General features: G+C 38.3%; 120 protein-coding genes and 1 other RNA gene (2 of these 121 cut by a window edge). 20 read left to right on the top strand and 101 right to left on the bottom strand.

The genetic code is table 11. From position 1 onward, the window contains the following. Together J7E81_RS13720 and J7E81_RS13725 are read right to left on the bottom strand one after the other, a co-directional pair. On the bottom strand, nt 1–667 hold the 5' portion of the coding sequence (locus J7E81_RS13720; protein ID WP_215042914.1) for a serine/threonine protein kinase. It extends 134 nt beyond the left edge of the window; the window shows 667 of its 801 coding nt (coding positions 1–667); the start codon lies at nt 665–667; its stop codon lies off the left edge, out of view. 378 nt (nt 668–1,045) lie between these two features. Next, nucleotides 1,046–1,219, bottom strand: coding sequence for a YozD family protein (locus J7E81_RS13725; protein WP_215042916.1), 174 nt, complete (start codon nt 1,217–1,219; stop codon nt 1,046–1,048). A gap of 160 nt (nt 1,220–1,379) precedes the next feature. Between J7E81_RS13725 and J7E81_RS13730 the strand changes: the two genes are divergently transcribed. Further along, nucleotides 1,380–1,547, top strand: coding sequence for a hypothetical protein (locus J7E81_RS13730; RefSeq protein WP_215042918.1), 168 nt, complete (start codon nt 1,380–1,382; stop codon nt 1,545–1,547). Here the strand turns inward: J7E81_RS13730 and J7E81_RS13735 are convergent, their stop codons facing one another. The 11 genes from J7E81_RS13735 to J7E81_RS31375 form a co-directional block, all read right to left on the bottom strand. Next, complete coding sequence (locus J7E81_RS13735; protein WP_215042919.1) at nt 1,548–2,243, bottom strand: hypothetical protein; 696 nt, start codon at nt 2,241–2,243, stop codon at nt 1,548–1,550. A 131-nt stretch (nt 2,244–2,374) separates the two neighbouring features. After that, the gene (locus tag J7E81_RS13740; RefSeq protein WP_215042921.1) at nt 2,375–2,596 is read right to left on the bottom strand and encodes a YozE family protein; all 222 of its coding nucleotides are present in this window, start codon (nt 2,594–2,596) and stop codon (nt 2,375–2,377) included. A gap of 142 nt (nt 2,597–2,738) precedes the next feature. Further along, nucleotides 2,739–3,023 carry a YokU family protein gene (locus J7E81_RS13745; RefSeq protein ID WP_215042923.1) on the bottom strand — a complete coding sequence of 95 codons (285 nt, stop codon included), beginning with the start codon at nt 3,021–3,023 and terminating at the stop codon, nt 2,739–2,741. A 36-nt stretch (nt 3,024–3,059) separates the two neighbouring features. Next, nucleotides 3,060–4,475: a lysine 2,3-aminomutase gene (kamA, locus tag J7E81_RS13750; protein ID WP_215042925.1), complete on the bottom strand. Its 1,416-nt coding sequence runs from the start codon at nt 4,473–4,475 to the stop codon at nt 3,060–3,062. A gap of 129 nt (nt 4,476–4,604) precedes the next feature. After that, on the bottom strand, nt 4,605–5,999 hold the full coding sequence (locus tag J7E81_RS13755; protein ID WP_215044340.1) for a sigma-54 interaction domain-containing protein: 1,395 nt from the start codon (nt 5,997–5,999) through the stop codon (nt 4,605–4,607). A 60-nt stretch (nt 6,000–6,059) separates the two neighbouring features. Beyond that, nucleotides 6,060–6,914: a putative beta-lysine N-acetyltransferase gene (ablB, locus tag J7E81_RS13760; RefSeq protein ID WP_215042927.1), complete on the bottom strand. Its 855-nt coding sequence runs from the start codon at nt 6,912–6,914 to the stop codon at nt 6,060–6,062. 163 nt (nt 6,915–7,077) lie between these two features. Then, a complete protein-coding gene (locus J7E81_RS13765; RefSeq protein WP_215042929.1) occupies nt 7,078–8,352 on the bottom strand; it encodes a peptidase in 1,275 nt (424 codons plus the stop codon). A 29-nt stretch (nt 8,353–8,381) separates the two neighbouring features. After that, nucleotides 8,382–9,047, bottom strand: coding sequence for a 3-oxoacid CoA-transferase subunit B (locus tag J7E81_RS13770; RefSeq protein WP_215042931.1), 666 nt, complete (start codon nt 9,045–9,047; stop codon nt 8,382–8,384). Next, entirely contained in the window at nt 9,032–9,724 is a 693-nt protein-coding gene (locus tag J7E81_RS13775) for a CoA transferase subunit A (RefSeq protein WP_215042933.1), read from the bottom strand. Before J7E81_RS13775 ends, J7E81_RS13770 begins: the two co-directional genes overlap by 16 nt. Continuing rightward, nucleotides 9,725–11,080 carry an aspartate aminotransferase family protein gene (locus J7E81_RS13780; RefSeq protein ID WP_215042935.1) on the bottom strand — a complete coding sequence of 452 codons (1,356 nt, stop codon included), beginning with the start codon at nt 11,078–11,080 and terminating at the stop codon, nt 9,725–9,727. 175 nt (nt 11,081–11,255) lie between these two features. Continuing rightward, a complete protein-coding gene (locus tag J7E81_RS31375) occupies nt 11,256–11,414 on the bottom strand; it encodes a YjcZ family sporulation protein (RefSeq protein ID WP_374104041.1) in 159 nt (52 codons plus the stop codon). Nucleotides 11,415–11,533: 119 nt separating this feature from the next. On the opposite strand from J7E81_RS31375, the gene J7E81_RS13790 reads away from it, so the two are divergent. Then, on the top strand, nt 11,534–12,121 hold the full coding sequence (locus J7E81_RS13790; RefSeq protein WP_215042939.1) for a DUF502 domain-containing protein: 588 nt from the start codon (nt 11,534–11,536) through the stop codon (nt 12,119–12,121). 45 nt (nt 12,122–12,166) lie between these two features. Here the strand turns inward: J7E81_RS13790 and msrB are convergent, their stop codons facing one another. Continuing rightward, on the bottom strand, nt 12,167–12,598 hold the full coding sequence (msrB, locus tag J7E81_RS13795; RefSeq protein WP_215042941.1) for a peptide-methionine (R)-S-oxide reductase MsrB: 432 nt from the start codon (nt 12,596–12,598) through the stop codon (nt 12,167–12,169). Further along, nucleotides 12,588–13,079, bottom strand: a complete 492-nt coding sequence (gene msrA, locus J7E81_RS13800; RefSeq protein ID WP_215044342.1) for a peptide-methionine (S)-S-oxide reductase MsrA — start codon at nt 13,077–13,079, stop codon at nt 12,588–12,590. Before msrA ends, msrB begins: the two co-directional genes overlap by 11 nt. A gap of 227 nt (nt 13,080–13,306) precedes the next feature. Here msrA and J7E81_RS13805 point away from each other — a divergent pair, with 227 nt between their 5' ends. Beyond that, nucleotides 13,307–14,059: a DUF4397 domain-containing protein gene (locus J7E81_RS13805; protein ID WP_215042943.1), complete on the top strand. Its 753-nt coding sequence runs from the start codon at nt 13,307–13,309 to the stop codon at nt 14,057–14,059. Nucleotides 14,060–14,084: 25 nt separating this feature from the next. On the opposite strand, the gene J7E81_RS13810 is transcribed toward J7E81_RS13805, so the two are convergent. From J7E81_RS13810 to J7E81_RS13820, 3 genes are all read right to left on the bottom strand, one after another. Further along, the gene (locus tag J7E81_RS13810; protein WP_215042945.1) at nt 14,085–14,663 is read right to left on the bottom strand and encodes a YpmS family protein; all 579 of its coding nucleotides are present in this window, start codon (nt 14,661–14,663) and stop codon (nt 14,085–14,087) included. Further along, a complete protein-coding gene (locus J7E81_RS13815; RefSeq protein ID WP_251028641.1) occupies nt 14,664–15,494 on the bottom strand; it encodes an SGNH/GDSL hydrolase family protein in 831 nt (276 codons plus the stop codon). It abuts the gene before it with no gap. Nucleotides 15,495–15,687: 193 nt separating this feature from the next. Beyond that, nucleotides 15,688–16,263: an SCO family protein gene (locus J7E81_RS13820; protein ID WP_215042946.1), complete on the bottom strand. Its 576-nt coding sequence runs from the start codon at nt 16,261–16,263 to the stop codon at nt 15,688–15,690. A 244-nt stretch (nt 16,264–16,507) separates the two neighbouring features. Between J7E81_RS13820 and J7E81_RS13825 the strand changes: the two genes are divergently transcribed. Beyond that, nucleotides 16,508–17,398 (top strand): MBL fold metallo-hydrolase, encoded by an 891-nt coding sequence (locus tag J7E81_RS13825; protein ID WP_215042948.1) that lies wholly within the window; start codon nt 16,508–16,510, stop codon nt 17,396–17,398. A 503-nt stretch (nt 17,399–17,901) separates the two neighbouring features. Here the strand turns inward: J7E81_RS13825 and J7E81_RS13830 are convergent. From J7E81_RS13830 to J7E81_RS13970, 29 genes are all read right to left on the bottom strand, one after another. Continuing rightward, nucleotides 17,902–18,423: a hypothetical protein gene (locus tag J7E81_RS13830; RefSeq protein WP_215042950.1), complete on the bottom strand. Its 522-nt coding sequence runs from the start codon at nt 18,421–18,423 to the stop codon at nt 17,902–17,904. A 176-nt stretch (nt 18,424–18,599) separates the two neighbouring features. Then, entirely contained in the window at nt 18,600–22,520 is a 3,921-nt protein-coding gene (locus J7E81_RS13835; protein WP_215042952.1) for a fibronectin type III domain-containing protein, read from the bottom strand. Between the two features lie 75 nt (nt 22,521–22,595). Beyond that, nucleotides 22,596–23,435 (bottom strand): TasA family protein, encoded by an 840-nt coding sequence (locus J7E81_RS13840; protein WP_215042954.1) that lies wholly within the window; start codon nt 23,433–23,435, stop codon nt 22,596–22,598. 66 nt (nt 23,436–23,501) lie between these two features. Further along, nucleotides 23,502–24,050: a TasA family protein gene (locus tag J7E81_RS13845; protein ID WP_215042956.1), complete on the bottom strand. Its 549-nt coding sequence runs from the start codon at nt 24,048–24,050 to the stop codon at nt 23,502–23,504. A gap of 26 nt (nt 24,051–24,076) precedes the next feature. Beyond that, nucleotides 24,077–24,706: a signal peptidase I SipW gene (gene sipW / locus J7E81_RS13850; protein WP_215042957.1), complete on the bottom strand. Its 630-nt coding sequence runs from the start codon at nt 24,704–24,706 to the stop codon at nt 24,077–24,079. A gap of 441 nt (nt 24,707–25,147) precedes the next feature. Further along, complete coding sequence (gene tatC / locus J7E81_RS13855) at nt 25,148–25,900, bottom strand: twin-arginine translocase subunit TatC (protein WP_215042959.1); 753 nt, start codon at nt 25,898–25,900, stop codon at nt 25,148–25,150. A gap of 152 nt (nt 25,901–26,052) precedes the next feature. Continuing rightward, nucleotides 26,053–26,247 carry a twin-arginine translocase TatA/TatE family subunit gene (locus J7E81_RS13860; protein WP_215042961.1) on the bottom strand — a complete coding sequence of 65 codons (195 nt, stop codon included), beginning with the start codon at nt 26,245–26,247 and terminating at the stop codon, nt 26,053–26,055. Nucleotides 26,248–26,575: 328 nt separating this feature from the next. Continuing rightward, entirely contained in the window at nt 26,576–27,070 is a 495-nt protein-coding gene (locus J7E81_RS13865) for a dihydrofolate reductase (RefSeq protein WP_215042963.1), read from the bottom strand. After that, on the bottom strand, nt 27,067–27,861 hold the full coding sequence (locus tag J7E81_RS13870; RefSeq protein WP_215042965.1) for a thymidylate synthase: 795 nt from the start codon (nt 27,859–27,861) through the stop codon (nt 27,067–27,069). Before J7E81_RS13870 ends, J7E81_RS13865 begins: the two co-directional genes overlap by 4 nt. Nucleotides 27,862–27,953: 92 nt before the next feature. Further along, a complete protein-coding gene (locus J7E81_RS13875; RefSeq protein ID WP_215042966.1) occupies nt 27,954–28,532 on the bottom strand; it encodes a TerD family protein in 579 nt (192 codons plus the stop codon). 95 nt (nt 28,533–28,627) lie between these two features. After that, entirely contained in the window at nt 28,628–29,239 is a 612-nt protein-coding gene (locus J7E81_RS13880) for a TerD family protein (RefSeq protein ID WP_215042968.1), read from the bottom strand. A 33-nt stretch (nt 29,240–29,272) separates the two neighbouring features. Continuing rightward, nucleotides 29,273–30,376: a toxic anion resistance protein gene (locus tag J7E81_RS13885; protein ID WP_215042970.1), complete on the bottom strand. Its 1,104-nt coding sequence runs from the start codon at nt 30,374–30,376 to the stop codon at nt 29,273–29,275. Between the two features lie 3 nt (nt 30,377–30,379). Continuing rightward, nucleotides 30,380–32,017: a YceG family protein gene (locus tag J7E81_RS13890; RefSeq protein WP_215042973.1), complete on the bottom strand. Its 1,638-nt coding sequence runs from the start codon at nt 32,015–32,017 to the stop codon at nt 30,380–30,382. Nucleotides 32,018–32,458: 441 nt separating this feature from the next. Beyond that, the gene (locus tag J7E81_RS13895; protein ID WP_215042975.1) at nt 32,459–33,283 is read right to left on the bottom strand and encodes a hypothetical protein; all 825 of its coding nucleotides are present in this window, start codon (nt 33,281–33,283) and stop codon (nt 32,459–32,461) included. Beyond that, nucleotides 33,280–34,401, bottom strand: a complete 1,122-nt coding sequence (locus J7E81_RS13900; protein ID WP_215042977.1) for a cysteine protease StiP family protein — start codon at nt 34,399–34,401, stop codon at nt 33,280–33,282. The genes J7E81_RS13895 and J7E81_RS13900 overlap by 4 nt, the downstream gene beginning before the upstream one ends. Nucleotides 34,402–34,406: 5 nt before the next feature. Further along, complete coding sequence (locus J7E81_RS13905) at nt 34,407–35,756, bottom strand: phosphoribosyltransferase family protein (protein ID WP_251028642.1); 1,350 nt, start codon at nt 35,754–35,756, stop codon at nt 34,407–34,409. Further along, complete coding sequence (locus J7E81_RS13910; protein ID WP_215042979.1) at nt 35,707–36,894, bottom strand: HpcH/HpaI aldolase/citrate lyase family protein; 1,188 nt, start codon at nt 36,892–36,894, stop codon at nt 35,707–35,709. Before J7E81_RS13910 ends, J7E81_RS13905 begins: the two co-directional genes overlap by 50 nt. A gap of 76 nt (nt 36,895–36,970) precedes the next feature. Next, a complete protein-coding gene (locus tag J7E81_RS13915; RefSeq protein WP_215042981.1) occupies nt 36,971–37,747 on the bottom strand; it encodes a TerC family protein in 777 nt (258 codons plus the stop codon). 73 nt (nt 37,748–37,820) lie between these two features. After that, a complete protein-coding gene (locus J7E81_RS13920) occupies nt 37,821–38,402 on the bottom strand; it encodes a TerD family protein (protein ID WP_215042983.1) in 582 nt (193 codons plus the stop codon). 86 nt (nt 38,403–38,488) lie between these two features. Continuing rightward, nucleotides 38,489–39,082 (bottom strand): YpjP family protein, encoded by a 594-nt coding sequence (locus J7E81_RS13925; protein ID WP_215042985.1) that lies wholly within the window; start codon nt 39,080–39,082, stop codon nt 38,489–38,491. A gap of 105 nt (nt 39,083–39,187) precedes the next feature. Next, nucleotides 39,188–39,964 (bottom strand): class I SAM-dependent methyltransferase, encoded by a 777-nt coding sequence (locus J7E81_RS13930; RefSeq protein WP_215042987.1) that lies wholly within the window; start codon nt 39,962–39,964, stop codon nt 39,188–39,190. 52 nt (nt 39,965–40,016) lie between these two features. Beyond that, the gene (locus tag J7E81_RS13935) at nt 40,017–40,451 is read right to left on the bottom strand and encodes a BrxA/BrxB family bacilliredoxin (RefSeq protein WP_215044348.1); all 435 of its coding nucleotides are present in this window, start codon (nt 40,449–40,451) and stop codon (nt 40,017–40,019) included. 59 nt (nt 40,452–40,510) lie between these two features. Then, on the bottom strand, nt 40,511–41,644 hold the full coding sequence (locus tag J7E81_RS13940; protein WP_215044350.1) for a conserved virulence factor C family protein: 1,134 nt from the start codon (nt 41,642–41,644) through the stop codon (nt 40,511–40,513). A gap of 112 nt (nt 41,645–41,756) precedes the next feature. After that, nucleotides 41,757–43,646, bottom strand: coding sequence for an ABC-F family ATP-binding cassette domain-containing protein (locus J7E81_RS13945; RefSeq protein ID WP_215042989.1), 1,890 nt, complete (start codon nt 43,644–43,646; stop codon nt 41,757–41,759). Next, nucleotides 43,643–44,263: an HD domain-containing protein gene (locus J7E81_RS13950; RefSeq protein WP_215044352.1), complete on the bottom strand. Its 621-nt coding sequence runs from the start codon at nt 44,261–44,263 to the stop codon at nt 43,643–43,645. Before J7E81_RS13950 ends, J7E81_RS13945 begins: the two co-directional genes overlap by 4 nt. Nucleotides 44,264–44,366: 103 nt before the next feature. Further along, the gene (locus tag J7E81_RS13955) at nt 44,367–44,522 is read right to left on the bottom strand and encodes a hypothetical protein (protein WP_180960284.1); all 156 of its coding nucleotides are present in this window, start codon (nt 44,520–44,522) and stop codon (nt 44,367–44,369) included. Nucleotides 44,523–44,581: 59 nt separating this feature from the next. Beyond that, nucleotides 44,582–45,430 carry a DegV family protein gene (locus J7E81_RS13960; RefSeq protein ID WP_215042991.1) on the bottom strand — a complete coding sequence of 283 codons (849 nt, stop codon included), beginning with the start codon at nt 45,428–45,430 and terminating at the stop codon, nt 44,582–44,584. A 136-nt stretch (nt 45,431–45,566) separates the two neighbouring features. Further along, complete coding sequence (locus J7E81_RS13965; protein WP_215042992.1) at nt 45,567–46,076, bottom strand: hypothetical protein; 510 nt, start codon at nt 46,074–46,076, stop codon at nt 45,567–45,569. A gap of 16 nt (nt 46,077–46,092) precedes the next feature. Beyond that, a complete protein-coding gene (locus J7E81_RS13970; RefSeq protein ID WP_251028643.1) occupies nt 46,093–47,775 on the bottom strand; it encodes a formate--tetrahydrofolate ligase in 1,683 nt (560 codons plus the stop codon). Between the two features lie 228 nt (nt 47,776–48,003). On the opposite strand from J7E81_RS13970, the gene metA reads away from it, so the two are divergent. Together metA and J7E81_RS13980 are read left to right on the top strand one after the other, a co-directional pair. After that, nucleotides 48,004–48,912 (top strand): homoserine O-acetyltransferase MetA, encoded by a 909-nt coding sequence (metA, locus tag J7E81_RS13975; protein ID WP_215043002.1) that lies wholly within the window; start codon nt 48,004–48,006, stop codon nt 48,910–48,912. Between the two features lie 93 nt (nt 48,913–49,005). Next, the gene (locus tag J7E81_RS13980; RefSeq protein ID WP_215043005.1) at nt 49,006–49,218 is read left to right on the top strand and encodes a DUF3892 domain-containing protein; all 213 of its coding nucleotides are present in this window, start codon (nt 49,006–49,008) and stop codon (nt 49,216–49,218) included. Nucleotides 49,219–49,280: 62 nt separating this feature from the next. Here J7E81_RS13980 and mntR read toward each other — a convergent pair whose 3' ends face one another. The 3 genes from mntR to J7E81_RS13995 all read right to left on the bottom strand — a co-directional run bounded on the left by mntR (nt 49,281) and on the right by J7E81_RS13995 (nt 52,430). Next, nucleotides 49,281–49,703, bottom strand: a complete 423-nt coding sequence (mntR, locus tag J7E81_RS13985) for a transcriptional regulator MntR (RefSeq protein ID WP_215043007.1) — start codon at nt 49,701–49,703, stop codon at nt 49,281–49,283. 81 nt (nt 49,704–49,784) lie between these two features. Beyond that, nucleotides 49,785–51,953: a DNA topoisomerase III gene (locus tag J7E81_RS13990; RefSeq protein WP_215043009.1), complete on the bottom strand. Its 2,169-nt coding sequence runs from the start codon at nt 51,951–51,953 to the stop codon at nt 49,785–49,787. A 192-nt stretch (nt 51,954–52,145) separates the two neighbouring features. After that, entirely contained in the window at nt 52,146–52,430 is a 285-nt protein-coding gene (locus J7E81_RS13995) for a hypothetical protein (RefSeq protein WP_215043011.1), read from the bottom strand. 270 nt (nt 52,431–52,700) lie between these two features. Here J7E81_RS13995 and cspD point away from each other — a divergent pair, with 270 nt between their 5' ends. Beyond that, nucleotides 52,701–52,901, top strand: a complete 201-nt coding sequence (gene cspD / locus J7E81_RS14000; protein ID WP_071459908.1) for a cold-shock protein CspD — start codon at nt 52,701–52,703, stop codon at nt 52,899–52,901. A 58-nt stretch (nt 52,902–52,959) separates the two neighbouring features. On the opposite strand, the gene J7E81_RS14005 is transcribed toward cspD, so the two are convergent. Both J7E81_RS14005 and J7E81_RS14010 read right to left on the bottom strand, forming a co-directional pair. After that, a complete protein-coding gene (locus J7E81_RS14005; RefSeq protein WP_215043012.1) occupies nt 52,960–53,145 on the bottom strand; it encodes a zinc-finger domain-containing protein in 186 nt (61 codons plus the stop codon). An 18-nt stretch (nt 53,146–53,163) separates the two neighbouring features. Continuing rightward, on the bottom strand, nt 53,164–53,820 hold the full coding sequence (locus J7E81_RS14010) for a reverse transcriptase-like protein (RefSeq protein ID WP_215043014.1): 657 nt from the start codon (nt 53,818–53,820) through the stop codon (nt 53,164–53,166). 186 nt (nt 53,821–54,006) lie between these two features. On the opposite strand from J7E81_RS14010, the gene J7E81_RS14015 reads away from it, so the two are divergent. Together J7E81_RS14015 and J7E81_RS14020 are read left to right on the top strand one after the other, a co-directional pair. Further along, nucleotides 54,007–54,417, top strand: a complete 411-nt coding sequence (locus J7E81_RS14015; RefSeq protein ID WP_215043016.1) for a reverse transcriptase-like protein — start codon at nt 54,007–54,009, stop codon at nt 54,415–54,417. Nucleotides 54,418–54,422: 5 nt separating this feature from the next. Further along, entirely contained in the window at nt 54,423–55,343 is a 921-nt protein-coding gene (locus J7E81_RS14020; RefSeq protein ID WP_215043018.1) for a DMT family transporter, read from the top strand. Between the two features lie 36 nt (nt 55,344–55,379). Here J7E81_RS14020 and J7E81_RS14025 read toward each other — a convergent pair whose 3' ends face one another. Together J7E81_RS14025 and J7E81_RS14030 are read right to left on the bottom strand one after the other, a co-directional pair. Continuing rightward, nucleotides 55,380–55,649 carry a DUF6123 family protein gene (locus tag J7E81_RS14025; protein WP_215043020.1) on the bottom strand — a complete coding sequence of 90 codons (270 nt, stop codon included), beginning with the start codon at nt 55,647–55,649 and terminating at the stop codon, nt 55,380–55,382. A gap of 35 nt (nt 55,650–55,684) precedes the next feature. After that, nucleotides 55,685–56,176 (bottom strand): divergent PAP2 family protein, encoded by a 492-nt coding sequence (locus tag J7E81_RS14030; protein WP_215043022.1) that lies wholly within the window; start codon nt 56,174–56,176, stop codon nt 55,685–55,687. A gap of 83 nt (nt 56,177–56,259) precedes the next feature. Here J7E81_RS14030 and sspL point away from each other — a divergent pair, with 83 nt between their 5' ends. Then, nucleotides 56,260–56,400 (top strand): small, acid-soluble spore protein L, encoded by a 141-nt coding sequence (gene sspL / locus J7E81_RS14035; protein ID WP_215043024.1) that lies wholly within the window; start codon nt 56,260–56,262, stop codon nt 56,398–56,400. A gap of 61 nt (nt 56,401–56,461) precedes the next feature. Here the strand turns inward: sspL and J7E81_RS14040 are convergent, their stop codons facing one another. From J7E81_RS14040 to J7E81_RS14060, 5 genes are all read right to left on the bottom strand, one after another. After that, complete coding sequence (locus J7E81_RS14040; protein ID WP_285292017.1) at nt 56,462–57,355, bottom strand: 5'-3' exonuclease; 894 nt, start codon at nt 57,353–57,355, stop codon at nt 56,462–56,464. 63 nt (nt 57,356–57,418) lie between these two features. Continuing rightward, entirely contained in the window at nt 57,419–58,249 is an 831-nt protein-coding gene (locus J7E81_RS14045) for a sulfurtransferase (protein WP_215043026.1), read from the bottom strand. Nucleotides 58,250–58,267: 18 nt separating this feature from the next. Next, nucleotides 58,268–61,915: a dynamin family protein gene (locus J7E81_RS14050; protein ID WP_215043028.1), complete on the bottom strand. Its 3,648-nt coding sequence runs from the start codon at nt 61,913–61,915 to the stop codon at nt 58,268–58,270. A 335-nt stretch (nt 61,916–62,250) separates the two neighbouring features. Further along, nucleotides 62,251–62,820, bottom strand: coding sequence for an isoprenylcysteine carboxyl methyltransferase family protein (locus tag J7E81_RS14055; RefSeq protein WP_215043030.1), 570 nt, complete (start codon nt 62,818–62,820; stop codon nt 62,251–62,253). Further along, complete coding sequence (locus J7E81_RS14060) at nt 62,820–63,908, bottom strand: type III polyketide synthase (RefSeq protein ID WP_215043032.1); 1,089 nt, start codon at nt 63,906–63,908, stop codon at nt 62,820–62,822. Before J7E81_RS14060 ends, J7E81_RS14055 begins: the two co-directional genes overlap by 1 nt. Nucleotides 63,909–64,587: 679 nt before the next feature. Here J7E81_RS14060 and J7E81_RS14065 point away from each other — a divergent pair. The 3 genes from J7E81_RS14065 to J7E81_RS14075 are packed head-to-tail and all read left to right on the top strand — an operon-like array spanning nt 64,588 to nt 66,900. Beyond that, nucleotides 64,588–64,737: a cytochrome c oxidase subunit 2A gene (locus tag J7E81_RS14065; RefSeq protein ID WP_215043034.1), complete on the top strand. Its 150-nt coding sequence runs from the start codon at nt 64,588–64,590 to the stop codon at nt 64,735–64,737. Between the two features lie 22 nt (nt 64,738–64,759). Beyond that, nucleotides 64,760–65,236, top strand: a complete 477-nt coding sequence (locus tag J7E81_RS14070; protein WP_215043036.1) for a cytochrome c oxidase subunit II — start codon at nt 64,760–64,762, stop codon at nt 65,234–65,236. Then, a complete protein-coding gene (locus J7E81_RS14075; protein WP_215043038.1) occupies nt 65,236–66,900 on the top strand; it encodes a b(o/a)3-type cytochrome-c oxidase subunit 1 in 1,665 nt (554 codons plus the stop codon). Before J7E81_RS14070 ends, J7E81_RS14075 begins: the two co-directional genes overlap by 1 nt. 54 nt (nt 66,901–66,954) lie before the next feature. Here the strand turns inward: J7E81_RS14075 and J7E81_RS14080 are convergent, their stop codons facing one another. Further along, nucleotides 66,955–68,463: a carboxypeptidase M32 gene (locus J7E81_RS14080; RefSeq protein WP_215043040.1), complete on the bottom strand. Its 1,509-nt coding sequence runs from the start codon at nt 68,461–68,463 to the stop codon at nt 66,955–66,957. Between the two features lie 506 nt (nt 68,464–68,969). Next, the gene (locus J7E81_RS14085; RefSeq protein ID WP_215043042.1) at nt 68,970–71,333 is read right to left on the bottom strand and encodes a nitric-oxide reductase large subunit; all 2,364 of its coding nucleotides are present in this window, start codon (nt 71,331–71,333) and stop codon (nt 68,970–68,972) included. Between the two features lie 217 nt (nt 71,334–71,550). Between J7E81_RS14085 and J7E81_RS14090 the strand changes: the two genes are divergently transcribed. After that, nucleotides 71,551–72,243 carry a Crp/Fnr family transcriptional regulator gene (locus J7E81_RS14090; RefSeq protein WP_215043043.1) on the top strand — a complete coding sequence of 231 codons (693 nt, stop codon included), beginning with the start codon at nt 71,551–71,553 and terminating at the stop codon, nt 72,241–72,243. Between the two features lie 136 nt (nt 72,244–72,379). On the opposite strand, the gene J7E81_RS14095 is transcribed toward J7E81_RS14090, so the two are convergent. The 8 genes from J7E81_RS14095 to J7E81_RS14130 form a co-directional block, all read right to left on the bottom strand. Then, entirely contained in the window at nt 72,380–74,305 is a 1,926-nt protein-coding gene (locus tag J7E81_RS14095) for an ATP-dependent DNA helicase (protein ID WP_215043044.1), read from the bottom strand. A 29-nt stretch (nt 74,306–74,334) separates the two neighbouring features. After that, on the bottom strand, nt 74,335–75,474 hold the full coding sequence (locus tag J7E81_RS14100; protein ID WP_215043045.1) for a THUMP domain-containing class I SAM-dependent RNA methyltransferase: 1,140 nt from the start codon (nt 75,472–75,474) through the stop codon (nt 74,335–74,337). 166 nt (nt 75,475–75,640) lie between these two features. Continuing rightward, an RNA gene (gene rnpB, locus J7E81_RS14105) (RNase P RNA component class B) lies at nt 75,641–76,043 on the bottom strand. 79 nt (nt 76,044–76,122) lie between these two features. Further along, nucleotides 76,123–76,425 carry a cell division regulator GpsB gene (gene gpsB / locus J7E81_RS14110; RefSeq protein ID WP_098530451.1) on the bottom strand — a complete coding sequence of 101 codons (303 nt, stop codon included), beginning with the start codon at nt 76,423–76,425 and terminating at the stop codon, nt 76,123–76,125. A gap of 131 nt (nt 76,426–76,556) precedes the next feature. After that, the gene (locus J7E81_RS14115; RefSeq protein WP_251028644.1) at nt 76,557–77,117 is read right to left on the bottom strand and encodes an SLOG family protein; all 561 of its coding nucleotides are present in this window, start codon (nt 77,115–77,117) and stop codon (nt 76,557–76,559) included. 124 nt (nt 77,118–77,241) lie between these two features. Beyond that, nucleotides 77,242–77,661 (bottom strand): CotD family spore coat protein, encoded by a 420-nt coding sequence (locus J7E81_RS14120; protein WP_215043046.1) that lies wholly within the window; start codon nt 77,659–77,661, stop codon nt 77,242–77,244. 397 nt (nt 77,662–78,058) lie between these two features. Continuing rightward, complete coding sequence (locus tag J7E81_RS14125) at nt 78,059–79,309, bottom strand: ribonuclease H-like domain-containing protein (protein WP_215043048.1); 1,251 nt, start codon at nt 79,307–79,309, stop codon at nt 78,059–78,061. Then, nucleotides 79,300–81,603, bottom strand: a complete 2,304-nt coding sequence (locus J7E81_RS14130; RefSeq protein WP_215043050.1) for a DEAD/DEAH box helicase — start codon at nt 81,601–81,603, stop codon at nt 79,300–79,302. The genes J7E81_RS14125 and J7E81_RS14130 overlap by 10 nt, the downstream gene beginning before the upstream one ends. A 172-nt stretch (nt 81,604–81,775) precedes the next feature. Here J7E81_RS14130 and J7E81_RS14135 point away from each other — a divergent pair, with 172 nt between their 5' ends. After that, nucleotides 81,776–82,474 (top strand): Crp/Fnr family transcriptional regulator, encoded by a 699-nt coding sequence (locus J7E81_RS14135; protein WP_215043052.1) that lies wholly within the window; start codon nt 81,776–81,778, stop codon nt 82,472–82,474. A 42-nt stretch (nt 82,475–82,516) separates the two neighbouring features. Here the strand turns inward: J7E81_RS14135 and hcp are convergent, their stop codons facing one another. Further along, complete coding sequence (gene hcp / locus J7E81_RS14140; RefSeq protein ID WP_215043054.1) at nt 82,517–83,806, bottom strand: hydroxylamine reductase; 1,290 nt, start codon at nt 83,804–83,806, stop codon at nt 82,517–82,519. Between the two features lie 169 nt (nt 83,807–83,975). Here hcp and J7E81_RS14145 point away from each other — a divergent pair, with 169 nt between their 5' ends. Beyond that, nucleotides 83,976–84,479: an Hsp20/alpha crystallin family protein gene (locus J7E81_RS14145; RefSeq protein ID WP_251028645.1), complete on the top strand. Its 504-nt coding sequence runs from the start codon at nt 83,976–83,978 to the stop codon at nt 84,477–84,479. Between the two features lie 75 nt (nt 84,480–84,554). Here J7E81_RS14145 and J7E81_RS14150 read toward each other — a convergent pair whose 3' ends face one another. Then, nucleotides 84,555–85,112: a YppG family protein gene (locus J7E81_RS14150; protein WP_251028646.1), complete on the bottom strand. Its 558-nt coding sequence runs from the start codon at nt 85,110–85,112 to the stop codon at nt 84,555–84,557. A 187-nt stretch (nt 85,113–85,299) separates the two neighbouring features. Between J7E81_RS14150 and J7E81_RS14155 the strand changes: the two genes are divergently transcribed. Next, entirely contained in the window at nt 85,300–85,509 is a 210-nt protein-coding gene (locus J7E81_RS14155) for a YppF family protein (protein ID WP_215043056.1), read from the top strand. Nucleotides 85,510–85,605: 96 nt separating this feature from the next. Here J7E81_RS14155 and J7E81_RS14160 read toward each other — a convergent pair whose 3' ends face one another. The 3 genes from J7E81_RS14160 to J7E81_RS14170 form a co-directional block, all read right to left on the bottom strand. Beyond that, nucleotides 85,606–85,977, bottom strand: coding sequence for a YppE family protein (locus J7E81_RS14160; protein ID WP_215043058.1), 372 nt, complete (start codon nt 85,975–85,977; stop codon nt 85,606–85,608). Between the two features lie 88 nt (nt 85,978–86,065). Then, on the bottom strand, nt 86,066–86,341 hold the full coding sequence (locus tag J7E81_RS14165) for a hypothetical protein (RefSeq protein WP_215043060.1): 276 nt from the start codon (nt 86,339–86,341) through the stop codon (nt 86,066–86,068). 339 nt (nt 86,342–86,680) lie between these two features. Continuing rightward, nucleotides 86,681–87,658 carry a DUF2515 domain-containing protein gene (locus J7E81_RS14170; RefSeq protein WP_215043062.1) on the bottom strand — a complete coding sequence of 326 codons (978 nt, stop codon included), beginning with the start codon at nt 87,656–87,658 and terminating at the stop codon, nt 86,681–86,683. Nucleotides 87,659–87,843: 185 nt separating this feature from the next. Here J7E81_RS14170 and recU point away from each other — a divergent pair, with 185 nt between their 5' ends. Next, nucleotides 87,844–88,446, top strand: a complete 603-nt coding sequence (gene recU, locus J7E81_RS14175) for a Holliday junction resolvase RecU (RefSeq protein ID WP_215043064.1) — start codon at nt 87,844–87,846, stop codon at nt 88,444–88,446. A gap of 45 nt (nt 88,447–88,491) precedes the next feature. Then, on the top strand, nt 88,492–91,215 hold the full coding sequence (locus J7E81_RS14180; protein ID WP_215043066.1) for a transglycosylase domain-containing protein: 2,724 nt from the start codon (nt 88,492–88,494) through the stop codon (nt 91,213–91,215). A 13-nt stretch (nt 91,216–91,228) separates the two neighbouring features. Here the strand turns inward: J7E81_RS14180 and J7E81_RS14185 are convergent, their stop codons facing one another. From J7E81_RS14185 to J7E81_RS14265, 17 genes are all read right to left on the bottom strand, one after another. Next, a complete protein-coding gene (locus J7E81_RS14185; RefSeq protein ID WP_215043068.1) occupies nt 91,229–91,591 on the bottom strand; it encodes a YpoC family protein in 363 nt (120 codons plus the stop codon). Beyond that, the gene (nth, locus tag J7E81_RS14190; RefSeq protein WP_215043070.1) at nt 91,584–92,246 is read right to left on the bottom strand and encodes an endonuclease III; all 663 of its coding nucleotides are present in this window, start codon (nt 92,244–92,246) and stop codon (nt 91,584–91,586) included. Before nth ends, J7E81_RS14185 begins: the two co-directional genes overlap by 8 nt. A gap of 64 nt (nt 92,247–92,310) precedes the next feature. Then, entirely contained in the window at nt 92,311–93,012 is a 702-nt protein-coding gene (locus J7E81_RS14195; RefSeq protein ID WP_215043072.1) for a DnaD domain-containing protein, read from the bottom strand. 390 nt (nt 93,013–93,402) lie between these two features. Further along, nucleotides 93,403–94,590, bottom strand: coding sequence for a pyridoxal phosphate-dependent aminotransferase (locus tag J7E81_RS14200; protein ID WP_215044362.1), 1,188 nt, complete (start codon nt 94,588–94,590; stop codon nt 93,403–93,405). Nucleotides 94,591–94,621: 31 nt separating this feature from the next. Further along, nucleotides 94,622–95,095, bottom strand: a complete 474-nt coding sequence (locus J7E81_RS14205) for a cell wall elongation regulator TseB-like domain-containing protein (protein WP_215043079.1) — start codon at nt 95,093–95,095, stop codon at nt 94,622–94,624. 140 nt (nt 95,096–95,235) lie between these two features. Continuing rightward, the gene (locus J7E81_RS14210; RefSeq protein WP_215043081.1) at nt 95,236–96,081 is read right to left on the bottom strand and encodes a ComEC/Rec2 family competence protein; all 846 of its coding nucleotides are present in this window, start codon (nt 96,079–96,081) and stop codon (nt 95,236–95,238) included. Nucleotides 96,082–96,129: 48 nt separating this feature from the next. After that, nucleotides 96,130–98,925 carry an ATP-dependent DNA helicase DinG gene (dinG, locus tag J7E81_RS14215; protein WP_215043083.1) on the bottom strand — a complete coding sequence of 932 codons (2,796 nt, stop codon included), beginning with the start codon at nt 98,923–98,925 and terminating at the stop codon, nt 96,130–96,132. Between the two features lie 120 nt (nt 98,926–99,045). Next, entirely contained in the window at nt 99,046–99,429 is a 384-nt protein-coding gene (panD, locus tag J7E81_RS14220) for an aspartate 1-decarboxylase (RefSeq protein ID WP_215043085.1), read from the bottom strand. A 27-nt stretch (nt 99,430–99,456) separates the two neighbouring features. After that, nucleotides 99,457–100,305: a pantoate--beta-alanine ligase gene (gene panC, locus J7E81_RS14225; protein WP_215043087.1), complete on the bottom strand. Its 849-nt coding sequence runs from the start codon at nt 100,303–100,305 to the stop codon at nt 99,457–99,459. After that, entirely contained in the window at nt 100,302–101,138 is an 837-nt protein-coding gene (gene panB / locus J7E81_RS14230) for a 3-methyl-2-oxobutanoate hydroxymethyltransferase (protein WP_215043089.1), read from the bottom strand. Before panB ends, panC begins: the two co-directional genes overlap by 4 nt. Nucleotides 101,139–101,458: 320 nt before the next feature. After that, a complete protein-coding gene (locus J7E81_RS14235) occupies nt 101,459–102,439 on the bottom strand; it encodes a biotin--[acetyl-CoA-carboxylase] ligase (RefSeq protein ID WP_215043091.1) in 981 nt (326 codons plus the stop codon). Beyond that, entirely contained in the window at nt 102,424–103,623 is a 1,200-nt protein-coding gene (locus J7E81_RS14240) for a CCA tRNA nucleotidyltransferase (RefSeq protein WP_215043093.1), read from the bottom strand. The genes J7E81_RS14235 and J7E81_RS14240 overlap by 16 nt, the downstream gene beginning before the upstream one ends. 10 nt (nt 103,624–103,633) lie before the next feature. Further along, entirely contained in the window at nt 103,634–104,761 is a 1,128-nt protein-coding gene (gene bshA / locus J7E81_RS14245; protein ID WP_215043095.1) for an N-acetyl-alpha-D-glucosaminyl L-malate synthase BshA, read from the bottom strand. Then, the gene (bshB1, locus tag J7E81_RS14250; RefSeq protein WP_215044364.1) at nt 104,749–105,474 is read right to left on the bottom strand and encodes a bacillithiol biosynthesis deacetylase BshB1; all 726 of its coding nucleotides are present in this window, start codon (nt 105,472–105,474) and stop codon (nt 104,749–104,751) included. Before bshB1 ends, bshA begins: the two co-directional genes overlap by 13 nt. Further along, nucleotides 105,464–105,883: a methylglyoxal synthase gene (gene mgsA / locus J7E81_RS14255; RefSeq protein WP_215043097.1), complete on the bottom strand. Its 420-nt coding sequence runs from the start codon at nt 105,881–105,883 to the stop codon at nt 105,464–105,466. The genes bshB1 and mgsA overlap by 11 nt, the downstream gene beginning before the upstream one ends. 10 nt (nt 105,884–105,893) lie before the next feature. Beyond that, nucleotides 105,894–106,697 carry a 4-hydroxy-tetrahydrodipicolinate reductase gene (dapB, locus tag J7E81_RS14260; RefSeq protein ID WP_215043099.1) on the bottom strand — a complete coding sequence of 268 codons (804 nt, stop codon included), beginning with the start codon at nt 106,695–106,697 and terminating at the stop codon, nt 105,894–105,896. A gap of 4 nt (nt 106,698–106,701) precedes the next feature. Continuing rightward, entirely contained in the window at nt 106,702–107,046 is a 345-nt protein-coding gene (locus J7E81_RS14265) for a nucleotide pyrophosphohydrolase (RefSeq protein ID WP_215043101.1), read from the bottom strand. 199 nt (nt 107,047–107,245) lie between these two features. Here J7E81_RS14265 and J7E81_RS14270 point away from each other — a divergent pair, with 199 nt between their 5' ends. Continuing rightward, the gene (locus tag J7E81_RS14270) at nt 107,246–108,118 is read left to right on the top strand and encodes a YitT family protein (RefSeq protein WP_215044366.1); all 873 of its coding nucleotides are present in this window, start codon (nt 107,246–107,248) and stop codon (nt 108,116–108,118) included. Nucleotides 108,119–108,201: 83 nt separating this feature from the next. Here the strand turns inward: J7E81_RS14270 and J7E81_RS14275 are convergent, their stop codons facing one another. The 10 genes from J7E81_RS14275 to J7E81_RS14320 form a co-directional block, all read right to left on the bottom strand. Next, nucleotides 108,202–108,879: a zinc metallopeptidase gene (locus tag J7E81_RS14275; protein ID WP_215043103.1), complete on the bottom strand. Its 678-nt coding sequence runs from the start codon at nt 108,877–108,879 to the stop codon at nt 108,202–108,204. Nucleotides 108,880–108,936: 57 nt separating this feature from the next. After that, nucleotides 108,937–109,731, bottom strand: a complete 795-nt coding sequence (gene ypjB, locus J7E81_RS14280) for a sporulation protein YpjB (RefSeq protein WP_215043111.1) — start codon at nt 109,729–109,731, stop codon at nt 108,937–108,939. 62 nt (nt 109,732–109,793) lie between these two features. Next, nucleotides 109,794–110,390, bottom strand: a complete 597-nt coding sequence (gene lhaT, locus J7E81_RS14285) for a lipoprotein heptaprenylglyceryl N-acetyltransferase LhaT (RefSeq protein ID WP_215043113.1) — start codon at nt 110,388–110,390, stop codon at nt 109,794–109,796. Nucleotides 110,391–110,452: 62 nt separating this feature from the next. Next, the gene (locus tag J7E81_RS14290; RefSeq protein WP_215043114.1) at nt 110,453–111,229 is read right to left on the bottom strand and encodes a menaquinol-cytochrome c reductase cytochrome b/c subunit; all 777 of its coding nucleotides are present in this window, start codon (nt 111,227–111,229) and stop codon (nt 110,453–110,455) included. A 58-nt stretch (nt 111,230–111,287) separates the two neighbouring features. Then, nucleotides 111,288–111,962, bottom strand: coding sequence for a menaquinol-cytochrome c reductase cytochrome b subunit (gene qcrB / locus J7E81_RS14295; RefSeq protein WP_098530418.1), 675 nt, complete (start codon nt 111,960–111,962; stop codon nt 111,288–111,290). A 3-nt stretch (nt 111,963–111,965) separates the two neighbouring features. Then, on the bottom strand, nt 111,966–112,490 hold the full coding sequence (locus J7E81_RS14300) for a QcrA and Rieske domain-containing protein (RefSeq protein ID WP_251028649.1): 525 nt from the start codon (nt 112,488–112,490) through the stop codon (nt 111,966–111,968). A 120-nt stretch (nt 112,491–112,610) separates the two neighbouring features. Next, complete coding sequence (locus J7E81_RS14305; RefSeq protein WP_215043116.1) at nt 112,611–113,075, bottom strand: YpiF family protein; 465 nt, start codon at nt 113,073–113,075, stop codon at nt 112,611–112,613. 134 nt (nt 113,076–113,209) lie between these two features. Further along, the gene (locus J7E81_RS14310; RefSeq protein ID WP_215043118.1) at nt 113,210–113,776 is read right to left on the bottom strand and encodes a ReoY family proteolytic degradation factor; all 567 of its coding nucleotides are present in this window, start codon (nt 113,774–113,776) and stop codon (nt 113,210–113,212) included. A gap of 32 nt (nt 113,777–113,808) precedes the next feature. Further along, nucleotides 113,809–115,074, bottom strand: a complete 1,266-nt coding sequence (locus J7E81_RS14315; protein WP_215043120.1) for a tetratricopeptide repeat protein — start codon at nt 115,072–115,074, stop codon at nt 113,809–113,811. Between the two features lie 24 nt (nt 115,075–115,098). Continuing rightward, nucleotides 115,099–115,343: the 3' portion of a hypothetical protein gene (locus tag J7E81_RS14320; protein ID WP_215043122.1), read on the bottom strand. Its footprint extends 652 nt past the window's final position; only the last 245 of its 897 coding nucleotides appear in the window; its start codon lies beyond the right edge, outside the window; its stop codon occupies nt 115,099–115,101.

The following is a 115,343-nucleotide window of genomic DNA, read 5'->3' on the forward strand; positions in this document are numbered from 1 at the left end:
AGCTTTTTTCCTTTTTGTGGGTTTCAAAGGAAAAGTTAGAATAGAGTAAAAACAACAGAAAATGGCCAAGTCCATAAAAATCGGCTTGGGGATTAATCCTTTTTCGTAAATCTATCTGTTTTGTTCCTACTTTGTCCTGCCCTATATATCTCCCTAACCCGAGGTCAATGAGCCTAACGTTCGCCCCATCGAAGATCACATTTGGAATCCGTATATCCCGATGGATAATGCCCCTACTATGCAAAAATTCAATTAAGGTTAGCAATTCTTCAGCAATTTTAAAAGCACCTGTTTCTGTTATGGCCCAGCCCTCAGAAAAAATAAGCTGTTCGAAATTTTTCCCCTCAATATACTCCATTGTATAAAAAGGTATTTTCTTGTCTGCTCCCTCTTCGAAATACAGAGGGAATCCTGGATGGTTAATAGACTTTAATAATCCCTTTTCCAGTTCAAAGCCTTTTCTGCCCGACTTTGTCATTCTCTTATGAATCCTTAGTACTTTTAAAACCTTCATTTGTTGGGTGGTAAGATCCATTACTAAATAACTGTGCCCATAGCTGCCCATGCCTAGATGTTTAATGACTTTAAATTTTTCAGCGATCACTTCTTCAGAGGGTATGGGTCTTTCCAACAAATTCGCCAAGAACAAAACGGACCGTTTTAACATTCAAATACCTTATTAGCTGCTAAAAAAACTAGACAAAAAACTGCCGCTTTTATATTTATTTTTTTTGTAATGATGGTGCCCATAGTGACTATGCTTATGGTGATTCATTTTTTTCCACGCATCACTTGAGGATGAATATTTGTGATGATGGGTAAGTTTACTGTTAAAAAGAGACTTAAGGATTTTCTTTAACATAAAAACCCCTCCTTAGGTTCGTAATCCTATATACGAGACAGACAGATAAAGGTTTCAGCAAAACAAAAAAAATAATCCAAATCTCATAGGCGTTAAGGTTCATATGTAATACAAACAAAAAGCGAGCAGATGCTCGTCTTTTGCCATTCTATCATTAATAAGGATGACGCTTTTACGAGATTGTTAGTCATCCTCTACTTCTTCATCAATAATACTCTTTTCAATAAGATATTCGAAGGTTATATCTGCGAGTTCTTCTAATTCATCTTCGCTAGGAACGTAACCCCGCTTCACCAGCTCATGAAAGAAAAATTCGGCAATTTCTTCCGTATCAATAAACACTTCGATTTCTCTCATAGCATCGCCCCCCTTTTTAGAGAATGTATGATGGTCATAGCTTTTTCATGCTAGTTACTTTTGAAAGGGAAAGTCATATGAAAAATTTTTAATAAAAGTTTTTTGTCTTATTTTTGATGGACAAGCATAGGATGTAAAAAAGACTTGATGGGGTGGTTGAATGTTAAATTTCCAATCGAAGTTAGAGGCATTTATTGAAGATGTTAATAAGGAGGATGGTTACACCCTCCGGCTAGTTGACAAGTTGACTAATTCCATGTTTTCATTCATTAAATGGGCCGGAATTCCCTTTGTTCTCTATTTATTGCTCGAGATCTCAAGATGGTAGTTAAACATGGCTTTTCCCATCGTTATTTACGAGACTTTCTAATTTCCTAAGAATGACCCGCATTACTTGATAGTATTCTTGGTCTTGAAACATTTCGTATAAAATTCGGTAATCATTAAATATGTCCAATAAGTTGTCAATTAATTCCTTTTTTTCTTTTTTTCGTTCAATTTCCTCAAATTCTGCCTTTCGAACCATGCTCTGAACTTTAGGATTTTTATCGGTTTTTTCTTGCTTATTGACTAAGTATAGAAGACCTAGCTTTTGGATGAAGGTATCTGCATTCTCGGCATCGGCGACAAGGGTTAATTCCTCTTCGCCTGCTTCGAGCCATTCTCCATCACTGACCCTAGATAGTTCATATATGACATCTTCCCAGGCGTCTTCTTTGTAGCGCCAAATTTCTGTACGGAAACCGACAACCTTGAATAAATCAGCGCCGTAACCGCTAACTTGAACTAAGTCGCCGAAAAAGAATTTATATTCAATATCAATCTGTTCCTGCTCAACCACAGTTCCTTCATATTCAGAGAGTAACTGCAGGGCTTCTTCTATATAAAGGCCCTCACTCTTATTTACTTCATAAACATAGTTGCCATCTAATAATTTGATATCGGTAACTTTTCCAACCGTACCATAAATGGTGATCACGACAGTATCACCGATCTTATATTTTGGTTTTTTCCTCTTTGCCATATCCTCCCATCCCCTCAAATGGATTAGTCGTTTATGATGATTACAATATTATATGCAGAGTTAAAAATATCGCGCATGACAATTTTTGAAATGAAAAAATCGCCTTCTTAAGGCGATCGATTAGTGGATATTTAGCTTTCAGAATGAATATAATCCTCCCAGGCTTCATCAAAAACCGTCATTGATTTCAAATACTGTCCGTTCATTTCGAGATAGGAACTAATTTCATGATAGTCCGCAGAAGTTTTTGGGAAACCATGATCCAAAAACGCATTGTTTGCAAAAACACTGATCTCATCCTTTGGAGCAGGATGTCTATATTTCATTAAAAAATGATAAAATGATTTTCTCATACGTTCAAACGCCTTTCTTGTCCAATTCGGAAACAAGTCATTTTCCTTATGAATTACTATAACGGATACGAATAGTATCGTCCAGTTGGACTTACTGGAAGTGGAATGACAAAAAAACAGCCTCTTAAAGGCTGCTTTTTTACTAACTCGAAAAGTCAAAATAATTCTTTTTTAATAATCTTGGCCTGTTCATTAACTCTTCGTAAGAAATTACTTTTCCAATTTTCCCGCAATCAATTAAAAACAATTGATCTTCTATTTCTTTAACAATCCTCTCGCTTTGGTAAATCATCTTACAATCACTGCAATGTTCGGTTGGTGTATCTGTTATTTCAATCGCTCGTGAGCCGTCCGGTAATTCCCAGAAAACAGAATCATGAGCAGCTTGCACATTGGAACTATTACACCATTCACATTCCACTTTCATCACACACCCCTCCTATTCCTTCATTGGTCTGATTGTCTAATTCGAATTTTGACCCGTGTTATTGTCCTTTTCTTTCTCTGTCAAGGCTTTGAATTTTTTTTCTTTTAATTCATCCCGTTTACTCCGTTTATCTTTTAACGACGAATGGGCAGGATCCTGATGGTATTGTTTTCGGCGATTGAGTCGGTTTAAACCTTCTGGAACTAAATTGAAATGCTGATCATTCATAATCCCAGCAATCCCAGCATGGGATTTTTTCTCTACCATGTCAGGATAAACTTTCTCAAAATATTTTTCTGCCCTGCCGGGAACATAGTTTTCAGGTTCCGGATAGGAAGTAATCACGCCTTCAAAATTTCGGAGAACAACCTTTTCTGGACTTTGTGAAATTAAATAGTTCGGCTGCAAAGCAATTTTCCCGCCTCCGCCTGGAGCATCGACGACAAAGGTTGGCACAGCATATCCGCTCGTATGTCCCCGCAGCCCCTCAATAATTTCCAATCCTTTAGAAACAGGAGCACGGAAATGCCCAATTCCCTCTGAAAGATCACACTGATAGATATAGTAAGGACGGACACGGATTTTCACCAAGTCGTGCATGAGCCTTTTCATAATTGGAACGCTATCATTAATTCCTGCAAGAATGACCGATTGGTTTCCAACAGGAACACCGGCATTAGCCAGCATTTCACACGCTTTTTTTGAGTCTTCGGTAATTTCAATTGAGGTATTAAAATGGGTATTCAACCAAATTGGGTGATATTTTTTTAAAATATTACAGAGGTTTTCGGTAATCCGCTGCGGGAAGACCACTGGTGCCCTCGTTCCAATTCGGATAATTTCCACATGATCAATTTCACGTAAATTTTTCAAGATATATTCTAAAATATTATCATTAATCAACAATCCATCCCCGCCGGAAATTAATACATCGCGCACCTCTGGAGTTTGTCTGATGTAGGAAATTGCGGAATCAAGCTGTTTTTTTGGTACACCCATGCCAATTTGACCCGAAAAACGCCTTCTCGTACAATAACGGCAGTACATGGAACATTGATTGGTGACGAGAAAAAGCACCCGGTCAGGATAGCGGTGTGTTAGTCCCGGTACCGGCGAGTCCTCATCTTCATGTAAGGGATCTTCTAGGTCATATTTGGTTTTGTAGATTTCTTTTGAAATAGGTACCGATTGCATCCGAATCGGACAGCTAGGTTCATCTGGATTCATTAATGAGGCGTAATAAGGTGTGATATTTAAGGGAATGGTCTTAGTGGAAATTCTTACCCCCTCTTCTTCATCAGGAGTTAAGTGGATTACCTTTTTTAAATCTTCGATTGTACGAATCGTATTGGTTAACTGCCATAGCCAATCATTCCACTGTTCCTCGGTAACATCTTTCCAAAGCTCTATATCTTGCCAATGTCTGTTTGGTTTATATAAAAATGGTTTCATATCAGTTCCCCCTAACTTGCTTTATTAAATAATATGCAAGATTCGTGCCAACTCTACAGACTGTTAAAAAAGCTAATTCTTGATTGATTATCTTTTTTGATTCAAAAAAACCGCCGAAAATTCGGCGGTTTAGTAAGGGATTTTTTTTAATTTATATTGAAGAGTCTGCCTTGGTATATCTAGGAGTTTGGCAGCTTGATTGATATTTCCCTTAGACAGATCGAGAGCACGTTTGATTAGCTTTTTCTCCATATCGACCAAGTTCTTTCTTAATGATAGATTGTCGGAAGAATGGTTAATTTCTTGAGCAACAGCAGTATTCGGCTTTAGGATAACCGGCAAATCATTGAACCTAAGGAGATTTCCCTCACATACATTCATCATGTATTCAAGCGTATGTTTAAGTTCCCGGACGTTTCCAGGCCATTGATAACCCGTTAGGAATATCTCTAAATTCTTTTCAACACCTTGAATGTTCTTACTTAAGAGCCGATTAAACTCTTGGATAAAAAAATCGGTTAAGTACAAGATATCCTCTCTCCTTTCCCTTAATGGCAGGAGAGAAAAGGTAAACACGTTTAAGCGATAATAAAGATCATGGCGAATCTTCTTTTCTTGGAGGGCTAATTGGGGGTGGACATTCATAGCTGCAATAACACGGACATTGACGGAACTATTTTGTGAACTGCCTACCCTGCGAATCATTCCGTCTTCTAATACCCGTAACAGTTTAGCCTGAAGTTCTACTGGCATTGTATGAAGTTCATCGAGAAAAAGGGTGCCGCCGTCAGCCAATTCAAACAGTCCTTTACGGTCAACCGCCCCTGTATAACTACCTTTTGTTGTTCCAAAGAGAATGCTTTCAAGGAGTGTTTCGGGGATAGCTGCACAATTCTGAGCTACAAATGGACCATCGGAACGATGGGACTCATGGTGAATCCCTTGGACCATCAATTCTTTTCCAGTTCCAGATTCTCCATAGACAAGAATCGGTGCATTTGATTTTGCCAGTTTCTTAGCCTCTGCCTTGGTATGAATGAAATCAGGGTTAATCGTTCTAATATCATTTAGTGTATACTTTACCTGCTTTACGCGCTTTTTAGAGTTGCTTTTAAAAAGACCTTTTTGTAAGTCTAACAACCTTTCAGCAAGCAGCTTCATTCTAGAAAAATCTTTGGCAATTTCCACTGCACCAACCATGTCCCCTTTAACAGAAATAGGCAGCGTGGTATTAATGGTGTCAATCCTCACTCCGTGAATATTTACGTATACTTGCGTTTGATTAAAAATGGGCTTTCCCGTTTTTATTACCTGTAAAAGAGTGCTCGACTCTTCTGTTAAGGAAGGAAATACATCCATTAGATGCTTTCCCAACACTTCATCTACATTCATCCCATCATGCTTGGCTGCTACTTCATTATAAAAGATCGTCCTCCCTCCCGTATCGACGACATGGATTCCTTCATCGATACTTTTGAGAATGGCTGTCAAAACCTCTTGTGTTAATGCCCTTAACTGTCCTATTTTATTCACCTGCCTTTTAAAGGATCAAGGTGCTGAAAAATTGGCACCCAAGCCGAAAGTTTAGCAGTTTGCCAGATTTTTTACCCACATATTCATATCCTCTAGTTTGTCGTAGATGTAGCAATTATTCATGAATCTGCCTCTATAGGAATACCCTAGTTGAAATAATGCAGCATTCATCCCAAACGACAAAGCTCTAGCTATGGAATAAGCACAAAAAATACCATTATTCCTTAGTTCCTTTTCTAATTCCTGAAGGATTAGTTTCATAAGTCCATATTTTCGATGCTCGGTTAACGTGGCACAATCTGTTAGCTCAGCATTTTTGTAATAAGCGTTTATCTCAGCAGAAGCCGTACTGACTATTTTTCCTTGATACGTAAAAACATAATAGATTGTCCCATCCTTCATGGTCTTCTTTATATAGTCAGGATTATGCAATGGTGTTGGGTAAATCTGAAATACTTGTTTATATAAGGCCGAGAGTTCGTCAACACTGTTTTCATCTGCCTTCTTTAATTCATATTCCTTTGGTGGGATTGTTTTATCTAGTGAAGGGCTTAATTGGTAAATACTTTGAATCATTCTATCTTCAGTAATCCAATGGTCATTTCTCTTTCGTTCAGGCGAAAAAAATTTAGAAAAAAAATGAGCGTCTGAGCCAAGAAAATAACGGTCCACTATGGCTTCAGGCTGGAATCCCGCTTCGATAAAAGTTAAAAAGTCCTCACTTCGGCCTTTAATGATCAGTTTTTCCATTTGATGCTGTGTAACAAATTCTGTTACTCTCTCCAATAAAAGTTTTGTATTTCCACGATAGTCATCAACCCTGATTCGTTTATTAAATGGATCTAGATATAATTCACAATAATAGTTCGCTTCATTGACGTAAATTGTAGATGCGGTTTGGTTCATAAAGTCACTCCTCAACAACTTTCTATAAAAACGGAGCTTGTTCTTCACTAAAAAACGAGATTCAAGTCTGGCTGAGAAATAGCCAGACTTAAACGTATACTCTCCAAATGATAGTCAGCTTTGTCATTTCATAATTTTTGCAATCTGGAACTAAAAGTGACAATTAGTACGTTTCCGCGATTTCACACCATCTTAATATGGTTAAGGCGATGATTTTACTTGCTGCAAACAAATCATCTAAGAGGATATGTTCATTGGCATCATGTGCCAGCTCCGTTATACCAGGACCAAAGACGACAACAGGAGTATGGCCAACAGTCGAGAGGATTCCTCCGTCTGTACCCCAAGGACTTGCTTCAATAACAGGGGACTCTCCTTTTATTTCTATAAAGCAGTTCGTCAATTCGTTGATTAGAGGATGGTTGGTCTCAAGAGTTCCTGGCTGCCATCTGCCCCCAAACCATTCAAGCTTGAGCGGGTGTTTCTTCAGCCATTCATCTTGATCACACAAATTTTGCAAGCATCTTTCCAGTTCCAACTGTGCAGATTGGATGCTTTCTTCAGGAGACACACCCATCCTTCCTTCTATTACGGCGGTATCGGGGACGGATGAAGGCCACTCTCCACTCATCATTTTGCCAATATTAATGGGGATAGGGATAGGGATTTTTTTATAAAGAGGATCTGTAACTCTAGCATTTCGATCTTTCTCTAATTGTTGCAAGCTCTGAATCACTTGTAGAGATTTCTCAATAGCACTAATACCTTCATATCTTGTTCCTCCATGTGCTGCTTTACCTGTTACCGTAATACGGAACCACATGGAACCCTGTTGTTTTGGAAACATCTTCATATTGGTTGGCTCAGGAATGATGGCTCCATCTGCCTGATAACCTCTTAAAACCGCAGCAAGTGTACCTGCTCCACCGCTTTCTTCTTCTATAACACTCTGAAAAATAACATCTCCTTTTAGCTTTATACCAGAGGCAATAATCGCTTCCATTGCCATTAAAAGGGCAACATTTCCCCCCTTCATATCGGTTGCCCCTCTTCCATAAAGCTTGCCGCACTCAATCGCCCCACTAAATGGATCATCCGCCCAGTTTGACTCATCTCCAACCGGGACTACATCAATATGACCGTTTAAAATAATCGATTTTCCTCCACCAGTCCCTTTTAATACAGCGACCAGGTTTGGGTTTCCTTCAAAACTTTGGCGGTCGCAGCAGTAGGCTGGGTGACTTTTTAATTCATCACCGCCAATTTCCCATATATCTAGTGTTAAACCAAGCTGGCGGCATTTTTCGATGACAATAGCTTGTGTACTGCTCTCATTTCCCCGTGTACTATTCTCTCGGACCAGCAGTTGTAAAAGCCGTGCTGCTCGTGCCTGATTTTCCTTTAGCCATTGCTTAACATAGTGCTCATATTTTTCCATTGGGTTTCCCCCCATGCCAGATTTCCCGATTAGTAAGGTATGTTGCGAATACTTTCACAAACTGTAAATTCACAGCCTGTTTTACTAGCCACACGATCAAGATCATAAGGAGCAAATAATTCTGTCAAAAGCAATCCTTCTTTAGATACTTTAAAGACAGCTAATTCTGTAATAATCAAATCCACGCAGCGAGAGGAAGTTAAGGGTAGTGTACATGTTTTAACAATTTTGGGCAGACCGTGTTTATCACAATGATTCATTACTACGATCACCTTTTTAGCCTTATGGGCGAGTTCCATCGCTCCCCCCATACCTGGCACTTTTTTCCCCGGAACAATCCAATTCGCCAAGTCACCATATTGACTTACTTGAAGGGAACCTAAAATGGTTATATCCACCCTGCCCCTGCGAATCATTCCAAAGGCAACAGCACTATCGCAATAGGAACCACCCTTTACTAAGGTGACCGGAAAGCCGCCGGCATTACACAAATTCTCATCTTCTTCTCCTTTTACGGGACTGGGTCCCATTCCAGTAATCCCATTCTCTGCATGAAACATCACACGTGTTTCTTTTGACAGGTGGTTAGGAACAAGCGAGGGGATTCCAATCCCGAGATTAACCACCATTCCAGTTAGAATTTCCTCTGCTGCCCGTTTAGCCATTTGGTTTCTGATATCTACTCCCATGCCCATTGCCAATTCACCCCTTGTGTAGAAATGATATAGTCAACGAATACCCCAGGAGTTATAATTTCATCCGGGTCAAGACTTCCCAATGGGACAATTTCCTCTACCTCAGCAATGGTTATTTCTCCAGCCATTGCTACAAGCGGATTCGTATTACGGGCGCTTTTGTCATAGATTAAATTGCCATAGACATCTGCCTTTTTGGCATAGACAATCGAAACTTCGGCTGTTAAAGCCGTTTCCACTAGATATTCGTTTCCATGAAGCTGATAGCGTGGTTTGTCTCTAGATACGATTTCATTGTCCATCCCAATATCAGATAAAATAGCTGGCAGTCCCACCCCTCCAGCACGAATTCTTTCAGCTAATATTCCTTGTGGTGAGAACTCAACCTCCAACTTTCCATCATGCATGAGCTGGCCGGCAACGGGATTTGAACCAATATGTGATGCAATAACTTTTCTCGCGCGTCCACGGCTGACTATTTTCCCTATGCCAATATGGGGAAATCCTGTATCATTGCCAATTAAGGTAAGATCTTGAATACCCTTCTCCAATATTGCATCAATTATGGTTGGGGGTGTACCAACCCCTCCAAAACCGCCGAACATTAAGGTCATTCCATCGTAAAAACATTTCATAACAGCCCCTACGGTAGTTATTTTTCCAAATGGGTTTTCCATCTAATGTTCATCCCCCATTCCTGTACTAAATTCGTTCGAAAAAGCTGTAAAAGTGGCTTTTATCAGTAAGACCAATTCCTCCATCTCCCGTTTAGTAATGGTTAAGGGAGGGGAGATAATAATGGCATCCCCATTTACTCCATCTAATCCAGCACCTGCGGGGTAAACAAGTAATCCTTTCTCTTTAGCAAGTTCGATTATTTTTGCTGTAACAGTGGACGTCCTCGGAAATGGGGTTTTCGTGTTTTGGTCTGCGACCAGTTCAATCCCCAGCAGCAAGCCCTTTCCTCGGACGTCTCCAATAAAAGAGAATTGTGACTTTAACTTTTCAAGCTGATTTTTCAAATAGATTCCCTTCGATTCTACTTCTTTCAAAATCTCGTTTTTTTCTAAGTACTCCAATACTGCCAAAGAAACTGCACATGACTGTGGGTTGGCACTCAAGGTATGTCCGCTCATTACGGACTTTGAACCAGCTAGTATCGGCTCCATGACTTTGTCACTTGCTACTGCAGCAGCAATAGGAGCAAATCCTGCTCCCATTCCTTTTCCAAATGCAACAATATCAGGTACGATTCCCCATTGCTCACAGGCTAGCATCGTTCCTGTCCGCCCAAAGCCAGTCATTACCTCATCTGCGATAAACAGGATGCCATTATCGTCACAGATTTTTTTTATCTGTTTAAAATAATCTTTTGGCGGAGCAATCGCCCCTCCCGCAGCTCCAATTACTGGTTCAGCTATAAAGGCTGCGATTTGTTCAGCACCTATTCGTTTAATTGAGGTTTCTAATTCTTTGGCACACAAGTAATTACAAGAGGGGGCTTCCAGATTGTAAGGACAACGGTAGCAATAGGGTGGGTGAATAGCAGGAAAATCTTCTAAGAGAGGAACAAACCGCGCCCTCCTTCCTGGATGACCAGACATCGAGAGCGCTCCCATTGTAATACCATGATAACTAACCCATCTAGAAAGAATCTTTGTCTTTGTCTGGATTCCTTGTTCTTGCCAGTATTGAATCGCCATCTTCATAGCAGTCTCGGTTGCTTCGGAACCACTGTTCACAAAAAAACTCCAATTCAGCTCCCCCGGTATCATTTCTGCAATTTTTTCGGCAAGTTTTTCAGCAGCTTCACTTGTAAATTGTGAACGATAAACAAAAGAAACCTTTTTGGCCTGTTCCAGCATCGCTTCCATGATTTCCGTTACCCCATGACCGATGTTCGCGGTCACTGCACCTGAAGCAGCATCCAGATATTTTTTTCCTTCCATATCAAATAAATAAACCCCTTTGCCATAATCAATGACCGGGTATAGTTCATCTAACATCGGTTTGATTAGAAATGATTTTTCCACCATGGACACCACTTTCTTTATCGAAATAGGTAGTAGTTATATTCCATTGTATGAAGTGATTTTTCATTCTATCATCTCATTTCTACAGGTCAGCTAAAGAAATATTGTATTATTACGAAAAAGTTTGAACCTAAAAAAGAAAGCTGACCCTCTGGGGTCAGCCATTTCGTTTTTATTAATAAGTCCAGCTTGCGCCAATGATGATTAACAAAATAAATAATACAACAATTAACGCAAATCCGCCAAAGCCGAAGCCAAAGCCTCCGCATCCACCTACTGGGTATGCAGGATAACCACAGCAGCCATCAAAACCATAACCGTAACCATGATACATTAACATTCACTCCTCAATAAATATTTCTCTTTACATATGTACACTATGAACTAGTTGCTTGACCTGTATGTGCATTCGCCTATATGATGAGAGACAATGATATTTTTGTGGGTGATAGGATGAAATCAATATTAAAGAATTTTATTAATGGTATTTTAACAATTGTTCCGATTATTTTGGTCATTTATGTTATTTACAAAACCTTTGTTTTTTTGGACAGTATTCTTGGCAACTCATTAAGACCTTACTTCAAAGATGATTACATACCCGGATTTGGTCTTTTAACCACTGTCATCCTAATTACCGTCTTAGGCTGGATGTCCACCAAATATATAACCGGAAAGATCATTAAATTAATTGATTACCTGCTTGAAAAAATCCCTGTTGTTAAGACGATTTATTCGGTTATAAAAGATACCGTTCAATCCTTTCTCGGTGATAAGAAATCCTTCTCCAAAGTGGCTTTGGTGGTAATCCCCGGAACAGAAATGAGAAGTATTGGGTTTATTACATCAGAGGAATTGGAGGATTTTTATACTCCCCTAAAAGACCATGTAGCCGTCTATATTCCGCAAACATTTCAGGTTGCCGGATTTACTTTTTTAATTCCTAAAGACCAAGTAGAGATTATTGATGTGAAGGCAGAGGATGCCATGAAGTTTGTCCTCTCTGGCGGAATGACATCGACCTCTAAACAGAAGTCATAGGAGAATTATTTTTCAAGAAAAAGGCGTCCAAGATGGACGCCCTTTTTATTTGTCATTAAATAGGTTGATAAATTCCTTGTAGCCTTCTTCCTCAAGCTTCTCTTTTGGGATGAACCTTAACGCCGCTGAGTTAATACAATAGCGCAAACCTGTTGGCTGTGGTCCATCATCAAAGACATGCCCTAAATGGGAATTAGCTGATTTACTTCGGACTTCTGTCCGAGTCATAAAATGACTATAATCTTCTTTTTCAATTACTTCATCAGCTTCAATTGGTTTTGTAAAGCTTGGCCACCCGCATCCGGCATCAAATTTATCAAGTGAACTAAATAATGGCTTACCAGAAACGATGTCTACATAGATACCTTCTCTTGTTTCATTCCAATATTCATTTCGAAAAGGCGGTTCTGTTCCATTTTTTTGCGTAACCTCATATTGCATGGGTGTTAATTCTTTTTTTAATTCCTTATTTTCCAAGTTTGTCCCCCCAATGGCTTTCAATAAACCCAGCACGGCCGGATCCGACATGATATGACTCATAATGAGCTCTATTTTTCTTATAGTAGTGCTGGTGGTATTCTTCAGCAGGATAAAAAGTTTTTGCTGGCAATATTGGCGTTACAATTGACTTTGAGAAGCGCCCGCTTTCTTCAAGTGCTTGTTTAGATTTTTCAGCAAGCTCTTTTTGGTTTTCATTATGATAAAAGATGGCTGTTTTGTATGATTGGCCGCGATCATAGAATTGACCGCCTGGATCGGTTGGGTCAATTTGCTGCCAAAATAATTCCAATAATTTTTCATACGGAAAAATATCCGGATTAAAGGTAATTTGAACGGCTTCATAATGTCCAGTCGTATCGGAACAAACCTGTTGATAGGTTGGATTTTCTATTGTTCCCCCTGTATATCCAGACAAAACACTTATAATCCCCGGTTGTTCATCAAACGGCTTGACCATACACCAAAAACAGCCACCGGCAAAAGTTGCTAACTGTTGAGTATTATCCACGTTCCCACCCCTTCATTATTTATATAAAAGTATACAGAAAGTTTTTAAAAAAACAAACTTATTGAAACAACCCTTGATTGTCAAATCCTTTCTACTATCATTAGAAAAGGATTAGACACCTACCTATATCAGCTTGAATAAATTATGATGTAATCCATAAGTTAGGAGTTAATAATATGTCCGAAAAAAGGAATCAAACTGATTATCTCCAAAAGGCAGCGATGTATGATTTGTTAGCCGAGGTCTATAAATACACCAACCCCAACTTACACATGCATTTCTATTTAAAACATTATAAATCTATGCAAAAAGCAATGAACTTGATGCGATCACCTGCTCAAGTTTATCCAGGAAATGCTCAAGTCCGATTCTTGCATACATCCACTGATTCCCCTAACGTTGATGTATATGTAAATGGGAGCCGTGTCATTAAAGATTTGGCTTTTAAACAAGTTAGTCAGCACTTGCCGTTAACAGCCGGCAAATACCATATCGATATTTATCCTGCCGGAAATATGGTCGATAGTGTGTTAAATAAAAATATAACTGTTGAAGATGGAAACTCTTACACGTTAACCACTATTAACTCCGTTAAGAAGATGCGCCTGCTGGTGTTTTTAAACCAGCCGGAGGTGCCTGTTAATGAAGCGAAGGTTCGTTTCATCCATTTATCTCCGGACTCAACCACAATAGATATTGCTGTTAAAGATCGTGATGTTATTTTCCCAATGGTTTCATACAAACAAGCTACTGAATATTTAGGATTAACCCCAATGACAGTCGATTTAGAAGTTAGGGCAGCGGGCAGTAAAAACATCCTGCTTCCATTACCAAAAGTAAGTTTTAAACCGAATGGAAGCTACACAATTGTCTTCTTAGGGCTATCAGCCGGTTCACCCGAATTTCAATATATTACTATTGAGGATTAAAAAATAGGTGCCTCCAACCGGGCACCTATTTTACTGGGACTAATATCGTGAAAGCAATATCGTCCTTCTTTAAATTAAATTTGTCTACCTTAATTTTCAAATCGCTTTTTTGTTTTAATTGCTGCATATGAATGTAAACCAAATGATTATTGGGTCTGATCTCCACACCTTTTGGCAATTTATAGTTCTCACTTATAAAGTTTAAAACGTACGAAATGGGTAGATGCAATTTCCCGACTGACATCGACTTTTGTTTTAAAATTAAATCCCCATTCTGTTGCGCCAAAGGTTCAAAAGTCAACTTCAATTTTAACTTTTCACTAAAAAAAGGCAGTGTACCATATAATTCCACCTCATCACCCAACAGAACCTTATATTCTATAGGGGAGTCTGCGGCTTCTTCTTTCAAATAATGGTTAATCAATCTGTTTAGATCATACTTGTTTGATCTAACATGAAAAGATACATAGTCTTCATTCGAAGTGTTTGTTTTTACTGGTTCCTTCTCTTTAATTGGGGCCGTAACGAATGTAAAAAGAATAATTGCAATTAATAAATTAATTCCTAACAAAACAAGGAATCCCAGTTTCCATTTATTTTTCATCTAATTCTCCTCATTGCTGACCGTGTAAGCCTTTTTCTCCAAATCAGGTAAAACCTGATTAGCTAATGCCTCATTAAGTCTCTCTGCTATTAATTTATATCCTTTATCATTAGGATGGAAATTATCTGTATACAAAATGTCTTCATTTGCATTTAAGAAGAGGTCTTCGATTGACACAAAAAAAGAATGTGAATATTGGCTAACTACGCTTTCACCGATTTGATTCCATTCAGCTACAATTTGATCCATTTCTTTTATGTCCGAAAACCACTTAGAGAATGGATTATATACGCCAACTAACACGATGGATGCATTTGGGTTTTCTTTGTAAATTACGTCGAAAATTTGCGTTAAATGGCTGCGATAGGATTCTTTTTCCTTAATAAAATCGGATACCTGCAAGTCTGAGATATTGTCTTTGACTATCTTCATAATATCATTACCACCAATGGTGAGGATCACCAAATTGGATTGACGCAGGATGGGCTTCATTTCCAGAGATTGAAGCCTTTTTAGCAGCTGTGTTGTCCGATTTCCTTTGACACCATAATTGTAAAAATCAACTTCCTGAATTCCTTTATCTTTTTCAAGCATCGATTTAAGATATGGCAAATAACCGCCTTGCTCTGTACTATCCCCGACACCTTGAGTGAGTGAATCACCTGCAGATAATACTGTCACCTTTTGAGGGATAAAATCAGCAGGGATGGGTTCAAAAACTGGTGAAGCAACTTTCTTTTCCTGATGAAGAACCATTGAGGCAGACTGACTGCAAGAAGATAAGAACATCATTGCAAGAATTAGAAGGGGGAAAACCTTTTTCACTTTCATTCACCTGCCTCCTAAGTAACTTATTCCCGGATCATTCTGTTAACAACCAAATTAAAGTAACCATAATATCAAGTGGTAATTTTGCCCGACTGCCACTGTCACTCTAATGTTCCTTTATTATAACACGACTATAAATATTCCAAACAAATATGGACCATATCCCTTCCAGAAAAAAAATAGACCTATTTAAGGTCTATTGTAATGTTTTAATATCGTTAATGATTTCCTCATAGGGGACATTTTTATACCCATTGTATGTTTTTTTAATATTCCCCTCTTTATCAACCAAGTAGAGAAAAGTTTGGTGTATCACTTGATTTCCATCCACCGGTTTCTTAACAATTGTCTTGAAGCTGTCAGATGCAAATTTTTCAATAAATTCTTGTGAATATCCAGTTAGGAACGTCCAATTATTAAAATCCACCCCAAATTGTTTCGCATAGTGTGTCAAAACTTCTGGAGTATCCACTGTTGGATCAACACTAAAGGAAACTAATTCAACATCTTTTAGATTTTCTTCTTTTAATTTTTTTTGAAGCTTTACCATGTTAGCAGTCATTGGAGGACATACATCTGCACAACTAGTAAAAATAAATGCAGAAACCCAAACCTTTCCTTTTAGATCCTTTAGATCTATTTGTTTATTTTGCTGGCTTGTGGCCGTGAAGTCCTTAATGGGCCAATTAACGGCATTTTCAATTTCCTTTCCGCATGCCGATAAAATTAATGTAAAAGCCAGTACAATTAAGAACAAAAATCGTGTCTTCATTTAATCACCTGCAACCTTTTCTCTTTTTCTAATTAAGAATAGTTTAACAGAGTTATAAAGTTGTTGAAAGCTATCAGCAATTTCCGTTTCAGCTTATTTTGCGTTTCAAAATGATCCTTTGAAAGGAACAAGAAAATAGGTGAAACTTCACCTTCCAATTATTTGAAAATTGTGATATTATGAATGAGCATTCACTCGGTTAACGATCAACTGAATTTTTGTTCATAAAGGTGGGTTATGCAAAATGAATCAGATTGGGCCAATTCTAATTCTAGAAGGTGCTAATTTCAGTAAGGTTCCTTATTCCAGAAGTCTCTATTTAAACTGTTCTGAAAAAGTGCTGATCGATACGGGGGCAGAGGCTAGGATTCTCCAAAATCTCAACCTTGAACATGGCGTTCAATTAATTATTAATACCCATTATCATCCTGATCATACACTTCATAATCACCTATTCCAAAATACAACAAAATTACTTAACCCAATTGAGTTTGAAACATCGCTTACGATTGAAGGGGTTGCTAGTGTTAATGGCGTTTTTCAAGAGTGGGGCCAAGAAGGTGTTGAAAAATGGAAGGCTACTCTCCCCCAAAAATGGGTGAAAAATCTTGGCGAAATTTCCGGTGCCTATGATTATGAGGTCGTATATCAATTCGGAGAGATAAAAGTGCAATTTTTACACACACCTGGACATACTAGCGGGCTTTCATGTCCATACTTTCCGGAGTTAGGAATCGTTTTTACAGGTGATTATGATATGACCTCGTTTGGACCTTGGTACAACGGAACTGATGGAGATATTGATGATTTTATAGCGTCTGGCAAACGACTGTTGACACTTGATGCTGATACCTACATAACTGGACATCAGAAAGGAATATTCTCCAAACAAAAATTTTGTCAGGCAATGGAACGTTTTCTAGAGAAGATTGAGCAGCGGGATGAACTAGTTACCCGTTATGTCCAGCAGGGAATGAACTTTGATGAATTAACCAATGTTGGCATATTTTATCCAAAGAAAAGTTTGGAAAACACTTTACTCAAAACGTGGGAAAGAAGCGGGGTACGGAAGCATCTAAACAGGTTAGGTTATGAAGTCATGGGAATGGATTGTCAATTAGTCAAGATAAAATAAATGGATGATGTCTATTAGACTCATCCATTTATTGTTAATTAGTATATCACCAGCTTTATTTAGTTAACTCGGCTTCTTCTGTTGGATGCTCTGGCTGGGATGTAGGGGTAGTTTGATTAACTTGAGTAGTTGTCATTGGTGACTCCACAGCATTCTTAGGCGATTGTTCCGCCCATGTTCTAGCTCGAATCTTTTCTGTTATCTCATGTTTGTCATTAAAATGGGCATTTGTGTTAGACGTTGTATATCCAGTTATTATAGTACCTATATAAATTAATGCTAAAAGTTGAACCACTATACCCACAAGTCTATTACTATTATTTTTGGGGAACTTTCTTATCCTAGAGTATCTAATGGTAATCACACTCCTGCTCACAGGGGAGGCTTACGTAATAAAACTAAAAAACCATTATGTATTCTTTTAAAAAAACAAACTAACAAAATGACTCCAGTATAATACCGGAGTCATCGGTTATTGCTCTTAAATACCAGCCCCGTAATTATTAATTTCCCATATCCATCGACTGATGTTCATTCACATCAACGGCCTTAAGAGTAAGACTCTTTGTTAGCCGATCCTTTTGACCATCTTTTATTGCACTCCCATGTTCTTTCGTAATGGTTCCGTCTTTAACGGCATTGTCAACGATCTGACTGTCAACATCCTTTAATTTTTGTAAGAATTGTGCTTTTGTCATCCCCTTCTCTGTGGCAATCTGAACTAATGTTTTCCCTTGTTTCATTTCATCCATGATCTTTATTGGCAGTACGTTTAATACTTTTGCTGCTTCACTGATTACGTTCATTTGGGTTAAACGGCTTCTGCGGATGGTATTTCCTGCTGTTCCTGCCTTATCCCTGGATTTCGGCGGTGAATACTGGGCCATTATTGCTTTGGCATCTACTGTAGGAGCTTTGGCTTTACTCTTTGCATAAGCAGGATTATTTTGCCAAGCAGCCACTCCTGTACCTGTAATCAAAAGCAGCGCAATTAAAGCAGAAAGCATGACTTTATTGTTTTTCATTCATGTACCTCCTTATTGCAAACTAATTCTTTTTAAAAATAATCTTTGTTTAGGCTGCGGCTTTACCATTTGGTAGAGTCGCAGCCCTGTCATGTCAGGTGCTTTTTTTAACCTTTAGGCTGTGTTCATCTTGAATTTTGAGTTCCGCTCCAATTAACCTTTAACACAGCCAACCTTTAAGGTGTTAGGATATTAATTGAATTTGACCATGTAGAATTTCCAATCTGATTTACAGCCCGAATTCTTACATAGTAGGTCTTTTTCTTAATGAACCCTGTTCTCGAATATATTGTCAAGTTACTTCCAGTATTGTAAGTGGAAACGTTCGTCACAAAGGTTGGGTCAGTTGAAAATTGAACATCGTAACTGCTAATCGTACCGGCAGGCGCCGTCCAACTTACTCTAATCGTATCCGTAGTAGTTCCGCTCGTTGCGGTAGCGCTTACTCCCGTTGGTGCTGCAGGAACATTCGGAATTGTCACTTTGAAAGTATTTGAATAATTCGATGGTGTATTACCATTTACTGCGTTTACACGATAATAATAGGTCATACCAGCCTGTACAGTCGTGTCAGAATAGGTAATGGTTGTTCCGCTGCCTGTTTTTATCCCACGTTTATCGATCACCGTGAAATTCACTCCATCATTTGAACGTTCAATGGTGAATCCGGTCTCATTCAATGATTGATCTATCCATGACAGTCTTTCACTTGGTCCGAATTGTACACTTCCTGTAAGATTACTTGGGGCTGCAGGTGCTGATGCCGTAATCGTCAAACTTACTGTGTTTGAATAATCAGATGACAGTGCTCCATTGACTGCCTTTACTCGATAAGTATAAGTAGTCCCTGCAGTTAAATTTGTGTCCGTAAACTTGGTAAGAGTTGAGGTCCCAACACAGCTAAAGTTTTTAGCATCCGTTGAACGTTCAACAATAAACCCAGTTGCATTTGTCGCATTGTCTGTCCATGTTAAGTTTAGGTTCACCCCAGATTGTGCAGCAGTTAAGTTGCTAGGTGCCATTGGAAGTCCAGGAGCAATAACCGTATTAGAAGGTGTTCCACCAGTCAGATAGGAAATCGGATCAAGCTGGTCGGCTGCCGTTGCTGCATTATACGCATCAATTCTATAGGAATAGGTTGTATTTAAGTATGCTGTAGTATCGGTGTATTTTATATTATTCGCTAACACAGAATCAATTTTTGTATACAATCCGACTACCCCTTTGATAACTGGGGCACGCATAATATTGAACCCAATCTCATTTGAGGAATTCCCCAATTTAGTCAAATCATAGTTACCATTATTAAGGGTAACTTGTGTAGGATCTGTCCAAGTTAAGTCTACTTGTCCCCCATTTGTCCTTGTTAAACTCAACACGGCTGCGCTTGGCTTTGTATTTATAAAGTTAAAATTCATTGTCCGCATCATATCGTTTTCTTCATGCCCTAATAAATGACAGTGCCATATATATTCCCAGGCAAAATTCGTCATCTTGTTAATGACAGTAACCGGATTTCCTGTCTGAGGATCCACGTTCATAAACTGGCCTGTAGACCCTATAGGCATGGTTGGATCAAGCGGGCGAATACTATCCGGGACTCCAAATGGCAGCTTCGGTGAAACTGGCCTTAGTGCAACAATGCAGTCTTCCAATGGGTTCATTCTTACGGTATCTTTCCAGCCTAGTTCGTTTACATCCGGGAACCTAATGGAACCATCCCAGCCAACTCGATTGATGAGCTGGACATCAAATAAATGGAAGTGCATTGCATGTGTATCGACCCCATTATGAGTAATCTTCCAAAGCTGTGTTCCATCACCTGTCGGGGAACCAATAGGTGTCATGGAATCCTGCAAGTTCTCTGTCGTTGGATCGACATACCCCAGCATGATGGTAGTTTGATTCTGGAAGTTGGTATTTGGCATTTCCACCCCAAGTGTTGAGTTCATCCGTCCATAGTTTTGTTCAAACTCCTCTGCAATTGCCTTCGGTTTAAGATCCATCGTCACTGAGGTGGTAGTTCCTGGAGGTGTAAAGGTTGATGAGTTGTCTTGAATATTAACCCATTTACGATTTGGATCATCTGGCTGATTTGGGAATATAAGCTCTTTTTGTCCTGTAGCAAAAGCATTTGGGAGGGCAGCATTCAATTTATCTACAGTATTTTGAGTTGTATCAGTCGCATTTGGATCTGCTGCAACCTTTATCTGCATGATCGTACGAGTATTGGGTCCAAAGCCCAGCTGTGTTGTTGGTGCTCCGCCAGTATTCTCACCTGTTGCTGATTGGTCTGGGTCCCCTGTATAGTAATCGTAACGGGGGTCAAAAGCTGGAACTGGAGCAGGTGCATCATTATAAAGTATAAGGGTTTGACCAGCATATTTACTGAAATCAACGACTACATCTGCCCGTTCGGCTGGTCCCAATAATAAAGTTTTAGTTGATACGTTTAAAACCGTAATACTTCTGCGTCCATATTCATAATTAATTGGTTGGTTTTTAAGGACTGCCGGCTTTGGTAAAAAGCCACTGTCATTTCCAATTTGAATCATTTCTGGTCCCGCTGTAGCAGGATCTGGAACTCCACCGTCACGACCATCTGACGGCCAAGTCGCCGGGTATCCCGTCTTATGGACAGCATCTACCATTTTAACTTCACCGGCATGTGCATCATTTAACGTTCCATCTGCTTTCCACATCTCCCCATTTGACTTGGCTTGATAGAATTGTAGATTCCACATTCTATCATTGGAAGCATTCAAGACTCGGAAACGATATGCTTTTGGATCAACAGTTAAAGTTGGATATACCGTTCCATTAATGACAGGTGTATCCATAAACGCTTCAGGAGTAGTCGATACATCTGGTGTCCCTGGATTCATAGGGGCTTGGCCTTCTTGACCATCTAACATATTCGCAACTGGGCCATTTTTCAGGCCTGTATTTGGCGGCCAGAACCATGGTCCATAATCCCAGCGACCCATTGGATTGGAACCGGACAGCTCATAAGGATCCTGGTTTGGCATGTAAACGTGCGGGAACCACGGACTACCCTGTCCGCCCCATTTATTCGTATCCCAGGTAGGATCAGTAGCTTTCAGCTGTGTATCAGATGGGACAAATGTTTTATCTTCGATGATTAATGGAATCTCCTTATTGCCGCTAGGAATAACACCCTGATCAATCAGAGCCTGCTCCACCTGATCTCGAATAAGATATCCAGCTGCCTCCCCGGCATATACATTTAACCGAGTCAGTCCATAACTGTGGTCGTGAAAAAACATGAGCCTCGCACTTTGCTGGTTAGTATAAAAGAATGTTCGGGATCCATCGCCTGGATCAGGCATATCTGGGACGTTCCGGACGCTAACCCCTTTTGGATATGGAGTATCCTCTCCAGCTGGAGTAATCCATTGATGAGGAGTACCATCGCTAATCCAAGGGGTTATACCGCCATGTAAATGAAGGGTGGCACGATTTTGCGTATATTTATGTACCCCATCTGGCCCCATCCCAGCCCCCATTAGGGTTTCGTCTACTGGCAAAAATAAATCTCCACCACTTCCTGTAGGCAAATTGTTCGTAAATTTAATACGTACAGGCCGATCCTTTTTAGCAATAATCACCGGTCCAAGGTAATTTGGCTTGCTGACGGAAGCATCTGTTGTATTCGTTTGCACATAGCCCCTAAGCCTAGTTGGCTGTAAGTCACTATGCATTTGTTCTTCATACTCTACTAAGGAAATTTCATAATAATCTGATCCAGGATAGGTTGTTGTATCCGGAACAGCAACAGGAAGATATTGCCCAAGATTGTTTTTGTTTGCTTCGCCCAAGCCTGGTAAAGTATCGACAAATTTTCTAATACCTGTACCCACAATGTGATTGCCGTTTGAATCAAATTCAGGCAGCTGGCTATTTGCATAGTTCGGTGTTGTCCAATAATCTGGAGTACTTCCTGGAACACCAGTTGCCGCAAGTGCCTTCAATGAAGAACTACCTCCAAACGGCGTTACCCCAACGGCTAATAAACCGGCAAGCATACCCAATTTAATTTTCCGACCCGCTACTTTCGTTTTTTTAAACCTAATCATATCGCATCAGCATCTCTCCCTAAAAGTTTTAAATGAACTATATCTATTTCTATTAAACTTGTTGCTCATTAACAGTTAATTGTTCTGAACCTGCTCCCAATAGGTTTTAAAAGTAAGATTTGCAGAAATGCCCTGATAGGAATTATCCGCATCCAATGGTAATTCCACTGTAAAAGCGAGCAATTGCGCTTTATCAGGTTCCGCAATAATACCCAAACTGCTTACATCTGCAGTATTAAGTAAATCAGATAAATTAGCTCCATAAAGGTCAGTTACTTTAACAAGTTCATCGGTAACTGTGGAACCAGTTGTACCGATAATGTCATTTATGTGCTGGAATAGGATTAGATTTTCAGCTTGTAACAATTGTCTTTTCCAATTTGGATCCTGGGCTGGGTCAGCTCCTGGGTTTTCAGCCGACCATTCCCTATATCCATCATTAAGGAACTTCATAATTTTATCCATTTGTGTCGCGTTCAGATTAGTTAGTTTTCCATTTAAACCTACTGAGTTAAACCACTTCACCTGCCAAATAATCACCTTTGCCTTTTGAGAAAATTTAAGATTTTCTTCTATCTTGCTCCCTTCTCCATTGGTAATTGAGACAGTCTTAAGCTTTGCTCTTAGATTTCCCTCATTCTTTAAGAAAAGCCCGCGGGTTTGCTTATCTCCTGGTGCCCAAGCCCCTGTTGGATTGATACCTGGTGCGCCCGCAGTCATTTCTGTATAAAACATGGGGCCGGTTGTTGGAACATCATCTCGGTTGGATGTTATTTTTAATGTCCCCGCCGTAAATTGGTTATTAGAATTTGATGCAGTGCTTGAAAATAAGGCATATGAGGCACCGCCAACGGTTAAACCTAGACCTAATATACCGGATAATGAGTAAGCCATAAGTTTTCTTTTTTTGTTCATTTTATTGATCCTCTCCTGTTAATAAGTTCAAAATGACAGAAACCATTAACACTCCAAAGTGGTTTGTCACTGCCAACTGATAGGACCCATTTGATTATTATCAGAATCGTATTCTGTATTATTTCGAGCTTGAACCGCTTTAACACTCAACGTTACATTCCCTGTTTTTCCTTGGTATTCGTTTCCTGCCGATGCAGGGAATTCAAAATCAACGTTAAATGAATGACTCTCACCTTCAGGGATAAGGATAGCTGCTGAATCAAAAGTAAATTGAACGCTCTTATCCCCTTCAAATAAGTCGCCAATACCGTTGTTTGCAATATGATCTGCATTAGTTATTAAGGAGTCTATTTTTACCCAAGCATCCAAATTTCCGGTGTTTTTAATTGTTAATACTTTCGTATCATGATCTCCAGGTGCGAGGTTCCTGATATTTACATTATCTTTAAATACAGCACCACCCGTCACATCATTGATACTTAGTGTTCCTGCTGTAAAGGTATTACCTGTGTTTTCTGTTGTAGAGCTAAACAGTGCAAATGTTCCTCCACCTATTAATGCTGCACCGAGTGCTGTGGTCAAAATTGCTCCTCCGATTTTCTGTCTAATGCTCACTTAAACTCCTCCTTATCTCCTGGTCGCTAACCATTTTTTAATTTATATTGAACTTCTTTAGTTCTTAAAGAAGCATCAACCATCGGCATGCCTTTAACTTGCTGTGTTTCTTTTTTAGTATCTATCATCTTAATACTTTTCCAGATGGAGAAGATTGACCAAATGATCATAATGGCACCAGGAACAATCAGCATTAGTACAGGCCCCAGCTTTGATTTAACAAAAGATAATAGATATCCGATAAAAGGTACCGTGAAATAATCGTATCGTGCGACAATATTTTCTGCTTGAACCGGGAGTGAATCCCTTCCATCGTTGTTATCTCCTTTCGTTATATATTGGAGACGGTCACCTGCTTTTTCGATTTCAATAATTCGGTGGGTAATCAATAAATTAGGAGCATCTGCCGCTTTAAATGTAATAATGTCACCCTTCTTTAATTCTTTCGTATTTGAAACAGGAGTAACCGAAATAATAGAACCAGTTTTGATATCCGGCTCCATTGATCCAGATAAGACGGTTAATATCTCATGACCCAAAACTATCGGCTTTCCCCCCGTAAGTTTGGAGGAAGTTAATGTAATAACCATAAAAATCAATATTCCATAAATTAATAAAGAAACCATTTTACCCAGCCATTTTTTTGTTTTTCCCAATTCAAACACCTTCTTTATTTTCATCAAAAACGTTCTTTTTAACGAACTTATAAACATAGTATATTTGATTTGCAAATTCTAATAAAATCCCAAAAATAGGCATTTCCCCCTGATTAAGAGCAAATTGGTGAGTTATTTCAACATTATCTCTTGTTATCTCAATATTACTTTCTATATTGCAAAAAATTATACTTATTTTGAGAATCGAACTATAAAACACCTTAAAATCAAGGTGTTTCCATATTAAAAGCAAAAAAAAATGAATTTTAAAAAACTTTTAATTACACTTTTAAATATAAATTAGTTTTCCAATATAACAAACTTAATAATGTTGTTTACTTATTTTAATAAATAGAACAAAAGAAGACCGGGCAAACAGCCCGGTCTTCTTTTGGTTAACAACTAGAGGCAAATTAGCTCTCCATGTCTTTTTTTTAACCATTATGCTTTTACAACTTCCTCTTTTTCTTCCTCATGGTCTTCATTTTGCTGTTGTTTTAATTTTTTTCGATAAACGAATTTTGATAAATTAATACTCACCTCATAAAGAAGTAACAATGGTATAGTTACGACAAAATCAGACATAAAATCCGGAGGTGTAATAACAACTGCAATAATAATTAAAACAAAATAGGCATACTTACGGATTTTTGCTAACACAAACGGATTAATAATTCCTAGAGAGGTTAAAAACATAACTACAACTGGTAATTCAAACAAAACTCCAAATGGAAGAGTCATATTCAAGATAAAGCTAAAATACCTCTCAGCAGTAAAGTTTGTAACAAACATATCTTGACCAATGTTCACCAAAAAGTTGAGCACCATTGGAAAAATAACAAAATACCCAAATGAAAGCCCCAAAACAAATAATATAAACAGTGCTGGAACATAAGTAACGGTTATTTTTCGTTCGTTTGGTCTAAGTGCCGGCCTAACAAATAACCAAATTTGTAGGGCTAAAACTGGAATCGTACCAGCAACAGCTACAACACCGGCGAGCATGAAATAAATCCACATAATATCACTTGGCCCAAGTACGAGAAGTTTCGTACTTCCCACAAACCATTTATAAATATCGTCAACATAGATAAAGCCAACAATAAAAAAGACGATAAATGCCAGAGCCGATATGATTATTCGTTTGCGTAGTTCCTCTAAATGATCAACCAAATTTAATTCTTTATCTTCCATGTACTTCCCCTGCCAATTTCAAAGGTTAAAATGTCATGCGTTAAATCTCCTGACAGTAAATAATAATTTCACTTAAAAGATTAACACGTTTTCACGCATCCATATAGGATTAAATTTCGAGAAGAAAAAGGTGCAAGATAGAATCTTACACCTTATTTAGTCAAATTTTTCTTTTCTTCGTTAAGATCTTCCATTACATCATCAGTTAGTTCACGAGTAGATTTTTTAAATTCCTTTAATGTTTGTCCAAAGGCTTTACCGATTTCAGGGAGTTTTTTTGGTCCAAAAATAATTAATGCTAGCGTTAAAATCAAAATTAAACCGGGTACTCCGATATTAGAAAACATGGATTTACATCCCCTTCAAATGATGTATTATATTTCTACTATGATTATAGTATTGAAATATCCTTTTGAGGTAATAATCCTCAATAATTCATAGTTATTTCACAAAATCCGATTAAAATTCGATTAAAGTGACATTTACCGTTCACAAATTAATTGTAATCACTATAGACAATTTAACAATTACAATCGGTTAAGTCAATCTTCAAACTGTTAATTTTTAATTAGGAATATTATGTCTATTAATTGATTAATTAATTATATCAAAAAGTAGAAGCTCCTTACTAAAAGTATAGTTCATAATAAAAAAGCATCACTATGATGCTTTTTATTATTTTTCAATTTTTCTATCATATATTCTAAATTCAAAATCGTAAGGATTCTCTTCATTTTTAATTCCTTTTTCAACCGATGTTAGGACCCAATCCTCTTGATTGAATGAAGGAAAAAATGTATCTCCTGCAAAGGTTTCGTCAATATAGGTAATGTATAGTCTATTTGCAAATGGTAACGTCTCTCGAAAAATTTCGGCTCCGCCAATGACAAAAATTTCGTTGTTTTGCTTTTGACTATATGCCACAAACTCATCAATGGATGAAAAAACGGTACAACCTTCACAGTGATAATGAGGCTGCCTGGTTATGATGATATTTTCTCGGCCTGGCAGGACGCGGCCAATCGATTCATGTGTTTTTCTCCCCATAGCAATCGGATGTCCCATTGTGGTTCTCTTAAAAAACTTTAAATCTTCAGGTAAATGCCAAGGGAGTTGATTATCTTTACCAATAGCATTTTTTTGATCCAGCGCAACAATAAATGAAATCATACACTGACGGCTCCTTTAATGTGCGGATGCGGGTCGTAACCCTCTAAAGTAAAATCTTCAAATTCAAAAGAATAGATGTCCTTTACATTTGGATTAATCTTAAGAATAGGTAATGGACGCGGCTCTCTTTCCATTTGCAATTTCACCTGCTCCAGATGGTTCTGATAGATATGGACATCTCCAAATGTATGAATAAATTCTCCTGGTTTTAAGTCACAGACCTGTGCAATCATTAGCGTTAATAGTGCATAAGAAGCAATATTAAACGGCACACCAAGAAATACATCAGCTGAACGCTGGTATAACTGACAGGAAAGCTTTCCATCTGCCACGTAGAATTGGAACATACAATGACAAGGCGGCAGAGCCATATTATCAATTTCAGCTACATTCCAGGCATTGACAAGCAATCTTCGTGAATTTGGATTGGTTTTAATCTGCTCGATTAATTCACTGATTTGATCAACGGTTTTCCCATCAGCCCCTGTCCAAGAGCGCCATTGATGGCCATAGACTGGTCCTAACTCACCATTTTCATCAGCCCACTCATTCCAGATCCGCACCCCGTTCTCTTGCAGGTAGCGCACGTTCGTATCTCCTTTTAAAAACCATAACAATTCATAAATTATGGATCTTAGGTGCAGCTTCTTTGTCGTTAAAAGCGGGAACCCTTCCTCTAAGTTAAATCTCATTTGATAGCCAAAAGTACTGATTGTCCCAGTCCCGGTACGGTCGCCTTTTATATGACCATTTTTAAGAACATGCTCGCATAATTGCAGATATTGTTTCAACTAAAGACACTCCCTGTCATTCATATTCCTCCATTGTATCATGATAAAAAAAAGCTGCCAATCATGATGGCAGCTCCCAAATGAACATAAACTTAAACTTCAAGACCAAAATTTCGACAAAGGGCCGCTAAGCCGCCTGCGAAACCACTACCAACTGCATTGAATTTCCAATCTCCATTATGGCGATACAGTTCGCAAAAAACAACGGCTGTCTCAACCGAAAAGTCCTCGCCAAGATCAAATCTAAGGACCTCACTGCCGGTGTCCTCATCCATCAGGCGGACAAAGGCATTAGCAACTTGACCAAAGTTCTGATTTCTTGCTTCTGCCTCATGGATTGTGACCGTAATCGCGATACGCTGAATATAAGAAGGAACTTTACTGAAATCTATTTTGATTTGCTCATCATCGCCCTCCCCTTCACCTGTGCGGTTATCACCTGTATGTTCCACCGCCCCTGAAGGGTGAATCAACTGATTGTAAAAAATAAAATCACTTTCCTGAAGGACCCTGCTGTTAGCATCCGTAAGAAAAGCAGAGGCATCCAAATCAAAGTCGTTACCACCATGATACCGGTTTGTATCCCAGCCAAGACCGACAATCACCTTTGTTAATCCAGGATTTGTTTTTGTCAGGTCAATTCTTTGTCCTTTTGATAAGTTAATACCCAAATAAATCACCTCGAGCCAAGCTTTTCAAATAAAAAGGAATGAATTTTTTTCGATTGTTTAGCTGCATTACATTTGAGTCATTCTTGCATTTCTTATTAACTGTAAGAACGAACAACCTCACTTAAACTTGCGGCATTCGTTCCGCTGCCAATAGCAGCAAACTTCCACTCATTGCCATGGCGATAAATTTCACCTGTGACAAGGCAGGTAAGTCCACTATAATTATCTGTTAAATTGTAGTGAAGCAGCTCTTGGTTTGTAGTAGGATTCACAATTCGAATAAACGCATTCTGAATCATTCCAAAATGCTGTTTTCTTTTTATACAATCATAAATATTAACAACAAAGACGAGTTTTTGAATGTTTGATGGGACACGGCTTAGGTCAATTACAATTTGTTCGTCATCACCGTCACCGTCTCCGGTTAAGTTATCCCCCGAGTGCTGGACACTGCCATCATTACTTCTTAAATTCCCGAAATAAATAACATCTTTATTGTTTTGTAATTTGTCATTTGCCCCAAGCATAATGACAGACGCATCACAGTCTACATTAGCACCAGCACTGCCGCCTCCGAATAAGCCGCCGAACAACTTGCCACCGCCGCTTTGAACGGGATCCCAGCCTAATCCTACTAGGATCTTAGTTAAGCCCGGATTTCCTTTTGTTAAATCAACTCGTTGACCTTTTTGTAAATTAATCGCCATTTCAATCACTCCATTAACATATTTGTATAGAACTTAGGATTGTTTCATATTTTTGAAGTTCTCTTGCAGCTGCTCTAAACGTTTCGTCCCTTCTAAACGAAGGCGTTTATTCTCCTCTTCAATTGCTCTTGTTTCCTGCATCCCTTTGATGATAATATTCCAGGATTCTTCAATCGTCTCGATTTTAATGCTCGGGCCGCCAGCAAGTCTGGCGATATCGGTACTTTGCTGAGAGATATTCTGTGCGTTTCTTAACAGCATCTCATTGGTCCTTCTGTCAAGCTCACTCATTGAATCTGCTACAAGCTTTTGCCTTTTTGCTGCCACAGCTTGTATTAAACCATTTTTAAAAATAGGAATCGTCGTCACAAAGGCAGAGTTAATTTTTCCAATAAGTTTGGTATTCCCTCTTTGCAATAAGCGAATCTGTGGTGCAGTTTGAAGTGAAACCATCTTAGCCATTTCCAGGTCATAAATACGCTGCTCGAGGAGTTCGATCGCATTTTTTAACGAATCTAACTGCATAGATGCAAGCTGATCCCCTTGGGCGACACGGGCCTCAAGCTGTGGAAGGGTGTTGTTCTTCAGCTCCTCAGCCTTTAATTCACCAGCAACAATATATTTTTCCAAGGTTAAATAGTACTGATAATTTTGTTCATACATTTGTTCTAGCATATTGGTCGCATCGACCATTTCATGCTGATATTTAGAGATTTCCACATACACTTTGTCTATTTCTGAGCCCATTGTCTGATACTTGCCAAACAGCTTTTCAACCATTTTTTCGCCTTTTTTAAAAAGCTTTCCGAATAGTCCCCCAGACGTCTTTTGAAAATCCTTGGCATCAAATTTATCCATTATTCGGCCTAGATGTTTTAATAGTTCACCGGAATCTTCTACTTTTGTCGTCCGCATATTGCTTAAAATTTGATCTGAAAAACGAGATATTTGCACTGCTGGTTCTTTCCCAAATTCTAATATTTGAATTTGGTCACGTTCATCAATCGTACGAGCCAAATTTTGAATTTCAGGTTCTTTGCGTAAAGCTAGTTTAATATCTGATACTTTTGTTTCGGTTAGAACATCATCAGCCGTTGCAGGTGTTAAACCATTTGATGGATTTGGTGATAAATTCACTGTTTAATCTCCCCTTAAATTTTTTAAGATTCCATGAAAAAGCCCTTTTTTAAAAAGCGATGGTTCCTTAAACTCCAAGTCAAACACCACTTCATCCAGCCAGTGCTTATCAAATAATCGTTCATCGACATAGTTTTCGATATCATTATGGCCTGGCGGATTGTACAAAATGAGATCAATCCCAAATTGATTTAGAAGCAAGAGAAGCGCTGCATCAGACCTTGATATCATTCCTGTCGTTTCGTTATTATATATAATTAATTTAGGGACAGCTTGGGAATAATCAAATCTCTCCATTAACTGAATGATATTCTTGGGCATAAACATCGCCTGTGTAAACAGATATATTTTTACTTCTTCGCTAGATTCCGCTGTCAGCTGTTTTAAACCTGGTGTTTCACAGATTTTTCTAATGGCATAGGCGATCCCTTTTTGCAGACCTGCAGCTAAGAACGAATAGGGCCAATAATGTGATTGCATCACCTTGTCCGCACTCAGCAAACCATCTTTATCAAGAGCATTTCGATAGTGGTAGCGAAAATCACTAGTACTTGGAACCGTAAAAGGGAGCCTTTTAATCAGCATGCTATGTTCTAATTGACTAAGAGCTTGAAGTCGATCCCAATATTCTTTACGATTTTTACTTACCCCTTGAACTTTAGCAAATATCGAGGGGATCTTCACTTTACCGTTTCTCACCTCAAAGTCCGGTCGAATCATGGCTATTTCTTTCGCAAGGATAAACAGCTCGTCATAGGTCGTTTTTAACGTAATGGAAGAAGGTGTGTAATTCCGTAACTGCCATGGCTTATAAAGACCGGATCCCTCTTGATTGAGAATTGACTCAATCTCTTTAGATGCACGGTAAGCCACGGTTGTTTTCCTGCTGCGCCTTTCCTTGGGAAATGGCTCTGCTGGCTGTTGATTAGGATAATGATAGGTAAAAATTTCTTCCGTGATAAGACCTGATAATATATCGTGGCCCTCCGGATGGAAGATAACGAGATCACAGCCAAGCTTGATTAAATAATATAAAAAATATTGATGACTCTTTTTATAATCCCCATACCACAAGAATTTGGGCATAGCCCTTTGCGGATCAGCCTGCTCTAATAAAGGTTTTAAATGGTTCAACGACCATTTCACAATGTCGACGAGAACCCTCCTGAGTTCATGATTCTTCAACCCATTTGTCTCATGTTTTGCAAATAATTCTAGGGTGACAATCATTGCTTCTCTTAGTTTTCTGTGAATAACCGGCACGTTTGATTTTAACAAAAGCTGTTCACCATCGAGAAACGCAGTAAAGCGATTAATAGATAGCTTTTGTTCATTATTAAGATTAATGACCCTTTGAATGGCTTGAAAGTGAGTATTATCTATGGTTTTATCCAACGAGTCCTCACTTAACAGTCCAAGGTTCCATGTATGATCATGGACATAATCATACAGTTGGTTATAATATTCATCCGTGTCTATTGGTAAGCCCAAAAACTTTCCAATTACTTGTCCAATTTGTATCGTGCCATTTTCCATTGAATAATTCGGCCGTTCTGGCAGTGTTTTTTTCAGCATGCCCTGCCAATTTTCAAATGAAAGGGATACAGTCTGGACGTTTAACTGATTTAATGTTGGATACATTCATAATCCCTTCCCTCTAAAAGCGAAGCTGGTGTAGTCGTTTAGAAAATTATGTAAGGTTTCCATTTCATCATATCACAGTTATTTCATTGGTTCATTGTTTATACGAATGAGAGCTAAATTTGTTTCATTTTCCGCTCTAATCCCCCTTTTTCACGTTTTCACATGTCCTTACATATTAATGGAGTACTCATACTAAGTAGGTGACTCAAGTGAGATTCTTATATAAACGACCGAGACTGGACCAGGTATCTGATGAATTAGACACTTTAATGGAAGTTATGGTTTCAGACCTATTTATCTATTTAGATTTATTTGTCTTCAGCTTTATCTTTACAATGTTCTTATCTCCAATCATCCCGTCATTAACCATGGCCATTTTGTTTTTTCTAGCAAGCTACAGTTTTTTTGGCTGCCTCTACTATTTTGTTATTGGTAAAATTACAATAAAAAAATAGGATTTTTGTGCATTAACTGATGGAAATGTTGAAGAATTTCTTCTCCTGCTCTAACGCCGCCATTTGTTGTAAGAATCGAGGTACTGCCACCTGGACCATGCGCAAGTTTATGGGCAAGTTCACCATGGTTTGGGACAAATTGATATTGACAGTTCTTTAAAAAATCCCAATCGAGGAGGGAATCACCTGCTCCTGCAACCGATTTTTCACCTTCAAGTTTACAAATATACTCGAGCGCGTTTCCTTTACTAATAGCTTGAGGGATAAAGTAAAGTTTTCTTCCTTGCAGCGAAATTCTCCAACCAGATTTGGCAGCCACATCCTCAATCCATTTTCTTTCATTATTTGACGGAAGGCAGTTTAATATAAAATAGAAAAACCATTCCTCAGCCTGTTTCCTTTTCCCGTCTAAACAGACACCTTCCCTGTGCAATATAGAAAGCAGTTCAGTTTGTGAAACAGTTTCGAGTTTGACACGGTTAAGGATTTGGTTTGACCACTCCTCCATCATAGTCCCTTGATGGAGAATATTGGCACCATTTGCAGTAACTGCATATTTAATGCGAATATCTTGTTCAAAAATAACAAATCGTTTAAACTGCTCCGTTGTCCTGGTTGTGACGGGTACAAATAAACTTTGATTTGCTAACTCCTTTAATTGGAGATAGGAAGTTTCTGTCATAAAAGCAACCGAATCTCCATCCTTTTGTTCAACTGGTACTAGTAGCAAACCTTCCGGTACTCCAAATTCATCAAGTGCCCGTTTTGAATAGATTAATGTTCGGTCGAGGTCAGATGCAAAAATCATCTTTGCATCCCTTCGACCTTTTTGATTAGACCACAGCACACATACTTCATATTTGGGTAGGCCTGGACTTCCACTCCCTTTTCTTCTGCAAGCATTAGGATATGCTTGACAAACGGACTAGAAGGATCACGCACTAATATTTTCCATGGTACTCTCCGAAGTAGAACCCTCGTTGTTTCTCCGACTCCGGGTTTAATATAGTGGGTATTCTCTATTGAGAAGTCAGCCTGTATTTTTTTCACATCTTCCATCCCCAAAAATCCTGTTTCGATTACCGTAGACAAAAGCTTGGCAGCTGATGCTTCCGCTTCCTGGCCAATGGCAGAGAATTCTTCGGATATCAGTTCGATAAACCGGTTAGAAACATCTTCTGCAAGCAAATTTTGATAAAATTTAGCCCCGTGAAAATCATCCTTACCAATGAATGCATTATTTAATACCGTCCTGCTGACTAGCCCGGATACGGTAGAATTTAAACAAGCACTCGGGATTAGGAAGTCTTCTCTAGTACCAAAAAGGGTGGTACAAAAGCCAGGATCAGCAATAACGGCAAGTGTATCATCCAGCTTGAAGCCATATTTTTCTCTATATTCCCGGCAGGCCTTTGCTAATTCTAACGAGATAGCCCCTTTCCCTGTCCAGCCGTCTACGAATTGAATTTCCCCATTTGGATGCTCTTGTTGAATATAATGAAGGGCATTTTCATCAATTCCCTTATCACGGATGATTGAAATACTATAGTGCGGTAAGCTGATCCCGTATTTTAACTTTAGGTACCGTTTAATTAAGATTCCAACTGGAGTACCAGCACGGGCAAGCGAAACGAGAATGGTATCTGACCCTTTTAATTGATAGATTTGCTCTGAAACAATCCCAACACACAAGGCTACTTTTTGTTTATATCGTTGTAAGGTGTTCCAGAAAACCTTTACATACTCTTCAGGAGGCTGGTATTCTATTGGCAGTGACTCGCTATAATGACCTCCTGATTGGATCTTTGTTTCCCTGTTTACCACCGTATCCTCTAAAACTATGTCACTTAAATCTTTTAATAAAAATAGAACATCATCCACATGATAGGTTCCAATTTTGGCAGGTTTGCTAAGTATTTTTTGCATCCTAATCACCTCTGCCTTCCTGAAAAAAAGACAACTTTAATGGTTTGAAAAGCTAATGCTCCTAATTCCTCCATCATCGGCTCAAGCTTTTCTTTAGAAACTTCTCTTTCAAAAAATAGAAATAATTCATCATAGTGGGTCGGAGGGATATTATAAACAAAATTTGGGATAATTCCGTTCTCTGGATTGGGAAAATTGACGCCGAATTTTGCCCCATATCCCTCCTCATCCTTAATATAAATCGGACTTCTAGTTGTAGATTGATAATAAACGCCACTGCCCATCTCTGCAGCGATTCTCATTGGCAAATACATGAATTCTCCAGTTCCTAGGCATAGAGTTCGAACCCCGTTTCTTTTTTGCCTTAAGAATTCTGCAGCTTTAGAAATTCTTTGATGAACCAGAAAATTTTCTATGCTTTTTAAACCAAAACGCCCTGTTTCGTTTAGATAAGGAAATCCATTCAGTTGGTCTCTAGAAGAAAAACTGGAAGATGTAAAATAAGAACCAAGGTGCATTACTTCAATAGAGCCTGTTCTTCTGAATATATCAGCCCTACCAGAACGATACTCTAACTCTTTTAATTGATAAATCTTGACATGACCAGAAAGTAAGCTGACCACATTTATTTTAATTCCTAATTCTTGTTCCACCCTTAAAAACTTTTCCTTGTATTCTTGGGAACGCCAATCTAAAATACTTACTACCGTATAAACAGGTCTCGGAAAATTTTCTTGAATGGATTTGATAATATTTAAGGCTGTGTTACCGGTCGTTATTTCATCATCAACAAGAATGATCTCGCGCTGGTGATCAATCATTTCTAATGGAATATAACAGCGATGGGATGTTGCGTGGGAGTGTTCCTCCTCAAACGTAATCACAGGCTTTTCCCCGCTTATCTCCTCTCTGGTTGTATGAAAAAACTCAGCTCCTTCGAAACAATCAAAAAAAGCATGACCAAGGGCAGTAGCCGTTTCCGCAAAACCAATGATGACCGGTTTGTGCTTTTCTGCAATAAAAGGACTGCTATGAAAAGTACCACCCTTAATGAATAAAGATAGCAGTCTATCTTTTTCCGGGCACTTAATTCCCTTAACCATTTCTAAATATCTCGCACCAAGCAGAGCCGCTATCAGCAGGCCCTTATTGGGTTCAATTGGTAAATGTTTGCCAAGCACCTTACTAATAAATAAAAACGAGCGTTTCTTATTGATTCTGGCTGCCATAGTAAAGAGTTCGTCTATGGGAATATAATATGGATTTTCAAGATTATTTATTTCCACTTTTATTGAATCAAGGATGTTAAACGTATACTTCTTTTCTGATAAGGTCAATACTTGTGAATTCTTCATGTAACACCCCATAAACCTGTGATTTTAATACTATTTTTTGCGCCCAAAAATAATGAGGTTTAACTTCGTTCATCTTATTGGCAAACTCACTTTTCATAACCCCATTATTTTGATCGAAAGCTTTTATTATATTGCTAGCATCAATATATTCTTCATAGGAAACGACATTAAGTGCCTGAACAATCTTTATATGTGATGGATGAATGATGGTTTTTCCTGTTAACCCATTACTAATATCCATCAAGATTTCACGGATAAGGCCATCCATATTTTCATCTATTAATTTGGCCCTCCATTTGAGGCCTTCCTCTCCATATCGTTCACGAAACGGTGTTTGCCTTAACTGGGGCTTTAACATTCTTTTTTTCGCAGAAAAATATTCCCAGACAGGTCCAGAAACTACATATGGACTATCAAATCGTTGAAAGACATTAATAATATCAGAAATGCAATCTCTTAAAACAGCAATATCATAAACTGTCGTATCCATATTCCTTCGAATACCATATAAACCACAGAAATCAGTCGCCCCTATCCGAACATTCAGAATATAATCCCTATATTGATCAAGCAAGTGCTTGATCTTCAATAATTCAGCCATTCTTGTCTCCTTTTGAATCACACTAGCTGATTCAAGAATGGGCATTACATAAAAAGGCTGACTCTCGGTATGAATGGTACGAACCATTTCCAAAATGTCCCTGCCATTTTCGGCACTGAATTTAGGAATTACCACGCCTGTCAAAAGGTTCAATGCATCTCCTAACTGATCCTTGAGCTGTTTCAATTGATCGAACTGGCGAATCCGAATAAACATGAGCGGTAAATCCTCAACCTTTAAAAACCCTTTATTACATTCAGCATGTAACTTTAATAATTCCCGAACTAGTAAATTTTCTGCTCGTTCAACTTCATTATCGCCAATTGCATCTTCCAAATCAATGACAAGCGAGGTTAATCCATCATGTTTATTAGAAAGGATTTCCTGATGGATATTTGGCCGGGTAGCTGGCATATAGAGTGTTGCTCCTAAACCATAGGACAACAAATCACGGTTTGTATATTTTGTAATTGCCCCAGGTCTACGAAAAAAAAACCGTTCAATTTCCTCTTCGTAAAAGTATGTAAAAAATTCCATAACCATTTTCTCCTCCGTGAATGGTAAAAAAGAGAGGGAAACAGACTTTCGTCAGCTCCCCACCCTTTGACAATCATTATGAATTATTTTCCTTGCTGCCTTCCTTTTTCTTATTGTTATAATGAACGATAAAAGTAGCCCCAAAGGTTAGTAATAAGATAATAAAGAAGGTAATATGTCCCATTTCAATATGAACTACTGCAAGAAGCATTTTGATCGCTATGATTAGAATTAATATATAAGCCGTTGTTTCAAGTTCTGGCACACGGTCAATTAATGTTAAGAAAACACCTGCTACTCCCCGCATCATTAGTACGCCAAGCATACCGCCAATTAATAAAACCCAAACCTCTTCACTAACACCAAAAGCCGCTAATACGCTGTCAACAGAAAAGGCTATATCCATCAGTTCAACCGCAGCCACGGTTCCCCAGAATGTTCCGAATAAGCGAATTAACAGGCCTTTTTGATTCATCCCTTGCTCATCGTTCTCTTCTTCATCAGAACCTTTTCGTTTATCGATAAAGTACTTAATCGATAACCATGCGAGGTACCCTGCACCTAATATTTTCACCCACCAAAGCTTGATTAAAAATACCCCGATGCCGATTGCTACAAACCGGAAGGCATAGGCCCCTAATAAACCGTAAAACAGTGCTTTCTTCCGTTTTTCAGGTGGAAGATGTTTTACCATAACCGCTAAAACTAAGGCATTATCAGCAGAAAGCAAACCTTCTAAGATAACTAGTGTACCAATTAATCCCCAGCTGACGGGATTTGTTAACACCTCTCCCCACATTTCCCAGTTAAAAAACTGTGAGTATGTATCTAATATATGTTGTAAAACTGACATTAAAAGAATTCCCCCTAGATAGTAAACCTGATTTTTTAAAAAGACCCAGCCAACTGGGTCTTTTTTTCAACTATTAGCCGATGGACAAGCCAAAGTCTGTTGCTAACGCGGCTAATCCGCCTTGATATCCGCTGCCAATCGCACTAAATTTCCATTCACCGTTGTGACGGTATATTTCTCCTACCACAATAGCTGTCTCAATCGAAAAATCTTCACCTAAATCATATCTAATTAATTCTTCTCCTGTGGTTTCATTAAAGATACGGGCATAGGAATTGCTAACCTGACCAAAGTTTTGATTTCTACTGTCAGCATCATGAATAGTAATGGTAAAAGCGATCCTTTGAATATTCGCAGGAACAGCAGTAAGATTAATTTTCACTTGTTCATCATCGCCATCGCCATCGCCTGTCCGGTTATCTCCAGTATGTACAACTGCACCGCCTGCGCCTTCACGATTATTATAGAAAATAAAATCTGTTTCATTTGTTACTTTACCATTCTCTCCTAAAAGGAATACGGAAGAATCCAAATCAAAATCATTTCCGCCATCATATTTATTCGTGTCCCATCCTAATCCAACTACAACGCTGGTTAAACCAGGATTTGTTTTTGTTAGATCAACCTTTTGCCCCTTTGATAAACTAACTGCCATTTTTACATTCCTCCAATTTTGGTAATAATCTATTTACGAGTTTCTCTTAAAAAGGTTTCATTTATTATAAAAAAATTTATTAAGGGCTAACTCATCCATTTTGGCGGAGTATTTTTATCCCAGAAAATAGAGCCTAGTTCATGATGTGAATGAAATTGATCATGATAGGTATGATAATGAAAATTAAACCAGTATCCTGCTTGCGGAGGATTATCGCGTCTTACATGGAAACGAATAATATCTTTCCCAGAAACGCTATCTTTTATATTAAAAATTTTTTCTGAAAGGCCTGCACCTGGCTGCTCAGTAATCGTAAGATTCTTGACATTATCCTCGGGAAATTGTGAAGCGGTTTGTTCAATTGCCTGTTCAATATTCGGTAAAATTACTTCTCGAAAATCATTTTCGATGACAGGCTTTATTCTAGTCCCAAACTTTTGATAGGATTGTATTTCTGCCTGTTTAATTAGTTCCTGCATAAATTCTTCTCTATTAAACTCTGACTCTATTACATAACTATTTGCTTGGACAATACTTCGATCCTGAGCATGGGTTTCGAAAACGTCCCTGTCGTTAATTTTTTCTGCATTCGCTTGATTGATTAGTTGTGATGGAGTTACCAGACCAAATGTTAAAATGGATATGGTAACAAAAAGTGATTTACGCAGCCACTTGTTCATTTTCGGTTCACACCTTTATATTAAAAGATTTCTGAAGTTAAGTTCCTTACAAATAATTATACTTCTTTTTTGGGTAAAATGGAAAAAAACTGAAAGAAAGAGCTTTCAGTTTTTTTCGATCACACCAAAATGAAACTTTGCGGTTTTTCGTCGCATCACTTCAAATCCATATTTTTCAAAGCGAATACTCTTGTAATGGTCTTTTAATACCACTCTTAATTTCGCTACTCTGATAGCTTCGTTAATCAGCTCATCCGTCAAATCATCATGAATAGCTAATTGGCCTAAAGCTTTAATCCCATCCGATTCAAGAATTGTTTCTTCAAACATCGGATCAAAATAAACACAATCAACTGATGAATCGGCTTGGCTTTTTAAATATTGGCAAGCTTCCTTATGAAGAACACGAACGCGTTTCATGGCCTTATTCATGGCGGGAAGACTAGAATCCCAGGTGTTGAGTCCCTTTTGAACCATGAAAGCCAAATATTTCTGACCCTCTATACCGGTTACCTTCCCTTCCCTGCCGACGAGGTAACTTGCAACAATTGCATCTGAAGCGATACCTAGGGTACAGTCAAGAACCGTCATGCCTCTTGCCAGTTTTGCCGCATTGGCAAATGGATCACTTTCCCCCTTTATCAACCGCTTAATCCGAAACATCGCTGAATTAGGATGGAAGAAAAATGGCTGAACACTGTTTTTCTCAAAAAGCTCTAATCGTTCTTTCCCCACCACAATACAGCCGCTTTCAGCCTGTTGTTGGATACGGTTTAATGATTTTTTATTTCGCGGAAGATAAGGAACCTGCAAATACTCCGCAAGTTCTAGTGCGTGCTTTATCATCCCTGGGGTTGTTCTCCCTGCTGTTGTTATAAACATATTATCCTCACTTCTTCCAAAATAAAAAAAAGGATGTCAACCGACATCCCGTTTAGCAATGAGCTTCAAATGCGCCCAATAGGTTTTGCATGACCGCTTCCATCGGCATGCCTTCAATATCATGTCTAGGAATAAAATGTACCACTTGTTTATCTTTTAGTAATGCCATAGATGGTGATGAAGGTTCGATCCCTTCAAAGTACTCACGCATTTTAGCAGTCGCTTCTTTATCTTGTCCGGCAAAAACGGTAACTAAATGTTCTGGTTTTTTTTCGCTATTTAACACAGCTTGGGTTGCTGCAGGCCGTGCTAAGCCAGCGGCACATCCGCATACGGAATTGACGACAACCAGTGTTGTACCGGTAGTTTTTTCTATAAAATCTTCGACTTCTTCCGCTGTTTTTAATTCATCAAAGCCTGCTCTTGTTAACTCTTCCCGCATAGGTAATACCATTTGTTTCATATATTCTTCGTAAGCATTTGACATCTGCATCCACTCCATTTCTTCTCCCTATAGAATACTATAATCATGACTAATTTACAAAATTACTGGTCAGATTTTCGTGCTTCCGTCATCTGTTTCCAGACAGAGCCTTTCGCTGCTTCTCCGCCTTCAATTCTTTCAATCGCCATTTTGATTTGCAAGCTGACTTCAAATTCCGGGTCATTTTCGGCTTTTTTAAGGGCGGGAAGGGAATTTTCATCTCCAGCCTCATAGAGAAACATGGCTGCTCTCCAACGTACAAGCTTGCTTTTATCCGTCAATGCTTTTGCCATTTCCTCAGCTGCCTCAGGAAAGCCTAAATCGGATAAGCAATCCCCTGCTGTTCTGCGCACGGTTACAGTTTTATCTTTTAATGCAGTATAGAGTAACGGCAGAACTTCCCGCTCTTTAATCATACCAAGATATACAGTTGCCAGTCTCCGTATGGAGGGCTTCTCATCATGTAATGCTTTTTTAAGCATAGGTAAATCATCGAGTTCAGGGTCATCCATTTGTTCTAGCAGTTGATAGCGTAGCCGCCAGTCAGGATTATTTAAATCCTCAATCGTTACTTTTTTACGGGTTTGTATTGCTTTGAAAGTAATTGGTGTATCGGCATTTTGCGCTTTGGAAACAAGTGCTTCTAATCGATCCTTTGGATAGGCGGCAATCAGTTCCTCAACTACCTCTTGACCAATCTGATCAAAATCCCCATAGCGGACGCCTTGATTTTGCCATTTACGCAAAAGAATGTAATTATCTTCAGGCAGCTGCGCCCGTTCCCTTGCTTGTAAAAAATAATCTGGCAGTCCAAACCTGCGTTCTGTGGAACTATCAGTCAATTTAACCTGAAGAGGAATGTCTTTAAACATTTGAATTTCTACCTTAATTTCGCCAAAATGCTCATCTAGCTTATTTAAATTAGCAGTCTCCTCTGTTTTTTCACCAAACGCCTTGCGGACTTGAGGTAATAAATCCTTCCAATCATATTTGGCATTACGCTCGACTGCGAGAAAATCTGCAACATGATACACCCCTTTAATACCATCAATTTGTAGGATAGCTTGAATAATAAGGGGTGCGTCTGCAATCGTTTCTTTTTTATAATTATGGCTTTTGCCCATTGGGAGTTCTTGATCTAATATGATCTTCATTGTATTTGGACTTGGCGTTGGTTCAATCGCCTTTATATTCAATACAATCACCTAATTCCTCTATTTTCTTTTTACAAGTTTAACATAATGTCAATATTCTATTCATTTGATTTGCTTACATAAAAAAGGAGGTACGTCACCAAGACGTACCCTTCTACTCTTGTTCGGCTATTTCGGCTAAATAGGACCAGCGTTCAATTAAATACTCAAGCTTTTCGTTTAATTCTTTTTCTTGTTTCATTAATTCTTGTGCTTTTGTGAAATCACTGCCTGTCTTAGCCATTTCAGCACCTACTTCTTCGAGTTTTGCCTCTGTACTGGCAATCACCTCGTCAATTTCCTCCCATTCTTTCTTCTCCTTAAACGTTAATCGTTTCTTTTTTTCCTTTTCTGGAGCTTTAGAGGTAGAAATTGGCTTAGATGCTGTTTTCTGTCCTTGAAGAGCATTTTCTTTTTCAAGATATTCGCTGTAATTACCGTAGAACGAGTCAATTTCCCCTTCTCCACGAAGAACGAGCAGCTGTTCTGCCACTTTGTCAAGAAAATAACGATCATGGGAAACAGTAATCACAACACCAGGGAAGTCTTCGAGATAATCCTCTAGGACCGTTAGGGTTTGTGTATCTAAGTCATTAGTAGGCTCGTCCAGCAAAAGGACATTAGGTGCCATCATTAATAGCTTTAAAAGGTAAAGACGCCGTTTTTCTCCTCCGGATAATTTCCGAATCGGAGTACCATGAGTAAAGGGAGGAAAAAGAAAACGTTCAAGCATTTGTGCAGCGGAAAGGGTCTTACCATCCGAAGTCTCTACAACCTCAGCTGTCTCTTTAATATATTCAATCATCCGCTTATTTTCATCCATATCCTCGCTTTCCTGAGTATAATAGCTGAGCTTCACCGTTTGCCCAATGATAAAATCACCCTCATCCAGCGGCAGCTTCTTCGCTAATATATTTAATAAGGTCGATTTACCGGCACCGTTTTTACCGATGATTCCAATCCGGTCTCCCGGCTTTACCAATAAATCAAAATGATTTAAAATGACTTTTTGCTCATAGCGTTTCGATGCATCCTTTAGCTCAAAAACCTGCTTGCCAAGGCGGCTTCCATTTAGTGATATATCCAATTTTTCACCAGAAGGCTTTCCGCTTGAAAGCTTATCATCAAGTTCTTCAAAACGCTGAATTCTAGCTTTTTGTTTTGTGGATCTCGCCTGAGCACCACGTCTGATCCATTCTAATTCTCTGCGAAATAGGTTTTTATTTTTTTCATAGGTTGCTGCTTCGTTTTCCTCACGAATCGCTTTAGCTTCCAAAAAGGAAGCATAGTTTCCTTTATAACTGTAGAGATTGCCGCCATCTAATTCAAACATTCGGTTAGCAACCCGGTCTAAAAAGTATCGGTCATGCGTAACAAGCAAGATCGAACCATTATACCTGCTTAAGTAATCTTCCAACCATTTAACAGAATCAAAATCCAAATGGTTAGTCGGTTCATCGAGTATTAATAAATCCGGCTCAGCAATTAATACTTGGGCAAGAGCGACACGTTTCTTTTGTCCACCAGAAAGTTCACCAATTTTCTTCGTAAAATCCTCAATTCCTAATTTCATTAAAATGGACTTAGCATTTGTGCTGGCATCCCAGGCGTCTAATGCATCCATTTGCCTTTGTAATTGAAATAGCTCTTCTTGGACCTTTGAGTCATTTGGCAAGCTATTCAATTTTAATAAAGTCTGTTCGTATCCGCGCATCAGTTTGAGGATCGGTGCATCGCCTCGGAAGACTTGTTCCAGCACTGTTTTATCTGAATCTAATTCGGGCTGCTGGTCTAAAAATGAGATGGTATAATCTTTTGGAGAGACAATTTTCCCATCGTCAGGTGCATCTAATCCTGCAATAATCTTTAATAAGGAGGATTTACCCGTACCATTAATACCAATTAAACCGACGCGCTCCTTTTCACTAATTGTAAAAGTAATATGGTCAAAGAGCTGTTTCTCTCCATATGTTTTTGAAACATTTTCTACTGTGAACATCTTCATAAATCTTGTCCATCCCATTCTTGATAAAATTGTTCTAAAAAGTTAAGCATCATTTGCTGTCGCTTCTCTGCCATTTTTCTTGCTGTATCTGTATTTAATAAATCCTTTAATTTCAATAATTTTTCATAAAAATGGTGAATACTAGTTGATTTTCCCTTTCGATATTCTTCAAGGGTCATTTCTTCCCTTACTTGAACGGCTGGGTCATAAATGGACTGCCCTTTTTTACCTCCATAAGCGAAAGCTCTTGCAATCCCAATCGCCCCAATGGCATCTAAACGGTCAGCATCTTGTACTATTTTTGCTTCCATTGTTTTAAGCTCCGTTTTCTGGCCTCCTTTATATGAAATGGAGTTGATGATTTCTTCGATGTGACCTTTGGCTTCATCGGTAATCATTACTCTATTTAAAAAGGAATCCAGTTTAGCTCTGCCCTGCTCAATTGTTTTGTTTAATTTTTCGTCAGGTATATCATGGAGGAGTGCAGCCATTTCAATAATAAACGGGTCTCCTTTTTTTTCATACTTGCAGATATGTAAGGCATTACGCCGGACACGGTCAACATGATACCAATCATGTCCAGTGGCATCTTCACCCAATTCATTACGGACAAACATTTCCGCTTGTTCAATTAATAAGACCTTCAATATCAAGCACCTGCCTTCACCTTTGTTATTTTAACATGAATGGCAAACAAAAAATAACCCCGATGTTTCGAGGTTATTTTTTGTTTGCCTGACGGCCGCTTTTTTTCTGACTTTGTGATTTATTGTTGCCAATTTGAAACTCACTGCCTAATTCAACATCATTGCTAATATCCTGCTTTTCAATTTGTTCTCTTGTCTGGTTGGCATTTTGTCTTCCTTGCTTACTCACGTGAACACCCCCCTACTTATGATGACTGACTATCATAGTATGTACATTTTGGGGTGTCATTATTTTAATCCATTAAACCAACTAATCCCAAGGGTGTTTTCACCAGCATGAACGCCAATGACAGCACCTAATGGACAGCTAATAATCTCAACATTTGGATAATCCGACTGAAGTTCAAGCTGCCAAGCTTTAGCTTGTTCGTCATGTAATCCATATAATAGGTATACCTCTTTAAACTGGTTTTGCTCATACGCTAGTCGAAAATAATCAAAAATTTTTTCTTTCGCCTTTTTCTCTCCTCTAACTTTTTCTTTCACGCGGAGTGCACCAGCTTCAATTGAAATAATCGGTTTAACATGGAGCATGCTTCCAAGAAAAAATTGCAGTCCAGTCATTCTCCCGCCTCGATGCAGCTGTTCTAAACTTCCAACGAGTACATAAGTCTCGCAAGTGTCACGCAGGTGTTCAAGTTTTTCTATCATTGACTCTATGCGATGACCAGTCTTGACGAGTTCCATCCCCTTTTTGATTAATACGGACATTGGATAAGTAAGGATGTGCGAATCAAAAATAGTTACCGGAATATCAACAAGAGAGGCGGCCTGCTTACTCGAGGAGACCGTTCCGCTAAGCTTTCCCGAAACGAGAATGGTTACTATTTCATCATATTCATTTGATAATTGTTCATATAAGGACTGAAAAGAACCAATTGATGGCTGTGAGGTTAACGGTGGGCTTTTTAATTCCTTTAATCGGCCAAATAACTCGTTTGGGGTTAAGTCTACTCCATCAGAATATTCTACCCCATCCAGTACAACAGTTAAAGGGATTGTATATAAATCTGGATGGTTTCGTAACTCATCATCTAAATAGGCTGTACTATCGGTTACCCATGCAGTCTTAACCAAAGTCATCTCCCCTTATGATTAGTATGAGGTCATAATATCACATTACCTTAACTGTACCTTTTAATTTGAATATTGTAAATATTATAACAATAAAAATAACCAGCCGCTTATCGCTGGTTATTTTAAAATGAATTCTCTAATTGTCAAACCGAACAAGGGTGGTAATCATAAAATCAATCATCTCAACTAAATCTTCCATATGGTCCTCGGTAATCAACCGTCCGAATTCCACTATGAGAATGGTTATACTTTTTTTGTCTCCGTCTAAAGGGTGAGATTGACTAACAAGTGATATGTCTCGAGATTCTCCCCATATATCAAGAAGGATATTTTTTAGTAAAACATAATCAGGAGCTTTTTCCTGTTCAAGTAAAAACTCAAGTTTCACATAGCACCCAGCGTGTTGTTCAGTTTGAACCGATGGTAAAAGCTCGGCTGCTAGATTGATCAATGGCGAATTCAATTCCACTTTAGCCATACTTATCCCATCCTGTAATCGAAAGGATAAATCAAAGAGTCGGGACATTTTGGCTAAATTAATGACATCGTTTCGGTCAGTAATGATAATGTCACCCTTTATATCTCGATCATACAGGGCCCCTTCTATCACTACTTTCATATTGTCAAAGGCTGTTGGGTCAAACATTGCGTTCTCAACTCCTTTAAAAAAGCCCTAGAGCATTCCCTTGATCATCCACATCCATAGTTAAAGCTGCGGGCTTTTTAGGAAGTCCCGGCATGGTCATGACATCACCCGTTAATGCCACGATAAAGCCTGCTCCGATAGACGGCTTTAGTTCCCGTATTGTTACAATAAAGTCGGTAGGCCTGCCAAGCTTAGAAGGGTCATCCGAAAGTGAATATTGTGACTTAGCCATACAAACTGGTAAATGAGACCAGCCAAATCTTTCAAAATCAACTAATTGTTGTTTCGCTTTTGGTGAAAATTCTACGTCCTTCCCGCCGTAAACAGTTTTGACGATAGTTCTAATTTTTTGTTCCATTGAATCAGAGAGTTCATATAGCGGGTGAAAATGATTTTCCTCTTTTTCGATGACTTTTAAGAGTGTCTGTGCTAAGTCAACACCGCCTTCCCCGCCTTTTTCCCATACTTCTGTTAAAGCACAAGGCACATTTTCCCTTTCACACCAGTCAAGCAATGCTTGAACCTCTAAACTTGTATCCGTAATAAATTTATTGATGGCAACCACGAGCGGAAGACCAAAACTTTTGATTGTTTCAATGTGTTTCTGTAAATTTTCAAAGCCCTGCGTAAGAGCTGAGATATTCTCACTTGCCAAATCCTTTTTTTCTACACCCCCGTGCATTTTCAAAGCACGAATAGTTGCTACTACCACAACCGCTTCAGGTTTAATTCTGGCACTTCTTGATTTAATATGTAAAAATTTCTCTGCTCCTAAATCGGCCCCAAAGCCGCCTTCGGTGATAACATAATCTGCTAACTTTTGAGCTGCTTTTGTGGCTATGACACTATTGCAGCCATGTGCGATATTGGCGAACGGTCCACCGTGAATAAGCGCTGGTGTATGCTCAATGGTTTGGACAAGATTTGGTTTAACAGCGTCTTTTAACAATAAAGCTAATGCCCCTTCAACAGCTAGATCCCCTACTGTAATAGGTTCTTTATTAACATTATAGGCAACAACCATTCGCGATAGTCGTAATTTTAAATCCTTTAAGTCCGTTGCTAAACATAGGACGGCCATAATTTCAGAGGCAACCGTAATATCGAAACCATCTTCGCGGGGAACTCCTTGAAGCGGTCCACCAAGTCCAATAATCACTTTTCTTAAGGCTCGATCATTTAAGTCCAATGCCCGTTTCCAAACGATTCTGCACTGATCTATATTCAACTGATTGCCTTGCTGCAGATGGTTATCGATTAATGCAGCCAGAGCATTGTTTGCTGTTGTAATGGCGTGAATGTCTCCAGTAAAATGGAGATTAATGTCCTCCATCGGAAGAACTTGAGAATAACCGCCGCCAGTTGCCCCGCCTTTTATTCCCATCGTTGGTCCAAGCGAAGGCTCACGCATTGCAATCATTACCTTTTTACCAAGTCTAGTAAAGGCATCACCAAGACCGACTGTAACAGTGGATTTCCCTTCACCGGCCGGAGTTGGATTAATGGATGTCACAAGGATAATTTTGCCATCTTTATTTGTTTGGATTTTATTTAGTGCCTCATTGGAAATTTTTGCTTTAAATTTCCCATAAAGCTCTAAATCATTTTCTACCAGACCAATTTTCTCTCCAATCTCGACAATCAATTTCATTTTGGATGCTTGTGCAATTTCAATGTCTGACTTCACTGAAGATTTCATCGTCACGTATATCCCCCGCATTAAGCATGTATTTTTCATTGCCCTTCCATTGTACCAAAAAAGATTTTTTTATTCCGATGATTATTATATCGAAATTAGTACCTTTCCTGAATTTATAATAATGTTTATAATGTAATTATCGAATTTTTTTAATATTCAAAGACTCTATCGGCGCAGGTATTAATAAATACCTTGTATATTTGTGGATTTTAGAAAGGGGACGGTCACTTGCCTATTAACATACCAAAGCAATTGCCTGCAAGAGAGATACTTGAGCAGGAAAATATTTTTATTATGGATGATGAGAGGGCAATCAGCCAAGATATCAGGCCTTTAAATATCTTAATATTAAATCTTATGCCTGAAAAAGAAAAAGCTGAAACGCAATTATTGAGATTATTAGGAAACTCACCTTTACAGGTGAACGTTAATTTTCTAAAAACCAATTCCTATGAATCAACTCATACTAGTAAACAGCATTTGGAACAGTTTTACACCACTTTTCCAGAAATTAATAATTTAAAGTTTGACGGAATGATTATTACTGGAGCACCGGTAGAGTTATTAGAATTCGATCAAGTAAAATATTGGTCTGAACTAAAGGAAATCATGGATTGGGCCGATCAACATGTCACCTCCACCTTACACATTTGTTGGGGAGCACAGGCAGCACTTTACTATTATTATGGAATTGGTAAATTTGAGTTAGACCGTAAATGCTCCGGTATTTATCCTCATCAAATTTTTGAACAAAATGATCTATTATTGAGAGGATTTGACGATCAATTTTATGCACCACATTCACGTTATACCGATGTTGCCATTGATTCGATTATGAAAAATCCGGAATTAAAATTATTGGCTGCTTCAGAAGATGCGGGGGCGTTATTGATTTCTTCGAGGAATCGAAAGCATGTCATGGTAACTGGTCATTTGGAATATGACTCTGATTCATTGGCACAGGAATATGAAAGAGACTTAAAGAAAGGTCTTGAGATTCATATGCCAGAAAATTACTTTCCTAACAATGACCCAACACAACCCCCAATCAATCGCTGGCGTTCACATGGTCACTTGTTCTTCTCTAATTGGCTGAATTATTATGTATATCAAGAAACTCCTTTTTCTTGGAGTTAAAGGCACCGGCTTCCCGGTGTTTTTTTTTATCATTGTAATTCGGGTTTACAAATGAAGCCAATGACCAATAATACATGAGAAAGGAGTGTTCCTATGGAAACTATTACTGCCGTCCATCGAAATCATTCTGGTGAGATCATTAATTTTGTTACTTCCGAAGGCCGTGTCATATCGTATCGCAAAGCATTAATGGATGTAGAACAAGGTCTTATTCAAGGCATTCAGACATGTCAGGATACAAATGGGAGATTGTCTCTCATGCCGGAATTTGAACAATCCTTTGACCATTTCCCAAATTTATTTTAAAAGCACCTAGCTTGATATCGCTAGGTGCTTTCGGTTTACTATTTTAACATGTAAAATCAATACTATTCATGTTCATTGAGTTTCTGAATTTCCTTTAATGCCTCAATTCTATTTTGGTCATCTTCAAAGAACTGAACAAGATCACCAATACGATCAATAGAGTCCCAGCTTAAATGATGCTCGATCCCTTCAACATCATGATAAATGTTTTCATCCTTTACCCCAATAATTTTGAGGAATTGTTCAAGTAGTTCATGTCTAAAAACTAGGCGTTTTCCAATCTTATTACCCTTTGGGGTTAAGCTAAGTCCTCTGTATTTTTCATAAACCAAATATTCATCTTTATCAAGCTTTTGCACCATTTTAGTTACTGAGGAGGGATGGACAGACAGCGCTTCGGCAATATCCGAAACCCGAGCGTATCCTTTTTCTTCAATCAAAATATATATTTGCTCAATATAATCTTCCATACTAGGTGTTGGCATCCCTTAACCTCCAAAAAAATACTCTTCTAAAAGTTTACTATATTAAAAAATGAGTGACAAGGTTCTTTATAGCGGAAAGAATTATTTTACGGCAGTCTCCTCGAATAAAAATTTTATCCTTTTTTCCTGCTCATCAAGGAATAACTTAGCATTAAAGGTTTTTTCCTTATTCGTAAATCCTTCGATAAGATCTGTTTTTTCACCGGACAGCAAAAGTTTTACATTTTTCTGAGTAATATTTTTGCCAAGGATTTTTTTTGAAATCGTAAAATTACACTGATTTTTTTTGTAATTACTACAGCCATAAAAGGTGCCCTTATCGACAATATCTCCATCACATTTCTTACAAGGCCCGAGTTTAGTTGGTGTTCTTCTTTTTCCTTTTTGTTTTCCAGGAGTGAAGTTTTGCGTGAGATCATCAGAAAAAGCCCAGTTAACCGATTGATTCCTGCTAGATGAGATTAAATGGAGGACCATTTTTTTAGTTTGTTCCATAAAGTGCTTTGGTACGGCAGCTCCTTCCGATATTTCTTTTAGTTTTTGCTCCCACTTTGCTGTCATTTCGGGTGAAGCGAGAATTTCTTGACCAATCGCTTCGATCAATATTTTAGCTTTGGCAGTTGCATAAACTACATTCTTTTTCACTTCAATGTATAAACGGTCCTTTAGCATGGTGATAATCCCGGCTCTTGTCGCTTCCGTCCCTAACCCTTCCGTTTTCGTAAGGATTTTCTCAAGTTCTTTATCATCTATATGTTTTCCTGCCGTTTTCATTAAGGTAATGAGCTGGCCTTCTGTATAACGTTTTGGCGGCTGTGTTTGACTTTCTTTTACATCCACCTTAACAGTTTTCCCCTGCTCTCCTGCAGTTAGCACAGGCAATTCAGGTTCTTCCTCTCGTTCCTTGTGTTTTAAGACTTTTCGCCACCCCTCTTCAAGCTGTACCTTTCCTTTAGAAATAAACGACGCCCTGCCATCGACCAGTGTGGTAACCGTAGTATATTCCGAAACAGACTTATTATAATGAGCGGCAATTAAACTTGTAACAATTAAATCATAAATCTTTCGTTCGTCTGAACTAAGTCTATCTAAATACGGGATTTGTTCTGTCGGAATGATTGCATAGTGGTCGGTTACCTTTTTTTCATTTACATATCGTTTGTTATCTGCAATCGATGCAATCGGCAGAGGGAAATAACTTTCATAATCTTTTATATGACTTAATCGATTTAATATATCAGGGAAAGTATGCGCCTCTTCTTTCGTAACATATCTCGAATCGGAGCGGGGATAGGAAACATACCCTTTTTGATAAAGTTTTTGCAGAATATCTAACGTGTTTTTGGGAGAGAATTTATATCGTTTATTGGCTTCAGCCTGTAAAGCTGAAAGATTATATAAGAGCGGTGGTAAAAATTCCTTTCTTTCGGAAAGTACTTCCGCTACTTCAGCTTGCTTGTCGCGGCAAAAGGCGGCTACTTTTTCTGCCATCTCCTTCGTCTTCACGCGAGTTTCCCCATCGTTCTGCCATTTCCCATTATATTTCTTCCCATTTATAGAAAAATGAGCGATGACCTCCCAAAACGGCTCTGATTTAAAACTTTCAATCTCTATTTCTCTTTTCACAATAAGAGCTAAGGTTGGAGTTTGGACCCTGCCAACAGAAAATACGTCTGAGAATCCTTTTTGCTGGAGCAGCAAGCTATAAAGCCTTGAGCCATTCATCCCGACAATCCAATCCGCACATGCACGAGTATAGGCTTCAAAGTATAAGCTTTTTGTCTCCTGTTCATCCAATAATTTATTAAACCCTTCTCGGATAGCATTCGCTGTTAACGAGGAGATCCAAAGTCGTTTCATTGGTTTTTTGCAGTTTGTCATACGCAGGATATTTCGGATAATTAATTCACCTTCTCGCCCGGCATCACCGGCATGAATAATTTCCGTCACATTTGGATCGGATACTAGTTTTTTTATAACAGCAAATTGCTTTGCCTTATCTTTTGTTACCTCATATTGAAATTGATCAGGTATGATCGGCAGCGTGTCCAAAGACCATTTTTTCCAACCAGGTTCATACTTTTCAGGGGCAACGAGTTGACATAGATGTCCTATTGCCCACGTAACAAATGCACCATTCGGAAATGTTTCATTCGGAAATATTTCAATAAAGCCGCTTTGTTTTTTATGTTTAAATATAGAAGCTAAGGTTGAACCTTGATCGGGTTTTTCAGCAATAATTAATTTCATCTTAATTTGCTCCTTTTTAAAGCATCCCTGATTCATTTTCCCACTAAAAATCTATTTTTGTAAAGGTAAAAAATAAAGGCAGAATTTAGTCAGTCCAAAAAAGCAAATTCTTTTAGTGTTATTACAAAAGACTGAAAAAAAAAAGGACCCGCCAAAATCTTGGCAGGCTTCATACAGCTCCTATTTAATGTACTATTTCGTTGGCTTAAAAGAATCCTGTTCTTGAACATACCAATTTTCTTCTGGAACAATATTAGAGACCGTTAAAATGAATGAGGGAATCCGTTCTACATCAAAAACAATAGCTCCAATTTTCTTAGTAAACATGATAAAGGCACTCCCATGGGAAAATCCAGCTAAAGTCTTACCAATATGAAGTAAAGACATGAGTATAGCTTGCTTCTCATCTGCTTCAATTAAAACTTGTGGTGAAAATCTTAAAATCCATTCTTCTCCATCAATAGAAAATCGGTACATGGGCTCCCCCTACCTCATATGACAAAGTTATTATTAAAACATATGAGGAAGAGACTATATTATATTCATCGAAGAATTATATTCATATTTATTAATAAATTATTCAGAACTTATCCGTTTTATAGGAAAAAACCACTTGTCAATTTCCTTGACTGTCCATTTTCATTATTGTATATTTAAAGCATCATGTAAGCGAATATATTTCCTAGACATGATAATATTTAACTTGGTACCGAATGGTGCCACGATAGGCTTAGGAGGAAGAAGTACATGCAAAACGGTAAAGTAAAATGGTTTAACAACGAAAAAGGTTTTGGTTTTATCGAAGTTGAAGGCGGAGACGATGTATTCGTACATTTCAGCGCAATCCAAGGCGACGGCTTCAAATCATTAGAAGAAGGTCAAGAAGTTTCTTTCGAAATCGTTGAAGGAAACCGTGGACCACAAGCTGCTAACGTAGTAAAACTATAATCATTTCTACTAACAACCATTCAAAGGCTGACGAAATTCGTTAGCCTTTTTAATATGCTTAATTTAATTTCTTACCATACTCGCGAAGCTGCTCGCCAACTGTACATTGAGAAATACAAAAACGATGAGCAGCTCTCCGCCCATCTGCTTTTTTGATAAATTTATTCAAAAAGCAGCCATTACAATATTGATTCATCAAGCCTTCTACCTGGCTCAATAATTCCTTTCTCACTGAAGGCTTCATGATGGGTAGCACCCTCCCCTATAGTATTAATGTTTTAGCAAAAATCTCTTTCCCCTCTAATGCTTGGGTAGCCAATTTATCAGCTTCCTTGTTTTCTTTTCGAGGAATTACCGTGAATTTCGGATGCATTCCTAATGCCTTCATTTTTTCTTCAATTCGGTCAAGCCAGCGGTTTAGGGTTTCTTCGTAACACGGCCAATCTCCTTCAAGCTGCTTTAATACCCCTTGAGAATCACCCTTAAACTCGCAGGATAAATGATGTACGCCTAGGTCTTCTAAGATATTTAATGCAAAATAAAATGCAGCATATTCTGCCTCATTGTTCGATTCCATTTCGTCAAATCGTTGATTTGCACGAATACGATACTTCTTTTTTCCTTGCTTAAAAAAGATAACAGCTCCAAGTCCACCCTGATTACTTTCCTTTTGAAAACCGCCGTCAAAAAAGACCGTTATGTCATGAGGATCCTCCTCAATTTCCGTTAGCAGTTTTTTCATTTCCTTCAAAATCCAAGATGTTCCTGCTTCGTCATAAAAGTATAACTCTGTTACTTTCCCGCTAGCTTCTAGTTCTTCAGCAAATTGAACTGCCAATTCACCTGTAATCCAATCAGAAGAACATTGAACCTTTTCATTACTCTTTACCTTATATATCCACTCAAGCTTATATTTCATTTTTTTTCAGCCTCTCATGATTGTTTTCTGCGTCTTACCATCTAGCTTATTCTTTCATGATAAAACTATCGATGCTTTTATTCTGCCCACTTCTACCAAGAAAAATATTTACCTGCATGACGATATGAAAATATGTTAAACTTTTAATACTAAGGTGAACATTTATCATCCAAGGAGGAAGCAGTATTGATTGAAGTCTATATTGATGGAGCAAGTGCTGGTAATCCTGGACCAAGCGGAGCCGGGATCTTTATTAAGGGAAACGGTACATCAGAAAAATATGCGATACCGCTTGGAAACATGTCAAATCATGAAGCAGAATTTCATGCTTTTATTGAAGCACTTGACATATGTTTAAAAAAAGGATTGGGCCAATCTATTGTTTCTTTTCGAACAGACTCTGAACTTGTAAATATGTCTGTGGAAAGAGAGTTTACTAAAAATAAATTGTATGCACCCCTACTGGATAGGGCGTTACAACTAACCAAAGAATTTGAATTATTCTTTATGAAGTGGATCCCTAGTGCTGAAAACAAAGTAGCAGATCAACTTGCTAGATTGGCGATTCAAAAAAATAGCCGTGAGGAGAAAAATTAGACATCATGAAACCATCATTAATTGCCGATTTAAGCCTGCTTTTTGTTACATTAATTTGGGGGACAACTTTTGTACTCGTTCAAAATGCGATTGATTTTCTCCCTCCCTTTGCTTTTAATGGCATTCGTTTTTCATTGGCAGCACTTCTTTTATTTTTATGTCTTCTCTTTTTTGATTTTAAACAGTTAAAACAGTTAAACTTAAAGTTATTAGGCTCGGGGGTATTTATCGGTTTATGGCTTTTTCTTGGCTATGTAACCCAGACCCTTGGTCTCTTGTATACCACAACATCTAAGGCAGGGTTTATCACTGGACTTAGCGTTGTATTGGTCCCGCTCTTCTCCATGTTTTTACTAAAACAATATCCGAGTAAAAATGCTGTCTTTGGCGTTATTGCCGCAACCATTGGGCTATTTTTATTAACGCTGGCTGATGTATCAGGTTTAAATATTGGTGATGGTTTTGTTTTTATCTGTGCAATTAGTTTTGGTATGCATATTATTATAACCGGTAAGGTCAGCAATAAATACCCTACTCTGCTTTTAACGGTTATTCAAATTTTAACGGTAGCCTTATTATCCATATTTTCTTCTTTCTTTTTTGAGGATTGGAGGAAGTCAGTAATGATCGAGGTTTTATTGTCAAAGGATGTTTTAGCTGCATTAATCGTTACCAGCGTTTTTGCAACAGCAATGGCTTTTTTTATTCAAACTAATTTTCAAAAGTATACATCTACAACCAGGGTTGCATTAATTTTTGCGATGGAGCCGGTTTTTGCCGCTCTAACAGGGTTTTTCTGGGCCCATGAACGCTTATCCATAAGTGCTCTTTTGGGTTGTATTCTAATCTTGCTAGGAATGATTTTTGCCGAGCTTCCAGCAGGAAGGCTGGCATTGTTAAGAAAAAGTAAAAGTTTGGAAAGTTAACAAGCTCCCATCATTGTCAGGGAGCTTTTCTAATTATTAAATAGCCAATAATTCATTTTCCTTCACATATTTTAATGCAGCTTTCCTCGTATTAATATTATTGGCAGTTAACATCTCGAGCAAAGCTACATAGAAACTCCCGTCAAAACGTTTTTGCGCTTTTAAGGTTAATTCGATCGCGGTATTAATCATCTCATCAGAAGCATTAGTATAATGTTTGCCGAAGAAAATAAAACCAACCGCATCGTCTTGAAAGTGAAAGCCCTTCCCTTTCAAGTAGTGCAAATAATCTTCAACTGTTAACAAGGTTTAGACCAATCCTCTCCCACACATATGAACAGTTAAAATCTTAACTTAATTTTAGACAATTTTCTATCTTTTTTTGTTAAAAGGTGTCCAATTACCCCCACTAATACTCCTAGAACTGCTCCTCCGACTACTTCCTCCGGCTGATGACCTAACATTTCTTTCAACTTTTTTGGGGCTTCTTGTTTATATTCCAGACTTTCTTCTTTATTGATTTTTTCAATTAAATCATTCATTGAATTTACTCTAAGAGTAAGTTCTCCCGTCTGCCTTCTAACTCCTTGTGCATCATACATAACAATTAAGCCGTAGACAAGCGAAAGTGCAAAGTCAAAGGTTGGCAGTCCCCTTTGCAGTGCAATATACGTAGTCAAAGTGGAAACACCAGCAGAATGAGAACTTGGCATTCCGCCTGTTCCAAAAAATAAGTCTGGCCGCCATTCTTTCTTTTTAAAATAATGAATGGGAATCTTAACACCTTGGGCAAGACCAATGCTAAAAAGGGCTAAATAAACACCTTTGTTCATCCTATCACCTCTACTCATTATTGTTTAGAAAGTGGTGTTTTATTATTCCTAGTGGAAATACTAAAAAAGTGGAGGTGAGTGTTTTGACTAAAAAAGGTAATGCTAGTCGCGGAGTGAAAGCTCCTGGTGTAAATCCTCAAGGATATGGGCAGGATGCAGAAATGACAGAGGATCCAAAAAGCCAATTAGAAAATAGGGCTAAGAAAAGTAATACAAAAATATAACACAACCATTCATTGTGGGTATGAGAAAAGGGTGTCCAAATGGTTGGGACACCCTTTATATTTAGGAAATAATTGCCTCATCAAACGGAAGCAGCCGCTGTAAACCTCGAAGTTCCATTTCTTTCAATTTATTTAATGCTTTTTCCATGGGAATTTGCAGCCCAGCCTGATCCAGTTGACAGGTAACGGGAACATCACATTTTATTTCCGCTAAGGTTCTAGACAAATGGAGCATATCTAAATCTTGCTCTATTTTAGATTTATGCGATTTTGATAAACGGTCAAGGTTCGAAATAATACCTTCTACATGTTCGAACTCTTTTAAAAGCTTAAGGGCTGTTTTTTCACCAATCCCTTTTACCCCTGGATAATTATCACTTGGATCACCCATAAGTGCCTTTAAATCAATCATCTGTCTTGGCATGATTCCCTTTTCTTCATAAAAGGTTTGTGGTGTATGAACAAGGTAATTACCATATCCCTTTTTGAGTAAAATAACCGAAATATCCTCATCAAGTAGTTGAAGAATATCCTGGTCACCCGTTAAGATCGACACATGGGCAGTATCCTTCATTTGCTGGGCAATCGTTCCTATACAATCATCTGCCTCATATCCAGTCAAGCCGATATTAGGAATATCAAAGGACTCAACCACCTCTTTGACCAAATCAAATTGTGGGATAAGCTCAATCGGAGCCTCGCCCCGATTACCTTTATAATCAGCAAATATTTCCGTTCGAAAGGTTTTACTACCCATATCCCAGCAAACGACTAGATGTGTCGGCTTAAATTGAGATACAGCCGTAAATAAATGCTTAACAAAACCATGAATTCCATTAGTCGGAATTCCTTTTGAATTTATCATAAATTGGCCTGTTACTGCAGTGGCATAAAAAGCGCGGAATAACAGTGCCATACCATCAACGAGCATTAGTGAAGGCTTTTGATTTTCCAATTTCTTAGTCCCCCTTTTGGTATACTAAAAAAACAGCACGTCTACCATTATACCATAAGAAGACTAGGATGATGATTCAATTTTATTTTCATCATACGAAATCCAGTCACTAAAGCTTCCAATATACAGCTTCACTTTTTCAAAACCGGCTTCCTTTAGTGCCAGAAAATTGGGGACAGCCGTTACCCCAGAGCCACAATAAACGATAATCGATTGATTGGAATCAAGATCACAGAATCGCTGCAATTGTTCAGAAACCGGCAAATAATGACCAGCCCTTACTCCCTCCATCCACGGTTTATTAAGAGCGCCTGGAATATGGCCAGCTTTTTTATCTATTGGTTCTTCTAAACCAAGATATCGCCTTTCTTCACGTGAATCAATTAAGACCTGGTTTTGGGTTTCAACAGCTATCTTGACTTCTTCAAAAGTTGCCAGTAATTCGGACCTAAGTTTTAATCGAAAATCAGCCTTTTCAAAAAGGGGGATTTCTACAGTTACAGGTAATTTTGATTCTTGCCAGGTTTTGAACCCGCCATCAAGTACAAACACTTTTTCATGGCCCATGTATTGCAAAAGCCACCAAAAACGAGCGGCAAAGGCCCCTTCTCCTTGATCATACGCAATGACAATTTTATCATTATCGATTCCTGCATCTTCGATCTTCCTAATCAAGTCGTCAATATCTGGCAATGGATGTCGACCACCATGCTCCCCGGTGGTTCCTGATAAATCTTGTTCTAAATCAAAGTGGACTGCTCCAGGAATATGACCTTGTAAATAGTCTTTTTTTCCCTGTAATGGGTCAGCCAATGAAAACCGGCAATCAATTACTCTTACATTCTCATCATGTAAATTTCCCAATAACCATTCCCTGTCTTTTAAAAACCTCATCCAGACGTCCCCCCTCCATTATTCAGAAAGCTTTTGCTCTATTTCTCTTAAACGTTCGACCGAAACACCTCCATCTAATGCCGAAAGCAAACTTAAATAAAAATCTTCAGCCTGCCCCTCCATTTGTTGTAACAGAAGTGTAAAATTGTCACTTAATTCTACTACATAATGGTCATTTAGTCTGACCGCTTGTTCATTTAGATAATGATCTGCCAACGGATTCAGAATTTGGAACAGTTCATCACTCATGAACTTCTTTTCGTTTTTCTCAAAAAAGGACTTAGGATTTTTAAAATAGGATAGTGCTTTACTAAAATGCTGTTGGCTTACATCCTTAAAGGCAATTGGAAAATCAATTTGATTATTTTCCTTTTTATCAAATACTGAAAAGGAGAGATCACAGTTTACTTCATGAAAACTCCTCATGAGACGTTCTTGATAATCGATGATCTGCTTTTCCATAAACCGATCTAATCTAACGGTTGTTGCTCTAAGCTCTTGAGCGAAATCGTAGCCAAAACTTTCCAAAAATTCTTCAAGACCAGTCTGTAAGGCTCGCTTCAAGTTGCGACCATCATCCCTTAAGGTAGACGGATTAAATGCCTCTTTAAAAAATTCACTAAACCGCAGGAAGACTCTTTGTTTAATATAAAAAACTAGTTCTTCTGCTTCTTGTATCATTCGATTTTGCATGGTTTCAACTTTTTGATTTTCTAACAAATCCTTAATCTTGGCTTTTTGGTTTTCTAATTCAGTTCGTTTTTGCGCCTTACTATTCAAGTCTTGTTGAGAATTGTGGATAAGTGTAGTAACTAGTTCACGTACTCGCAACAATTCCTTTTCCGCGGAGGCAATGGCCATTTCCGTTAGGTCATCGGAAATAAATTGATAAAAGGCCTGCTCAAATCCTTTCATACCGGAGAATGATTCCGTATTCCCAGTCGTTTTCTCTTTTAATCCCAGAAGACTAGATAAGGAATAAAGATGAGGATTTCTAATCCCAAACTTCATTAGATTTTCTTCTACATATTGGGAAACAAATTCCTTTTCTTCTTCATTTTCGGCAAGATCAATGGCATTAATGACGAAAAACATCTTATCCATTTGAAAGGATTCCTTTACACGTCCTAACTGTATTAGGAATTCACGATCTGCCTTCGAGAAAGCATGATTATAATACGTGACAAAGAGGATAGCATCAGAATTTTTAATATAATCGAAGGCTACGCCCGTGTGTCTAGCATTAATGGAATCGGCTCCAGGGGTATCTACTAATGTAATTCCTTTCCGTGTTATCTCACAATCATAGTAAAGCTCAATCCATTCCACGTAACAGGATTTTTCTTCCTGAGCCACAAATTCCTGGAATTCGGATAAGCCCGTTTCCTTTATCGTACCAAGTAATGGAACAAACAGGTTATATCCTTTTTTAAATGCATGTAAAAAAGCAAAATGAGTTTTTTCAAGAACCGTTTGCCCTTGCTCAAGTATGATCCGATCAATTAAGGTTATTGCCTCCGAAAATCCGGCTGCATGCAGGTCAAAAACCTTTAAGGAACGATTTATATCTTCAAGCATTGTATTTGATTCTTTAAACTTAACTAGAACGGTCCCGTGTGAATATTGATCCGTTACTGGTTTGATTTTATTGATTGCTGCCGTAGTGGGATTAGGGGAGACAGGTAATACTTTTTCTCCTATTAAAGCGTTAGCAAATGAAGATTTCCCTGCACTAAAGGCACCAAATAAGGCAACCGTAAAACCCTTATTCTCTAAACGCTCTGCTTTCTCGGTTAATTCATTCGAAATCTTGTGGAAACCAGGCAGGTCTTTGACAAGCTCCGAAGTATATCGCAGCTTTGCCGTTATTACCTTTAAGTGATTTCCTTTTGATTCCTTTTCGTTTTTGGTGACTACATGGTTCCTCTTTTTTTCCATTAAACTATCAGGCTTTGTTTTCAATTTCTTGAAGTCCCCTTTGGAATGAACAACTTCGTATTCTTCGGCTTCACTTGTGAAGAGATGATAAAGATCTTCCTCTATCGTTGTCTGTGAGGTCAACAGTTCATTTATCATTTTTTCTCTGTCTAAATGGGTGTGCTCATTCCGTTTAAGTTCTTCTAATGCGTTTACATACTTTTCAATTTTCCTGTATTCCTGTTCATATCTGTGCTGCAAGCCAGTACTCTGTTCTTTTAAAGCCGCAAATAATATCGTTTTAAAGTCTGTTAACTGTTTCCTTGCATTTCTTTTGATTTCATTGGCTACGTCCTCCGTGTAATGAAGGATATAATCACCAGTAACACGCGCCCCAGGTTTAACTGTATTTCTTAATAAATCAACTGGAACAGGAATGGAATAGGATTGTGCTAAGCTATAAAGTTCAGGAAGATCAAGCTCGGCTGCTTTTAACGTATGGAGTAAAAATTCCCGGAGATGCCATTCCAGTTGTGTTTTTATTTTCTCCACAAGATCCTCATAAAAACTTGTTAATCGTTTATTTTTCTCCTCTTCCGTTTTTTGTTTGGAAAACAATATACCCACTTTAAATTCAGGCTGACAACTTTCCAAATATTTCTCAGCTAACTCTCTCGTTTGGAACGGCATGAGATAGGCAGTTTTCATGATTTGGGCAATTTCCAAATCAAATTCTCTTTCCTTTTTACCCGTTCCCTCTTTGACACTGTTCAGCTCAAATTCTAGTTTTTGATAGTTTGCTGATAACTCTTGTTTCTCCTGCTCTGATAATTCATTGAGCACTTCTACTATAGGAGACAGCGCCTCTCCTTCCTGCTTTTTCAATTGGCTTAAGTGGTCTAGTGCAATTTTCTTTAATGAGTGATAAATAGATGGAACTAATAGCTGATCTTTCCCTGCCAGTTTGTCTGCAATAAATTCTTGGAGCTGCTGAAACTGATTATAAGGGTGATGTTTCTCTTTTAAAGAGGTATAAAAAATCCTTGAAGGTTTTACCCCCCATGATGCAAAAGAATCGATCACACTCGTTTGAAAGTCTTGAAATGTTAATTCCTCATCTTTATGTTTATCAATTTGATTGATGACAAGAAATACCTCTTTTCCTGCCTCCGTCAACTCTTTTGTAAATAAAAAATTTAATTCGGCTTGGACATGGTTGTAGTCCATTACATAAAAAATCAAATCAGCTAAATGGATAGCGGATTCTGTGGCGATCCGGTGAGCATCATCAGCTGAATCAATTCCAGGTGTATCCATGATAGTCGTATTTTCTGGTAACATTGATTGACTGTGACTAATCTCCACTTCCTCTATTGTGTCCCCGTCTTTACAATAATTTTTGACTAGATCGTAGTCATATGGTGCCAAATATAGTCTTGGTTTTTCATTTTTGAAGAATACTTTTGCATAATCCTCACCCGTCTTTACCTTAACAAGATTTGCACTTGTTGGAATGGGGCTAGCTGGGAGCAAATTCTCCCCAATTACCTGATTGATCATGGTCGATTTACCTGCTGAAAAATGGCCGCAAAAAGCAATTGAATACTCCCGATTCTCTAATTTTTTTGCTAGCTGTTTCACTTTTTCAGCTTGGACTGGATCATTCTGATTTCTTAAATATTCATAAATCGAAACAATTTTTCCTTTAAGTGTTTGAAAAGTTTCTACCCGTTTGGCTGTTTGCACCATTAACTTATTCCCCTTAGCATCGTAGTAATATTTTTTATTTTATACGATAATTCAAACATTTCCTATTATGTAATTTCCTTTTGGAGTGAAATTTTCAGGTAATACTAAAAAAGCCAAGGATTTCTCCCCGGCTTTCCTTAAGATATTACGATTGAGTTACATTTTTTAAGACGTGCTTCATGACAAATGCGTATATAATCACCGTTCCACCAACAAAAGCAAAAGTCATTTTTAACACCTTCCTCGTTTTCATCACTTGAGAATGATTTTCATTATTGTAACCATTTTAACATGAGTGATAATCATTTTCAATAAGCATTTCGGAAGTGTCACATTTATTTAACAATCTTTGGTATAAAACGGTGACAGTTTCGGAAAGCTTCATCATACTCAGTTAGTGTATTAAGCGCCATTTCTTCCAAGGGAATTCGGATCTTAAGCATTAAAATATTTAAAACAGTGAAAAGTACAGCGGTAAAAAAAGAGTTAAACAGTAAGGGAACAGACATTAATTCAAGTGCGACGACCAAATAATTGGGATGTTTTAAATAACGATATGGTCCCTTTCTAATTACATTTGTATCTGCCAAAACGAGTATTTTTGTATTCCAAAATCTCCCTAAAGAGGTAATAACCCATATTCTTACAGCCTGTGCCAAACCAAATAAACATAAAAACACAGGCCACGCAGGAGATATTCCCCGTGGTATCATTAAGGTTTCAGCGGATAAAAAAATAAAAAAAAGCACATGTAAAAGAACCATATACTTATAGTGCCTTTGCCCAAATTCAATTGCCCCCTGCTGTTTCATCCATTTTTCATTCCCTCTTGCAATATAAAGCTCGATGATCCGCTGTAGAACGATGACAGATAGTAATAGAATGAATAAAAGTGATTTCTGCATTATTGCCACCTCAAAAGAAGTAATTCTGAGCTGAATCCAGGACCGAGTGCTGTTGCAAGCCCCCAGTCATTTTTAGGGATATCCTGCTCCATAAAACGCTTTAATACAAATAAAATGGTAGCTGAAGACATGTTTCCATAATTCTTAAGAACATGATGAGAGATGTCATTCATCGAGGGTTGAATCTCCAGTGATTTTATATAGGCATCCAATACTTTTTTACCTCCAGGATGGGCAATAAAGTGGTTGATTTGGCTGAGTTCCATTTGCTGTTCAGATAAAAAAACAATCACATTTGGTTTTAACCATGCTTCAATAATATGTGGAATGTCCCGCGAGAAAATGACAAATAACCCAGTGTTTCGGATATTCCAGCCCATAACATCTAAAGAATTGGGCATCAGTGTTGATTGAGTAGCGGCAATATACGGTATGGCAGACTTCTTACTATATGCCTCTTTTTTAACTTCATCCCCTATGACCAATGCACAGGCAATACCGTCGGCAAATAGCGATGTTCCAATCAAGTTACTTTTTGAAAGATCATTCTTCTGAAATGTTAAACTGCAGAGTTCAACCGAAAGGACAAGTACTTTCGCCTTAGGAAAGGCCATACAGTATTCAAAGGCCCTTGATAATCCTGCAGCCCCCCCAGCACAGCCCAATCCCCAGATTGGCACCCTTTTTATATGGGGATTAAAAGGTAGATGGTTAATAATCCTTGCATCAATACTTGGGGTTGAAATTCCGGATGTTGAGATAAAGAAAATAGCGTCAATCTCTTCGTATGAAATGGGTTCATTTAGAAAGCTGTTACTTTGTAAGCATTTCACGATTGCCTCTTTACCGAATGTAACAGCACATTCAATATAGGCATTGTTCTTCTCCTCAAAAGAATGATCTTCTTTAAACCATTCCAAACTTTTTGCAAAGTATCTTTTTTCAATTTGGCCGTTCTGGAAGGCTTTTAAGAGTCTCTCAATATCCTTGAATGAGCCGGAAAAAAGGTCTCGCGCAAACACAGATGCCTGATCTTGATTGACTTGAAAAGGGGGGGTGACTTCTGAAACGGATAAAATGGAAGGCATGAATCAGTCTCCTTCTTTATGATTAAGGATATTTTTTCCGTTAAAGGTAAATTTATTCTAAACCGTCAGCAAAAAAAAAGCTTCCCACTGCTGGGAAGCAAACGTTTTGAAGGTTGTTGCTGTGCAATTAAATTATATCGCGGTTTTGAAATTCCTTCATTAGATAAACTTTTCCAATTAAATTTTTTCTTTCCTGTCATTCTCCTGTGCTTACTTTTCGGATTGCTTTTGTACTTCTATCTTAATTTTGTTAGTGGCCAATACACCACACACCTTACAATACTCTTTTTTATCATATAAAAGTCGACAATTCTCGCAATAATATTTCTCCAACAAATATCACTCACTTTCTAAAAAAATGAACTATATAATTAGCTTATTTTTTTATTTCAAGAGTGTTACCTAGTTCAACATATAGGAGCTAAGTGTTTGTGAAATAATATTCAATTACATTTATCACTTGCAAAATAGACGCGTTCACAGTTTATTCATATTTATCAAACGGGTTAGTGATATAAATCACTGTTATATCAAGTTTTTATCATTAACATAGTTATTAAATAAGGAATGAAGAATTTGTGAACTTCGCAAATTGATATTTTTCTTTCGTAATTGTTTTGTATTATGAAAGAGAGAAGTGATTTATTTATTGTTAATTTTCTGAAGGGAGTGCAGGGGGATGGCGAAAGCGGAATTGAAAACAAAACAAAAAACAGAAGTGGAAGATAGCTCTTCTCTTAAAGGGACATTAGCGTCCGTTTTCTTTTTGGGGGCATTTATTATTGTGTCTTGGGTAAGTGTCTATTACCTTTTCGTCGAACGCTTTTAACTGTTGAAAGGGGTAAGTTGTTATGCACATACATAAATTCGAAAAAATTTGGCTGACCTTCGGTATTGGCTGCCTTGTCGTATTCCTATCAGTAGTGGGAGTCAGCGCTTTCTACCTAGGCAACAAGCCGGCTAGTTGTTTAACTACTATTAATTCTGAAAAAGTGGATCAGACAAAGCCTTTTGATAAACCCGGTATACATAAGGTGGAGGGAAAAGAATGGGATTATGAGCTAGTTTTTGTAGCATCCACATTCTCCTATAATCCTGCACAAGTTAAAGTACCGCTCGGTGCAAAGGTGAAGGTTATCGCTACAACAAAAGATGTTATACATGGTTTTGAAATGGCGGGTACCAATATTAATATGATGCTTGAGCCGGGGTATGTCAGTGAATATACGACTACGTTTGACAAAGCTGGCGAATATTTGGTGGTTTGTAATGAATACTGTGGCACAGGACACCACTTAATGAGTGCAAAGATTGAGGTGATTAAGTAATGGCTAAAGAAACTGCAAAAATAAAAGTAGACCCGCGTGATGCAAAGCTTTCAATGGCACACTTTTTCGTTGCCTTTTCAGCACTTGCTCTGGGTGGTTTGATGGGACTTCTGCAAACCCTTGTGCGTTCTGGTAAATGGGAACTTCCTTGGGGAATTGATTATTATCAAATTTTAACTGTCCATGGTGTTCTAATGGGTCTTGTATTAACAACCTTCTTTATTATGGGATTCCAATATGCGGCAGTAAGCAGAACAGCCGGAGGTCATTCGAACGCTGCCAGACGTTTGGGCTGGATTGGTTTTTGGGTGATGTTAATTGGTACTCTAATGGCGGCAACAATGGTATTACTTAAACAAGCATCCGTCCTTTATACTTTTTATGCACCACTTAAAGCTCATTGGATCTTTTATTTAGGTTTAACCTTTGTTGTTGTTGGAAGCTGGGTTGACGGTGCAGCACAAATTATGACTTATGCAAGATGGCGGAGAAATAATCCTGGCAAACCAAGTCCATTATTAAGCTTTATGGCTGTCATTAACACGGTACTTTGGATTGTCGCTACTCTTGGTGTAGCTGCAACTGTTTTATTCCAACTGCTTCCATGGTCACTTGGTTTAGTTGATACTGTTGATGTTTTAGTCAGCCGTACCTTATTCTGGTATTTTGGTCACCCATTAGTTTACTTTTGGCTTCTGCCAGCGTATATGTGCTGGTATGCTATAATTCCAAAAGTAATCGGAGGTAAAATATTTTCTGATTCACTTGCAAGACTATCGTTTATTTTATTCCTGTTGTTCTCCATCCCGGTTGGATTCCACCACCAATTAACGGAGCCTGGTATTGATCCGGCATGGAAATTTTTACAAGTAATTTTAACCTTTATGGTTATTATTCCATCTTTAATGACTGCTTTTTCATTATTTGCAACTTTTGAAAGGTTTGGCCGCTCCAAAGGGGTAACTGGTCTTTTTGGCTGGTTTAAAGTATTGCCATGGAATGATGCTCGCTTTACAGTTCCATTTATCGGAATGGCTTCATTTATTCCTGCCGGTGCAGGTGGGATTATTAATGCCTCAAACCAAATGGACGAAGTAGTTCATAATACCATTTGGGTAACGGGTCATTTCCATTTAACAGCCGCAACATCTGTTGTATTAACATTCTTTGGTACCTCTTATTGGCTGGTACCGCATTTAACTGGACGTACATTAACGAAAGCGATGAATAAATTGGCTATAATCCAGGCATGGATCTGGTTTATCGGTATGGTATTCATGTCAGGAGCGATGCACATTGAAGGTCTGCTTGGCGGACCAAGACGTTCTGCTTTTTCAACCTACGGCGGAGCAAAACAGGCGGCTGAGTGGATTCCTTATCAAATTGCGCAGGCAGTAGGCGGTTCGATTTTATTCTTAGGGATTATCTTAGTCATTATTATCTTTGTCAATCTTGCGTTCTTTGCTCCTAAGGGTGAAGAGGAATTTCCTGTGGCTGAAGCGGAGAGTACTGAACAACAGGCCCCAATGGTATTTGAAAATTGGAAACTATGGCTTGGTATCACTGCAGCACTCATTTTATTTGCTTACACGATTCCGTTTATTGATATTATCCAGAATGCTCCTCCTGGTTCAAAGGGATTCCAAACATGGGGTAAATGGTAATTGTTAATTGATCAAAAAAGGCTTCAATCATCAAGATTGAAGCCTTTTTTATCGTTAATTTAGTTTGTAAACATCTGAATATTTTTTATATAGATAATCAATTAAGTAGTTTGGATTCAGCCCTTCGCCAGTGACATCCTGTAAGATCTCAAGTGGTTTTTTTAATTTCCCGTATTGATGAATCTTTTCAGTCAGCCATGATTTTATTGGTAAAAGATCTCCATTTTCCACCAAGCGATTAAACTCGGGAATCTCTTCTAGCAATTTATGTTTAAATTGGGCCGCATACATATAACCTAAGGCATAAGATGGAAAATAACCAAAGCTGCCGCCTGCCCAGTGAACATCCTGCAGGACTCCTTCCGCATCATTTTTCGGGCGGATCCCAAGATACTCTTCATATTTATCATTCCAGATTTCTGGTAAATCTTTCACTTCAAATTCACCATCAAATAACCCTTTTTCAATTTCATAGCGGATAATGATATGAAGCGGGTAGGTTAATTCATCCGCCTCGATTCGAATAAAGGAAGGCTTTGACTCATTGATGGCTCGATAGAAATCGTCCAGTTTTATATTATCAAATTGGCCATCTGCAGCATACTGTTTCAAAAGTTCAAAGTTGTTTTTCCAAAAAGAATAGCTTCGTCCTAAAATATTTTCATAGAAAAGGGATTGAGACTCATGGATGCCCATTGAAGTTCCAGTACAAAGCGGTGTACCAATCAATTCCTTAGAGATGTTTTGTTCATATAATGCGTGTCCCCCTTCGTGAATGGTACCAAAAACGGCGGTTCGAAAATCACTTTCATTGTAATTTGTGGTGACACGGACATCACCGGGATTGAGTCCGGTTGCAAAAGGATGGACGGATTCATCCAATCTCCCAGCCTGAAAGTTGTATCCCATTTTCCCTAAAATTTTCAAACTAAAATCCCGTTGTTGCTCTTTCGGAAACTTTTCAAATAGAAATTCCGTTTTTGGCTTATAAGAAGATTCTGAAACAGCTTTAACTAACGGGACTATCTTGTCTCTCAGCTCTTGAAATACTTGATCAAGTACACTTACTGTCATACCAGGTTCGTACATATCTAATAGAACATCATACTTATTTTGTTGGTATCCCCAGTAGCTGATAAATCTTTTTGTCATGGTTACTAGCTTTTCTAGGTAAGGACTAAACAGAGCAAAATCAGCTGTTTCCTTTGCTTCTTCCCAAACACTTTCCGCCTTGGATTGGAGAATAACATATTCCTTGTACTCTTCTTCGGGTATTTTTTTATTTCGTTCATACTCCCGTTTGCATTCTTGCAGAATCTTACCTGTCTTTTCTGACAGTGATTGTTGTTTTGTTAGATTAGCTATGTATGCAGCCATTTCCTCGGAAGTGGACATTTTAAATACTTCAGAGGAAAGCATTCCAATTACTTCCGACCTCTGTTCTATTCCTTGTTTTGGAGCCCCGGTCCGCATATCCCAATAAATCAGTCCAATTGCCTCATTATAAGCGGAGATTTTTTTTACAAAATCTAAGAATTCTTTTTCTAATTGCTTTCTGTTCATACCAAGACCTCCCTGCATAATTAGTTAAATTCTAACATACTATTCTAAATCGCTGACTTAAAGAGTTCAAAAAAACAACAGAAGATCTGTTGTTAGAAAAAAAGAGAAGTTGTTAGGAAAATAAATTTTAAAGTTCAAAAGGGTTGAGAGTGTTTTTCAAGCACTAATCAATTGGTAATGGATTAGAATTATTCAGGTTTATAACGTTTGCACTCCCATAGTTTGTTTATTTTTCATTACTATTATAGATGAATATACATAAATCCCATTGTGCTACTTATCACACTTATGGCATAATTTTATTAATAAATTGTGAAAAAAGGCGGAATAAGCATGATCGAACTGGTCGGCTGTTGTTGTAGGTGCCGGAAAGAAGTCTATTGCTTAGATGGTTTTTTAAATGGTGTCCATCGCGATAAAAAAGAGATCTTTTGTTTCGATTGCTTTGAGAGATTCGTTAACGAAACGGAAAATCCGCAAAGCTGAGCTTTGCGGATTTTCACCTCTTATTCTTCATCCAGCGCTAAATCTTTAACAGGAAGCTGTTCTCCCTCTTTATGCGTTGGTTTACGTAAATGAAACAGTGCCTTAATGCAGAAAACCAACAATACCACTACACCAATAAGGAATATGGTGTCAGGCACCGCCCGCCAGGTTAAGAGTTTTTGGACAAGGTCTTTTTGCAGGAAGGCTGCTGAACGGGATGCTGCATATCCATGATGGAAAGCTTCTTTTATTTGAATGAACCCAACAGGAAGTAAGGATAAGAAGACTATACCTGCCAAGCCGATATTGAGCATAATACAGCTAAATTTAATCCATTTATCGTTCCAAAACTCGGGTTGGACAATATTACGCAATGAGTACAGAAGTACTGCAACGGCAAACATCCCGTAAACCCCCATCATGGAACCATGACCATGTGCTGGCGTTAAGAATTGCCCATGTTCAAAATAACTTACTGCCGGAAGATTGATTAAAAATCCTAGCACACCTGCACCTACTAAGTTCCAGATGGCGACAGAAATTAAGAACCAAAATGTCCCTTTATATGGGAATTCAATCCCGCCTTTCCGCATCATTTTATATTGTTCGTATGCCTCAAGAATTAATAATGTCAATGGGATAACTTCTAAGGCTGAGAATACGGCCCCAAGACCCAGCCAAACCTCGGCAGACCCATTGTAATAATAGTGGTGACCAATTCCAATCACACCGCTGCCTAATAAAAGTATTAATTGAAAATATAGCTGTCTGACCGTAGATTTTTTAGTGACAAGTCCTAATTGAACCATCAAGAAACCAATAACGACAACAGCAAATACTTCAAAAATCCCTTCAACCCAGAGATGGATAATCCACCAGCGCCAATAGTCTGCAAATGTGAAACTAGTCCCAGGATTAATAAATAGCGCAAAGATATAAAACGCCGGTACCGCAATGGCTGAGTAGAATAACAAATGAATTAATCCACCCTTATCAGACTCTCTTTTTAAGCCTGCCCGAATTCCACGGTAAACGATAAACAGCCAGATTAGCATACCGACAATTAGAATTAACTGCCAAATCCGTCCTAACTCAATATATTCCCAGCCATTGTTTCCAAGCAGGAACCAATTATTGCCTAAATACCCCTTCGGACCAAGCCATTCTCCTGCCATACTGCCGCCTACAAGGACAACCAGTGCCCAGAATAAGATATCGACTAAAAGTCCTTGTTTCGTTGGTTCATATCCACCCACAAGCGGCGCAACATAAATACCCATTCCAAGCCAGGATGTTGCGATCCAGAAAATAGCCAGTTGTAGATGGAACCCTTTGGTAATATTAAATGGCAGTATATCATGAATCCACTTAATACCGAAGAAACTATCAGGCTCTATATAGTAGTGGGCCAGTAAAGCACCAAACATACACTGAACAAAAAATAACACAGACACAATAACAAAATATTTTCCACTCTTTACTTGTGAACTTGTTACAGGAATTTTTCGTAAATCGATTTTAGGGAATTTCCCCTCTTTGTATGCTTCCTTCATCCCAAACTGATAACGGTAAAACACAAATAGGATAATCCCTACCATTAATACAAATAGTGTAATACTGGCACCGCTCCACCATACCGCAGAAAAAGAAAGGTGGTTACCGGCATCTTCGTAATAAGGCCAGTTATTAGTATATGTAATGGTATCACCTTTTCGGACTGTACTTGATAACCAGGCGGTCCAAAAGAAGAAATCAGATATTTGTGTAATTTGGTCACCTTTCGCCACATATGCCCGGTTCTTTTCAGGCATATCCGTTTCTTTAATCAGATTGGCCTTTAACCCCCAACCGTCTCCCTTAGTAAACACGTCTTGATAATGTTCTCTTACCTTTTCAAGACCAAAGGCTTGGGCATTTGTTAATTTCATTGTATCTTTAGCACTATCATAGCGATTTTTTCGCATTTCTTTAATCACATTATTTTTAATAACCGATTTTTCTTCACCATTAAGGGCAGCAAAATCTTTGCTGTATTTTTCCTTTGCCTTAAAATCTTGCATTCCTTGTGTATAGATTTTAAGGGCTTCAGCCGTATAATCCGGCCCCATGTAAGAACCATGTCCTAATACTGTTCCATAATCCATTAAACCATACTTTTGAAAAACAGCTTGCCCTCCCATAATTGACTCTTTTGTAAAAAGAACCTCACCCTTCTCATTTGTTACCTGCAATGGTCTTGGAGCCTGTTCTTTAAATATCCAATAGCCCCCGGCAAGCAAGACAGTAAAGCTTAGTAAAATAGTAATTATTAAAACTGACTTTAACAAACCATTTCGATTTGTATTCAACACTTTGTTCAATGTTTTCCCCCGTTGTAGTTCCATCCAAATTCATCCTTTCTTATTTGTTCACATTTATTATTGTAACGGTGGAGGATCACTTATAGAGTGAATTCCCTCATCGTATCCCTGTGATTTTTCTCACATCATTGAGAATGAGTATCAAAAGATGTGACACTATGACGGGGGTCACTTAATTACAAGGTAAACACTGCTAAAATGTAACTTAAAGAAGATAAATGACTTACATGGGGTGTTGTTAATGAAATGTGAGGATATTGTTAAAAGATTATCAATCGTGCCGATTTTCAAAGAGTTATCAGCTAAAGAACTTGATCCAATTGTAAAAATTACCCAGGAGCGTTTTTATAAAAATAGAATGTACGTCTTTATGCAGGACGATCCTCTTGATCGGGTGTTTTTTATTCACTCAGGGAAAATTAAAATCTATAAATCCGATTTAACGGGGAAAGAACAATTAATCTCTGTGTTAGGACCTGGTGAAATGTTCCCCCATGCTGGTTTCTTTAGGAAGGGGAAATACCCAGCATACGCGGAGGTTTTGGAGGATGCCGAGCTTATCATCATTCCTATTGATCGATTTGAAAAAATATTAATATCCTATCCAGAATTATGTATTAAGCTGTTTAAAGTATTAGGTGAAAAGATTGTGGACTTGCAAGGAAGGCTTGAAGCACAAGTCCTTCATAATACGTATGAACAAATCATTTTACTGCTTGTTCGATTATGTAAATCTAATGGAGAAAAGGTTGGCGGGCTTTATAAATTAACGACTCAATTCACTAATCGTGAATTAGCGAAAATGATTGGAACCTCAAGAGAATCCGTCAGCAGAACGATTACCCAGGTTAAAAAGAAATCATTGGTTTCCCAAGATGAGAATGGATTTTATTTAATCAACCGTGAGGCTCTTGAACAGGAATTATTTTATTAAAGGCTGAGTTAAACTTGAATGTTGATTTCCGCTCCAGGCGGCTTCGCTCCATTCAACATGCTAAAAATCAACAATAACCTTTAGCTCAGCCATATTAAAAAAAGAAAGCGGAAGTAACTTAAACTTCCGCTTTCTTTTATTTTTCGATTGGATCTGTTGGCAGGACGGCTTTTATTTCTTGCAGCACAGTTACGTCCAGATCATCATCGAGAAGGATATGAACGGTTCCCTCATCCTTTTCAGTCCTAATTAGCCTGCCAATTCCTTGGCGAAGCCGGAGAAGCATATAGGGTAAGTCTACTTCTAAAAAGGGATTAGTAAGCCCATTCTTTTTAGCAGTAAAAACCGGATCATTAGGAGGAAACGGAAGGGAAAAAATAATGACATTTTCTAACGATCTGCCTGGAATATCAAGCCCTTCCCATAAATGAATTGAACAAAGCACAGCATGTTCTTCATTTTGGAATTTCGAAACCAATGTGCTAATCTCCTCATCTCCTTCAAAATATACAGGGTAAGGAAAGGAACCTGAAAACCGCTTCTTAAGAACTAATAATTCTTCATTGTTATTAAGGAGGATTAATGCTCGTCCTTCAGACTGAGTAATTTGCTTAATTAAATATTGAACCTTCCTATCGATCCCATCCTTTGGAAAACGAGGCAGATATACTTTCATTTTTTCATCATAATCAAATGGCGACGCCACGGAAAAAGATACGTATTCGCTAACGCCAAGACTATTGGCCATGTATTCAAAAGACTTATGATTTGAAAGTGTGGCTGAGGAAAAAATAAACGGTTTCTTCTGTGAAAATACTTCCTCACGCATTACTTCCTCGACCATTTTAGGCATAATCACAAGGGTTCTTTCTCCACCTTTTTCTTCGAACCAGGTAATCCCGTTCAGTTCTTGAAGAAATAATGATAGTGAATACGTAATTTGTTCTAAATATTCCTCAACAATTTTCAGATCATATTCATTAATCACATATAACTCACTTTCAAAAACCAGTTCTTCCTCAAGTGCCTGCAAGGTTGACAGCAGCTTTCGACAGGTTTTCATCACCAATGGATGCTTAGTGATGACTTGTTTTTCAGATCCTTGTGATTGGGAAGAAAACTGAGAAATAGCATCAAAAAATGCCTCATTTGCCAAAAGCGCCTCTTCAATCGTATATAACGTCTTTTCACGGACTTCGTTTTCCATTAGCCTAGTTAGTAATGTATCTAATGTATAATCCGTAAAACGGTAGCTTAATGCTTTCTGTGCCGCATATTCCAACAAGTGTCCTTCATCAAATACGACAGAGGAATGTTCTGGTAACAGCGGAAGCTGTCCTTCCCGTTTTCGTGATTCTTTCGTCCAAATATGCTCCATGTAAAAATCATGAGAACAAATAATTAAATCAGCGGCATGTCGATAATATTCCCGGTGCAGAGTTAAGCCGCACCGATGACGTTTATCACAAGAGAAGCAATCCTGAAGTGCATCCCAATTCACATTACTCCAAACTTCATCCGATAGGGATGGGTAATCCCGCCTGTCGCCATATCTTTCAAAAGACTGCATGGATCCAACCGAATGGACAAAATCAGGAAGTTCCTGATAAACCTCTGAAATCTCATCCGAAAAATTATTGTTTTTGACCTGGTCAAGTTTTTTCAAACAAAGATATTGATCCCTTGATTTTGCCAGACGTACATCTATCTGCAAATCTAAAATCTTCTCAAGCTTTGCAATATCTCCTTCTTTTTTAACCAGTTGTTCAATTAATGTTTCGTCAGCACAAGCAATCACTGCAGGCCTATTCGTATAACGGGCATACATGATAGCATACAGTAGATATACGATGGTTTTTCCCGTTCCTACTCCTGCCTCGGCAAACATTACTTTTTTCTCTTTAAAGGCTTTTTCTAATTGAAAAGCCATATAAATTTGTTCGTCTCTTAGTTCAAAACCTGCTTCCGGTAAAACATCATAAAATAGGTCGCCAATCCATTCCCCCAACTTGTCATAAAAAGACTCCGTTTTTGAAATTTCAAACGGCATTCTGTTGTGCATGTAAACCCCTCCCCCATAAAAATTCTTTCCTACTCGTTCCGCGGGGGTCTCTTGCCCCAATATTGATAAAGGTCTGTCCGAATGAATCCATTAAACAGCTTCCGTTTCTTTGTTGCCGGTTTTCCGTATAATTGCTCAAAATCTTCATTCGAAGTCATGATATAAATTGACCAGGTATCGAGTTTACTAAAAGCCTGTCCCATTTCCCTGTACATTTGCTCGACGGCCTTTTTATCTCCAAGCCGCTCCCCATATGGAGGGTTTCCTACAATAACCCCGTACTCTTTACTTGTTGATATATCTCGAACCTGCATTTGTTTAAATTTAATTAAATCACCAAACCCGGCTTCTACGGCATTACCTTCCGCTATATTAATCATACGATGATCGATGTCAGAGCCGCTAATGTCTAATGGCTGGTCGTACTTTGCCAAATCCTCGGCTTCCATCCGGGCTTCCTCCCAGACCTTTTCGGACATCCACTTCCAAGCTTCAGAAACAAATTCTCGATTAAATCCCGGTGCAATATTCTGCCCAATCATTGCTGCTTCAATTGGAATGGTACCTGAACCACAAAAAGGATCAATAAAAGGCCGATCAGCCTGCCAATTTGTTAACATTACGAGGGCAGCTGCCAATGTTTCTTTTAGCGGTGCCTCCCCTTGATCAATCCGATAACCTCGTTTGTGGAGTCCACTCCCACTGGCATCAATTGTTATAGTTGCAACGTCTTTTAACAAAGCAACCTCAATCCGGTATAGCGCACCACTTTCTTCGAACCAGGTATTTCGCTTATACTGTTTTTTCAGACGTTCAACCACTGCTTTTTTAACAATGGCCTGACAGTCTGAAACACTGAATAACTTTGATTTAACCGACTTTCCAATAACAGGGAATTCTGCATCTTCAGGCAAAAAATGTTCCCATGGAAGTGCCTTTGTCTTTTCAAACAGTTCATCAAACGTAAAAGCCTTAAATTCGCCAACTTTAATTTTAATGCGGTCTGCCGTTCGAAGCCATAAATTACTTCGTGCAATCGCAGACTCATCCCCAGAATAGGTAACCCTGCCATTTTCCACTTCACAATTATAACCAAGTGATCGTACTTCTTTCGCAACTAAGGCTTCTAACCCCATCGCTGCAGTTGCAATAATTTGATATTTTCCCATATTTTCACCCTTACATAAATTCAAATGTATGTATTAGTACGCTTATCGTTCAACTTATCGCTTACATTATTGACAAAATGCCGCAAACGAATGCAGTTGTTTGCAATAAAAAAGCTCCCCATATTAGGAGAGCCCTTAATATCCAGCATTTTTAACATTAATAACGTTCTGTAAGCCATGTTCTGTACCATTGTACTGCAAACGACCTTTTGGGTCTCGTACACAGGTGGTAATCATCTATCTACAGATTCAAGTTGAATCTGTCTTTCTCCTCGTTCAATTCCTCAGAGAAAACGCCCCTACCATAATTTGGGTTTCTCGCTCGTGGGGTTTACCCGTTCCACCCTTTCCGTTTCCAGAAAGACTACGTCACTGTGGCACTTTTATAGGTATTCATACCATATCCGGTTGGGACTTAGGTATTTTCCCGGCCGTCAACTAAATGCTAGACTCAGCTGCCCTAGCTTATGAATTCACTAGGCACGAACACTACGAGCATCGCAGCTCGTGCGAGCATGGACTTTCCTCAACGATTCGCTTAAAGCTCCTCGCAGCGATTACCCGAACGTCATTAATGATACTTTCTTATTATATGTATTTCTTGTTGAATATACAATGGTTTTTATTAGGAAACTGCGGTACAAAATGTTAATCGTAAAGTTTATTACCAAAAACATGCTTTTCTAGATTAGACAATCTTTTTAAAATATCAAAATTGGTGGTTCCGGCAGGCTGTGCAACCGGCTGCCTTTTTGACGTATCTTCAAGCTGCTTACGAAGCCTTAGATTCTCTTGCTGGAGATCCTCAATTTCTTGATGAAACGTCTCATAGTCTTTAATAATTAAATCTAGAAATTTATCCACATCTTCTTGTCTATAACCACGAACACCAGTTTTAAACTCTTTTTCTAAAATATCCTTAGCTGTTAATTTGACCTTATCAGCCAACATACAAATCACCTCAAGTTTAGCCAATCATTACCTATTATTTTTCCAAAAATAAGTCCTTTTGTCAATTTTCTTTTACATTCAGGATTTGTGTCAACATTTCATTCATATATGGCACCCACTTATCCTGCTCCTTAAAAGTCAGATTGCTTAAACTGTTCTTCCTCAACAATCATTTGCAAATCGTAAAACGTAATTAATTCGATTCGATAATCGTGCTGTTTTTGATAGTCTAATGCTAATTCGTACAAATATTTAGGGCTTCCCTCTTTTTCATGGTCATACAGCAGCAGCAGGCCTTCACTTTTTTCCACAAAGAATTGATTTTTCAAGCGAAATTGCCATGGTTTTTCATACCCTTTTTTCGTAATAGAATCGACGAAATCCGCTTGCATTAAGATCGTTGAATACCACTCTTTATTGGTTTCATTCCAGTTCGATTCCTGATCTAAAAACGGAGTAATCACCGCAAGCTTTAACTCAGGATATTCAGTCTGTAAGTCAAAGACCACTTCGGCAGTCCAAAGTTCTACACCTAGTTGACCACTGATTAAGATCCATTCTAATTCTTCTTCAATCATGGGCAGTAACGCCTTTCTTATAGCTGCCTTGATATATTGAACAGATGGATGGTCCTTATTAAATACCCCTAATTCAAAAGGTTTATAACCGGAAATGGCTAAAACTTTTACCAAACTCTTTCTCCTTTTTTTAAAATTATTTAAAATTGGGACAAACATTTTATTACAAAGAACATAACATATAATAAATAGAAAATAAAAAACAAGGGCTAAAAGCCCTTGCAAGACAATCCAACTACTATGGTCTGCGGCCTCTAAAAGATCCTGGCCCTGCTCCAAAGCCTGGTCCTGGTCCAAAGCCTGGTCCGCCTGGTCCAAAGCCTGGCCCGCCTGGTCCAAAGCCTGCACTTGATCCAAAGCCCGGACCACCCATTCCACCAAAGCCTGGTGCATTAGGTACAGCATTTGGCATTGGTGCGATTGGCATTGGAGCCGCTGCTGGTGCACATGTGTTACAGCAGTCAATGTGCTGATTGCAGCACTCTTCTGCACATGATGCAGTGTGTGGACAATAATGTTTATGTTGGAACATGTGGTGGTTCACTGTGGTTGTATGAACCGGATGAATATGTGGCACCACCGTTGTTGAAAACGTATGGTTCACAATTTGTTGCGTCGGATGAATGACTGGAGGTAAAAAATTAGTTCCTAGATACATATGAAAATCTCCCTTCAAATATTCTGTTTACATTAACAGCCTATGTTAAAGGAGTGACTCTTGTACTAATGAAAATACCTATTTTTTGATTTTAGCTATGCTGTTTTTATAACATAGTATAAAAGCTGTCTTTTAGACTTGTTAACACAACGGCAGTCAAACAGACGACAATAAAAAATAAGAAAAGAATTGCTTTATACATACTACCAGCTCCATAAGTTTTATAGTCGTTTTTTTCTCAACTCAATTTTCAATTTTACCTTTTTCAAGCCTGATAAACAATATGGGAATGCTGGTTTTCCCCATAAAAAATATTAAAATTTTGTGACATACCGATCAAATACTAATCATACTGAATAGCTCGGCAAAAATCAGTGAACGTTCAGCTTATTTAGGATCATTTATCGTATTTTTTTTCCAAGCGTGAAAGCCTGGTTTGCAGCTGGTCTAGTAACCGCTTATTTTCATTTTTTGGATCAGCAGATACTGAATGAATGGCTTCCTGACAATACTTGAGAGCCTTTGGAAGGTCTTTGATCCTATGCTCAAAGATTTTGGCCAGCTCAATACAGGCTTCTGATCTTATTTGCAAATCCTTAGAATCGACAACTTCTAAAAATAAATTTCGTGCGCTGCTCCAATTACGTTCTTTTTTTTGCTGATAGGCGAGGAGTAGTTTTGCCTGTTTGGATGTTATATCCTGTTCCTTTGTTAGGGTGGTTAAGACCTTTTTCGCTTGTTCCGTTTCTCCTAAGCTAGCAAACCAGCGTCCTATTTCATAAGTCTCAGGGCGTGTTTGATTCAGGTCCAATCCTGAGAGCTGAAATGTTAGATGAGTATACAACGTAACAAGGGATAAGATGTCGATTTCATTATGTTTTAAGATACCAAGCATTCCATCAGGTTGTTTGCTTTCAATAAAATCAAAATAAATGATCGGTGCAAGATAGCCCGGTATATCATCTATTCGTTCTACTCCCAATACTTCTTTCTCAACAATGGACAACTTCATTCTATCTAATTTATGTTTCCAGAGTCTTCTAGCCGCATGGAAAAGATCAAAGTGTCCAAAAGCAGGCAGTTTAGGGACATGTTCTCTGACTAGCGTATGTCGTGTTTTCACTTGTGGCCAATCAAACGATTTTCCATTGTAAGTGACAAGAGTTCGATAGTTCACTTTTTCCAAAAAGCTTTGGTATAGTGGAACCTCAGCACCAGGATTTGGCAAAATATGCTGTCTTAAAATAAGCTCCTCCCCAAAAACACTAGCATAACCAAGTATAAAAATGGTATTTCCAACTCCGCCCCCAAGCCCGGTCGTTTCTGTGTCAAAAAAGAATAATTCTTCCACACTATGCCCTTTAGACGATATTGGATGGTTAATTTCATTTTTATTCCAGCAATTAACTGCCGTTCGTAAATCTTGAAACTGATAGTGCCCATGCTGATAGGACAGAGGGTATCTTATTTCTCGAATTAAACAATAATTTTCATCTAAGAAATAGGGAGAGACATGTTCTTGTTCCCATTTATCACGATAAGGGATTTCAAATACAGAACCTTCAGGAAGATGTTTTGTTTCCTTTTCAGAATGCGCACCAACCGACAGATGCGGTTTTAAACGATTCAATTTGTTTTTTAGTGACATGTTGCAACTTCCTCACCTAAACGTGGAGTTTGCAGAAATGTCTTAAGAATCTTAACCGTATCATTTTTTGCTGTTTCACTAACAGCATCCATGCCAATACAAGAAGGACATCCTGACTGACATTGGCAGCGGTGGATCATTTTTAAGGTTTCATTAAATACTTCAGACATTCCTGTATATATTTTTTCACTTAATCCAATCCCGCCCGGATAACGATCATAAAAGAAAATTGTCGGCTTTTCATTATGATCTGCTTTAACTTGGGGTATAACGTGGATATCCTGAGGATCAGCCATGACAAATAAGGGAGCTATATGATTAAGGGCATGTGCAGCGCCAATAAGACCCTGCTCGAGACGCTCTTGTCCCATTTCTACTAACGGTTTACTTAACGAAATCCATGCAGCATTTGTATGAAGCTCCTCCTCTGGGAGATGAATCGGACCGGACCCAATGTTTTCATGTGTTTCAAATTTAATCTTTTTAAAAATAGTAGCCATCGCCCGGACACTGACATCGCCATACCCTATTTCTGCTTTAGACAGTGTTTGAAGTTTATCAACCTCTAGTACCTTTAATTGAACTGCCAGGTTGGCATCTGTAAAATAGTCTACATCGACTTCACGAACAAATGCCTTTTTCTCATCCCAATCGAGCTTTTCTACCTGATATTGTGTTCCTTGGTGTAAGTAAATGGCCTCATCATGGAGCAGTGTCATGGCGGAGAAACGATCCATTTCACCGATGACCTTCACATGAGCTATATCTGATTGATCGACGATTATAACATTTTCCTGTGAAGCTGACCGTAAACTAATGTTATGAGCTGGGAATGAATCATTCATCCAGAAAAATTTTTCACCGTTTCGATAGAGCACACGTTCCTCTGCTAAGTATTCTAGTAACTCGTCGGTTTCCACATTACCAAACAAATCACCCGTCTTAAATGGCAGCTCATAAGCAGCGCATTTCATATGATCAATTAAAATAATAAGATTATCTGGATTAATTCTTGCTGTTTCGGGACTTTTATTAAAAAAGTAATCAGGGTTTTGAATAATGTATTGATCAAGCGGGCTCGAACTAGCTACCATTATAACCAAAGCTTCGCCATGTCTTCTGCCTGCTCTTCCTGCTTGCTGCCAAGCACTCGATATCGTCCCAGGATAGCCTGTCATAATACAAACCTGCAGCTGTCCAATATCCACGCCCAGTTCAAGAGCATTCGTGCTCACAACCCCATAGATATCCCCTGAACGTAAGCCTTTTTCAATTTTCCTTCGTTCTGTTGGCAAGTATCCGCCGCGATACCCCATTATTGATTTTGCACCCAACTCATTTTTAACTAATTCCTGCAAGTAAGTCAGAATTATTTCCACTCTTACTCTGCTTCTAGCAAATACAATCGTTTGAATCTTATTTTTCAATAGTGTCCCTGCTAGTTTACGAACCTCAAGTGTTGCACTTCTGCGAATATTTAATGGCTTATTCACTATCGGAGGGTTATAAAAGAGAAAATGTTTCGTTCCACTTGGTGCACCATTATTATTAATCAACGTCATTTTCTCTTCAGTTAACTTCTCCGCAAGTTCTAAAGGATTAGCAATAGTGGCAGAAGTACATATAAACACAGGATTGCTTCCATAATAATGGCAAATCCGCTTTAATCTTCTGATTACATTGGCAACATGACTGCCAAACACACCGCGGTATGTATGAAGCTCATCAATAACAACAAATTTAAGATTCTCGAATAAGGATACCCATTTTGTATGATGCGGCAGGATCGCAGAATGAAGCATGTCTGGGTTGGTAATGACTACATGTCCAGCTTTTCTTACCCTCTGGCGGATGTTTGCGGGAGTATCTCCGTCATACGTATAACTATTTATGTCAGCGCCGGACGCTTCAATAATTTCATTAATTTCACTTTTTTGATCTTGTGCAAGTGCTTTAGTTGGAAAAATGTATAGAGCTCGTGCATTAGGATTTGCCAAAATGGTTTGTAACACCGGCAAATTATAACAAAGTGTCTTTCCAGAGGCAGTTGGTGTCACAGCTACAATACTATGTCCGCTAATAATCTCATCATATGCTGATTTTTGATGAGTATAGAGCTGGCCAATTCCTCTAAGAGAAAGAGATTTCTTTAGAACAGGATGAAGTTCCTCTGGCAAGTCTACCGATTGGGCTGGCTTGTGGTCAATCGTATGCCATGTAACTATATTTTCTTTAAACTCGTCGTTTATTTTTAAATCTGCAAGGATTTCCTGCAGGTTTTTTTTCAGCTTCATGTTCTCACCTCATAACTCTTATTTTACCGAATAGACGTTCGTTATTAAAGAGATAAAATAAAATTTAATTCATTAACAGGATTGTAACCTTTTACCATTATGATAGAGTAAATGTTATGACCATATTTTGTTACAATATAAAATAAATGAACTTGATTTGAAAGGTGATTATATGAAAATAGAAGATATAAAACGTGTACTAGGAGGTTTTACCCTTTTCCGTGAATTAGACCATTTTGAATTGACCAAAATAGCGAATATTTCGATTGCCAGGGAGTGGAAAAAAAATAGTCATGTCTTTCTCCAAGGCGATCCACTCGAAAACGTCTATTTTATCTTTGATGGAAAAATAAAAATCTATAAAAGTGATATAAGTGGTAAAGAGCAAATTGTGGCGATTGCAAAAAAAGGAGAAATGTTCCCCCACGTTGGATTCTTTAGAAAGGGCGATTATCCTGCCTATGCAGAAGTGCTAGAGCCTTCTACTCTTATTGCAGTTCCTATTTCAAAATTTGAGAAGGTATTAATCGAAAATCCAGAGCTCTGTATTAAAGTGTTTAAGGTGCTTGGCGAGAAAATTGTTGATTTACAAAATCGCTTAGAGGAACAGATTTTAAACAATACATATGAACAAATTATCAAGCTACTTATTCGTCTAGCTCAGAAACATGGAATCGAGCAGACGAATGGTACGATTCAACTGAAATCAGAGTTTACGAATAGAGATCTTGCCAATATGATTGGAACTACGAGGGAAACCATTAGCCGGACATTGACGAAAATGAAAAAAGAGGAATTAATAGAACTAGACCATGAAGGAAACATGATTCTGGATATAACTATGCTGATGCAGGAATTAAATATACTATAAGAAAAACACCGCGGTTTTAGGCCTGCGGTGTTCTTCTTATAATTACAGTTGAAGCATTTCTTCCATATCTTCTTTGGCTGTACCGATTAATTTAAGATTAAAAGTATCCTGAAGGACCTGAAGAACTCCTTCTGAAATAAATTCAGGCGGTTTAGGTCCAATTCTAATGTCCTTAATTCCCAAACTGAATAGACCTAACAGAATCGCTACTGCTTTTTGTTCAAACCAAGATAAGACGATACTAACTGGTAATTCATTGACTTCACAGCCGAACGCATCCGCTAATGCTAAGGCAATCTTCACGGTTGAACCGGAATTATTACATTGACCTAAATCAATATACCTTGGGATGTTTGTTCCAGGTACTACCCCATAATCGACATCATTAAAGCGGAATTTACCGCAGGAAGTTGTTAAAATAACGGTTTCAGGAGGAAGAGATGTAGCAAGCTCTCGGTAGTATTCTCCGCCGTTTCCAGGTGCATCACATCCTGCAATAACAAAAAAGCGTTTAATTTTACCTGCTTTCACAGCATCAATAACCTCTGATGCTAAACCTAAAACGGTTTCATGATGGAATCCAGTCAGTAATGTTTCTTCCGATTCAATCGCTGCTTCAGGAAGCTCCAATGCTCTGTTAATTAATGGGGTAAAATCATCATTCACAATTTTTTCAACATTTTCAAGTCCAGCAACTTCATAGGAAAACATCCGATCAGCATATGTACCCTTAATTGGCATTACACAGTTGGTAGTAGCTAGAATAGCTCCTGGGAACTTTTCAAATAAGCGGCGCTGGTCGTACCAAGCTTTACCTATATTACCTTTTAAATGTGCATATTTTTTCAAGGCAGGATAGCCATGTGCAGGAAGCATTTCAGAGTGTGTATAAATATTAATATCTTTTCCTTCAGTTTGTTTTAATAATTCCTCTAAGGCGAATAGGTTATGTCCCGTAACAACGATACACTTGCCTTCAATTTTATTCTGACTAACGCGGATTGGTTCTGGAATTCCCAAACGTTTTGTATGGGCCTCATCAAGCATTTCCATAACGCGGACAGCAGATTGTCCCACCTTCATAGCCATATCAATATGTTCCTGTACGTTAAAATTTGAATTAGTTAATGTCATGTAAAGTGCTTCATGTGTTGTGGCATCCACAAATTGGTCCGTATACCCTAGTTGATTGGCATGTGTTCTGTAGGCCGCAATTCCTTTTAACCCAAAAATAATCGTATCTTGTAAGCTGGCGATTGTTTCATCTTTACCACAAACACCGATTACCTTGCATCCGCCAGTTGGTGTTTGTTCACATTGATAACAGAACATGTAACTTCCCCACTTTCATTATATTTCTTTCCTAGCGTACAAATTTTCTTACTTGTTAAATGTGATTAAAATCACATTTATCATATTTGTAACAGAATGTTCGAAAATTTGTGACGAACATATGTCAGCACCTACCTATTTTTCTATGCATATAATATGGAGTGAAATAATGGAAAGAGAGGGAATAATGATGTCATCCATGCTTCCGAATGATAAAAATAACCGTAAATCCCCGCTGTCAGAACCTTTCCGGGATTTAATCAAATCCATGAATGACTTATTCACTGATAAACCGGTGCGAGGATTTTTACAAACAATTGATGAGTTTTTTAAAACTCCTTTCCCTACAGCGGCAGGTTTTCATGTTGAAACGGTAGAAACAGGAAAGGAATATATTATTTCAGCCGAGCTGCCTGGCGTGAAAAAGGAGCAAATCCAATTAAATATTACAGGAAACTATTTAACGATCTCTGTTGAAAATCGCGAATTAGAAACAGAGGAAAACGAACTTACCCATGTATATCGACGTAAATACTTCCGTCAGCATGCTGCTAGGACGATCGCCCTGCCCCATGCGATCAATGAAAAATTGGTTCGGGCTTCGTACCGTGATGGGTTGTTACAAATCCACATTCCTCAGGAAAAAGGTAAAGTAATAGACATAGAAGAATAACTTACTATTTTTTTGTTTCCTCTATATAGGAAAAGACGGCTGCTATTAGCCGTCTTTTTTATAATCTGAAATAATTTAAGCCTTAAAGATACCCCCAAATCCTTTTACGAGCGAGGATACTTGAGTTACTGCATTCATCATTTGCCCAGCCGTATTTACCATTTTATTAATGTCCACTGATCCATCTTGTGATTTGAATGAATTAATTAACGATTGCATTCCACCTGGTTGTTTTGGCATAAAACTGTTTTTAGGATAGGGATTCATTATTGGATAACCATTCATGGGCATATATGGCTGTTGAACCATTTCATCCTTGGGCTGCAAAGGGTTTTGAAATAGAAACTGGTTATCCTTTTGCTTATATTGAGTTTGATGATTCATATTTTGCTGTCCAAAGCCCGGTTGATAGGTTTGACCATATGGCTGCATGGACTGAGGGTAATAAGGGTTGGGCGGGTAAAAGGGCAACATATTGTAGTTCTGTACTTGAGTCTGATATGGGCTCGGCGGCTGACTTCTGTTCATATGTGCTTGAGGGTTCATTTGTTGGTGTGTCATTGGTCCTTGGTGCATCATTTGCCCCGAGTATCCATGATGAACAAAATGATTTGGTTTTGTTTTACCAAACATGGGCAAACATCTCCTCTTTATTATTCTCTATTACACATTATGAAGATTAGAGAGGAAAGGTGATTGTAAGTGTTAGTTTGTCAATGTCAGATTCACGAGAATTTTGTCTAAAGTTTAAATATTTTAAAAACTAGGAATCCTATGTTTTCATGATACGATTAACAAAAGGGTGAAGGAGGAGCTATTTATGGACATTCACGAATTAAAAAGCAAATTTATTCAAAGTCGGGATTACAACACAGATGACGTTAATGCCTTATTGGATTTTGCAAAGAAAGTGTATATTCATAATGAAATTAGTATAAAAGAATATCGCGTTCTTGTCCGCGAGCTTGAGAACCAAGGTGCGGTTATACCTGAAACTAATCATGAAGACTCCCTCATCGAACATTCTTAAAATAATGGGCAGCTGTATATTCCAGCTCCATTCCTCTTCTGTTATTTACTAGCAGCAGATAGGAATATTTAATCAATCTACCTAAAAGAGATGCATTTACCTGCATCTCTTTCTATCTTTCACCTCTTTTAATACTTCCGCAAGAACAAATTCCACCGACCGATGGGTATTTAAAAACCTTGATTTACTTGTCTCTGGAAAAAAAGACTGAACAGAGATCTGATCAATATGGGCAGAAGTTGTGTCAATTTGTGTTAAATGGAGGTGTAAAGTATTAGCTGTAGGGAGCCATTTCTTCATTGCCCTATTCCATTTATCATTAATCTCCTTTACTTCATCTGCAAATGGTTTAATTTCACTATAAAAATCATGTGTTAGTCCTGTCTCTCTGCCTTCTTGATAGTTCTTTAGAAATAGCTCATTATAATGGAACAGTTTTTCCGTTAATTCAAGAATCTCATCTGTCATGTTCTCTTTCTCCTCTTTTAATTTACAAAATAAAAAAGTAGCAAGAGTATTGATGCTACTTTTAACCATATTATTATTTTATCGCTACTTAAAAACCTAATTCAAGCTTTAAGGATGCAGGAACTGCACCAAGGTTAGTGTTAAGGATATCTTCATGAGACATCGGATTCATATTTGCTGATCTACCCTCGATATCTGAAAGGTGGTGAAGTGTTACCGTTAATTTTTCTTGTTCCTCACTTGTTATATGAAGGCGCTGGTCGGAGAAAGAGGCTTCTAGAACAGACTCCAATTCTTCTAATTGATCATATATTTCCGTTAGCATCGTAAGCATTTTTTCTTTTTCGGACATTGGTATAGTCATTTACAAATCCCTCCTCACGAGTATCTATTACGTAATATTCTCCTTCCCTTTCCAGCCTCCTTCAAGCTTGACAAAACTAGAAGCAATTCGGCAAAGAAAGTGTTAAAACATCATGAATGATAATCTTTTTCGACATAATCATAAGTTCGCATGAAAAACCGCTGAAGCGTACATGCTAGTATTGGAGGTGTTTTTAATGGCGAAAAAAAATAATCCAACAAGCAAGCAATCAAAAGCTGTCACAGAGCAAAAAACAGGCTATGGGGATAAAAAGCTTGAAGGACCAAATCGTCCTGCTGAATAATAACAGTAAAAAGCAAGGCAGCGTCCTTGCTTTTTTTATTTCCACCTTTTTAGCTTAAGTGTTTTATGAAGGGAAAGTAATAAGTGAAGCTGATTTGATTTATTAAAGTACCAGTCCGTAAGATGGATAGGATGATGATGACGAACTGGTAAATGCATCCAGGCCGGGGAAATCAGTCGCTGTTTACTCCAATCTTGATAGTTATGTTGGTGATGCTCAATAACCGGAAAAGTTGTTCGAAGCAGCGGTGTTTTCCTGCCTGTCTTTATTTTAAAATATTGCTCATAATCGTTTCTTGAACCTGTATGCGGATTTCTTTCGGCAAATTCAAAAAAATAAGAAAACAAACGCGGATGAAAAAGAATACTCGCCAGCCTCTTCCCTAAATTGATTCGCTTAGATAGGGATTTAAAACCATTTACACTGGCCCCATACACCTCCCCGCCACAAGTAGGAAAAAGAACGCAGCTGAAGTGAAGCCAATCTTGAAACGAAAAAAGAAAGGAATGAAAGACCTTATTCTTATAAACGGGATGTTCTATCACAGGTGTTTGAATCACATTTTGTTCATTAATAATTAAAGAAGTTGTTAATCTTTCCTTATCGTTTTCCTTCCAATAACGTTCCCACTCTTTTTGAATAAATGTTGAAACATGGAAAAAGGGAAGTAAGTGAAACATAGGCCGATTCAATTTCGTCGAATAGTGGTAAAGAAGAAGCTGGGGGAAAACATCATGAAAAATAAGCCAATTGGCCCGTTCATAAGTCAAAAATAACTGTTTCCTCATTTTTGGTTCTAAAATTTCCGGGAAAATGTCACCTTCTAGATCACACATATTCCAACCGCCATTACGTGAAACCATACTTGCAAGAAAAGACCAAATAATATCCGGATGTTGTTTAAAATAGGAAAAGTAGGCATCTGTACGCGTAATATTATCAACATTTCTTTTTTTTGTTTCACCTACAATTTGACGGATGATTGATTGTTCCTGTATCGTAAGATGATTCATATTCATCTTCCTTATTTTTGATAGAGTTTTAATTTTGCGTTAAAATCTTTACTAATATCGAATCATGTCTGAGTTTAGCATTCACGCTACAATTATTATTAGCGTGTGTAGGCAAATTTTTTTTATACACCCCAATATGAACAAAGATTTGGTATGATAAGGATTAGCTTGAGAGGTGTAAAATAATGAATCTTAACTATCCGAATGGAAAAAAGTATAAGCCAAAAGAACTTATAAAAGACAATACGGTGAAAAAAATAAAAAATGGATCTTATAGTAATCGGGGTATGACACTAGAGGAAGATTTAAATGAAACGAATCAGTATTACCGGGAAAGAAAAATTGCAGTGATACATAAAAAGCCAACTCCCGTTCAAATTGTTCAGGTGGATTATCCCAATAGAAGTGCTGCCGTAATAAAAGAGGCATACTTTAAACTAGCTTCGACAACTGATTATAATGGGGTATATAAAGGTAGATATATTGATTTTGAAGCAAAGGAAACGCAAAACCCCACCTCATTTCCATTAAAGAATTTCCATCAACACCAAATACAACATATGGAAGAAGTAATGGATCAAGGAGGAATTTGTTTTGTTATTCTCCGTTTCACAAAATTTGAACAGGTTTACCTGCTCGAAGCCCGACATTTACTGCATTTTTGGGAGCGAATGATGAACGGAGGAAGAAAATCGATTACAAAAGAAGAAATTGAACAGAAGGGCCACCACATACCGCTTGGATTTCAACCAAGAATTGACTATATTAAGATAATAGAGCAACTATAGAAAACTTCAATTTTTTCATAGAGAATAGAAAGGAAGGAAATCATTATGTCTGAACAATACAAATCAAGAGAGGAGCGCAGAAAGCAACTCCAATCCAAAGGCAAGAAAAATAAACAAAAAAAACCACGCGGACTAGTTAAGAAGATTTTTTTAAGTCTTGTTGTCCTCGGAATAATTGGATTACTTGCCGGAGTGGGGACTTTCGCTTACTTTGTTAAGGATGCTCCCAAACTTGATCCGAAATTATTAAAAGATCCTATCCCTTCAAAAATTTTAGATAAAAATGATAAGTTGATTACTGAAGTAGGTGCTGTAAATCGAGAATATGTAAACTATAAAGATATTCCTAAAAAACTTGAAGATGCTGTGTTAGCAACAGAAGACTATCGTTTCTATAAGCACCATGGGATTGATCCAATTCGTCTTGGGGGCGCCGTTTTAGCCAACTTCCGGCATGGATTTGGTGCAGAAGGCGGAAGCACCATCACACAACAAGTAGTTAAAAATGCTTTCTTGACTCAAGAAAAGACGTTAAAACGAAAGGTTCAAGAAGCATGGCTTGCCTATCAGCTGGAGCAGCAATATACAAAACACCAGATCTTTGAGATGTATGTAAATAAGGTGTATGTATCCGAAAACAGCCATGGTCTTGCTACTGCTGCCGAAATCTATTATGGTAAGGAATTAAAGGACCTTACTTTGGCCGAGGCTGCACAAATAGCCGGGATGCCACAAAGTCCTAACAATTATAATCCCTTTAACCACCCGGATTTAGCAGAAAAAAGACGGAACATCGTTCTATCATTAATGTATCAGCATGGATATATATCAAAGCAGCAAATGAAAGAAGCTGAAAAGGTTTCTGTAGCAAAAGATGTGCTGCCACCTGAAAAACGTCAAGTTAATGATAATAAAACTTATGACTCATTTGTGGATGCTGTCATTGATGAGGTAAAGGCTACAACAGATTTTGATATTTTTACAGACGGTTTAACAATCTATACTACTCTTGATAAAGATGCGCAATTACATGTTAATGAAATCCTAAATACAAAGGATTCCGATATCATCCCTTACCCTGATGATAAACTTCAAGCTGGTATTGTCCTTCTTGATACAAAGACAGGAGAAATTCGGGCAATTGGGGGCGGAAGAAACCAACAAGTCCAACGCGGTTTTAATTATGCAATCGATACGAGACGCCAGCCTGGATCTACAATTAAGCCCGTGCTAGATTACGGTCCTGCAATTGAATATTTAAACTGGGGCACCTATGAAATGATTAACGATAAGCCGATTACTTATTCATCCGGTAAGAAATTTGGCAACTGGGATCAGAAGTATAAGGGTCCAATGACGATGAGAACGGCCCTGCAATTATCACGTAACAGTCCCGCTGTTCAAGCACTACAGCAAGTTGGACTTGATAAAGCAAAAGACTTTGCCGTTAATCTTGGTATTCCTTTAAAAGAAATTTACGAATCCTATGCCATCGGCGGCTTTGAAACTGGGGTTTCCCCACTTCAAATGGCCGGAGCCTATGCTGCTTTCGGAAATAATGGATTCTACACTAAACCACATTCAGTTAAGAAAATTAAGCTGCGAGACGGCACCATGATCGACACAGCCCCTAAACCGAAAGTGGTAATGAAGGATTCGACGGCCTTTATGGTTACCGATATGTTGAAGAGTGTACTGATATCTCCTGGAACAGGAACACGGGCCAAAGTGCCAGGGCTTCCAATAGCAGGAAAGACAGGAACTACAAACTATACAGATCAAGAAATGTCTGAATGGAATATAAATAGCAGTTCTGTTCCAGATGCTTGGTTTACCGGCTATACTACCAATTATACAGCGTCTATTTGGACAGGATATGAAAGCCGGAAAACTCCAATTACGGCTGAAGGCAGCAATCAAAGAATTGCTCAGCTGCTATTTAAGAATTTAATGGCATATGTATCTAAGGACATTGACACTCCAGATTTTAAAATGCCAAATAGTGTCCAAAAGGTTAGAATTGAAAAAGGCACCATGCCTCCTGTATTGGCTAGTCAATATACACCTAGTAGTCAGGTATCAATTGAATACGCGGTTAAAGGGCATGCACCTAAAAGAGTATCTGAAAAATACAACAAACTTTCAGCACCTGCAAATGTTGCTGCTAAATATGATAATACAAGTGGAAATGTTGTCGTTTCATGGGATTATAACAATGCTGCAAACAAAGATATTCAGTTTGATGTCACGGTTGACGGTACCCATTCGAATCATTCTGTTCAGTCTGGTAACAGCTTAACCTTTAAGGCTAACCCTGGAGAAAACTATACTATCTCCATCTTTGCCTTTAGTGGAACTAATAAGAGTGATGTTGTTCATACTTCAATTGATATACCGCAAAGTGAAGGACAGACTGACCAAGGAACGGGAACTACTCCCGGGACTGGTACCGAGAACAACAATGGTACTGGAAATGGTACTGGTACTGAAAACGGCAATGGGACCGGAAATGGAACTGATACTGAAAACGGCAATGGGACCGGCAATGGGACTGGTACTGAAAACGGTAATGGAACTGGCAACGGGACTGGTACTGAAAACGGTAATGGAACTGGCAACGGGAGTAATACTGGGAATACTGGAAATACCGGGAATTCCGGGAATTCCGGGAATAGTAATCAAGGAGGGACTACTCCCCCGGTTACAACCCCTATAACACCTCCTACGAATCAAAGTACAGGAAATCGGGGAGGAACGAATAGCCAATAAGCTAAAAAATCGTCTAGGTCAAAGACCTAGACGATTTTTTTATGATATTGCTCTTTACAAATTGTTTTTCCTGCTCAAGTATTAATTCAGAAAGCTGTCGAAACGAATGGTATAAGCCGGGTCTGGAATTTATAAAGTTGATCCTTTCTTCTAGATTAACCGGCTTAAATAAAAACTGGTCATATCTAATTTCATTACTAGATAGGAAGGTTTCATGATTTGTAAGATATAAAAATTGCAGGAAAAGGTTGATTCCCTTTTCCATCCATTCTTGTGTGTTTTTTTGATCACGAACACGAAATAATGAGGCAAGTTGGCTTTGAATGAGCTCCCACTCAGCCAGTATCGCTGCTGCTTCTTCTTGACGATTATTCATTTACTGCAGCCTTCCCTTTCATTCTCTTTTTACCTTCCCTGCATAACTCTAATAATGGACAGCTTGGACATTGTGGATTTTGTGCCTTGCAATGATAACGTCCAAAAAAGATTAATCGATGGTGGGTTAGGGACCATTCTTCCTTTGGAACCTTCTTCATTAGCGTTTTCTCCACTTCAAGTACGGAATCCTTCCAACGACAAATTCCAAGGCGTTTACTAACCCTTTCCACATGTGTATCTACTGCAATAGCTGGTATATTAAAAGCTACGGAAACGACGACATTGGCCGTTTTTCTGCCAACCCCCGCCAGTTTAGTCAACTCATCTCGATCCATTGGAAGCATACCGTTATATTCATCTATTAACATTCGGCATAAGCTCTGAATATTTTTTGCTTTATTTCGATATAGGCCAATGGAGCGAATATCGTTTTGAAGTTCTTCGAGTGATACATTTAAGTAATCTTCTGGGGTTTTATATTTTTCAAATAACCGTTTAGTTACTTTATTTACAAGGGCATCCGTACATTGTGCTGACAATGAAACAGCAATAACCAGTTCAAATGGATTAGAGTGTTTCAACTCACAATGGGCATCTGGATACAGATTCCCTATTTCATCTAAGCAATAACGGATTTGAGTATTATTCAGCATTAATCTCACCTGCTACTTATAAAATGAAAGAAAACGAGAGCAGTTCCCCTCGTTCAATCGACTATTATTTTTGTTCTAACCAGTTATAAAAAGGGACTGAAGGCTGATGGGCCTCGTTGTTAGTTTGTATCTTTTCCGTTTGTTTTTGCCGAAACTTACGGCCATGATTTTTAGCCTGTTCAATGGTTTTAATCCCATTTTTCTTCCACTCAAAAAGGATTCGATCGATATAACGGAAGTTTAATTTTCCTGACATCACTGCCTCACGGAGCGCAGCTTTTATAATAATTGGGTCATGATGATCATCATCCATCCACATCCCAAGCGATTCACACTCAAATGGTGAAAGCGGGCGGCCAAATTCTTTTTCGAAACAAGTATATACGTCAGTTTCTTCCGTTTTCTGTTCAGCTTGTCTTGTTAGCTGATTATTTAACAAAAACTGATCAACTAGTTTTTCCCACAAAGGCTTTACAGAATATTTTTCAAAGCGGATGCCTTCATTACTATATTGATCAATTATCTCAATAAAGCCTCTTTGTATCATCCTTCTTAGCATGTCATTACACTCAGCAATCGATATTGTCATTAAACCTGATAGCTCTTCTGGAGTAGGAAATTCATTTCCTTTTTCGATAAAAGTAATAATATTTAATAAAAGAACAAGTTCCGTCTCATTTAAGTTCAGATTTCGATATTCTGAAAACAGCAATGTAGGAATGGTAATATTCCCTTGCTGCATCCAAGCTACTATATTTGATTTCATGTTTCTACACCTCTTGATTAGTATAACATGAACCCACTATTCGAGTAAGAGTATTAGGAATCCAACTTTGGAAAGAAAAACAAAAGCGCAAGCGCCTTGGTCAGCCCCGATATAGGGAGATTTATCGATGGCAAGCAAAGCGTAGCCAGAGATTAGTCTCCCTTAATGCGAACAGAAAACGATAGTTTTCTGTAGCCAAGCATAAGACGAGCCGGCCGAAAGGTTGCTTTTTAACCTTTTGGACGGATTGGCTGTAGACCATCGAGGGCTAGGCGCTGGAGCTGGACGTATCTATACCTGTAAAAATTTATTCACAAGTAGTAAATCTATAATTTCTTGGACCAAAACAAAAAGCCTGCAAAATGCAGACTTTTTAAATCACAATAATCGTTAGCTTTTAACCTTTGCTTTAACGAATTGATCGATTCGTTCCACAGCTTTTTCTAATAGTTCAAGTGATGTTGCATAGGATAGGCGGATATTATCTGGAGTCCCAAAACCTGAACCTGGAATGACTGCAACTTTAGCTTCGACGAGCAGGGCTTCAACGAAGTCGTCAACGTTACTAAAGCCTGTCATTTCTGCTGCATTCTTTACATTTGGATAAAGGTAAAACGCTCCCTGTGGCTTCACACAGGTAAATCCAGGGATTGCAACTAATTTATCATAGATAATCTCTAATCTATTCTCAAATGCCTGTCTCATTTCTTCAACAGGTTCCTGTGTACCATTGTAAGCTGCTATTGCCGCGTATTGGGCTGTTGTGGTCGGATTGGATGTACTATGGCTGGCAAGATTGGTCATGGCCTCAACGATTTGTTTATTACCTGCAGCATAGCCAATTCTCCAGCCAGTCATTGAATGAGATTTGGATACCCCATTGATGACAATAGTTTGCTCCTTCAATTCAGATGAAAGCTGAGCAATTGAAACATGTTTCGAACCGGAGTAGACAAGCTTTTCATAAATTTCATCAGAAACAATTAAAATATCTTTTGCCAAACAAATTTTCCCTAATTCTAAAAGTTCTTGTTCAGTGTATAAAACTCCTGTCGGATTGCTTGGTGAATTGATAATCACGGCTTTTGTTTTATCGGTAATCGCTTCTTTTAATTGTTGAGGTGTGATTTTAAACTGATTTTGTTCCAGTCCCTCCACATAAACAGGCACACCACCTGCCAGCTTTACTTGTTCAGGATAGCTGACCCAATAAGGTGTTGGAATGATTACTTCATCACCATCGTTTAGAATAACTTGGAATAATGTATATAAGACGTGCTTTGCCCCATTACCTACGATCACTTCATTAGGTTTGAAGCTTAATCCTTGGTCAGCCTCAAACTTATTAATAATTGCTTTTTTTAATGCAGGCAGACCCGCCGAAGGAGTATATTTTGTATGCCCCTCGTTCATAGATTTTACAGCGGCATCTAATATGTGCTGGGGTGTATTAAAGTCAGGTTCCCCTGCCCCTAATCCAATAACATCTTCCCCTTTTTCTTTCAATTCTTTTGCTTTTGCAGTAATAGCTAACGTAGTAGATGGCGTAAGTGCCATTACCCGATTTGCAAGTTTGATTGCCATATCTCTTTCCTCCGTTCTCCACTAGCTATAGATTTTCAACTTTTTTTAGCCATTCACCGGTTTCAAAGTGAACATAATAATAATTTATTAAATTATTTTCAGATCGGTAGTAAATTTCCCATAATGGAATATTTTTTTCCATACCAAGCCGCACTGAAATAATTTTTTTAGGTTGTTTTTCCTGCAATAACTTTTGAATAGCTTCTTCTTTCGTGATTCCATCTTTGGCCTTTTTAATGATAACCTTTTTACTCTTTTCAGGAATCCAAACGATTACTTTACTGCCTTTTTTATTTTTCCCTTCAATCACATTAACTGTCTCAATGCCATTGTATAAATGAAAGTCATCCACTTCACTCAACTGCACCTTTTCCTTGGCTAGTGAAACAGCCTTCTTTTCAGCCGCTTTAACCGGTTGTACGGAAGAAAAATAGACTTTTATAAACAACCCAATCATGACAATTACTACAATTACGGGAATGAAAATCCACTTTTTCATCTTTCTTTCTCACTTCTTTATGTACTTTGTATAGGTAAACCTCTTAATCATGAATCTTTCTAAATTATTATAACAGGATAAATCAAGATGTGTTATCAATCTTCATCAAATTTAACAATTTTTTAAGCTTTTCAAAAAAATCATTCCTCATCCCTGAGTGGAATGGTAATAATCTCGTAATTTGATTCTGTAAATTTAATGGTCACAGTCCCATGTTTTTTTGTAAAATACACTTCAGACCAAATGCCTTGCAAGTCACGCAATAAATCTTGGTCCAGCTGATCTTCCTCTGCACCTACTAGGATGGATATTTGTGGATTGAGTGATTGGATGAGCTGATCAGATAAAGAGTCGTCTGTAAGTCTATAGGGTATTTTAAAGACATGAACATCCTCTAAATGCTTCGCTATAAATTTTTGTTCCGCCCGTTGACTATAGGAAGTCATTAAAAATAAGTTATGTTTAAAAAAGCGCAGCATCAAATCCAACCCTTCATGTTGTTCATTTCCAAGGAATTGAACATCAGCAAACATGTCAGGAAGGATTTCTTTCTTTGTACCTTCTTTCCAAACGGTAACAGGGATTTGATTAGACTTTTCTCTGGTTAAAAATGAAGAAACTTCAGGTGTGGTGACAATTTCTTTAATTTTATATTTGTTAATTAACTTATCAATTTTCCCCACCGACACCTTTTCGCTATCATTCGTTAGAATTAATGTAGAGAGCTCCTTAACATTATAAAGAGAAAGCCATCCCTCTAACTCAGCAATTTCCCCTTGCCCCCCAATATTTATTAAAATATTTTCGTCATTAGGACCTTGTATAAGAGTTGCTTCACCAGTAGCAAGGCCTAAAAAAGTGACTGCTGCTTGATGTTCCGTCAATTTTACATCAATTTTTTCAACCTCGTCAGGTAGTGTTGTTTCTGCCTTCACAGTCATGCTGCTTGGAATCAATAAAGCCAAAATCATAAGCAATATTCTCATACACAATCCTCCCAGATAATTATAGGATGTGTTATTTTCCAAATTTTATCATAACCATTTTTGGATAAATGATGCTAATTCCGTCATTTTTCCCTTTTTAACTGGGACTGGAGGGATTGATTTCAAAAAGGCCTTTCCGTACTGAGTGGTAACGATTCTTCTATCAAATACAATGATTACCCCGCGATCCGTTTCGGTCCTAATGAGCCTGCCAAAGCCTTGTTTAAACCGAAGAATCGCCTCTGGCAGTGAGTAATCAGAAAAAGCATTCCTCCCCTGCTGGACAATCAATTGACACTTAGCTTCCGTTAAGGGTTCATCTGGAGGACTAAATGGCAGCCTGACAATAACAAGGCAGGACAAGTCTTCACCTGGAATATCTACGCCTTCCCAAAAGCTGCTTGTTCCCAACAAGATGGCCTTTTCATAGCGCTGAAAATTTCGTGTCAATCGAGAACGGCTTCCACTTGAAATACCTTGAGCAATTAACACATATTCATTAAGAAAACCACTTTCTTTGATTAGCTCATACGTTTTTTTGAGCATGTCAAAAGCAGTAAAAAGAATTAGCAGCCTGCCTTTTGTAGCCTCAGCTATGGTAATGATATGTTCGGTAATCGCAATGACATACTCCTCTAGTGAGACGGAGTTGATTTCCGGTAAATCATCAGGGATGAGAAGTTGAACCTGGTTTTTATACACAAATGGTGAGGAAATACTCACTTGACCAGTAGCGTTTGCCTCAAGACCGAGCTCTCTCATGATATAATCAAAAGAATGATTAACTGATAAGGTTGCAGAAGTAAGGATTACTGCCTTCTTGGTTTGAAAGAACTTCTCTTTCAGGTGTGCAGCTACAGTAGCTGGCTGAGCCAAAAAGGTTGTTATATTTTGTGGTGAACGGGTATCCATTTCAATCCATTTTACTTCCTTTGAATCTTTAATAAAACAGCTTATCACTATGGTTCGAAATTCATCAAGCTCAGTTATAAATCCAGACACATCCTCCATTTGATGAAGTTCAGGAATAGATAATGTATTTTTCTCAGCTTTTAGCCAATTAAGTCGGCTGTCTATTTCATTGATTAGGTCCTTAAGTAAAAAAGACAACCTCTCGGCACTGTGGACGAGCGCTTTTCTCTCTCGGCCGCCATCATTGGGGTTATATCGAACTTTTATCCGATTGATCCCTTTTTTATTTGCTGTCTTTGTTTTTGCATAAAGTGCCATCAATTTAAAAAAATCATCCAGCTCGTATTGTACATCCAATACTAATTGATTCAATTCAAAGGTAGTAACGAGTTTGGTTCTGGAAGCAGGAAGTCGTGATATCAGTTGTTCCATGTCATAAAAGAGTTGTTTTTGTTCATAGGTACCAAATTGACTAAAGAGCAAACGGGTAGATAAATAATCCAATGTATAGCCAAAGTACCGGCTTGCTACTTTCTCCAAATGATGAGCTTCATCAATCACCACATATTCAGAAGCAGGTAAAATCGCCCCCCCTCCTTTTATATCATTTAATAGCAAGGAATGATTTGTGATGATGATATTTGCCGATTGGGCATTCCTTTTTGCCTTTTGATAAAAATCCCTTTCCTGCCAGCTCTTATCCTCATACAGGCTCGTCTGTTCTTCCCTTATTTTATTCCAATAAAATTGGCCTCCACTCGATAGATTCAATTCATCCCGATCACCTGTCACTGTTTCCGTTAACCACACTAGAATTTGCATTTTTGTTAGGGTAGTATCATAATTGTCGTTTTCAGCCATCAATGTTTGGTGAAATTTTTCTAAATTTAAATACTGATTTCTGCCTTTTAATAGAACTGCTTCTATTTCAAATGGAAGAATGCTTTTAAGTAAGGGAATTTCTTTACTTAAAAGTTGTTCTTGGAGTTGAATTGTATGGGTACTTACAATAATGGACTGCTTATTTTGCTTGGCAAAATAAGCTAAAGGCAAAAGATAACCAAGCGACTTACCTACGCCTGTTCCGGCCTCTATTAGCGTATGCCTGGAAAGCTGAAGGGATTGATAAACTGTATCCATCATCTTGAATTGACCAGCACGCTTCACAAAAGACTTTATGCTGTTTTGGATTATTTCAACCTTTTCTTCGTCACTTTCTGGATACTTAACTTTTTCCTCAAAGATTTCGATTTCCTTTTCAATTGAGTCTTTCCTTAATGCAATATCGTTTATGATTTCAATTGAATCCGATCCGGCTGATCCTTCGAATGTATCCCCCATTTCCTCAAGGAACAACTGAAGATCACTTTTTAATCCTCCAGATAAATGAGTTAGCTGTCTTACCGTAATCGCCGGTAATAAAGATAGCCGTTTCAACAGGATTAAAAAAAGCTCGGCTGTCACCAATGCGTCACTATCTGCCTGATGTGGTCTGTCATGGGAAAGATTCTCTTTCTCGGCCAAATCTGAGAGCTTATAGCTGTCTGCCGTGGGATATAGAATTCTAGCCATTTCCACGGTGTCTAAAACGGACCCATAAAACCCTCCCGATCCAGCTTGAAGTAATTCTTCTTGAAGAAAGGAAAGATCAAACAAGACGTTATGAGCAACAAAATAGGCCCCTTCTAGCAACGATTGAACCCTTTCGGTTATTTCGGTAAATAATGGTGCATCCTTGACCATTTCATCATTGATTCCAGTTAATTCTTCAATAAAGACTGGAATTGGTTTTTGTGGATTGATTAGCGACGAGAACTGTTCGGTGATTTTTCCGTTTTCTATCACCACAGCCGCAAACTGAATAATTTTATCACCCTTTTTTGGTGTATTACCCGTTGTCTCTAAATCAATCACAACAAATTTATTTAACATTTGTTACACCCCAAACCTTCGTTCATTAAACGGCAACATAACTTTTCCATAATGATTTAAATTCTACCACTGTCGACTGGATTTTTAAAATAATAAAAAAATCCCCAAAAATTGGGGACCTTACATAACGGTATGTGCGGGTTCTGCATGAAGAAGATCTTTAATCTGATTGTTCTCATCCATAATTGCTACTTTTGGTTTATGCGTTTTAACTTTTTCATCCGGTACCAATGCATAAGAAATAATAATCACCGTATCACCCACTTGAACAAGTCGAGCAGCTGCACCATTTAAACAAATGACCCCGCTGCCTCTTTTACCTGGAATAATATACGTTTCTAACCTAGCTCCATTATTATTGTTGACAATTTGGACCTTTTCATTTGCTGCCATTCCAACAGCATCAATAATATCTTCATCTATCGTAATACTGCCAACATAGTTTAAGTTGGCCTCAGTTACCGTTGCACGATGGATTTTGCCGTTCATCATAGTACGAAACAAGTTTATTCCTCCTCTTGTGAAGCTTTTCTAATCTATTTGAATTATGATATTGTCGATTAATCTTACCTTCGAAAATTTAACAGCAACGGCAATAATAAAGGAACCTTCTATTTTTTCCATTGGTTTTAAAAATGGATAAGAAAGAATTTCGACATAATCTATTTCCCCATTAGACTTACTTGTAATCAATTCTTTGATCATAGTAGTGAGAACAGCAGGATTTATTTCACCATCATCAATTGCTTTCTTTGCTGTTTGCAGACTTTTATAGATAATTGGAGCCTGCTCTCTCTCTTCCACTAATAAGTTAACATTTCGTGAACTTTTTGCTAACCCGTCCTCTTCTCGGACAATGTCCACCGGAATTAACTGAACGGGAAAATTAAAATCGGAAATTAATCCATCAATCACTGCAACTTGCTGAGCGTCTTTCTTACCAAAATAGGCTCGTGTGGGCATTATGATATGAAATAACTTGGTAATAACTGTGGCAACCCCATCAAAATGACCTGGACGTGACTTACCGCATAGTACATCGGTTCGTTCCTGAACGACCACTTTAACCGATGGCTCTCGAGGATACATTTCCTCTACCGAAGGATAAAAGAGGAAATCTACCTTTTCACCTTCTGCTAAAGCACGGTCTCGGTCAAAATCGCGGGGATAGGTAGAAAAGTCCTCCTTCGGTCCAAATTGTAAAGGATTAACAAATATACTTACCACGACGACATCATTTTCTTTTCTTGCCTTAGAGATAAGCGTTAAATGACCCTCATGAAGAAAGCCCATGGTAGGAACAAAGCCGATCGACTTTCCCAACTCTTTATGTTTCAGTATTTCATTCTGCATCTCATTTATGGTAGTTAGGACCTTCATTTTTTTCCTCCATAAAGAACTTTCAGTTCCTCTTCCTTCATAGTAAAGGAGTGTTTATCTTCCGGGAATTGATTATTTTTTACTTCAGATGTATAGGCTTGAATCGATTCAATCATAAATGGATTTACAGAATGGTATTGCTTTACGAATTTAGGCACCCTTTCAACACCATAGCCTAATACATCGTGATAAACCAAAACCTGTCCATCTACATTTAGCCCCGCTCCAATTCCAATGACAGGGATGGAAATTGATTTAGCCACTTCCTCTGCCAGCTGTTTAGGCACACATTCAAGCACTACTGCAAAGGCTCCGGCTTCCGCCACTTTTTTAGCATCTTCTACTAATTTTCGGGCCGCATGCGCATCTTTTCCCTGCACCTTATAACCGCCTAATACACCAACAGATTGCGGTGTTAAACCTAGATGCCCGCACACGGGAATACCCGCTTGTGTTAAAGAAGATATCTTTTCTATTACACCATCTGCCCCTTCCAATTTAACGGCATGCGCTCCTGCTTCTTGCATCAGCCTTCCAGCATTGATGAGAGTGTCTCTAACAGAAAGATGGTAAGCTAAAAATGGCAGGTCTGTCACGATAAAGGTATCTTTTGCCCCTCGTTTTACTGCTTTGGTATGATGAATCATGTCTTCCATCGTCACGGGGATCGTTGAGTCATAACCTAGAACCACCATGCCAAGTGAATCTCCGACGAGAATCATGTCAACTCCGCCCTGTTCCGCTTGTTTTCCAGATGGATAATCATAGGCCGTAAGCATGACAATTTTTTCATTGTTTTCTTTCATTTTTAAAAAGTCAGTGGTTTGCTTCATCATTTTTCCCTCCTTAAAGATTGGGAGAGGTGATAAAACGCCAATTAAGAGCAAATAAAAAAGATCCTTCTTAAGGCAGAGGATCTCAATCGTTACTCATGTGCATCTTCATCCCTCTGTCCCGGTCCGTTATACGGATCTAGGCAGAAACCTTTTTAATTGTAAGTGATTATTCCCTAAAAGGTGCAGTTCTGAAGTGATACTGCCCAAAGAAATTATAGCATTTTAACAGAAAAGCGCAAGAGCCCGTTTAGGCTCTGGAGCTAGACAAAAGAAAAGCGCAAGAACCGTTTTGGTACTTGCGCTGACAAATATATTTATCATTTAATCTCAATATCCGCTGAATAAATATGGTGAATAAATCCGGTCTTATCTTCTAATTTTAAAACACCATCATCAGTTATTCCTAATGCCTTTCCTTCAATCACATTGGTTAACGTTCTAGCCGTAAGGTTTTTGCCTATGCTAATAGCATATCCTTCCCATAGAAGTTTAATAGGGAAAAACCCTTGCTCGAGGTAAAGCAGATATAATTTTTCAAAATACTTAAAAACACTCTTGATCAATTCTGCCCGGGAAATAGGTGCGCCGTTTTCAATCAAAAGGGAGCTTGCCTTATTATGAAGCTCTAACGGAAAGTCTTCTATTTTTTGGTTAACATTAATCCCCATACCAATAATAACAGAATGAATCTGGTCTGCCTCCGCTTGAAGCTCTGTTAAGATTCCGGTGATTTTTTTACCATTCAGTAATATATCATTGGGCCACTTAATCAGAGGCTCCAGATTTGTGACTTCTTCAATTGCCTGTACGATCGCCACTGCAGTTAATAGCGTTAGCTGAGGGGCTTTGGTTAAAGGAATATTCGGCCTTAGAATTAAACTCATCCAAACTCCGCTATACTTTGGTGAATGCCAGCTTCGGTTCATTCTTCCTTTACCAGACCGCTGCTCTTCGGCAATAACGACTGTCCCTTCTGGTACGCCTTCATTTGATAGATTGTGGGCAATCTTTTGAGTAGATTCTACACTTTCTTCATAATGAATATTTTTCCCGATAAAGTTGGTTAAGAGGCCAAGTCGAATTTCATCAGCTGTTATTCGCTCTGGAGTTTTCACAATCCGATACCCCTTATTTCTTACAGCTTCTAATATGAAGCCTTCTTTTCTTAATTCCTCCATATGCTTCCAAACAGCCGTTCTTGAACAGCCGATTAGCTCTGCTAAATGCTGACCTGAGAGAAAAGATTCACCGGCATTTGTGAAGGCATCGAGCAGTTTCTTTCTTATTTCTGACTGCACCTGATCAGCCACTCCTTAATCTTTTCTTTGTCGTTTTGGATGTCACCCGCTAATATGGCACACTCTACTTTCAAAAGGGTATCCCGTAACCAAGGTCCTCCCTCGGTTTGGAACCATTCCATGATATCTCTACCTGTTACATTTATGTCATTGCGCTCCTTGATTGGCAGCTCATCATAAATCCGTAACCACTTTAAAAGTGAATCATTCTCGGTTAGACCTTTAAGAACACCATAAAGCTTTTCAGTCGAGCTCAAGGCAGCTCTGCCTGCTGAATATAGGTCATAAATAGGCCATTCCTGCTCCATTCTTTTTTCTAAATAAGACAAGATTTGTTGAATCTCTTTGATTTCTTTAACTGGAAGCTTCCATGCTCTTAAAAAGACCTCAATCGACTTATCTTTTAGATTTAAGGTAAAAAGCAGTAACGACCACATTTCAATTTTATTAAGCCCTTTAAATGAAAAGGAGATAAATCTTTCGAGCGAATTTCTATGGTTTTTTAGACCTGGCAGATAGACATATAAATGAGTATCAAGCAAAAGCCTAATGGCCGTGTTACCATTTTCCCCCACAAGCAGTTTTTCAAACTCTGCTCTAATTCGTTCTACCGCTATGTTTTTTAACAATGGAACAAGCTTTGCTATTGCTTGTAGTGTATCTTCCTCAATTGCAAACGAAAGCTGGCTGACGAATCGGACAGCCCTCATAATCCTTAAAGCATCTTCCTGGAAACGCTCATTAGCAGATCCGACAGTCTCGATAACCTTATTTCGAATAGCAGCTGATCCATTATATGGGTCAATAATCTTACCATTTCGATCCATGGCGATCGCATTCATGGTAAAATCTCGGCGTTTGAGATCATCATTTAGATTTCGTATAAAGGAAACCTCTTTTGGTCTCCGATAATCTTGATATTCTCCCTCTGTCCTAAAGGTGGTAATCTCGTAGGCTTTATTTTGGAAAAGGACCAGCACTGTTCCATGCTCAATCCCAATATCAACGGTCCTTGGAAAGATTTCTTTCACTTCATTTGGTGTGGCCGATGTAGCAATATCTACATCACTGATTAATCTGTTTAAAAGATAATCCCTTACAGATCCGCCTACAAAATAGGCTTGAAAACCTGAATTCTCAAGCTGTTTAATAATTGGAACGGCTGATAAAAAAGGTTCGTTCATCTCATTCACCTTAATTCAATAGCTTCGCGTATATCTGCTCATATTGTTCCACAATATGTTCTGCCTTAAATTTATTTTTAACAGTTTTCAATGCCTCAAATGACATTTTTTGATGCAGGTCTGCATCGTTTAGTAGCGAAACAGCTTTACCTGAAATATCCTCGATATCGCCAACCTCACTAATATACCCAGAAACACCCTGCTGAATAACTTCCGGGATACCGCCTACATTCGTCCCGATACAAGGTACACCGCACGCCATAGCCTCTAAGGCAACGAGACCAAAGCTCTCCTTTTCAGATAACAGGAGCATTAAATCACTAATAGAGTATAGCTCCTCTAAATTCTCTTGTTTTCCTAGAAAGATTACCTTTTCTTCAAGCGAGAACTGCTTTACGAGTTTACATACGATAGTCATTTCGGGGCCATCACCAACTAGCAGTAGTTTTGCCGGCATGACCGCAGAAATTTTGGCAAAAGTTTTTATAACGTCCGTGACCCTCTTTACAGCGCGAAAGTTTGAGACATGGATAACCACCTTTTCCTCATCACTAATTTGTAATTGTGATTTTAAGGAGGTGTCAGCGGTTTTATGATAAATTCTTTCATCAATAAAATTGTATACTGTTTCAATTTGCTTATCGGGATTAATAAGTTCGTAAGTTTGATTCACTAATGCTGTCGAAACTGCCGTGACACTATCTGATTTCTCTATTCCGAATCTAATTGCATCGGTTAAGGATGGGTCATACCCTAAAACTGTAATATCCGTCCCATGTAAGGTTGTGACAATCTTAATTTCCCTTTTTGCCATTTGCTTCGCTAATATAGCACAAACAGCATGAGGAATCGCGTAATGGACATGGAGAATATCCAATTTTTCACGATCAGCTACTTCTGCCATTTTACTCGCTAATGCAATATCATATGGGGGGTATTGAAAAACTGAATATTGATTAACTTCGACTTGGTGATAATGGATATTATGGTACATCCTGTTTAAACGAAAAGGGAGACTTGACGAGATGAAGTGGATTTCATGCCCCTTCTCAGCAAGCATTTTCCCTAATTCAGTAGCAACAACTCCCGACCCACCAACAGTCGGATAACAGGTAATTCCAATTTTTAGTTTCCGCATGGTTCTTCTCCTAGTAAATCATGTTTCAAAACAAGCGGTACCTTAGTCTTAAACCCTTCAGCAAAAGACACACCAACCAGTTTTCCAAACATTCTTTCCCTTGACTCGACCGTTTCGATATAATCATTCACAAGCGGTGTTTGAACACTTTCCGCTGTTAATTCAAACTGGCTTCTATAGGCCCTTAGGGAGGCCAGCTTTTTATCCATCACTGGTGTAATATCAAAGGTAAAATCAGGTTTATGAAATCCGTTGATCATATAAAAGTACATTTTTTCCACGCGATGCGGTTCGTTCCATTCATCTGTTCGGTATTTTCTAATCCCAGCAGAAAATACAGCTTCCTCGACAATTTTTGCACAATTTCCATGATCCGGATGCCGATCTTCCAAATATGGCGCAAACACGATCTTCGGTTTGTATTTCCGAATGGTTTCGGCAACCTTTTGAATATACTCTTCTTTCAGGAATAACCCTCTATCCGGAAAACCTAGCGAAGTACGGACTGATACACCTAAAATATCTGCCGCTTTGCCAGCTTCCTCTTTTCTTAGCACTACATTTCCATTGGAAGATAAATCAGCATCGGTTAAATCACAAATACCGATCTGTTTTCCCTCTTCCGCTAATTTCGCAATGGTACCAGCCATGCCGATCTCTACATCATCAGCATGCGCACCAAATGCGAGGATATGTAATTGATTAAGCTTCATTAACATCACCATTCTCTTTAGCTACATTTCTCCATTCCAACAATCCCATTTCTAATCCTCTTATGAGTAATTCAGCAGTACCCATATTTGTTGCCAAAGGAATCGAATAGACATCGCAAAGTCTTACTAACGCTGTTACATCAGGCTCATGTGGCTGTGCGGTTAATGGATCTCGGAAAAAGAAAATGGCATCCATTTGATTTTTAGCAATCATTGCTCCAATTTCTTGGTCTCCACCTAGAGGTCCGGATTTAAAGCGGGTTACATCTAATTCTGTAGCCTCATGAATCCTTGATCCTGTGGTTCCGGTGGCAAATAAGGTATGTTTGGCAAAAATGCCTCGATAGGCTGTAACGAATTGTACTAAGTCATTTTTCTTTTGGTCATGTGCTATTAATGCTATATTCATATCCTTGCCCCTAATCTAATATATTTTCAAGTCCATAAACAAACGTATTGTTTTTCATAACCGTTTCAACCGCAACTTTTACACCTGACATAAAAGAACCGCGGTTATAGGAATCATGGCGAATCGTTAATGTCTGTCCAGCAGAACCAAATAAAACCTGTTGATGGGCAATTAGTCCTGGCAAACGAACAGAATGAATATGCATCCCATCGTATTCTCCGCCTCTTGCTCCTGTAATAGTTTCTTTTTCATTCGGATGACCTTGTTTTTTACCTTCCCTTACAGCAGAAATCATCTCTGCTGTTTTTACCGCGGTTCCTGATGGTGCATCGAGCTTCTGGTCATGATGCATCTCAATGATCTCAACATCTGCAAAGTATTTAGCGGCCATTTGTGAAAATTTCATCATTAATACGGCACCAACCGCAAAGTTTGGTGCAATGATACAGCCAAGTTCTTTTTCAAAGCAAAGCTTCTCAAGCTCCTCCAAATCCTGCTTGGTAAACCCAGTCGTTCCAACAACAGGACGTACATTATGTTCAAGTGCAGTTTTTGCGTGGTACATACCTACTTCAGGGGTCGTTAAGTCAATTAATACGTCTGCTTCAATCTCTAGAAGACATTTTTCAATGTCTGAGTAAACAGGTACATTTGGAATGGATTGAAAACCTTCCACATCACTCAACATCATTCCATCATTCTTATGGTCAACAGTGGCAACTAGTTCAAAGTGCCCTGTATTAGTAACTAATTTGACTGCTTCACTGCCCATCCGACCGCGTGGGCCTGCAATGATAATTTTAATCGAATTCATATCTTCACTCCACACCTTCTTGATCAAGTCTTGTCCAACGATTTTTATCTCTGGTATTAAATTTATTCATCACATAATCATGAGCCTCTTCTAAATCAATGTTTAAGGAATTAGCTAAACAAATTATGACAAAAAGGAGATCCCCAAGCTCTTCTTCAATCGCTTTTTCCGTCTCCGTCGACTTTTTCGGTTTTTCTCCGTAATAATGGTTAACTTCCCTTGCCAGTTCACCAAGCTCCTCTGTTAGTCTGGCAAGCATAGCGAGCGGACTAAAATATCCTTCTTTAAATTGACTTATGTATCGATCTACTTCCGTTTGAAGCTCTTTCATTGACTTCCCGTTAGTCATTTCACTCCACCTCATTTTCTTAAACGGGCAATTTGCTTTTTATTAATATTCCTTATAATGTTAGCTAAATTACGCTTGATTTACAAATGTTTTCGCTTTTAAGAAGCGGGTTTCCTAGTTCACATTGCTCTTCATTACCTAATTGGTTATAATTAGAAAAGCCATTTATAGAGAAATAAGAAAAGAGGCGAATAAAATTATAATCTTTGGTATGAAAATAAAAAATATACTATTTATCCTCATTGGATCCGCAATCATGTCATTTGGACTAGTAAATTTTAATATGCAGAATAAACTTGCTGAAGGAGGATTCACAGGTATTACATTACTCGTTTATTTCCTATTTAAATGGGATCCCTCTTATACGAATTTAATCCTCAATATTCCTTTGTTTTTTATAGGATGGAAGCTGTTGGGACGGAATGCCTTTTTGTATACTATGATTGGAACGGTTGGCGTTTCGATTTTTTTATGGATATTTCAGCGCAATACAATTGATATGCCGCTAGAACACGATTTAACATTGGCTGCATTATTTGCTGGTGCTTTTACTGGGATTGGGTTAGGTATTATTTTTCGATTTGGAGGTACAACCGGCGGGGTAGATATTATTGCAAGGCTTGTTCAAAAATATGCAGGCTGGAATATGGGAAAAACAATGTTTTTATTCGATGCCTGTGTAATTGCAATTTCATGGTTTACCTACTTAAATTATAAACAAGCAATGTACACGTTAGTAGCTGTTTTTGTCGGAGCTCGGGTGATTGATATTATTCAAGAAGGAGCATACTCGGCAAGAGGGGCAATGATTATATCTGATCAAAACGAACAAATAGCTGCAAAAATAATGGCCGAAATGGACCGCGGCGTAACCGCTCTAAGAGCCTATGGCTCTTATACAAAAAATGAGCGTGAAGTGCTCTATTGTGTTGTGGCCAAAAATGAAATTATCCGATTGAAGAATTTAGTTACCTCAGTCGATCCACATGCCTTTGTCTCTATCTCCGTAGTCCATGATGTTCATGGAGAGGGTTTTACCCTTGATGAAAATAAAATGCCGATTGGCCAATAAAAAAGGTCCCCACTTGTGATCTGCCTTGTCAATGTTAGACATCAACTAACATTGACGGAGCAAATCATTGTGAGGACATTTTTTTAATCGTCATTTCTATTCATTCCAGTAAAAATTAACACAAGTCTTAATAATTCTAAAACTGCTACGGCGGCTGCGGCAACATACGTAAGTGCGGCTGCGTTTAAAACCTTCCTTGCTTCTCTCTGTTCCCGATTACCGATTAATCCAAGTGATACCACCTGTTTCATGGCTCGGTTCGAAGCATTAAACTCAACTGGCAGGGTAATCAGTTGAAAGAGAACAGCTGCGGCCATAAAAATAATTCCAAGCAACAATAGCCCGCTTAAATGAGCAAAAATACCAATCATAATCAGAATCCATGAAGCATTTGAACCTAGATTTGCAACAGGTACTAAGGCGTGACGGAAGCGCAGGAAGGCATATCTCTCCCCATCCTGAATGGCATGTCCACATTCATGGGCAGCAATAGCCGATGCTGCAATCGAATGTCCATGGTAATTTTCAGGTGAAAGACGAACAGTCTTGCTTCTGGGATCATAATGATCGCTTAAAAACCCTCGACCTTCCTCAACCGCTACATTATATAATCCATTTGCATTTAGGATTTCCCTCGCAACATCAGCCCCTCGTCGGTAGGTTGATGTTGGTACCCGTGAATATCTTGCAAAAGTATTTTTCACTCTCATTTGTGCCCATAAAGGAATTAAAACAATGATTGCAAAGTAAATTAGATACATTGAGACCTCCAAATCAGCTCGTGATGTTATTAGTATATGTCTTGCCGATTAGACCCGTCAATCCTTTAGGTCTCTGGAACGACCCTTCTTTAGTTCTTTATCTCCTTGGTACTTTCTCCAGCCTACATAGGATAAAGTCATGATAATAATACTTCCTGTAGAAATAATAACCCACCATAACGATGGATCTGCTTCATCCTCTTCCATATTAGCAAAAAGATTTTTAAGGTCAGTGTCAAGGGCATCGAGTTCTTGCTGGCTTTTTACATCACTAACCACCTGTGATTGATATTCATTAATAAAGTCAATACGTGCATCTAACCTTTGAATATTTTCCACAGGAACATCTATTTTCATACTTGGATAAATAACATTATATAAGGAGAGGAAAGTGTTAAAATTGGAATGGAAATGGGCAGTATCACCCATTAGGGCTGCTTCTTTTGCCTGGTGAAAGGAAGTCATAATTTGATCTTCCATTTCTGTCCATAAAGGTTGATGGCTCGTTGCTAATGCATCAATAACAAGACGGAACTTAGTTAGTTTATTTAGTCTTTCTTCATATTTCATATTGGGACTTACGGCCGCTTCCATTGCCTCATCATGGGAGGTATTCACAATTCTAACCTCATCCATTGATAGCGGTTCCTTTGTCCCTTTAATGCTTGTAAATTGATCCGAAAAATAATCAAGCAATTTTTTTGCATCTTCATATCTTTGAAACTTCACCATTTGGAGAGCTTCATCTGAGATATCATCGAGCTTCTCCATTGGCGATTGCTGTTCGGCATAAACAGTTATGGGAGTAAGCATCATGATCATTACTAAAAAAGATAACCATTTGAATTTCAAACCTTGTCCCCCCTTTCCTTACTAATAAAATGTATGTAAGGTTGGACAAGGTTAGACCATCTTCAACTATTAATTTTTAGTTTAAAGCGGCCAGGCCTCATTCCTAAGTAATAGGCGATGCCAATGGAGATACATGAAAGCCAAAAGGTAAAATAACCAATTTGCGGTATATATTTATCAAGCATTTGATAGCTTGGCATCATAAAAAAAACATAATCAATTACATCATTGTGGAGTGTCCAAATCGCAGTCACAATTAAGTGCCAGCCCTTGAATCGATAGAATGGCGCATATAATATCCCTTGAACAGCCATAGCAAAATGAGAGAAAATTAGCATGTAGCCAACCCAGTCCAGTTCTCCTTGGACAATGAAAACGAGTATGTTCATCACGACAGCCCATATCCCGTACTTAAACAAAGTCACTATGGCGAGAGCTTCAATTAACGGCCAATTTCTTTTTAGTAAAAACGCCAGCAGGACAAAGACAAAAAATAAGCTCGCTGTTGGACTATCAGGTACAAAAGCAAGAAACACAGGCGGCGTTTCTCGTAATTGCCAGCCATACCAGTAATATCCATAAATCGTTCCAGCAATGTTTACAAGCAGTAAAAGTTTCATTACCGGCCGATTAGACAGGAGAGGATAAATCCACTTCACAAATACTCCCCCTTTCAAGAAAAAAGCTGACGAATTTCCGTCAGCTTTTTTTATTGATTCAATTATTTTTTGCCAAGACCTGAGATATACTCAGAGAGTGTTTTAAGTTCAGCGTCAGTACCTTTAAAGACACCTGCTGGCATCTTTCCGCCTTTACCCTTTTTAGCAATCGTAGCCACTTCTTCTGGAGATAAGCCTGTACCAATTAGCGTGGGAGCACCGGCCCCACCTTGGAAGCTGTCACCATGACAGGTGATACAAGTATTTGCTTGAGCAATTTTATACCCTGCACTTGACTTGTCGATTTCAACCTTGGCAACAATTTTACCTTGTCGTTCCGCAGCTGCCCAGTCATGTGTTGCAACTGACTGCCATGTTAAAAACACAGTGGCTGCAAGTGCTAACAGCATAAACCCGGTTGCGAACGGACGCTTTCTTGGACGACGTTCTGGTCCTCGATCAAGGAACGGGGCTAGTAGTAACCCTCCAAAAGCTAAACCAGGCATAATCATTGCACCAATAACCGTATATGGGCCAGATGCAAATGAGTATTTTAATAATTGATACAAAAATAAGAAATACCAGTCTGGTAATGGAATATAACCTGTATCGGTTGGATCTGCTATCCTTTCAAGCGGAGCCGGGTGGGCTACTGTTAAACATAAATAGCCGACAAGGAATACTGCTCCAACCATCCATTCTTTCAAAAGAAAGTTAGGCCAGAACGCTTCCGTTTTACCTGGATATTCAGAGTAATCTTTCGGAAGTTTTGGCGTCCGCATTTCTGGTGCTATTACACGTGAATCACCGACAAACTTCATACCTTTACCGCGATGCATTGAGCAATCCCCTCCTTTTTTCTGTAATTATCCTTACACTGTCAGAAAAAAATGTTTTTTAAAGCGGTCCAGAGATCCCTTGTCTACGAATCATGATAAAGTGTGCCGCCATTAATCCAAACAGCACTGCAGGTAAGAAGAATACATGAATCGCAAAGAATCGGGTTAATGTTTGAGCACCAACAATGTGTTCATGTCCGGCTAGTAAAACTTTTACGTAAGAACCGATGAACGGTGTTGCCTCAGCAATTTGCAGACCTACTTTTGTAGCGAACAGCGCTTTCATATCCCAAGGTAATAAGTAACCAGTAAAACCTAAACCGAGCATGACGAAGAAAATAAGTACTCCGACAATCCAGTTTAATTCACGAGGTTTTTTATAAGCACCTTGGAAAAAGACGCGCAACGTATGTAAAAACATCATTACAAGTACTAAACTGGCTCCCCAGTGATGCATTCCACGTACGATTTGTCCAAATGCAACTTCATTTTGCAGATAATAAACCGATTCCCATGCATTCTTAATGTCCGGTACATAGTACATTGTTAAAAACATACCGGAAAGTATTTGAATAACAGTAACAAAGAATGTCAGACCCCCAAAGCAATAAACAAACGCTGAAAAATGATGCGCTGGGTTTACATGCTCAGGAACTTCATGGTCTGCGATATCGCGCCACAGCGGCGTAATATCTAAACGTTCATCTACCCAATCGTAAATTTTGTTTAACAATGATTACGCCTCCTTCCGTGGTTCAGCTTTTCCTAAGTATAGATAGCCGCCTTTTTCCTTGTATGGGTATTCATCAAGCGGGGCTAACGGCGGTGTACCTGGAATATTGGTTCCATCCTTCTCGTAACGTCCATAATGGCATGGACAGAAAAATTGGTTTGGATGATCCTTGTTCGTATTCCAGCCGACTGTACAGCCCAGGTGTTTACAAACTGGTGAAAGGGCAATAATTTTGTCCCCATCCTTATAAACCCAAGCGGTGTTCGTAACTTCTGACTCATACCATGCATCCTTTTGTTTAAAGGTAAAGTCTACACGAACTGGTTCATCCGTTAATTCAGAAACCTTTTGTTTGGTCGCGATGAAATTTCCGGCTGCTTCTCCTTTTAAAACAGGATCAACAGCAAATCTTACCATTGGCATTAACATACCTGCTGCCATAAATCCGCCTACACCAGTCAATGTGTAGTTTAAAAATTGACGTCTTGAAACGCGTTCTTTACTCAAGCTTATCCCCCCCTTGTTCATAAGTTTTTAGTCCAACGGACACAATTTAAACACATATAAAACTAGGACATAACAATGATATATCAATCTTAAAGCAAGGTCAATATCATACTATTTTAAAAACATATAATATAGGTTGTTTTACTCGTTATTACTCCATTTCTGTGTGAAAATCGATAATAACTGCTTAACTTGACTATCAACAAGCTCTATTTTTTGGGATTCACTCATGTTTCCAAGCGGCAGGGCTGGAAGCCAAATTAATGAGCCCCCTATTCTGTTTTCATACATACGCCAATCCAGCTCAGTAGTTATGTATAAAATGTGTTTAAATTCACTTTTCAAAGCAGTTTCTTCCCATTTTAGTAATTCACTTATTACCTGATCCATATTATTATTTTTTAGATAGGTAAAAGGAGGGAACATTAAGATTCTTCCGGTAAACTGCCTTTCGAGATAACCTGTCAAAAGTGAAATGAATTCAAATGCCGCAGCTGACTGTTTCATCTCCTCTCCAAACGATAAAGAGTAAATTGGAATAACCGCGGTATCAACGAACTCCTTGGCATTTAGATACGTTTCAACCTCTTGTAGTATCCATTTCATTCATTACACCAACCTTTTTAATTCACTAGTTCTATCATAACATTATCTCCCAAAAATATAAAAGATAAAGTAGAATATTTTGAAAGATTCTTCACAATCGCTTAAGAAATTAAAAATTGAAAAAGGAAGCCGGCTTAGCGCAGACTTCCCTTTTCCTGTGTTTGAGATAATTTATTTAATTTCTCGGTTAGCATTTGGAATAATCGCTGATCCTGTTGATCGAGGGCTTCATCAATTAGCTCCATTAGTTTTTCCCGTTGAAAACGGTCGATACTGTATTGCAGTAATTGTTCGGCGACGATGCCATCCTTCTCATTTACCTGTAAATGCTTGGGAACAAACGGATTTTCCTCCAAAACTGCTGCATACTGATGTGCCTGATTAGAGGCATGAAAATTTAACTGAATAAAGATATCCTCGTCTCGATTCAGGCGAATATCATGAAAGGATTTTTCAGCATCGGTTGTCATGACATTTTCCTTATAAAAACGAAACGGAACTTTATCAACACAGTGTGTAGACATAATCAGACCGCGTGGACAATATTGTGCCTGCTCAACAAAATGTACCTTTTCCATTAATTGATCGTGACTCATTAAATAGTTTAAAATCCAAACACATTCTCTTCTTTTTAATTGATAATGATTTAAAAACCAGCGAATAAAATCCTTCTTCTCGTTGACAGAAACAGGGGTTGCCATGATAGTTTCCCTCCTCTGCATAATCAGCTTTTTTAGATGTTCACATCGGTAAGACGTTCAAGCAAATCCAGATATTCTTCGTTTGATGGATCCCCCATTAACAGCTGTTTAAAAATTTCGGCGGCGCGTTCGTTTTTTCCTTCTTCTACGAGAAAATATCCATAATCCTGTAAAAACGCTTCATTACTCTTAAAAAAAGTATATGCACCTTCATATTTGTCTAATGCGAAAGAATATTCTTCAAGTTTATCGTAGGCTAAAGCTGAATCCCAAAGGAGCTGTGGCTCCTCTTCACCATGAATATCTAACTGGGTAATTAATTCAATTACATCCTCGTACCTTTCCTGGCGGAAAAAAAGCTTATTTAAGGTTATGGCAGCTTCCATAAATCCAGGGTCTAGTGCAAGAGCCTCACGAAAATATTGCTCTGCGTCCTCTTCATTGCCAAGCTTTAAACTGATTTTACCTCCAAAGAAAAATAACTCTTTATTAAATTCATCTTGTTTAATGCCCTCTTTAATAGCTTGTAAACTATTTTCAAGTTCTTCTTCCCGTTCATATGCCTTAGCTAGATGCAGATAAAGGGAATGGTATTCCGGGTCGAATTCTTTTAATTCATTGAACCTTTCAATTGCTGTCCGGTTATATCCTGCTTGAAGTGCAGTAAAAGCATAACCAAATAGAGTATTAATCTCTATCTTTTCTCTCAATGCCTGATCATAAAAGGAGAGAGCCTCTTCAAATGCTCCTGAGGCACTTAAAAGGTCAGCGAGTCTTCCGTGGATATTAACTCCGGCAATTTCATCTTCTTCCCTTAAAACTCGCTCATATGCATTCTGGGCTTTGATAACTTCACCTTGCTCACTGTAGAGCTCTCCTAAGGCAAAATCAATAATAACCTCATCAGGCAGCAACTCTTTTGCTTTTAATAACTTTCTTTCGCAAACTTCATAAAGCCCTTGAACTTGGTAAAGATCAGCAAGTAATAATAGTGACTGAGCAAAATGGGCATCTTGCTCTGAGATTTTCTCTAAAACAAGGATTGCTTCTTCCTCTTCACCTGCTTCAACCAATATTTCACCCAGCAGGACAAGGAGCTCGCCTTCTTCCGGATAAATTTTTAGCAAACTCTCCATCAGTGCCTTTGCCTCTTCTAAAAAACCATAATGGTATAGTTCCTCCCCGAGAAGAAATTTTTCTTCCGGATTGCCGCTTTGTAATACATCATTATATTCATTTAATGCCTCTTTATGTTGGCCGTTTTCTAACATTTGAATAATTTTATCTACACGTTCCATGGCTTATACCTCTACTTCCCAGAATTACAATGAAAAATAAGATGGGGTTCTCACCTTTACATATTCTCCACTTCCCGGGCTAAATAAAACCTTATTGCCCGAGCGAATCACCTTTCCTTTGTGAACTGTTACTACAAGTCTATTACTATGATAATGAAATAAACTTTCTTCATCAACCTTCCTGATTTCTTTTTCCATAAGATATAGATTATAGCTTAATTCCGTTCCCGCCATAAGGCTGCCTTTTTGCGGGTATAGACCAATCTTAT

Source organism: Bacillus sp. ISL-18 (assembly GCF_018613415.1).
Taxonomy (GTDB): domain Bacteria; phylum Bacillota; class Bacilli; order Bacillales; family Cytobacillaceae; genus Neobacillus.

Bases quoted from the DNA above. Each gene is read 5' to 3' on its own strand.
- cspD (WP_071459908.1), top strand. From the start codon at position 52,701: ATGCAAAACGGTAAAGTAAAATGGTTTAACAACGAAAAAGGTTTTGGT.
- J7E81_RS13725 (WP_215042916.1), bottom strand. From the start codon at position 1,219: ATGAGAGAAATCGAAGTGTTTATTGATACGGAAGAAATTGCCGAATTT.
- J7E81_RS13865 (WP_215042963.1), bottom strand. From the start codon at position 27,070: ATGATTTCATTTATTGTTGCGCTGGATCAAAAAAATGCTATTGGTAAA.
- J7E81_RS13950 (WP_215044352.1), bottom strand. From the start codon at position 44,263: ATGTTTGTCCGTAATGAATTGGGTGAAGATGCCACTGGACATGATTGG.
- J7E81_RS14150 (WP_251028646.1), bottom strand. From the start codon at position 85,112: ATGTTTGGTAAAACAAAACCAAATCATTTTGTTCATCATGGATACTCG.
- J7E81_RS13730 (WP_215042918.1), top strand. From the start codon at position 1,380: ATGTTAAATTTCCAATCGAAGTTAGAGGCATTTATTGAAGATGTTAAT.
- J7E81_RS13965 (WP_215042992.1), bottom strand. From the start codon at position 46,076: ATGTTTGACCCAACAGCCTTTGACAATATGAAAGTAGTGATAGAAGGG.
- J7E81_RS13930 (WP_215042987.1), bottom strand. From the start codon at position 39,964: ATGTTTATAACAACAGCAGGGAGAACAACCCCAGGGATGATAAAGCAC.
- dinG (WP_215043083.1), bottom strand. From the start codon at position 98,925: ATGTTAAATAAATTTGTTGTGATTGATTTAGAGACAACGGGTAATACA.
- J7E81_RS13915 (WP_215042981.1), bottom strand. From the start codon at position 37,747: ATGTCAGTTTTACAACATATATTAGATACATACTCACAGTTTTTTAAC.
- mntR (WP_215043007.1), bottom strand. From the start codon at position 49,703: ATGCCAACACCTAGTATGGAAGATTATATTGAGCAAATATATATTTTG.
- J7E81_RS14095 (WP_215043044.1), bottom strand. From the start codon at position 74,305: ATGCACAACAGAATGCCGTTTGAAATTTCAAAAACGGAGTCTTTTTAT.
- J7E81_RS13895 (WP_215042975.1), bottom strand. From the start codon at position 33,283: ATGATTTTTGCATCTGACCTCGACCGAACATTAATCTATTCAAAACGG.
- J7E81_RS13765 (WP_215042929.1), bottom strand. From the start codon at position 8,352: ATGGAAAAATATGAGCACTATGTTAAGCAATGGCTAAAGGAAAATCAG.
- bshB1 (WP_215044364.1), bottom strand. From the start codon at position 105,474: ATGAAGCTTAATCAATTACATATCCTCGCATTTGGTGCGCATGCTGAT.
- J7E81_RS13995 (WP_215043011.1), bottom strand. From the start codon at position 52,430: ATGTACCGATTTTCTATTGATGGAGAAGAATGGATTTTAAGATTTTCA.
- J7E81_RS13925 (WP_215042985.1), bottom strand. From the start codon at position 39,082: ATGAACAAGTGGCTGCGTAAATCACTTTTTGTTACCATATCCATTTTA.
- J7E81_RS14180 (WP_215043066.1), top strand. From the start codon at position 88,492: ATGTCTGAACAATACAAATCAAGAGAGGAGCGCAGAAAGCAACTCCAA.
- J7E81_RS13820 (WP_215042946.1), bottom strand. From the start codon at position 16,263: ATGAAGACACGATTTTTGTTCTTAATTGTACTGGCTTTTACATTAATT.
- J7E81_RS13910 (WP_215042979.1), bottom strand. From the start codon at position 36,894: ATGGAATTTTTTACATACTTTTACGAAGAGGAAATTGAACGGTTTTTT.
- J7E81_RS13775 (WP_215042933.1), bottom strand. From the start codon at position 9,724: ATGGAAAACCCATTTGGAAAAATAACTACCGTAGGGGCTGTTATGAAA.
- tatC (WP_215042959.1), bottom strand. From the start codon at position 25,900: ATGGAAGATAAAGAATTAAATTTGGTTGATCATTTAGAGGAACTACGC.
- mgsA (WP_215043097.1), bottom strand. From the start codon at position 105,883: ATGAATATAGCATTAATAGCACATGACCAAAAGAAAAATGACTTAGTA.
- J7E81_RS14120 (WP_215043046.1), bottom strand. From the start codon at position 77,661: ATGTATCTAGGAACTAATTTTTTACCTCCAGTCATTCATCCGACGCAA.
- J7E81_RS14310 (WP_215043118.1), bottom strand. From the start codon at position 113,776: ATGGCAACCCCTGTTTCTGTCAACGAGAAGAAGGATTTTATTCGCTGG.
- J7E81_RS14080 (WP_215043040.1), bottom strand. From the start codon at position 68,463: ATGAACAGAAAGCAATTAGAAAAAGAATTCTTAGATTTTGTAAAAAAA.
- J7E81_RS14170 (WP_215043062.1), bottom strand. From the start codon at position 87,658: ATGAATCATCTTACGATACAGGAACAATCAATCATCCGTCAAATTGTA.
- J7E81_RS13905 (WP_251028642.1), bottom strand. From the start codon at position 35,756: ATGAAGAATTCACAAGTATTGACCTTATCAGAAAAGAAGTATACGTTT.
- kamA (WP_215042925.1), bottom strand. From the start codon at position 4,475: ATGAAACCATTTTTATATAAACCAAACAGACATTGGCAAGATATAGAG.
- J7E81_RS14005 (WP_215043012.1), bottom strand. From the start codon at position 53,145: ATGAAGCCTTCAGTGAGAAAGGAATTATTGAGCCAGGTAGAAGGCTTG.
- J7E81_RS14290 (WP_215043114.1), bottom strand. From the start codon at position 111,229: ATGCATCGCGGTAAAGGTATGAAGTTTGTCGGTGATTCACGTGTAATA.
- J7E81_RS13835 (WP_215042952.1), bottom strand. From the start codon at position 22,520: ATGATTAGGTTTAAAAAAACGAAAGTAGCGGGTCGGAAAATTAAATTG.
- J7E81_RS14075 (WP_215043038.1), top strand. From the start codon at position 65,236: ATGGCTAAAGAAACTGCAAAAATAAAAGTAGACCCGCGTGATGCAAAG.
- J7E81_RS14165 (WP_215043060.1), bottom strand. From the start codon at position 86,341: ATGACTATACCAATGTCCGAAAAAGAAAAAATGCTTACGATGCTAACG.
- J7E81_RS13815 (WP_251028641.1), bottom strand. From the start codon at position 15,494: ATGAAAGTGAAAAAGGTTTTCCCCCTTCTAATTCTTGCAATGATGTTC.
- J7E81_RS14145 (WP_251028645.1), top strand. From the start codon at position 83,976: ATGGAAAGAGAGGGAATAATGATGTCATCCATGCTTCCGAATGATAAA.
- bshA (WP_215043095.1), bottom strand. From the start codon at position 104,761: ATGCGGAAACTAAAAATTGGAATTACCTGTTATCCGACTGTTGGTGGG.
- J7E81_RS13980 (WP_215043005.1), top strand. From the start codon at position 49,006: ATGGAAACTATTACTGCCGTCCATCGAAATCATTCTGGTGAGATCATT.
- J7E81_RS13745 (WP_215042923.1), bottom strand. From the start codon at position 3,023: ATGAAAGTGGAATGTGAATGGTGTAATAGTTCCAATGTGCAAGCTGCT.
- J7E81_RS13900 (WP_215042977.1), bottom strand. From the start codon at position 34,401: ATGCAAAAAATACTTAGCAAACCTGCCAAAATTGGAACCTATCATGTG.
- J7E81_RS14300 (WP_251028649.1), bottom strand. From the start codon at position 112,490: ATGAACAAGGGGGGGATAAGCTTGAGTAAAGAACGCGTTTCAAGACGT.
- J7E81_RS14100 (WP_215043045.1), bottom strand. From the start codon at position 75,474: ATGGGAAAATATCAAATTATTGCAACTGCAGCGATGGGGTTAGAAGCC.
- J7E81_RS14010 (WP_215043014.1), bottom strand. From the start codon at position 53,820: ATGAAATATAAGCTTGAGTGGATATATAAGGTAAAGAGTAATGAAAAG.
- J7E81_RS14055 (WP_215043030.1), bottom strand. From the start codon at position 62,820: ATGCAGAAATCACTTTTATTCATTCTATTACTATCTGTCATCGTTCTA.
- J7E81_RS14135 (WP_215043052.1), top strand. From the start codon at position 81,776: ATGAAAATAGAAGATATAAAACGTGTACTAGGAGGTTTTACCCTTTTC.
- J7E81_RS14315 (WP_215043120.1), bottom strand. From the start codon at position 115,074: ATGGAACGTGTAGATAAAATTATTCAAATGTTAGAAAACGGCCAACAT.
- J7E81_RS13790 (WP_215042939.1), top strand. From the start codon at position 11,534: ATGAAATCAATATTAAAGAATTTTATTAATGGTATTTTAACAATTGTT.
- J7E81_RS14090 (WP_215043043.1), top strand. From the start codon at position 71,551: ATGAAATGTGAGGATATTGTTAAAAGATTATCAATCGTGCCGATTTTC.
- J7E81_RS14305 (WP_215043116.1), bottom strand. From the start codon at position 113,075: ATGAAATGGATACTACAAGAGGTTGAAACGTATCTAAATGCCAAGGAG.
- J7E81_RS14065 (WP_215043034.1), top strand. From the start codon at position 64,588: ATGGCGAAAGCGGAATTGAAAACAAAACAAAAAACAGAAGTGGAAGAT.
- J7E81_RS13805 (WP_215042943.1), top strand. From the start codon at position 13,307: ATGTCCGAAAAAAGGAATCAAACTGATTATCTCCAAAAGGCAGCGATG.
- J7E81_RS14050 (WP_215043028.1), bottom strand. From the start codon at position 61,915: ATGGTGCAAACAGCCAAACGGGTAGAAACTTTTCAAACACTTAAAGGA.
- J7E81_RS14060 (WP_215043032.1), bottom strand. From the start codon at position 63,908: ATGCCTTCCATTTTATCCGTTTCAGAAGTCACCCCCCCTTTTCAAGTC.
- J7E81_RS14275 (WP_215043103.1), bottom strand. From the start codon at position 108,879: ATGTATCTAATTTACTTTGCAATCATTGTTTTAATTCCTTTATGGGCA.
- J7E81_RS13735 (WP_215042919.1), bottom strand. From the start codon at position 2,243: ATGGCAAAGAGGAAAAAACCAAAATATAAGATCGGTGATACTGTCGTG.
- J7E81_RS13890 (WP_215042973.1), bottom strand. From the start codon at position 32,017: ATGTATCCAACATTAAATCAGTTAAACGTCCAGACTGTATCCCTTTCA.
- J7E81_RS14265 (WP_215043101.1), bottom strand. From the start codon at position 107,046: ATGACTAACGGGAAGTCAATGAAAGAGCTTCAAACGGAAGTAGATCGA.
- J7E81_RS13860 (WP_215042961.1), bottom strand. From the start codon at position 26,247: ATGTTTTCTAATATCGGAGTACCCGGTTTAATTTTGATTTTAACGCTA.
- nth (WP_215043070.1), bottom strand. From the start codon at position 92,246: ATGCTGAATAATACTCAAATCCGTTATTGCTTAGATGAAATAGGGAAT.
- J7E81_RS13920 (WP_215042983.1), bottom strand. From the start codon at position 38,402: ATGGCAGTTAGTTTATCAAAGGGGCAAAAGGTTGATCTAACAAAAACA.
- panB (WP_215043089.1), bottom strand. From the start codon at position 101,138: ATGAAGCAAACCACTGACTTTTTAAAAATGAAAGAAAACAATGAAAAA.
- J7E81_RS14085 (WP_215043042.1), bottom strand. From the start codon at position 71,333: ATGGAACTACAACGGGGGAAAACATTGAACAAAGTGTTGAATACAAAT.
- msrA (WP_215044342.1), bottom strand. From the start codon at position 13,079: ATGGTCAAGCCGTTTGATGAACAACCGGGGATTATAAGTGTTTTGTCT.
- panC (WP_215043087.1), bottom strand. From the start codon at position 100,305: ATGAAGGTCCTAACTACCATAAATGAGATGCAGAATGAAATACTGAAA.
- J7E81_RS13810 (WP_215042945.1), bottom strand. From the start codon at position 14,663: ATGAAAAATAAATGGAAACTGGGATTCCTTGTTTTGTTAGGAATTAAT.
- J7E81_RS14020 (WP_215043018.1), top strand. From the start codon at position 54,423: ATGAAACCATCATTAATTGCCGATTTAAGCCTGCTTTTTGTTACATTA.
- J7E81_RS13770 (WP_215042931.1), bottom strand. From the start codon at position 9,047: ATGGGCATGGGAGTAGATATCAGAAACCAAATGGCTAAACGGGCAGCA.
- ablB (WP_215042927.1), bottom strand. From the start codon at position 6,914: ATGAACCAAACCGCATCTACAATTTACGTCAATGAAGCGAACTATTAT.
- J7E81_RS14130 (WP_215043050.1), bottom strand. From the start codon at position 81,603: ATGAAGCTGAAAAAAAACCTGCAGGAAATCCTTGCAGATTTAAAAATA.
- J7E81_RS14205 (WP_215043079.1), bottom strand. From the start codon at position 95,095: ATGAAAAAGTGGATTTTCATTCCCGTAATTGTAGTAATTGTCATGATT.
- J7E81_RS13990 (WP_215043009.1), bottom strand. From the start codon at position 51,953: ATGAAATTAATTATTGCTGAAAAACCCGATCAAGGTTCAACCTTAGCT.
- recU (WP_215043064.1), top strand. From the start codon at position 87,844: ATGAATCTTAACTATCCGAATGGAAAAAAGTATAAGCCAAAAGAACTT.
- J7E81_RS14240 (WP_215043093.1), bottom strand. From the start codon at position 103,623: ATGAACGAACCTTTTTTATCAGCCGTTCCAATTATTAAACAGCTTGAG.
- J7E81_RS14155 (WP_215043056.1), top strand. From the start codon at position 85,300: ATGGACATTCACGAATTAAAAAGCAAATTTATTCAAAGTCGGGATTAC.
- J7E81_RS13945 (WP_215042989.1), bottom strand. From the start codon at position 43,646: ATGAAGATGTTCACAGTAGAAAATGTTTCAAAAACATATGGAGAGAAA.
- J7E81_RS14160 (WP_215043058.1), bottom strand. From the start codon at position 85,977: ATGACAGATGAGATTCTTGAATTAACGGAAAAACTGTTCCATTATAAT.
- J7E81_RS14030 (WP_215043022.1), bottom strand. From the start codon at position 56,176: ATGAACAAAGGTGTTTATTTAGCCCTTTTTAGCATTGGTCTTGCCCAA.
- J7E81_RS31375 (WP_374104041.1), bottom strand. From the start codon at position 11,414: ATGTATCATGGTTACGGTTATGGTTTTGATGGCTGCTGTGGTTATCCT.
- J7E81_RS13840 (WP_215042954.1), bottom strand. From the start codon at position 23,435: ATGAACAAAAAAAGAAAACTTATGGCTTACTCATTATCCGGTATATTA.
- hcp (WP_215043054.1), bottom strand. From the start codon at position 83,806: ATGTTCTGTTATCAATGTGAACAAACACCAACTGGCGGATGCAAGGTA.
- J7E81_RS14070 (WP_215043036.1), top strand. From the start codon at position 64,760: ATGCACATACATAAATTCGAAAAAATTTGGCTGACCTTCGGTATTGGC.
- J7E81_RS13935 (WP_215044348.1), bottom strand. From the start codon at position 40,451: ATGTCAAATGCTTACGAAGAATATATGAAACAAATGGTATTACCTATG.
- J7E81_RS13740 (WP_215042921.1), bottom strand. From the start codon at position 2,596: ATGAGAAAATCATTTTATCATTTTTTAATGAAATATAGACATCCTGCT.
- J7E81_RS14210 (WP_215043081.1), bottom strand. From the start codon at position 96,081: ATGAGAATATTGCTTATGATTTTGGCTTTATTGATTCCAAGCAGCATG.
- J7E81_RS14195 (WP_215043072.1), bottom strand. From the start codon at position 93,012: ATGAAATCAAATATAGTAGCTTGGATGCAGCAAGGGAATATTACCATT.
- J7E81_RS13970 (WP_251028643.1), bottom strand. From the start codon at position 47,775: ATGAAATCTTCAGTGAAGTCAGACATTGAAATTGCACAAGCATCCAAA.
- J7E81_RS14185 (WP_215043068.1), bottom strand. From the start codon at position 91,591: ATGAATAATCGTCAAGAAGAAGCAGCAGCGATACTGGCTGAGTGGGAG.
- J7E81_RS14045 (WP_215043026.1), bottom strand. From the start codon at position 58,249: ATGAGGTTTTTAAAAGACAGGGAATGGTTATTGGGAAATTTACATGAT.
- J7E81_RS13825 (WP_215042948.1), top strand. From the start codon at position 16,508: ATGAATCAGATTGGGCCAATTCTAATTCTAGAAGGTGCTAATTTCAGT.
- J7E81_RS13830 (WP_215042950.1), bottom strand. From the start codon at position 18,423: ATGAAAAACAATAAAGTCATGCTTTCTGCTTTAATTGCGCTGCTTTTG.
- dapB (WP_215043099.1), bottom strand. From the start codon at position 106,697: ATGAATTCGATTAAAATTATCATTGCAGGCCCACGCGGTCGGATGGGC.
- J7E81_RS13880 (WP_215042968.1), bottom strand. From the start codon at position 29,239: ATGGCGATTAATTTACAAAAAGGTCAACGAGTTGATTTAACAAAAGGA.
- J7E81_RS14125 (WP_215043048.1), bottom strand. From the start codon at position 79,309: ATGTCACTAAAAAACAAATTGAATCGTTTAAAACCGCATCTGTCGGTT.
- gpsB (WP_098530451.1), bottom strand. From the start codon at position 76,425: ATGTTGGCTGATAAGGTCAAATTAACAGCTAAGGATATTTTAGAAAAA.